The following is a 115,343-nucleotide window of genomic DNA, read 5'->3' on the forward strand; positions in this document are numbered from 1 at the left end:
TCGCGGTGGCCGCCTCCGCCAACCTGCCCGCCCTGCTGTACTCGCTGTTCTGGCGGGACTTCACGACGCAGGGCGCCGTCTGGGCGGTGTACGGGGGGCTCGTGCCGGCCGTGGTGCTGGTGGTCCTCTCGCCGGTGGTCTCCGGCAGCCCCGACGCATTGTTCCCGTCCGTGAACTTCCAGTACTTCCCGCTGCAGAACCCGGGGCTCGTCTCGATCCCGCTGGGCTTCCTCGCGGGCTGGCTGGGCACGGTCACCTCCGCCGAGGCGCCGGACGCGGCGCGGCACGCCGAGACGGAGGTCCGCTCCCTCACCGGGGCCGGGGCCGTGTGAGGGCTCAGGGGCGCGCGGACGGGAGCCAGGTGTAGCGGTGCTCCGGGCGGCCCGTCTCCCCGTACCGCAGGGTGAGGCGGACGCGGTCGCCGCGTTCGAGGAGCTTGAGGTAGCGCTGGGCGGTCTGGCGGCTGATGCCCGCGCGGTCGGCGATCTGCTGGGTCGACAGGGGGCCCTCGGCGGTCCGCAGGACGTGGCGGACGAGGTCGGCCGTGGTGGGGGAGTGGCCCTTGGGGAGTTCGTTGGGGGTGGCGGCCCCGGCCAGGGCGCCGAAGATCCGGTCGACCTCGGCCTGTTCGGCCTCGCCGCCTCCGCCCAGCGCGTGGCGCAGGGCCGCGTACGCCTCCAGCTTGGCGCGCAGTCCGGCGAAGGTGAACGGCTTCACCAGGTACTGGAGGGCGCCGAGCCGCATCGCCGCCTGGACCGTGGCCAGATCCCGGGCGGCCGTCACCATGATCACGTCGGTCTGGTGTCCGAGCCGGCGCAGGGTCCCGACCAGATCGAGCCCGCTTCCGTCCGGCATGTAGTGGTCCAGCAGGAGCAGGTCCACCGGCCGGTCCGGCGGGCGCGCGGTGACGAACGCCAGCGCACCGGCGGCCGAGTGCTCCTGCCCCGCGACCGCGAAGCCGGGCACCTTCGCCACGTAGGCGGCGTTGATCCGGGCCACCCGCGGATCGTCGTCCACGATCAGCACCTGGAGCGGGGAGCCGCTCATCGCAGGGCCTCCGGCAGCTCGACGGCGAACTCCGCCCCGCCGTCCGCCGCCTCACCGGCCCGGGCGCTGCCGCCCTGGCGCTGTGCGAGACGGCGTACGAGCGCCAGCCCCAGCCCGCGCTCGCGGTGCCCGCGGGGCAGCTTCGTGGACCAGCCCTCGGTGAAGATCTCCTCGCGCCGGTCGGCGGGCACTCCCGGGCCGCTGTCGCGCACCCGCAGCACGGCGGTGCGGCCCTCCGCGCGCAGCTCCACCTCGACCAGGGGCCCGGCGGAGCCGGCCGCGGCGTCCAGGGCGTTGTCGACGAGGTTGCCGACGATGGTGACGAGGCCGCCGGGATCGACCAGCCGGTCGGGCAGCAGCGTGGCGGGGGAGAGGCGCAGCGCAACGCCCCGCTCGGCGGCGACCGCGGCCTTGCCGACGAGCAGTGCGGCGAGCAGTGGATCGCGGACCTTCTCCGTGACCTGCTCTGCCGTGGTCCGGTGGACGCCCACGACCTCGGTGAGGAACGCGGAGGCCTCCTCGTGCAGGCCGAGCTCCAGCAGGCCGAGCAGGGTGTGCAGCCGGTTGGCGTGCTCGTGGTCCTGGGCGCGCAGGGCGTCGATCAGGCCGCGGGTGGAGTCGAGCTCGCGGCCCAGGTGCTCCACCTCGGTGCGGTCGCGCAGGGTGGCGACGGCGCCGCCGTCCTCGGTGGGCATGCGGTTGGCGAGCAGGACGCGGGAGCCCTGGACGGTGAGCAGGTCGCGGCCGCCGACCCGGCCCGCCAGGACGTCGGTGGTCCGCCCGGGGCCCAGGAGCTCCTCCAGGGGGCGGCCGGCCGCGCCCGGGGCGCCGGGGGCGAGGCCCAGCAGCCGGGCGGCCTCGTCGTTGACGAGGCGGACGCGGCCCGAGCGGTCCAGGGCGACCACGCCTTCGCGGATGGAGTGCAGCATCGCCTCGCGTTCGGCCAGCAGCCCGGCGATGTCCGAGAAGGCCAGGTCACGGGTCTGGCGCTGGATCCGGCGGGAGAGGACGAAAGCGGCCAGGGCGCCCACCGCCAGCGCGCCGCCCGCGTAGGCGAGCAGCCCGGGGATGGCGCCGACGAGCCGGTCCCGGACGCTGTCGTAGGCGATGCCGACCGAGACGGCGCCGACGATCTCGCCGTCGGCGGCGATCAGCGGGACCTTGCCGCGGGCGGAGCGGCCGAGGGTCCCCTCGTCGATCTCCATGACCTCGCGGCCCGCCAGCGCGTCGCCGGGGTCGGTCGAGACCGGCAGCCCGATGAGCGCGGGGCTGGGGTGGGAGCGGCGGATGCCGCGGAGGTCGATGACGACGACGTACTCCGCTCCGGTGGCGCGGCGGATCCGCTCGGCGGTGGCTTGGACGGGGCCGTCGGAGCTGGGCGGTCCGGCCAGCAGGGCGGTGGCCAGGTCGGGGTCGGCGGCGGCGCCCTGCGCGATGGCGAGGGCGCGCCGCATGGCCTGGTCGTCGAGCTGGGAGCCGAGGGGGGCCAGGAAGAGGCCCGTGGCCAGGACGGCCACCCCGGCGGCTATCGCCAGCTGGGTCAGCAGGATCTGGGAGACGGCCCGCCGGGGGCGGGCGAAGCGCCGGGCGCTCGTCGCGCTCTCGGCGCTCGTGAAGGGGATCCGCATGACTAGGAACCGTAGGGCGGCCTCCGCTTTTTGGGAATTTCCCCGATGAACGCAAGCGGCTTGCGTCGCTTGCGTGCTGCTTGCGCAAGCGAGTCAGCAGGAAAAGTGTGGTCGTGGCAGTAGACGGTTGACGAAGGCTCTGCAATTCTCGCACCGCACTACGCAAATTCCTATGTCACCCGGTTCAAAAACCATGCGAGGGGCGAGGACGTATGAGAAGGCACAGCTGGAGAAGGCGGGTCCTGGCCGCCCTGATCAGCACGGCCCTGCTGATGCTCGGAGGGCCGGCCCTGACCGCCACGGCCGCGGGCGGGCCGAGCGTCGCCGCGGGCAGGCCCGCTGCCGCGAGCAGTACCAACGGCTCCTTCACGGCCGCCAACACCACCGACGGCAACCAGTCCACCTACTGGGAGAGCGCGGGCGGCACCTTCCCGCAGTGGGTGCAGACCGACCTCGGGGCCACCACCCGGATCGATCAGGTGGTGCTGAAGCTCCCGGCCGACTGGGGGAACCGCAACCAGACGCTGTCCGTTCAAGGCAGTGCGGACGGCGCCGGCTTCAGCACCCTGGTCGGCTCGGCGACGTACGCCTTCGGCCCGGCCGGCGGGAACACGGTGACCATCGGCTTCCCGGCCACCCGGACGCGGTTCGTGCGGATCGACATCACCGCCAACACGGGCTGGCCGGCCGCCCAGCTCGCCGAACTGGAGGTCCGGACAGCCGGCGAGTCCTCGGACAACCTGGCCCTGGGCAAGACCCTGACCGCCAGCAGCGCCACCCAGACCTACGTGGCCTCCAACGCCAACGACGGCAACCGGGCCAGCTACTGGGAGAGCGCCAACAACGCGCTGCCGCAATGGATCCAGGCCGACCTCGGGGCATCGCTGCGCGTGGACCGCGTGGTCCTGCGGCTGCCCGAGAACTGGGGCGCCCGCAGCCAGACCCTGAAGCTCCAGGGCAGTGCCAACGGCACCGACTTCACCGACCTGACCGCGTCCAAGGCCTACGACTTCACCGCGGCCAACGGCAACGCGGTGCCGGTCGCCTTCGACGCCACCACCACCCGCTACCTCCGGGTCCTGATAGCGCAGAACAGCGTCCAGCCCGGCGGCCAGCTGTCCGAGCTGGAGATCTACGGTCCCCGGACCGGCGACACCCAGGCACCGAGCGCCCCCACCGCGCTGGCCTACACCGAGCCCGCCACCGGGCAGATCAAGCTCACCTGGCAGGCCGCCACCGACAACGTCGGCGTCACCGGCTACGACGTCTACGCCAACAACCAGCTGCGCACCAGCGTCGCGGGCAACGTCACCACCTACACCGACACCCAGCCCACCGGCACGGGCGTGACCTACTACGTCCGCGCCAAGGACGCCGCCGGCAACCAGTCGCCGAACAGCAACAGCGTGACGCGCGCCGGTGACACCGGTGACACCCAGGCGCCGACCGCTCCGGGCGCCCTGTCCTTCACCGAGCCCGCCACCGGGCAGATCAAGCTCACCTGGCAGGCCTCCAGCGACAACGTCGGCGTCACCGGCTACGAGGTCTACGCGAACAACCAGCCGCGCGCCACGGTCGCGGGCAGCGTCACGACCTACACCGACACCCAGCCCGCCGGCGCGAGCGTGACCTACGTGGTCCGCGCCAAGGACGCGGCGGGCAACCGTTCCGGCGACAGCAACTCCGTCACGCGCAACGGCACCGGAGGCGGGGGCTCCAACCTCGCCGTCGGCAAGGCGATCACCGGTTCCTCCGTGGCCAACGCCTTCGTCGCGGAGAACGCCAACGACAACGACACCGCCACCTACTGGGAAGGCGCGGGCGGCGCCTACCCGAGCACCCTGACGGTCAAGCTCGGCGCCAACGCCGATGTGGACCGCCTCGTCCTCAAACTGAACCCGGACAGCAGCTGGGGCGCCCGCACCCAGCGCATCGAAGTGCTCGGCCGCGAGCAGGGCGCCGCGGGCGTCACCAGCATGGTCGCCGCCAAGGACTACGTCTTCGACCCGGCGTCCGGCAACACCGTCACGCTCGCCCTGAGCGCCCGCGTCGCGGACGTGCAACTGCGCTTCACCGCCAACAGCGGGGCCGGCAACGGCCAGATCGCGGAGTTCCAGGTCATCGGCGTCCCGGCGCCCAACCCCGACCTGCAGATCAGCGCACTGAGCGCCGCGCCGGCGGCCCCGGTCGAGTTGGACACCGTCACGCTGTCCGCGACCGTGCGCAACAGCGGACCGGCCGCGGCCGCCGCCACCGCGGTGACGTTCCGGCTCGGCGGTTCCACGATCGCCACCGCCGCCGTCCCGGCCCTCGCGGCGGGAGCGCAGGCGAACGTCAGCGCCGCCATCGGCCCGCGCGACGCGGGCAGCTACCCGCTGAGCGCGGTCGTCGACGAGGCGAACGCCGTCATCGAGCAGAACGACACCAACAACACCTTCACGGGGCCGCCGCTGGTCGTCCGCCCGGTGGACAGCTCCGACCTGGTGGCCGCGGCCGTCAACTGGACCCCGAGCGCACCGGCCGCGGGCCAGAGCGTCAGCTTCTCCGTCACCGTGAAGAACCAGGGCACCGCGGCGGCCGCCGCCGGCTCCCACGGCATCACGCTCACCCTGCAGGACGCGAACGGCGCCACCGTCCGCACCCTCACCGGTTCCTTCAACGGCGCCCTCGCGGCCGGCGCGGCCGCGGCCCCGGTCACCCTCGGCAGCTGGCCCGCGGCCAACGGCAAGTACACCGTCAAGGTGGTGCTCGCCGACGACGCCAATGAACTGCCCGTCAAGCGCGCCAACAACAACAGCGCCACGTCCTTCTTCGTGGGCCGCGGAGCGAACCTGCCCTTCGACACCTACGAGGCGGAGGACGGCGTCGTCGGCGGCGGTGCGAGCGTGGTCGGCCCGAACCGCACCATCGGTGACATCGCGGGCGAGGCTTCCGGCCGCAAGGCGGTCAGCCTGGACGCGACCGGCGAATACGTCGAGTTCACCACCCGGGCCGCCACCAACACCCTGGTCACCCGCTTCTCCATCCCGGACGCTCCGGGCGGCGGCGGCATCGACTCCACCATCGACGTCTACGTCAACGGCGCCCTGAAGAAGGCCCTGCCGCTGACCTCCAAGTACGCCTGGCTGTACGGCGCCGAGGCCTCCCCGGGGAACTCGCCCGGCTCCGGCGCCCCGCGGCACATCTACGACGAGGCGAGCATCCTGCTCGGCGAGACCGTCCCGGCCGGCAGCAGGATCCGCCTCCAGAAGGACGCGGCCAACACCTCCACCTACGCGATCGACTTCGTCAGCCTGGAACAGGCCGCGGCGGTCCCCAACCCGGACCCGGCCGCGTACGCCGTGCCGGGCGGATTCGGCCACCAGGACGTGCAGAACGCCCTGGACAAGGTCCGCATGGACACCACCGGCAAGCTCGTCGGCGTGTACCTGCCGCCGGGCGACTACGACACGGCGAGCAAGTTCCAGGTGTACGGCAAGGCCGTGCAGGTGGTCGGCGCGGGCCCGTGGTTCACCCGCTTCCACGCACCCGCCACCCAGGACAACACCGACATCGGCTGGCGGGCGGAGGGCACGGCCAAGGGTTCGTCCTTCTCCGGCTTCGCCTACTTCGGCAACTACACCTCGCGGATCGACGGCCCGGGCAAGGTCTTCGACTTCTCCAACGTCACCGACATCACCATCGACAACGTCTGGAACGAGCACACGGTGTGCCTCTACTGGGGCGCCAACACCGACCGGATCACCATCAAGAACGCGCGGATCCGCGACACCTTCGCCGACGGCATCAACATGACCAACGGCAGTACGGACAACCTCGTCTCCAACAACGAGGCGCGCTCCACGGGCGACGACAGCTTCGCGCTGTTCTCCGCGATCGACGCGGGCGGCGCGGACATGAAGAACAACGTGTACGAGAACCTGACCACGCTCCTGACCTGGCGCGCGGCCGGAGTCGCCGTCTACGGCGGCTTCAACAACACCTTCCGCAACATCCTCATCGCGGACACCCTCGTCTACTCGGGCATCACGATCAGCTCGCTGGACTTCGGGTATCCCATGAACGGATTCGGCACCGACCCGACGACCTTCGAGAACATCTCGATCGTGCGCGCGGGCGGCCACTTCTGGGGAGCGCAGACCTTCCCCGGGATCTGGATCTTCTCCGCATCGAAGGTGTTCCAGGGGATCCGGATCAACAACGTCGACATCGTCGATCCGACCTACAGCGGCATCATGTTCCAGACCCAGTACATCGGAGGACAGCCGGTCAATCCCATCAAGGACACGGTCCTGCGGGACATCACCATCACGGGCGCCAGGAAGAGCGGTGACGCCTACGATGCCAAGTCGGGATTCGGCCTCTGGGCCAATGAGATGCCGGAAGCGGGACAGGGGCCGGCGGTCGGAGAGGTCGAGATCCACAACCTCAGGACGAGCGGCAACGCCGTGGACGTGCGCAACACGACCACGACGCTGAAGATCAACCAGCTGCCGTAGACGGACCCGAAGAGGGCCGAAGACCAGCGCAAGCGGCTTGCACCGCTTGCGCTAGTCTTGCGCTCATGACGCGACGACTTGCTCAGGTAGCGAAGAAGGTGGGAGTCAGCGAGGCCACGGTCAGCCGGGTGCTCAACGGCAAGCCGGGCGTCTCGGACGCGACCCGCCAGTCCGTGCTCACCGCCCTCGACGTCCTCGGCTACGAGCGGCCCACCCAGCTGCGCGGCGAGCGCGCCCGCCTCGTGGGCCTGGTCCTGCCCGAACTCCAGAACCCCATCTTCCCTGCCTTCGCCGAGGTGATCGGCGGCGCCCTGGCCCAGCAGGGCCTGACCCCGGTGCTCTGCACCCAGACCACGGGCGGCGTCTCCGAGGCGGACTACGTCGAGCTGCTGCTCCAGCAGCAGGTCTCCGGCGTGGTCTTCGCCGGCGGCCTCTTCGCGCAGGCCGACGCCCCGCACGAGCACTACCGGCTGCTGTCCGACCGCAAGGTTCCGGTGGTGCTGATCAACGCCTCGATCGAGGACCTCGGCTTCCCCTGCGTGGCCTGTGACGACGCCGTCGCGGTCGAACAGGCCTGGCGCCACCTGGCCTCGCTCGGGCACGAGCGGATCGGGCTGGTGCTGGGGCCGCCCGACCACATGCCCTCGCTGCGCAAGCTCACCGCCGCGCAGGCCGTCGCCGCGGCGGCCGGGACCGAGCTGCCCGCCGCCCACGTCGAGCGGGCGCTGTTCTCCCTGGAGGGCGGCCACGCGGCCGCCTCGCGCCTGCTGGACCGCGGGGTCACCGGCATCATCTGCGCGAGCGATCCGCTGGCCCTGGGCGCCGTACGGGCCGCCCGCCGCCGGGGGCTGGCCGTACCGCGCCAGGTCTCCGTGGTGGGCTACGACGATTCGGCGTTCATGAACTGCACGGAGCCCCCGCTCACCACCGTCCGCCAGCCCATCGAGGCCATGGGCCGGGCCGCCGTGGAGCTGCTGACGGCGCAGATCCACGGCGCCGCCGTGCAGCCCGGCGAGCTGCTCTTCGAGCCGGAGCTGGTGGTCCGCGGCTCCACCGCGCAGGCCCCGCGCGACTAGGCGCAGCCGGCGCGACCCGCCCCGACAGGGCCCTCGTACGTTCATGCGACGTACGAGGGCCCTGTTTTTGCGTTCCAGAATGCACCCAGCTCGGCTCTGGTTGTCAATCTATTACGAAATCTGCGCGAGATATTGCGTTCATCTGTGGCTGGTGGTTGAGTGTGCCGCGCTCGTCCCCCCGCACTCCTGCTCGATGCTCGAAGGGGTCCACCGATGAGAAGCAGCACCCGCCGCCCCGTCGCGGCCGCCCTCGTCTCCGCGCTCGCCGTCACCGCCCTCGCGGCCTGCGGTACGAGCAGCGTCGGCGACGGCACGGCGGACAAGGCGGCGCCCGGCGCCGCGGCCGACGCCTCCGCACCGCTCGACCCGAAGACCAAGGTCGCGCTCACCATCGACTGCATGCCGCCCGCGGCCAAGGCGGCCGAGCTGAAGGAGTGGAAGGAGGACGTCGCGGCGTTCGGGAAGATCTACCCCCACGTCACCATCGACGGCCGTTCGACTCCCGGCCAGTGCCTGGAGCCGCCGCGGTTCACCGCGATGCTCAAGGCCAAGTCGCAACCGGACGTGTTCTACACGTACTTCACGGACCTGGCGCAGGTGCGGGAGAACGACGGGGCCGAGGACATCTCCGCGTACGTCACGCCGAAGTCGGTCCCCGCGCTCGACTCCCTCGACAAGAACGTCATGAACGTCCTGAAGCAGGACGGCAAGCTCTACGGCCTGCCGACCAGCAACTACACGATGGGCCTGCTCATCAACCGCAAGCTCTTCACCCAGGCCGGGCTGGATCCCGACGCCCCGCCGCGGACCTGGGACGAGGTCCGCGCGGCCGCCAGGAAGATCGCGGCCCTCGGCAACGGCACCGCGGGCTTCGGCGAGTACAGCGTGGAGAACACCGGCGGCTGGCACTACACCGCCACCCTCTACGGCATGGGCGGCGACGTCGTCGGGGCCGACGGCAAGGCCGCCTTCAACAACCCCACGGGCCGGCAGATCGTCGAGAACCTCAAGGCCATGCGCTGGCAGGACGACAGCATGGGCAAGACCCAGCTGCTCAAGTGGGGCGACCTGCAGAAGCAGATGGCCTCCGACAAGCTCGGCATGTTCATCGCCGCCCCCGACGACATCACGTACATGGTCCAGCAGCTCGGAGCGAAGTACGACAACTTCGGCATGGGACCGCTGCCCGGCGGCGCGGCCACGCTCTTCGGCGGCAACGCCTACATGATCAAGAAGGGCAGCTCGCCCGACAAGATCAAGGCGGCCGTCGCCTGGCTCAACTTCAAGACCCTCACGGTCGGCAAGGGCCAGTTCGACTTCGCGCGCAGCAAGGCCGACGGCCTCCCGGTCGGCCTGCCGCAGCCCGCCTTCTTCACCGGCGCCGCCAAGGAGCAGAGTGACGCGCTGAAGGCGGCGAGCGCGACGATGCCGGTCGCCAACTTCAAGCCCTTCCTGGACAACCCGGTGCCGCCGAAGGCCGAGCCCGCCAAGGCCCAGGAGGTCTACAAGGTGCTCGACAAGGTGATGTCCGGGGTCCTCACCAACAAGGACGCCGACCCAGCGAAGCTCCTCGGCGACGCCGAGAAGGCGGTCAACCAGGTGCTGGGCAACCAGTAGGCCGCCGGGCGGGACCGGACCCTCCCCGGCCGGGTCCCGCCCCGCTCGCCCACCCACCCGTCCGCCCCGCCGTGTTCAGCCAGCCCTGCGACCGACCAAGGAGCGGTGATGTCGGCCCCCACCCTGCCCCAATCCCGGGAAGCCTTCGTCCGGGCACTCAAGCGGAACGTCTCCGCCCACGGGTTCCTGATCGGCGCGGTCCTCTGCTTCGCCTTCTTCTCCTGGTACCCGATGGTCCGGGAGTTCCTCCTGGCCTTCCAGAAGACCGAGAACGGCGCCACCACCTGGGCCGGATTCGACAATTTCCGCTACGTCTTCAACGACCCGGGCTTCTGGCAGGCCTGGCGCAACACCCTGCTGTTCACCGGCCTCGCCCTGGTCCTCGGCTTCCTGGTGCCCTTCGTCGTCGCGGTCGTCCTCAACGAATTCCGCCACGCACAGGGCTTTTTGCGGCTGCTCGTCTACCTTCCGGTGATGATGCCGCCGGTCGCCTCGGTGCTGCTGTTCAAATACTTCTACGACCCCGGCTACGGACTCTTCAACCGGATCCTGGTGCTCCTGCACCTGCCGGCCCAGGACTGGCTCCAGTCCCCCGACACCGCCATGCTCTCCGTGGTCCTCGCCGCCACCTGGATGAACATGGGCGGCGCGACCCTGATCTACCTGGCCGCCCTCCAGGGCATCCCGGGCGAACTCTACGAGGCCGCCGAACTCGACGGCGCGGGCCTGCTCCGCAAGATCTGGCACGTCACCGTCCCGCAGACCAAACTCATCCTCTCCCTGATGCTGCTCATGCAGATCATCGCGACGATGCAGGTGTTCGTGGAGCCGTTCCTGCTCACCGGCGGCGCCGGACCCGAGGGCTCCACGACGACCGTGGTGGTCCTCATCTACCAGTACGCCTTCAACTTCAACCAGTACGGCGGCGCCGCGGCCCTGGGCCTGTGCCTGCTCGTCCTGCTCGCCGGCTTCTCCGCCGCGTACGTCCGGCTGAGCCGCGACAACGAGAACTGACACGAGACGAGCCCGGACGAGCCCGGACTGCACGGGACGAGCGAGCAGGACAGGAGCCCCGAACATGGCAGAGCGCACGCTGATCTCCCCGGCCCGACGCGGCCGGACCCGGGGGAAGATCCTCTACTGGACGGTCCTCGCCCTGACCGTCGCCGCCTTCACCCTCGTCTTCCTCGGACCCCTGTACTGGATGGTCGCGAACGGCCTCAAGAGCACCGAGGAGTTCGCCGAGGTGCCGCCCACCCTGGTGCCCGGCTCCCTGCACACCGCCAACTACACCAGCGCCTGGAAGGTCATGGATCTGGCCCGGCTGCTGTTCAACACCGTCTACTACGCCGTCGGCGCGCTGGTCTTCCAGCTCGTCCTCGACGTCGCCGCCGCCTACTCGCTCTCCCGGCTGCGCCCCGTCTTCGGCAAGGCGGTCCTCGGGATGATGCTGGCGACGCTGATGATCCCGGCCACCGTGCTCGTCGTACCCCAGTACCTGACCGTCCTGGACATGCCGCTCATCCGGCGGAACCTGCTCGACACCCCCTGGGTGATCTGGCTGCCGTCCGTGACGAACGCCTTCAACATCTTCCTGCTGAAGCGGTTCTTCGACTCGATCCCCCAGGAGATCCTCGACGCCGCCTCCATCGACGGGGCGAGCGCCCTGCGCACCCTGCGCTCCGTCGTCCTGCCGATGTCCCGCCCCATCCTCGGCGTCGTCTCCATCTTCGCGGTCGTCGGCGTGTGGAAGGACTTCCTCTGGCCGATGCTCACCCTGCCGGACCCGGCCCTGCAGACGCTCAACGTCGGCATCTACTCCCTGTCGACGGGAGTGCCGGAGAACCACCTGATCGCGGCGCTCGCCATGGCCTGCGCACCCACCCTCGTCGTGTTCCTGATCTTCCAGCGCAACATCATGAGCGGCCTCACGGCGGGCTCCCTCAAGGGCTGACCACCCTTGCGCCCGCCCCGTGTGAAAGGACCACCCCTCGTGGCCGACTTTCCCCTGCCCGCAGCCGCCGCCGACGCCGACTGGTGGCGCAGCGCGGCGATCTACCAGGTCTACCCGCGCAGCTTCGCCGACGGCGACGGCGACGGCACCGGAGACCTCGCGGGTGTCCGCGCCAAGCTGCCCTACCTCGCCGAACTCGGCGTCGACGCGCTGTGGTTCACGCCCTGGTACCTGTCCCCGCTCGCCGACGGCGGCTACGACGTGGCCGACTACCGCACCATCGACCCCGCCTTCGGCACCCTGGACGAAGCCGAGAAGCTCATCGCCGAGGCCACCGGACTGGGCCTGCGCACCATCGTCGACATCGTCCCGAACCACGTCTCCGACCAGCACGCCTGGTTCCGGGCCGCGCTCGCCGCGGGCCCCGGCAGCCCCGAGCGAGCGCTCTTCCACTTCCGGCCCGGCCGCGGCGAGCACGGCGAACTGCCCCCGGGCGACTGGCCCTCGCAGTTCGCCGGGGCGACCTGGACGCGGGTACCGGACGGGGAGTGGTACCTGCACCTGTTCACCCCCGAGCAGCCCGACCTCAACTGGGCCCACCCCGCCGTGCGCCGCGAGCACGAGGAGGTCCTGCGCTTCTGGTTCGAACGCGGCGTGGCGGGCGTACGGATCGACTCCGCCGCCCTGCTCGCGAAGGACCCGGCCCTGCCCGACCTGGCGGGCCGCCCCGGCGAACCCTGGCCCGGCGAGGTGCACCCCTACATCGACCGGGACGAACTGCACGAGATCTACCGCTCCTGGCGGGCCATCGCCGACGAGTTCGGCGCGGTCTTCGTCGGCGAGGTCTGGCTGCCCGACTCCGAGCGCTTCGCCCGCTACCTGCGGCCCGACGAACTGCACACGGCCTTCAACTTCTCCTTCCTGAGCTGTCCCTGGGACGCCCGCCGGCTGCGGACCTCCATCGACGAGACCCTCGCCGAGCACGCCCCGGTCGGAGCCCCCGCCACGTGGGTGCTCTGCAACCACGACGTCACCCGCACCGTGACGCGGTACGGACGCCGGGACACCGGATTCGACTTCGCAGCCAAGGTCTTCGGCACCCCCACCGACCTGGCCCTCGGCACCCGCCGGGCACGCGCCGCGGCCCTGCTGACCCTCGCCCTGCCCGGCGCGGTCTACGTGTACCAGGGCGAGGAACTCGGCCTGCCGGAGGCCGACGTCCCGCTCGACCGGATCCAGGACCCCATGCACTTCCGCTCCGGCGGCCGCGACCCCGGCCGCGACGGCTGCCGGGTGCCGCTGCCCTGGACCGCCGAGCCGTGGCACGACCCGTGGCTGCCCCAGCCGGACGACTGGGCGACGTACGCCGCCGACCGGCAGGCCACCGATCCGGAGTCGATGCTCACCCTCTACCGCCTCGCCCTCGGCCTGCGCCGGGCCGCGCGCGGCTTCGGGGCGGGCTCGATGACGTGGCTGCCCACCCCGGACGGGGTACTGGCCTTCGCCCGCCCCGACGGCCTGGTCTGCGTGGTCAACCTGTCCGCCGCGCCCGTACCCCTGCCCGCTCCCGCCGAACTCCTGCTGAGCAGCGCCCCCCTGGACGCCGCGGGGCTGCTCCCGCAGGACACGGCGGCCTGGCTGCGGACCTGACGCCGCAGCCGGGCCGCCGGTACCCCCCAGTCCGCCGTGCACTTCCCCCCACGCATGGAGAGGCCCCCGCATGAGTCGTACACGTCGCACGAGCCCCAGGACACCAACGCGAGGCAGGCCGGCGCGCGCCGCGCTGCTCGCCGCCCTGGCCACGGCCCTCCTCGGTACCGCCGCCCTGCCCGTCCTCACCGCCGCGGCCCCGGCCGCGGCGGCCGCTCCCGCCGCGCTGTCGCCCCTGGACGTCCCCGGGCGCGGGGCCGCCGTCCCCTTCACCGAACAGGAGGCGGAGCGGGCGGCCACCACCGGCTCGGTGATCGGCCCGGACCGCACCTACACGACCCTGCCCGCGGAGGCCTCCGGCCGCAGCGCGGTCCGGCTGGACGCGGCGGGGGAGTACGTCGAGTTCACCCTGACCAAACCCGCCAACGCGATGAACGTCCGCTACTCGGTCCCCGACAACGCGGCCGGTACGGGCATCACGGCCCCCGTGGAACTCGCCCTGGACGGGGCCAGGCTCAAGGACCTGGACTTCACCTCGAAGTACAGCTGGTATTACGGCAGCTACCCCTTCACCAACCAGCCCGGCGAGAAGCCGCACCACTTCTACGAGGAGACCCGCACCCTGTTCGGGAAGACCCTCCCCGCCGGTGCCAAGGTCAGGCTCACGCTGGCCCGGACCGCGGCCACCCCCTGGGCGGTGGTGGACCTCGCCGACTTCGAGCAGGTCGCCGCCCCGGCCGGCCGGCCCGCGGGCTCGCTGTCGGTGACCGACTTCGGAGCCGACCCGAACGGCTCCGCCGACTCCACGGCGGCCTTCCAGAGCGCCGTGGACGCCGGAGCGGCCCAGTCGAAGGAGGTGTGGATACCGCAGGGCACCTTCAAGCTCACCGATCACGTGGTCGTGGACAAGGTGACATTGCGCGGCGCCGGACCCTGGTACTCCGTCCTCACCGGCCGGCACCCCACCGACCGCGCCCGCGCCGCGGGGATCTACGGCAAGTACGTGCGCGGCGGCGGGTACGGCGGCCAGATCCGTCCGTACGAGGACAACGGCCCCAGCCGGGGCGTGACGCTCAAGGGCTTCGCGATCATCGGCGAAATCGGTGACCGGGTGGACGACGACCAGGTCAACGCCATCGGCGGGGCCATGACGGATTCCGTCGTCGACGACGTCTGGATGCAGCGGACCAAGGTCGGCGCCTGGATGGACGGCCCGATGGACAACTTCCACATCAGGAACAGCCGGATCCTCGACCAGAGCGCGGACGGCGTGAACTTCCACTGGGGCGTCACGCACTCCTCGGTCGAGAACACCTTCCTGCGCAACACCGGTGACGACGGCCTGGCCATGTGGGCCGACACCAAGGCGAACGTGGGGAACTCCTTCAGCCGCAACACGGTGGTGGCGCCGATCCTCGCCAACAACATCGCGGTCTACGGCGGCAAGGACATCAGCGTCACCGACAACGTGGCCGCCGAGACCCTGACCAACGGCGGCGGCCTGCACGTCGGCAACCGCTACCCCGGCGTCACCGCGGGCCAGGGCACCGATGTCCAGGGCACCTTCACGCTCGCCCGCAACACCCTGATCAGGACGGGGAACACGGACTACGGGTGGAGCTTCCCGATCGGGGCGGTGTGGTTCGACAGCCGGAACAGCTCCATCGACAAGGCCGCGATCAACGTGACCGACAGCGACATCCTGGACAGCTCCTACGCGGCGGTCCACTTCGTCTCCGGCACCACCAAGGGCGTCCACTTCGACGGCGTGAACATCGACGGGACGGGGACGTTCGCGCTCCAGTTCAACGACCCCGCCGAACTGTCCATGACCAACGTCAGGGCCACCCGGATCGGCTTCGGCGAGCCCGTCTACAGCTGCCTCGGCGCACAGCTCAAGCTGACCCAGGGAAGCGGGAACTCCGGTTGGAACGCGAAGCTCCCGAGCACCTACTGCGGGCCCTTCCCGCCCGCCGCCCAGCCGCCGGGACCGGATCCGACGCCCACGCCGACGGCCCCCACGCCGACCCCGACGGTTCCCACGCCCACCCCGACCCCCACTCCCACCACGCCCGATCCGACGCGCAACCTGCTGCGGGGCCGCCCGGTGACCGAGACCTCCCACACCCAGGTCTACGACGCGGCCAAAGCCGTCGACGGTGACCCGGGCAGCTACTGGGAGAGCGCCAACAACGCCTTCCCGCAATCGCTCACGGCCGACCTGCGCGCCACCGCTCAGGTGCGGCGGATCGTGCTCAAGCTTCCCCCGTCGGCCGCCTGGGGCGCCCGTACCCAGACCCTCGCGGTCCTCGGCAGCGCCGACGGGGCGGCCTTCACCACCCTGCTGGGCGCCCGCGACCAGCGCTTCGACCCGGCCAACGGCAACCAGGTGACCCTCACCCTCCCGGCGGGCACCGAAGCACGCCACCTACGGGTGACCGTCACCGGCAACACCGGCTGGCCGGCCGGTCAGATCGGCGAGTTCGAGGCCTACGCGGGCTGATCGGCCCCTCGCGACCCGGCCCCTCGCTCCCCCCGCGCGTCCGGCGGGCCCCGCCCGTCACGGCATCGGCTGTGGCGGGCGGGGCCCGTGGTAGAGCCCGCTCGGCCGCATCCGCAGCGGCTGCTCCTGGTACTCCTCCAGCGCGTGCGCGATCCAGCCCGCCGTACGGGCCACCGCGAAGACGCTCTCCCCGGCCTCCGCCGGCATCCCGCAGGACACCGTCAGCACGGCCAGGGCCAGGTCCACGTTCGCGTGCAGACCCGCTCGGCGCGCCGCGGTCGTGGCGACCACGTCCCGGGCGGCCGCGAGCGCGGGCCCGGCCTGCGGCAACGCCTCCAGCCGCGCGAACAGGGCCGTGGCCCGCGGGTCCTCGCCCCGGTAGAGCCGGTGCCCGAGCCCCGGCACCCGGCGTCCGGCCCGCAGGTGGTCGGCGACCACGGGCGCGGCCCCGCCCCGTTCGACCACCTCCACCAGCATCCGGTGCGCGAGCCGCCCGGCCGCGCCGTGCAAGGGCCCTTCCAGCGCGCCGAGTCCGGCCGACACGACCGCGTACGGATGCGCCCGCGCCGAGGCCGCCACCCGGACCGCCAGGGTCGACGCGGCCAGATCGTGGTCGATCAGCAGCGCCAGCGCCAGGTCCAGCACCTCCAGCGCGGCCGGGTCGGCCTCCCGCTCGGTCAGCCTGCTCCACAGCTGCCAGGAGAGCGGCCCGGTCCCGCGGTGCGCCCGCCCCACCACCGGCAGGGCGCCCACCAGGGTGGGGATCAGGCAGCGGGCCGAGCCGAGCACGGCCTCCTCGGACAGGTCGAAGCGCAGCGGATCGGCGACGGCGGCAGCCGCCGTCGCGACCCGCAGCCGGTCCAGCGGGCCGCTGTGCTCCGGCAGGGCCGCCACCGGCCGCCGGGCGGCGGCCAGCATCTGCTCCGGCGCCTCGAAGCGGATCCCGCGGCGCAGGACGCCGGTCCACAGCCAGTCGGCGACCTCCTCGTACGAGTGGCGGGCGGCCAGTTCGGTCGCGTCCACCCCCCGGTACCAGTAGCGGTCGTCCTCGATCAGGGTGATGCCGGTGCGCACGGCGAGTCCGCCGCCCGCGGCGGCGGGCTGGGGGAGCGCGGCCTCCCGGCGGGTGCGGCGCGCCAGCTCCTCGACCTCCCGGGCGGCGAAGCTGCTGCCCCGGCCGACGGGATCGCGGCGACTGGTGAGCTGGCCCCGGCTGACGTACGCGTACACCGTCGCGGGTTTCACCCCGAGCAGTTCGGCGGCCTGCCGGGTGGTGAGCCGCCGCTCTTCACCCGGGTGCTCACCGGAAAGGTCGTGATCCATGGATCCAGCCTACATATATTGATTCAATCAATATTGACAGTGATTCGATCCATGATGGATGGTCAATCCATGGACACCGACCTCAGCACCCCGCCCGTACCCCGCGGCCTCGCCGGCGTGGTCGTCACCGACACCGCCCTCGGCGACGTCCGCGGCCGCGAGGGCTTCTACCACTACCGCCAGTACTCGGCCGTCGACCTCGCCACGAGCCGCGGCTTCGAGGACGTCTGGCACCTGATGGTCCGCGGCGCGCTGCCCGGGCCCGCCGAACGCGCCGCCTTCGCCGCCGAAGTGGCCCCGCTGCGCAGGCTCCCCGCCGAGGTCCGCGGCGCGCTCCCCGCCCTCGCCCGTGCCACCGCGCCCGCCGGCCCCCTCGCCGGACTGCGCACGGCGCTCTCCCTGTTCGGCGCCTGCGCCGGGTTCCGTCCCTTGTACGACCTCACCCCCGAGCGCCGCGCCGCCGACGCGCTGGCCGCCTGCGCCGCCGTACCCACCCTGCTCACCGCGCTGCACCGGCTCGGCCGGGGACTGGAGCCGGTGGAGCCGCGCGACGACCTCCCCTACGCCGCCAACTACCTGTACATGCTGACCGGTGAGGAGCCCGACCCCGTCCGGGCCCGGGCCGTCGAGCGCTACCTCATCTCCACCATCGACCACGGCTTCAACGCCTCGACCTTCACCGCGCGGGTCATCGCCTCCACCGGGGCCGACGTGGCGGCCTGCCTGACCGGCGCGATCGGCGCGCTCTCCGGCCCGCTGCACGGCGGCGCCCCCAGCCGCGCCCTGGACACCCTCGACGCGATCGGCACCGCCGACCGGATCGACCCCTGGATCCGCGCACGCGTCCTCGCGGGAGAGCGGATCATGGGCTTCGGCCACCCCGTGTACCGCACCGAGGACCCGCGTTCGCGCATGCTCCGCGAGATCGCGACGCAGTTCGGCGGGCCGCTCGTCGACTTCGCCGTCGAGGTCGAACGACGCGTCGAAGAGATCCTCGCGGAGCTGAAGCCGGGCCGCGAACTCCACACCAACGTCGAGTTCTACGCGGGGGTGGTGATGGAACTGTGCGGGCTGCCCCGCGAGATGTTCACCCCCACCTTCTGCGCCGCGCGGGTGGTCGGCTGGAGCGCGAACATCCTGGAGCAGGCGGCCGATTCGAAGATCATCCGGCCCGCCGCCCGGTACGTCGGCCCGACCCCGCCGCAGCCGGTGCCCCCGCTCGGCTGAGCCGTGCCCGGCCGTCGCACACGCTCTACCATCGACCGGATGAGCACCAGCGAGACCCAGCAGAGCCGTCGGCCGCGGACCCGGCGGCCCATCCCCGTCGTCGTCCTCGCCGGATTCCTCGGATCCGGCAAGACCACCCTGCTCAACCACCTCCTCGCGCACCGCGCGGGCACCCGGATCGGGGTGGTCGTCAACGACTTCGGCTCCATCGAGATCGACGCGATGTCGGTCGCCGGGCAGGTCGGTGACTCGATGGTCTCCCTCGGCGGGGGCTGCCTGTGCTGCGCGGTCGACGGCAGCGAGCTGGACGCGTACCTCGCCAAGCTCGCCGATCCCGCCCACCGGATCGACGTGATCGTCATCGAGGCGAGCGGGCTGGCCGAGCCGCAGGAGATGATCCGGATGCTGGTGGCCGGGGAGAACCCGGACGTCCACTACGGCGGCATGGTCGAGGTCGTCGACGCCGCCGAATTCGACGCGACCCGCCGCGAGCACCCCGAGACCGACCGCCACCTCGCCGTCGCCGACCTCGTCGTGCTCAACAAGACCGACCGGGTCGACGCCGCCGAGCGGGCCAGGGTCGAGTCCGTCCTCGGCACGCTCTGCCCCGGCATCCCGCTCGTCGCCGCCGACCACGGCCGCATCGATCCCGAACTGTTCTTCGACCGCCGCCCCTGGACCGAGACGCGCGGTCAGCTGTCCTTCGAGGACCTGCTCACCCGGGCCGCGGACGAGGACGGGGACCACGGCGGGCACGCGCACGCGCAGTACGAGACCACCGAGTTCACCGCCGACGGGGCGCTCTCGCCCCGCCGGTTCATCGACTTCCTCGACGCGCGCCCCGCCGGGCTCTACCGGATCAAGGGCTTCGTCCACTTCGGCGTACCGGGCCACGAGGAGAAGTACGAGGTCCACGCCGTCGGCCGGTTCCTGCGCTTCGCCCCGCTGCCCTGGGGCCGCGACGAACCCCGGCGCACCCAGCTCGTCCTGATCGGCCGCGGCACCGACGGCCCCGCCCTGCTGCGCGGACTGGAGGCCTGCCGCGAGAGCGCCCCCGAGGACGCCCCCGCCGACAGCATGTGGGGCGTCCTGCGGTACGTCCGCCAGGACGCACCGGAACCGGCCGGCCCGGTGGACCCCTTGGACCCTGCCGACCCGCCCGTCTAAAGGCCGGCCGGGTCGGCCGGCCTTCGGACTCCTTACAGCACGGCCCCCGCCAGCGCGGTCACCGTCGCCGGCAGCGGGGTGCCCGAGCCGTCGCGGCGCGGGTCCGGCACCGGCAGTTCGGCCGGGGTGCCGTTCGCCCCCGCCGCCCGGACCGGCGTACCGCCCGCCCAGGCCAGCACCAGTACGTCCTCGCCCTTGAGGAAGCGCTGGCAGCGCACGCCGCCGGTGGCCCGGCCCTTGCGCGGGTACTGGTCGAAGGGGGTCAGCTTGCCCGACTGGACCGAATCGTCCAGGGTGCCGTGCGAACCGGCCACCGTGAACACCACGCCGTCGCGCGCCGGGTCCACCGCCGAGAAATGGATCACCTTGGCGTTCTCGGAGAGCTTGATGCCCGCCATGCCGCCCGCCGGACGGCCCTGCGGACGGACCTGCGCCGCCGGGTAGCGCAGCAGCTGGGCGTCGTCGGTGATGAAGACCAGGTCCTCCTCGCCGGTGCGCAGTTCGACCGCGCCGACGATCCGGTCGCCCTCCTTGAGGGTGATGACCTCCAGCTCGTCCTTGTTCGCCGGGTAGTCCGGCACGACCCGCTTGACCACGCCCTGCTCGGTGCCGAGGGCCAGCCCCTGCGAGGACTCGTCCAGCGAGGTCAGGCAGATCACCGTCTCGTCCGCCTCCAGCCCGGAGAGGAACTCCGCGACCGGGGCCCCGCCCGCGAGGTTCGGCGCCACGTGCGTGTCCGGCAGCTGCGGCAGGTCGATCACCGGCAGCCGCAGCAGCCGCCCGGCCGAGGTCACCACGCCCACGTCGGCCCGCGCGGTCGCCGCGACCTGCGAGACGATCAGGTCGTGCTTGGCCCGGGGGGCGCCGTCCACGACGGGCGGCAGCGCGTCGCCGTTGGCCGTACGGGCCAGCAGGCCGGTCGAGGACAGCAGCACCCGGCAGGGGTCGTCCGCGACCTCCAGCGGAACCGCCGCGACCGTCGCGCCCGCCGACTCCAGCAGCACCGTGCGCCGCTCGGTGCCGAACTTCTTCGCGACCGCCGCCAGTTCGCTGGAGACCATCTTGCGCAGCTCGGTGTCCGACTCCAGGATCCCGGTCAGCTCGTCGATCTCGCCGTTGAGGCGGTCCTGCTCGCTCTCCAGCTCCAGCCGGTCGAACTTGGTGAGGCGGCGCAGCGGGGTGTCCAGGATGTACTGGGTCTGGATCTCGCTCAGCGAGAACCGCTCGATCAGCCGGGCCTTGGCCTGCGCGGAGTTCTCGCTGTCCCGGATGAGCCGGATGACCTCGTCGATGTCGACGAGGGCCACCAGCAGGCCCTCCACGAGGTGCAGCCGGTCGCGCCGCTTGGTGCGGCGGAACTCGCTGCGGCGGCGCACGACCTCGAAGCGGTGGTCGAGGTAGACCTCCAGCAGCTCCTTGAGGCCCAGCGTCAGCGGCTGCCCGTCCACCAGCGCGACGTTGTTGATGCCGAAGGTCTCCTCCATCGGCGTCAGCTTGTACAGCTGCTCCAGCACGGCCTCGGGGTGGAAGCCGTTCTTGATCTCGATGACCAGGCGCAGGCCGTGCGAGCGGTCCGTGAGGTCCTTCACATCGGCGATGCCCTGGAGCTTCTTCGAACCGACCAGGTCCTTGATCTTCGCGATGACCTTCTCGGGGCCCACCGCGAAGGGCAGTTCGGTGACGACCAGGCCCTTGCGGCGGGCCGTGACGTTGTCCACGGAGACCGTGGCGCGGATCCGGAAGGTGCCGCGCCCGTTCTCGTAGGCGTCCTTGATGCCGGACAGGCCCACGATCCGGCCGCCGGTGGGCAGGTCCGGACCCGGGACGAAGCGCATCAGCGCCTCCAGGTCCGCCTCCGGGTAGCGGATCAGGTGGCGGGCGGCGGCGATGACCTCGCCCAGGTTGTGCGGGGGCATGTTGGTGGCCATGCCGACCGCGATCCCGGAGGCGCCGTTGACCAGCAGGTTCGGGTACGCCGCCGGCAGCACCGCCGGTTCGAGCTCCTGGCCGTCGTAGTTCGGCGCGAAGTCGACCGTGTGCTCGTCGATGGACTCCGTCATGAGCGAAGCGGCGTCGGCCATCTTCGACTCGGTGTACCGCATCGCGGCGGGCGGGTCGTCGTTGCCGAGCGAACCGAAGTTGCCGTGGCCGTCGACCAGCGGCAGGCGCATCGAAAAGGGCTGGGCCATGCGCACGAGGGCGTCGTAGATCGACGCGTCACCGTGCGGGTGGAGCTTGCCCATGACCTCGCCGACGACGCGGGCGCACTTCACGTAACCCCGGTCGGGGCGCAGCCCCATCTCGTTCATCTGGTAGACGATGCGGCGGTGCACCGGCTTCATGCCGTCGCGGGCGTCGGGCAGGGCGCGGGAGTAGATCACCGAGTACGCGTACTCGAGGAAGGAGCCCTGCATTTCGTCGACGACGTCGATGTCGAGGATCTTCTCCTCGAAATCCTCCGGCGGCGGGGTCTTCGTGCTGCGGCGGGCCATCGCTGCGCGGCTCCTTAACCATGGTGAGGGGGCTGGGTCGGCTGGGTCTGACGCGGACCATTGTGGCCCGAGGCACCGACAACGCCGACTCCGACCCAGGAGTGACCCGGGAACTTCTCCAGGGGCCGACGCGCTTGCATACAGTGACAGGTCTGACGGAATTCTCTACATCGCGATCGAAGGGACCACATGCCCATGGGTCACACGGCCACAGCTCAGGCCGGCTCCGGCGGCCTGACAGCGACCGAGCACCGGCTGGCCAACGGCCTGCGCGTGGTGCTCTCCGAGGACCACCTGACCCCGGTCGCCGCGGTCTGCCTGTGGTACGACGTCGGTTCGCGGCACGAAGTCAAGGGCCGGACCGGTCTGGCTCACCTCTTCGAGCACCTGATGTTCCAGGGCTCGAAGAGCGTCTCCGGGAACGGCCACTTCGAACTGGTGCAGGGCGCGGGCGGTTCGCTCAACGGCACCACCAGCTTCGAGCGCACCAACTACTTCGAGACGATGCCCACGCACCAGCTGGAACTCGCGCTGTGGCTGGAGGCGGACCGGATGGGCTCGCTGCTGGCCGCCCTGGACGACGAGTCCATGGAGAACCAGCGCGACGTCGTCAAGAACGAGCGCCGCCAGCGCTACGACAACGTCCCCTACGGCACGGCGTTCGAGCGGCTGACCGCGCTCGCCTACCCCGAGGGCCACCCGTACCACCACACCCCGATCGGCTCGATGGCCGACCTGGACGCGGCCTCGCTGGAGGACGCGCGGACCTTCTTCCGCACGTACTACGCGCCGAACAACGCCGTCCTGTCGGTCGTCGGCGACATCGACCCCGAGCAGACGCTCGCCTGGATCGAGAAGTACTTCGGCACCATCCCCGCGCACGACGGCAAGCAGCCGCCGCGCGACGGCTCGCTGCCCGACACCATGGGCGGCCAGCTCCGCGAGGAGATCGTCGAGCAGGTCCCGGCCCGCGCCCTGATGGCCGCCTACCGGCTACCGCACGACGGCACCCGCGACTGCGACGCCGCCGACGTGGCCCTGACCATCCTGGGCGGCGGCGAGTCCTCCCGGCTCCACAACCGCCTGGTCCGCCGCGACCAGAGCGCCGTGGCGGCCGGATTCGGCATGCTGCGCCTGGCCGGCGCCCCCTCGCTGGGGTGGCTGGACGTCAAGACCTCCGGCGGGGTCGAGGTGCCCGACATCGAGGCCGCCGTCGACGAGGAACTCGCGCGGTTCGCCGCCGAGGGCCCGACCGCCGAGGAGATGGAGCGCGCGCAGGCCCAGCTGGAGCGCGAATGGCTGGACCGGCTGAGCACGGTGGCCGGCCGCGCCGACGAACTGTGCCGCTTCGCGGTGCTCTTCGGCGACCCGCAGCTGGCGCTCACCGCCGTCGGCCGGGTCCTGGACATCACCGCCGAAGAGGTCCAGGCCGTGGCCGCGTCCCGGCTGCGCCCGGACAACCGCGCCGTGCTCGTCTACGAGCCGCTCGCGGCCGACGACGCCGAGGAAGCCGCCGAGAACGACGAGACCGAAGGGACGGAGCAGTGAGCGACACCGCAGCCGTCACGATGACCTTCCACCCCCGGCCGCAGCCCGGCGAGGCCCGGCCGTGGGCGTTCCCGGCCCCCGAGCGCGGTGCGCTGGACACCGGCCTGACCGTGCTGCGCTGCCACCGGCCCGGACAGCAGGTGGTGGCCGTCGAGATCAACCTCGCCGCCCCGCTGGACGCCGAACCGGCCGGGCTGGACGGCGTGGCCACGATCATGGCCCGCGCCCTGTCCGAGGGCACCGACAAGCACTCCGCGGAGGAGTTCGCGGCCGAGCTGGAGCGCTGCGGCGCCACCCTCGACGCGCACGCCGACCACCCCGGCATCCGGGTCTCCCTGGAGGTCCCGGCCTCCCGGCTCGCCAAGGCCCTGGGCCTGCTCGCCGAGGCCCTGCGCGCCCCCGCCTTCGCCGACAGCGAGGTGGACCGGCTGGTGCGCAACCGGCTCGACGAGATCCCGCACGAGCTGGCCAACCCGCAGCGCCGGGCCGCCAAGCAGCTCTCCCAGGAGCTGTTCCCGGCCACGCTGCGGATGTCCCGCCCGCGCCAGGGCACCGAGGAGACGGTGGCCCGGATCGACGCCGCGGCCGTACGTGCCTTCTACGAGGCCCACGTGCGCCCCGCCACCTCCACCGCGGTGGTGGTCGGCGACCTGACCGGCATCGATCTGGACGCCGTCCTCGCGGACACCCTGGGCACCTGGACGGGCGGCACGGCCGAGCCGCTCCCCGTACCGCCGATCACCGCGGACGACACGGGCCGCGTCGTCATCGTGGACCGGCCGGGCGCGGTGCAGACCCAGCTGCTCATCGGGCGGATCGGCGCGGACCGGCACGACCGCGTCTGGGCGCCCCAGGTGCTCGGCACGTACTGCCTGGGCGGCACCCTCACCTCCCGCCTGGACAAGGTGCTGCGCGAGGAGAAGGGCTACACCTACGGCGTGCGCGCCTTCGGGCAGGTGCTGCGCTCCACCGCCGACGGCACCGGCGCGTCGATGCTCGCCATCAGCGGTTCGGTGGACACCCCCAACACGGGCCCGGCGCTGGAGGACCTCTGGAAGGTGCTGCGCACCCTCGCGGAGGGCGGTCTGACCGACGCGGAGCGGGACGTGGCGGTGCAGAACCTGGTGGGCGTGGCCCCGTTGAAGTTCGAGACGGCCGCGTCCGTCGCGGGGACCCTGGCCGACCAGGTCGAGCAGGGCCTGCCGGACGACTACCAGGCGCGGTTGTACGCGCGGCTGGCCGAGACGGGCACGGTGGAGGCCACCTCCGCCGTCGTCAACGCCTTCCCGGTGGACCGGCTCGTGACGGTGCTCGTCGGTGACGCCGCGCAGATCGAGGCGCCGGTGCGCGCGCTCGGAATCGGTGACGTGCGCGTCGTCGCGAACTGACGGTGAACCGCCCATGAACTGAGCGGGCGCGGAAGGGGTTTCGGTGACTTGGCCACCGGAACCCCTTTTGTCCGTTTGGCGGAGAGGTTGCTTCTATGTCACGTGACGTAGCTAACAATGGGGCGCGTGTGTTTGGTGATTACCCGAAGATCCGCCTAGCGTCGGGCGTGCTGTCCGTCAGTTGTGAACGCCGCACTCGCGGCACCGGGCAGCGATCGCCGAGTCCCCGTCAGGCGCGAGCCTGGGGAGCCGGGGACCCACAGTCCCTGGGGTGAATCGGGCCATCTCGCAAGAGGGGGCCCGTAGGAGACCTTCCTGCTCCGAACCCGTCAGCTAACCCGGTAGGCGAGAGGGAAGGAAAGGATCAGCCCCTTCATGGCGTTCGGCAGCAGTCGTGCCTCTTCCGGCAAGCACCGTGGTTCCAGCCGTCTGAGCCGGAAGACCGCAGGTGTCGCCGGCATAGCCGCCCTCGCCGCCACCGGCGTCGCGGCCAGCCTCGCAGCCCCGGCCTTCGCCGCGGACAACCACCACACCACCGCCCCCCAGGGTGACGGCATGAACGCCGTCGTCGTCGCGGACACCCTCGCCGGCGACCTGGAGGCCCAGGCCGACGCGCAGCGCAACGCCGCCGACGCCGCCGCCCTCAAGGCGCAGGCCGAGGCCGAGGCGAAGACGAAGGCCGCCGAGGCCCGCCGCATGGCCGAGGCGAAGGCCAAGGCCGAGCGCGAGGCCAAGGAGCGCGCGGACCGCGAAGAGGAGCGCAAGCGCCTCAACGCCTTCGTGCTGCCGGTCACCGGCTCCTACGTCAGCACCCAGTACGGCGCGGGCGGCAGCGCCTGGTCCTCCGGCAGCCACACCGGCGTCGACTTCCACGCCGCCGAGGGCACCGTCGTCCACGCCGTGGGCGCGGGCGTCGTCGTCGAGGCCGGCGACGGCGGTGCGTACGGCAACAACATCGTCATCAAGCACAACGACGGTACGTACACCCAGTACGGCCACCTCTCGCGGCTGAGCGTCTCCGCCGGCGAGCAGGTCACCGCGGGCCAGCAGATCGGGCTGTCGGGCAACACCGGCAACAGCTTCGGCGCGCACCTGCACTTCGAGGCCCGTACCGGCCCGTCCTACGGCTCGGACATCAACCCGCTGGCCTACCTGCGGTCCAAGGGCGTCGAGATCTGACCCGCCCGCGCACGCGCTGACCGAAGGCCCCGGCTCATCGAGCCGGGGCCTTCGTGTCGTGCGCGCCTTTGTGCCCCTTTCCGAAAACCGTCCTCGGAAAAGAGCGCGCGTTGCCATAGAGTCGCGGTAATGGATTCGGCGGCAACGGTATTCAGCGGAGGTCCGGTCTTGCGAATTCCCGCGCACGCGGTTTGTACGGCGATCCGCGACGACATCGTCTCCGGGGTCTTCGGCCCGGGCTCCCGCCTCACCGAGGAGCTGCTCGCCCGGCGCTACGGAGTCTCCCGCGTCCCCGTCCGGGAGGCACTGCGCACCCTGGAGTCCGAGGGCTTCGTCACCACCCGCCGGCACGCGGGCGCCTGCGTCGCCGAGCCGACCGAGCAGGAGGCGGCCGACCTCCTGGAGGTCCGGATGCTGCTGGAGCCCCTCGCGGCGGCCCGGGCCGCCCGTCGGCGCAGCGAGGCGCACCTGAAGGTGCTGCGGGGGCTGGTCCGGCTGGGCCAGGAGCGGGCCAGGAGGGGGCAGGGGGAGGATCTGCGGTCCCTGGGCGGCTGGTTCCACGAGACGCTCGTGCAGGCCTCGGACAGCCCCGGCCTGATCGCGCTGCTCACGCAGATGCGCCACAAGGTCGCCTGGATGTACGCCGTGGACGCTCCGGTGCGGCCCGTGGAGTCCTGGGCGGAGCACGGCGCGATCGTGGACGCGGTGGCGCGCGGTGACGCGGAGCGGGCGCGGGCGCTGACCGCGGCCCACGCCGACCGCGCGGCCGGAGCGCACCGGCTGCGCGTGAGGACTTCGCAACCTGCCGTAAACATGGCGAGCGGCGGGCTTTAACACGGTCCCGATACAAAGGATTGATTTACCGGGCGGGAATTGTTTTTCCGGCCGCGTGGGTGCGTTCCGAATAAACGAAAAGGTCCGGGGCTGTTACGCGGCTTCGGGCGTTGCCGGGAAATGCGGCGGAGCCGTGGCCCCGGGTGAGGGGGCCACGGCTCCGCCGTGGGTGGCGCGTGGGCCGGACCCGGGGGTCAGGCGGGGTCAGACGGTCTCGGGAAGCTCTTCGAGACCCTCGGCGACCAGCTTCGCCAGACGGTCCAGCGCGGCGTCCGCGCCCTCGGCGTCGGACGCGAGGACGATCTCCTCGCCGCCCTGGGCGCCCAGGCCCAGGACCGCGAGCATGGACGCGGCGTTGACCGGGTTGCCGTCGGCCTTGGAGATGGTCACCGGGACGCCGGAAGCGGTCGTCGCCCGGACGAAGATCGAGGCGGGACGAGCGTGCAGGCCCTCGGCCCAGCCGACGTTGACGCGGCGCTCTGCCATGGTGATGCCCTTCAGGTTCTTACGGTTGTCTAGACCAGTCTCTCACGGCACTCCGAGTGCTCCGGCCGACCTTCGGCCCCCGTTCACCTGCCGTTCGACCCCCCCACAGCTTGCACTGGTTTGCCCCGGCTCGGCTACTGCGCCGCGCGCACGAGGCCCGGCGGGTGCGCCCCCGCCCGCCGCCCGCCCTCCGTCCGCCCAAACCAGGCTCTAGGGTGGCTGCATGACCACCGCGTCGGACCCCTCGTACCCGGCCCACTGGGAAGCGGACGTCGTGCTGCGCGACGGCGGCACCGCCCGGATCCGCCCCATCACGCCCGAGGACGCGGAGCGCCTGGTCAGCTTCTACGAACAGGTCTCGGACGAGTCGAAGTACTACCGGTTCTTCGCCCCCTACCCCCGGCTGTCCGCCAAGGACGTGCACCGCTTCACCCACCACGACTACGTGGACCGGGTCGGCCTCGCGGCCACCGTCGGCGGCGAGTTCATCGCGACCGTCCGCTACGACCGCATCGGCCCCGACGGGCGCCCCGCCTCCGGAGCGGCCGACGAGGCCGAGGTCGCCTTCCTCGTCCAGGACGCCCACCAGGGCCGCGGGGTCGCCTCCGCCCTCCTCGAACACATCGGCGCGGTCGCGCGCGAGCGCGGGATCCGCCGCTTCGCCGCCGAGGTCCTGCCCGCCAACGTCAAGATGATCAAGGTCTTCAAAGAGGTCGGCTACCAGCAGAAGCGCACCTTCGAGGACGGCTCGGTCCACCTCGACCTCGACCTCGAACCCACCGCCGAATCCCTGGCCGTCCAGCGGGCCCGCGAACAGCGCGCCGAGGCCCGCTCCGTCCAGCGGCTGCTCGCCCCCCGCTCGGTCGCCGTGATCGGCGCCAGCCGCAGCGGCACCGGTGTGGGCGCCGCCGCCCTGCGCAACCTCCGCGACAGCGGCTTCGAGGGCGCGCTCCACGCGGTCAACCACGCCGTGACCTCCGAGACCCTGCTCGGCGTACGGGCGTACCGCACGCTCGGCGGCATCGGCGAACCGGTCGACCTCGCCGTGGTGGCGGTGCCCGCCGAGCGGGTCCCCGAGGTCGTCGCGGACTGCGGGAAGCACGGGGTCCAGGGCCTGGTGGTGCTGTCCGCGGGCTACGGCGAGAGCGGGCCGACCGGGCTCGAACGCCAGCGAGAACTGGTGCGCCAGGCGCGTACGTACGGCATGCGCATCGTCGGCCCCAACGCCTTCGGCGTGATCAACACCGCGCCCGGGGTCCGGCTCAACGCCTCGCTGGCGCCCGCGCCGACCCCCGAGCCCGGGCGGATCGGCCTGTTCACTCAGTCCGGGGCCATCGGCATCGCCCTGCTCGCGGGACTGCTCCGGCGCGGCGAGAGCCTGTCGTCCTTCGTCTCGGCGGGCAACCGGGCGGACGTCTCGGGCAACGACATCCTGCAGTACTGGTACGACGACCCGGCCACCGACGTCGGCCTGCTGTACCTGGAGACCCTCGGCAACCCGCGCAAGTTCACCCGCATCGCGCGGCGCACGGCGGCCGTGAAGCCGGTGGTCGTGGCCAAGGGGGGCCGCCACAGCGGCGTCACCCCGGCCGGGCACGCGGTCCCCGGCACCCGGCTGCCCGACGCCACCGTCTCGGCGCTGCTGCGCCAGGCCGGGGTGATCCGGGTGGACACGGTGACCGAGCTGGTGGACGTCGGGCTGCTGCTCGGGTCGCAGCCGCTGCCGGGCGGGCCGCGGGTGGCGATCCTCGGGAACTCCGAGTCGCTGGGCGTCCTCACGTACGACGCCTGCCTGACCGAGGGGCTGCGGCCCTGGCCCCAGCTGGACCTGACGACGGAGGCGACCCCGGAGGACTTCCGGGCCGCGCTGGTGACGGCGCTGGCCGCCGACGCGAACGACGCGGTGATCGTCACCGCGATCCCGGCCGTCGGGCGCCAGGACCTGACGGAGGGGCTCGCGGCGGCCATCAGGGAGGCGGTGGCGGCGGTGCCGGGGAAGCCGGTGGCGGTCGTGCACGTGGAGCTCGGCGCCCTGGCGGAAGCCCTCTCCGAAGCCACCACCCGTGCCGCGGCCACCCCCGCCGCCTCACACGTCGGCGGGGCTGGGACATCCGCCCCCGCGGGCCCGCCTGCGGCTGAGCCGTTCGCCTCAAACGCCGGCGGGGCTGGATATGGCGCGGCTGAGCCCTCCGCCCCGAAGGCTGGTGGGGCAATTCCAGCCCGCCCGGCGTTTGAGGGCCCGCCGGAGGCTGCGGACGGTGGATACGGCTCGCACTCGGCGTCGCACCCGTCGGCCACGTCTACCTGCACCGGGTGGCCCGCAGAGCGCGGGGGAGCCGGGGACCCGGGGTCGGCCGGGCGCGGAGGCGCCGGGGACCCGGGGCCAGCCGGGCACGGGGGCGCCGGGGGCCAAGGGCCGGCCGGGGACCGGGGGCGGGGGAGGGTGCCTGCGTATCCCGCGGCCGAGCGGGCCGTGCGGGCGCTGGCCGAGGCGGTCCGCTACGCCCACTGGCGACGGGACACGGCCGACCCCGGCCGCGTACCCGAGTTCGACGACATCGACGAGCCCGGCACGGCGGCCCGCCTGGCCACCCACCTCGCGGCGAGCGACGGCCCCCTGACCCTCCCCGACGACGCGACCCGCGACCTGCTCGCCCGCTACGGCATCCACGTGCGCCCCACCCTCCCCGCACCCACCCCCGACGCGGCCGCACGGGCCGCCGCCGCGCTCGGCTACCCGGTCGTGCTCAAGACCACCGCCCCGCACCTGCGCCACCGCGCGGACCTGGGCGGCGTACGCCTGGACCTGACCACCGAAGCGGAGCTGCGCCGGTCCTACGACGAGCTGACCGACTCCCTCGGCACCCCCGCCGAGCTGCTGCCGGTCGTCCAGGCCATGGCCCCGCGCGGGGTGGACACGGTCGTGCGGGCCCTGGTCGACCCCGGCGCGGGCGCCGTGCTCTCCTTCGGCCTCGCCGGGGTCGCCTCCGAACTCCTCGGCGACACCGCCCACCGGCTCGTCCCCGCGACCGACCGGGACGCCGCCGAACTGATCCGGTCCATCCGGACCGCCCCGCTCCTCTTCGGCTGGCGCGGCAGCGACCCCGTGGACACACCGGCCCTGGAAGAACTGCTGCTGCGGCTGTCCCGGCTGGTCGACGACCACCCCGAGGTGGTCGCCGTCTCCCTGGAACCGGTCGTGGTCGCCACCGAGGGCCTCTCGGTGCTCAGCGCCACCCTCCGCATCGCCCGTCCCCCCGCCCGCACGGACCTCGGGCCGCGCACCCTCCCCAGTTACTAGGCGCCCCTCGGCCAGTGGACCCCGCCGGGCAGGCCGAGGCGCCCCGTACGGGCCTTAGGATGGACCTCATGGCGAAATCCGGTACGACGACCCAGGGGCTGCGCGCGGCGATCGAGCGCAGCGGCTACTACCCGGCCCTCGTGGCCGAGGCGGTGGAGGCCGCCGTGGGCGGCGAGCCGATCTCGTCGTACCTGGTCCACCAGGAGACCACCTTCGACTCGAACGAGGTCCGCCGGCACGTCACCGTCCTCGTCCTCACCGGCAACCGCTTCATCGTGAGCCACACCGACGAGCAGGCCGCCGACGCCGGGTCCCCGTCCCCGTACGCGACGACCTCGACCGAGTCGGTCAAGGTCGCCGGCATCTCCTCGGTGGTGCTCAGCCGCGTCGTCGCCAACCCGGAGTCCTACACCCCGGGCACCCTGCCCCGCGAGGTCGTCCTGACCATCGGCTGGGGCGCGGTCTCCCGGATCGACCTGGAGCCCGCCGCCTGCGGCGATCCGAACTGCGACTCCGACCACGGCTACACCGGCAATTCCACCGCCGACGACCTCAGCCTGCGGGTCAGCGAGGCGGGCGACGGCCCCGAGGCCGTGCGCCAGACCCTCCTCTTCGCGCAGGCGCTCAGCGAGGCCACCGCGGCCACGACCACCCCGGCCGCCCGCTGATGACGCATTCCGCGCAGCGGGACTGGCAGGAGCCGGAGCTGCTGGACCTGTCCGGCGCGCCCGTTCCGCACTACGGCACCGGTTCGCTCGCCGACCTGCTGCCCACCCTCGCGGCGGGCCAGGGCGTCCCCGGCCTCACCGCGGGCATCGCCGAGCTGACCCCGGCCGACCGGAACTGCGTGTTCCTGATCGACGGGCTCGGCTGGGAGCAGATCAAGGCCCACCCGGCCGAGGCCCCCTTCCTGACCTCCCTCCTCGGCAGCTCGCGCGGCGGCACCGGCCGCCCGATCACCGCGGGCTTCCCGGCGACCACGGCCACCTCGCTGGCCTCCGTCGGCACCGGACTGCCCCCCGCCGCGCACGGCCTGCCCGGCTACGCCGTGCGCAATCCGGCGAGCGGCGAACTGATGAACCAGCTGCGCTGGAAGCCGTGGACCCAGCCGAAGACCTGGCAGCCCTACCCGACCGTCTTCCAGCTGGCCGACGCCGCCGGGGTCGCCACCTCGCAGGTGACCTCCCCGGACTTCCAGCACACCCCGCTCACCAAGATCGCGCTGAGCGGCGGCAGCTTCCACGGCCGGATCACCGGCGAGGACCGGATGGACCTCGCGGCCCTGCGCCTCGCCGCCGGCGACCGCTCGCTCGTCTACACGTACTACAGCGAACTGGACGGCGCCGGGCACCGCTTCGGCGTCGACTCCGACGCCTGGCGCGGCCAGCTGATGCACGTCGACCGGCTCGTCCAGCGCCTGGCCGAACAGCTCCCGCCGCGCTCCGCGCTCTACGTCACCGCCGACCACGGGATGGTCGACATCCCCTTCGACGAGGACGCGCGGATCGACTACGACGAGGACTGGGAACTGGGCGCGGGCGTGGCCCTGCTCGGAGGCGAGGGCCGGGCCCGGCACGTGTACGCCGTCCCGGGGGCGCAGGCCGACGTACTGACCGTGTGGCGCGAGGTGCTCGGCGACCGGTTCTGGATCGCGAGCCGTGAAGAGGCGCTGGACCTGGGCTGGTTCGGCGCTCCCGGTGCCTGCGACGAGCGGGTGCGGGGGCGGATCGGGGACGTCGTCGCCGCCGCCCACGCGCAGGTCGCGATCACCGCGTCCCGGACCGAGCCGAACGAGTCCGCGCTCGTCGGCATGCACGGTTCGATGACCGCCGCCGAACAGCTCGTCCCGCTGCTCGAAGTGCGCACCTCCTAGCGGCCCCGCCGCCGCCCCTTCCGGCCCGCCCCTCCCACCCCGCCTCGCCGATCCCGAAAGGTCCCGTACTTCCCATGCCCGAGCTGGCCTTTTTCTCCGGAACCATGGACTGCGGGAAGAGCACGCTGGCGCTCCAGATCGCCCACAACCGCGACGCCCGGGGCCTCCAGGGCGTGATCTTCACCCGTGACGACCGGGCGGGCGAGGGCAAGCTGTCCTCGCGCCTCGGCCTGGTCACCGAAGCGGTCGAGGCGCCGCAGGACATGGACCTGTACGCCTACCTGGTCGCCCAGCTCTCCCAGGGCGGCCGGGTGGACTACGTGATCGTCGACGAGGCCCAGTTCCTCACCCCCGACCAGATCGACCAGCTCGCCCGGATCGTGGACGACCTCGGTCTGGACGTCTTCGCCTTCGGCATCACCACCGACTTCCGCACCAAGCTCTTCCCCGGCTCGCAGCGGCTGATCGAGCTGGCCGACCGGATCGAGCAGCTCCAGGTCGAGGCCCTGTGCTGGTGCGGCGCCCGCGCCACGCACAACGCCCGCACGGTGGGCGGGGAGATGGTCGTCGAGGGCGCCCAGGTGGTCGTCGGCGACGTCAACCGCCCCGCGGAGGAGGTCGGTTACGAGGTCCTCTGCCGCCGCCACCACCGCCGCCGGATGACCTCGGCCGCCGCCCACGCGGGCGCCCTCTCACCGGACGTCCTCCCGGTCACCTCGGGCTGAGACCGGGCCCGCGCCCGCCCTATGATGCGGTGATCATCACGGCACGGGGGGCGATGCGTGAGCGCGTACACGAGTGGGAACGGCAATGGTTACGGCAACGGTCACGGTCAGGGGTACGGGAGCGGGAGCGGGCCCGGCGGCGGACGGCGGCGCGGGTGCGTCGGGCTCCTGCTGCTGCCGGTCCACCTCGCCGGGCGGGTGCACCGGCCCACCCGGCCCGACCGGCTCGTCGACCCGGCCATCGAGCGCGCGCAGATCGCCCGTTCGCTCATCGGGCTGTTCGCCACTCTCTGGCTGCTCTACTCCTACCCCGTCAAGGAGTCGGCCCAGGGCCTGATGGAGGACCGGCTCGTCGAACTGATCCTGAGCGCGGGCCTGTTGCTGGTGCTCGCCCCGCTCCTGATCGGCGCCTTCGTGTGCGCCGCCCGCCCGCCGGGCCCGGCCTTCTACCGGCGGCGGCTGCGCGGGCCGCTGATCTCGCTGGGCGCGCTCCTCGCCACCGCCGCCCTGTTCTGGGGCGGGGTGCTCCAACAGGGCCTGAGCACCACGCTGTTCGGGGCCGGACCGCTGGGCATGCTGCTGACGCCCGTCCTCGGGTTCCTCGCCCTCTTCTCCATCCCCTTCACCCTCGCGTCGGCGGCGCTCTGCGTGCACCACGCCTTCCGCACCGCCGACGTCCACGAGGTGCTGCCGCCCCTGATATCACCCGTGCTGGTGTGGGCGCTCGCCGTCGTCCAGGTCTTCGACAACGCGCCGGTCGACGCCCCGCTCCCGGTCCGGATCCTCTTCCTGCTCGGCCCGCCGCTGTCGGTGACCGCGCTGTCCGCCTGGGAACTGCGCCGCTTGCGGGTGCGGTACGGGATCACCCTGCGCGCGGCGCTGGGGCGGCCGGTGCCGGGGGTCAGCGCGCGCCGGGGTTCCGCCGGACGAGGGTGAACACCGCGCCCTCCGGGTCCGCGACCAGCGCGAGCCGGCCGAGCGCGCCGTCGTGCGGCGCGTCGAGCACCCGGCCGCCCAGCTCGACGACCCGCAGCACCGCCGCGTCGGGATCGGCGACCTCGAAGAAGGTCATCCAGTGCGCGCCGCGCTCGTGCGGCAGCGCCCGGCCGACACCGTGCACCGAGGCGACCGGGCGGCCCTCCAGGCGCAGGGTCAGGTGGTCGAAGTCGGGCTCCTCCGCGGACTCGACCTCGTGCCCGAAGACCGTCTCGTAGAACTTGCCGACGGTGGAGGTGTCCTGGGTGACCAGTTCGTTCCAGACCGGGGTGCCGCTGCGCCCGGCCAGCCGGGTGCCCATGTGGCCCTCGGCCTGCCAGATGCCGAAGGTGGCGCCCACCGGGTCCGAGCAGATCGCGACCCGGCCCGCGGCGCCCGCGTCGAGCGGCCCCACCGCGACGGTGCCCCCGCAGGCGCGGATGGACTCGGCCGTGGCGTCGGCGTCGTCGGTGGCGAGGTACGTCGTCCAGGCCACCGGCAGCTGGCGGTCGGGCGGCAGCTCGCCGATGCCCGCCACCTCGTGCCCGTCCAGCAGGGCCCGGACGTACGGGCCGAGCTGGTGGGGCCCCGGAGCGTACTCCCAGCCGAACAGGTCGGCGTAGAAGTCCTCGGTGCTGCCGAGGCCGTGCACCATCAGGCTCACCCAGCAGGGTGTGCCGGGAGTGCGCCGCGTCGCTCCCGCTGCCTCGGTCATGTCAGCCTTCTCCTCCGTCGTGACGCGCCCCGTGTCGGGGCTGATGTTTCCACCCCGGGGGCCCTCCCGCGCCCCGACCGGGCCGCTTTTCCGGGTGCCGCGACAGAGATGACCGAATCACTACGGGCCCTTCCTGTCCGGCTCGTGACGTGGGCCGACCGGGTGAGGAGGAAGATGACCCGCATGACTGTGAAGCCCGCGGGGCCCGTGAAGCCCGTGAAGTCCGCGATCGTGTCCGCGTCCGAACTGATGGCCGAGCTGGCGGGGGACCGCCAGCCGGTGCTCCTGGACGTCCGGTGGCAGCTGGGCGGTCCCGACCTGCGATCCGCCTACGAGGCCGGTCACCTGCCCGGTGCGGTGTACGTCGACCTCGATCATGAACTCGCAGGTCCGCCGGGGTCGGGCGGCCGCCACCCGCTCCCCGACCCGGAGGCCTTCGGGGCGGTCATGCGGCGGGCCGGGGTCTCGGCCGGGAGCCAGGTCGTCGCGTACGACGGGGGCCAGGGCTGGGCGGCGGCGCGGGCGTGGTGGCTGCTGCGCTGGACGGGGCACGGGGACGTCCGGGTGCTGGACGGGGGGCTGGCCGCGTGGACGGCGGCCGGGGGCGCGGTGACGGCCGCGGCGTCGGCTCCGGCCGAGGGTGATTTCAAGCCAAACCCGGGGGCGGCGGGCGGGGTGGGGCTCCTGGACGCCGACGCGGCGGCGGTCCTGGCCGGGACCGGGGTGCTGCTGGACGCCCGGGCGGGGGAGCGGTACCGGGGGGAGGTGGAGCCGATCGACCCCGTCGGGGGGCACATCCCGGGGGCGCTGTCGGCGCCGACCTCGGAGAACGTGGGCCCGGACGGGCGCTTCCTCCCGGCGGACGCCCTGCGGGCGCGCTTCGCCGGGCTGGGGGCGGCCGATGAGGGGGTCGCGGTGGGCGTGTACTGCGGGTCGGGGGTGTCCGGGGCGCACGAGGTGCTGGCGCTGGAGGTGGCGGGGATCCGGGCCGCCCTGTACGCGGGCAGCTGGTCTCACTGGTCCGCCGACCCCACCCGCCCGGTGGCCACGGGCCCGTCCCCCGCCTGACCGCCCGGGGGCGCTTCCCCTCCGGCGCCCCCGAACCGCCGCCGCGCGACCCCGGCCCTGCCTCCGGCGGCGCCTCAAACGCCGGCGGGGCTGGATGTGGCTGCGCCCGGAGCGGCTTGTGCTGCCTGCGGCGGCGTTGCCTCTGGCGGGGCTGGGCGTGGCCGGAGGCTTGGGTGTGGCGTGGGCGCGGAGCGGCGTGTGCGGGCCGGAGGCGGCTGCTGTTGCCTCCGGCGGCGCCTCAAGCGCCGGCGGGGCTGGATGTGGCTGGCGGTGTTGGCTGCGGTCGGCACCGGGTTGCGAGGCTGCGCACGTGGCGTCGCGCCTTGGGCCGGCCCGGTGGGCGCGTGCTTCAGCCTGCCCGGCGTTTGAGGGTCCGCCGGAGGCCGCGAAGCGGATCGGCGCCGCACCGGGGCAGGCGATTCAGCCCGCCCGGCGATTGAGGGCCCGCCGGAGGCGGCGAGGCCGGTCGGCTCGGGGCGGAGGCGGTTCAGCGCCCGGCGATTGAGGGCCCGCCGGGGGCAGGGAAAGCGACCGGCACGGGGACGCAGACAGCCCGCCCGGCGTTTGAGGGCGGCGGGGGAGCCCCGGGGCCGGGGCCCCGAGGTGGGTTACTCCTGTTTTTTGCGGCGCGTGCCGAAGACGATCTCGTCCCAGCTCGGGACGGCGGCCCGGCGGCCGGGACGGACGCCATCGGCTTCCGCCTGACGGTCCGTCGTCCCCGTGAGCCGGTCCCGGTGCCCCGCCACCGTCCGCGGCATCAGGACATCCGCGTACGCGGCCCCCGCCCCGGCCGACGCGGCCGGCGGCTGCTCCGCCACGGGCTCGTCCGGCTCCACGGGCTCGGTGACCGCGGGACGCTCGGGTACGACCAGGTCGCCCCGGAAGCTCGGCACCGCCTCCAGCAGGCTGGTCAGCGAGTCCCGCTCCTCCTCCGGCTCCGGCGGAGGCGGCGGCACGGGCCGCTCCAACTGCCGGTCGAGGGCGCGGTCGAGCGGCCGGTCCCGCGGCAGCCGCGCGATCCTCGGCACGAACGGGAAGCTCGGCTCCGGCGTCGCGGGCAGGTCGTCCGACTCGCCGATCAGCGAGCGGGCCTCGTCGTCCACGGCCACGACCAGGCGGCGCGGGGGATCGTAGGTCCAGCTCGCGGAATGCGTTTCGGCCGCCACCCGGTAGACCAGGAGGACCTCCCACGTGCCGTCGTCACGGCGCCAGGAGTCCCACTGGACGGATTCCTTGTCGGCCCCGCGCAGCGTCAGCCGCTCCTGCACGGCCTCGCCGAGCTGGGGTCCGGTGTTCGTGTTCTCGCCGGGACGTCGCACGGAGGTCTTCCGGGCCCGCTCGGCCATGAACGCGCGCTCCGCGAGGACGGGGCCCTCGAAGCGGCGTACCCGGTCGACGGGGATGCCCGCGAGTTGAGCGACCTCCTCCGCGGAGGCACCGGCTCGTATCCGGGCCTGGATGTCGCGGGGGCGGAGGTGGCTCTCCACCTCGATCTCGATCTGGTTCAGGCGTGCGCGGTCGTTGCGCACGGCTGCCCGCAGCCGCTCATCGATCGGAAGGGTGTACTCCGTGCTGTCCGCAGCTTTGAGCACCAGTCGTGTGCCGTCATTGGAGACGGCCACGACACGCAGTTCGGGCATGGGGACCTCCCGGGTGGTGCCTGCCGACGTCACGTGCGTCGCTGCTTCCGCTAGTCGAGTGTGGCCTGCCCGGGTGCAGCCTGCCACAACCTTGCCGAGTTCATCCGGCGTGTCGGGCATGCGCCCTTGATCGCCGTTATGGCACGGTTACCTGTTGGCCACACACAGTGACCGGACAGTCACTCTGCGCATCAGGAATCCGTGAGATTCCGCGGCATTGCCGGTTTCGAGCGCCGATCCTGCACCAGTCGGCTCCCTCTCCCGAGTCCGGACATCCGAAAGGAAGGACGGCCCCAGGGCTCGCCACAGTACTCCATTCGGGCCATGCGGGTGGACCGGCGCGCCGCCGAACTTGTCCGACGGCAGGGGAGTTGGAGGGTCGCCCTTCCGTGCGCGCGCGAACCCCCGCCGGAACCGGGTGTCGTGGTTCGTGGCGTGATTCACAGAATCACCCGAAATGGAACTATCCGCTTCGCCTGGGGGTCAGTAACTCCTGGAAGCACCGAAGCGAACGGGGTCCGGGCGCGGCAGAGGATGGGGATGGGTCACAAGACGACGCGGGGCATCGACACGAGGGAACCGACCGGTGGACCGCAGGCACCGCCGGAGACGAAGAAGCCGGAGACGAAGAAGCTGGATCTGAGCGCGGCTCAGGTCGCGGGGTCCTCGCTGGCCACCGTCGCGGCCGCGCTCCTCGCCTCGAAGCTCGGCGTGTACGGGACGATCCTCGGCGCGGGCGTGGTCAGCGTGGTCGCCACGGCGGGCGGCCCGGTCATCGGCCACTTCTTCCGGCGGACCGGCGACCAGCTGCGCGAGACGGCCAGGCCCCGGGCCCGGCAGGTCCCCGTCGCGCACGGGAACGGCGCGGACGGCACCGGCGGGCACACCACCGGCGTGCCGCCCCTCGCGGCGGCGCCGACCACCGCCTTCCCGACGGCCGGAGCGGCGGCCGTGCCGGACGAGGAGTTCGGCCGCGCCAGCACCCACGGCACCCGCGTCCGCGGCTGGAAGCGCACGGCCGTCGCCGCGGGCACCGCCTTCGCCATCGCGCTGGGCGGCATCGCCGGGTACGAGGCCCTCTCCGGCGGGTCGGTGGGCGAGCGCCCGCTGTACACCGCGGTGACCGGCGGCTCCGGGAGCGCGGACAGGAAGCCGGACCCGGCGCCCACTGCGGACGACCGCCACGGCGCCGGGGACCGGCCGCGCGAGGAGGGTCCCGGAACCGGGAGTTCCACGAGCCCGTCACGGTCCCCCGGCGGGCAGGACCCGAGCCCCGGCCCGGACCCTTCCCGCTCCACCGGACCGACCCCGAGCCCCGACCCCTCGCGGTCCACCGGGCCGACGCCGACCCCCGCGCCCTCCCGGTCGACCCCGGCGCCGACCCCGGTGAAGCCGACGCCCCCGGCCGGCCAGGGCGGCCCGAGCCCCTCCTGATGCCGGCCCGGGGCGGCCCCCTGACCCCGGGTCAGTCGCCCAGCACCCGCCGTAGGTAGTCGTTCGCGAACACCCGCTCCGGGTCCAGCCGGTCCCGCAGCGCGGTGAACTCGCCGAAGCGGGGGTAGGCGCGGGCGAAGTACTCCGCGTCCCGCGTGTGCACCTTGCCCCAGTGCGGGCGTCCGCCGTGTGCCGTGAAGATCTGCTCGGCGGCGGTGAAGTACGCCTGGTAGGGCGTGCCCTTGTAGAGGTGGACCGCGATGTACGCGCTGTCGCGGCCGGATGCCGTCGAGAGGGTGATGTCGTCCGCCGGGGCCGTGCGCACCTCCACCGGGAAGCTGACGCGCAGGCTGGAGCGGTCGACCATCGCCTTCAGCTCCCGCAGCGCCTCGACCAGCCGCTCGCGCGGAAGGGCGTACTCCATCTCGATGAAGCGCACCCGGCGCGGGGTCGTGTACACCTTGTACGGGATGTCCGTGTAGGTGCGCGCGGAGAGGGCGCGGCTGGCGATCCGGGCGATGCCGGGGATGGCCGCCGGGACCGCGCGCCCGAGGGAGTTGGCGACCTGGAAGATCCCGTTCGAGAGCAGTTCGTCCTCGATCCAGGCGCTGACCGCGCTGGGCGGGGCGGCGGGGCCCTGGCTGCGGTTGTTGCGCTTGGTGTTGCAGTTGCCGGTGTGCGGGAACCAGTAGAACTCGAAGTGCTCGTTCTCCGCGACGTGCTGGTCGAACTCGGCGGTCACCCGGTCGAAGGCCATGGGCTCCTCACGGGCGGTCAGGAAGAACAGCGGCTCGACGGCGAAGGTGAGCGCGGTGACGATGCCGAGGGCGCCGATGCCGAGCCGGGCGGCCGCGAAGACCTCCGGATTCTCCTTCTCCGAGCAGACGAGCAGCCGTCCGTCGGCCGTGACCAGCTCCAGCCCGCGGATCTGCGCGGACAGGGAGGCGGAGTCGCGGCCGGTGCCGTGCGTACCGGTGCTGGTCGCCCCCGAGACCGTCTGCTCCATGATGTCGCCCATGTTGGTGAGCGAGAGGCCCTCCCGGGCCAGGGCGAGGTTGAGGTCCTTGAGGACCGTGCCCGCCGCCACCGTGACCGTCCCGGCGGCCCGGTCGATCTCCCGGATCCCGGCCAGGGCCTGCGGGCGGACCAGGACGCCGTCCGTGGCGGCGGCCGAGGTGAAGGAGTGGCCGCTGCCGACCGCCTTCACCCGCAGGCCGTCCGAGGCGGCCCGGCGGACCGCCTCCTGGAGCTCGCCGACCGAGGCCGGGGTCACGACCCGGGCGGGGGTCGCGCGGACGTTGCCCGCCCAGTTACGCCACGCTGCGGTCGGTGCCGTGCCGCGGCCCGCTCCGCTCTTGCCTGCTGTCCCCGTCGTCGCCATCGTTGGAGGGCTCCTCCCCTTGCGCCGGCCTCGTCAGCCGGCGGTAACCCGCGAACGCCACCGCCGCCGCGGCGGCCCCCGCCGCGATCGAGACGACGTATCCGCTGCGGGCGCCGGACGCGTCGATGACCCAGCCGGCCACGGAAGAGCCGACCGCGACACCGACCGCGAGGCCGGTGCTGATCCAGGTCATGCCCTCGGTCAGCTTCGCGCGCGGTACGTGCGCCTCGATCAGGGCCATCGTGGTGATCATCGTGGGAGCGATGGCGAGGCCCGAGACGAAGAGCGCCACGGCCAGAAACGGAAGGTTCCCGGCCAGTAGGAGGGGGATCATACTCACGGCCATCGCACAAATGCCCAGCACCCACCTGCGTTCGGGCTTCCCCTTGAGGTGGAGCAGGCCGAAGGCGATCCCCGCGAGGCAGGAACCCAGCGCCCAGACGGCCAGGATCACGCTGGCCAGCGGCTTGTGGCCGCGCTCGTCCGCGAAGGCCAGGGTGGCCACGTCGATCGAGCCGAAGATCGCACCCGTGGCGACGAAGGTCCCCATCAGCACCTGGAGTCCGGGGGAGCGCAGGGCGGAGGTCCGGTCGGTGTGCTCGTCGTGCGGATGCGGCGCGGGTTCGGTGGCGCGCTGCGCCGTCAGCCACCACACACCGACCAGCAGGCAGACCGCGGCGAGCAGCGGGCCCGCCTCCGGGAACCAGGTGGTGGACAGCCCGATGGCGATGATCGGGCCGAAGATGAAGCAGACCTCGTCGATGACGGACTCGAAGGAGTAGGCGGTGTGCAGGCTCGGAGTGTCCCGGTAGATCGCCGTCCAGCGGGCGCGGATCATCGAGCCCACGCTCGGCACGCAGCCCGCGAGGACGGCGAAGACGAACAGGGTCCAGTCCGGCCAGCCGTTCGCCGCCGCCAGCAGCAGTCCCGTCACCGCGAGGACGGCGAAGAGGGTCGCGGGGCGCAGCACCCGCCGCTGGCCGTAGCGGTCCACCAGCTTGGAGACCTGGGGGCCGACCGCGGCGGCGGAGAGGGCGAGGGAACCGGTGAGGGCGCTGGCGAGGCCGTACCGCCCGGTGATCTCCGAGATCATCGTGAGGATGCCGACGCCGACCATCGACAGCGGCATCCTGCCGATGAGACCGGCGGCGCTGAACGCCTTGCTGCCGGGGGCGGCGAAGATCGCGCGGTAGGGACTGGGCAAGGTGCCCTCCGTAGGACGTCGGTGGCCCGTACAGGTTACGACCGCCGGTGCGGTGCCCGCAGGGGGAGCGAGAAGCAACTTAGGCTGACCTTACCTGCGCCGCGCCGTGCGGACGCCCCGCGCCCCGGGCGAGGCCGCTTCCCGTGCGTCGCGCGCGGGTGGCAGGATTCGGGGCATGTCAGACCAGCACTCCGCCGCCGCCCGCCCCGCCGGCCCCGAGACCGGAGCCGGCGGACCCGCCGCCCCCTACGACGCCCTGCTGCTGCTGTCCTTCGGCGGCCCGGAGGGCCCGGACGACGTGGTGCCCTTCCTGGAGAACGTCACGCGCGGCCGGGGCATCCCGCGCGAGCGGCTGAAGGAAGTGGGCAAGCACTACTTCGGCTTCGGCGGGGTCAGCCCGATCAACGGCCAGAACCGCGAGCTGCTGGGCGCGCTGCGCGAGGACTTCGCCGGGCACGGGCTGGACCTGCCGGTCTACTGGGGCAACCGGAACTGGGCCCCGTACCTGGACGACGTGCTGCGCGAGATGGCCGCCGACGGGCGCCGCCGCATCGCCGTCCTCGCCACCAGCGCGTACGCCTCGTACTCCGGCTGCCGGCAGTACCGCGAAAACCTCGCCGACGCGCTCGCCAAGGTCGAAGCGGACGGCCTGCAGCGGCCCCGCGTGGACAAGCTGCGGCACTACTTCAACCACCCCGGCTTCGTCGAGCCCATGATCGACGGGGTGCTCGCGGCGCTCGCGTCGCTGCCCGAGGAGACGCGCGCGGGCGCCCACCTCGCCTTCACCACGCACTCCATCCCGACCGCCGCGGCCGATGCCTCGGGACCGGTCGAGGACCACACGGAGCACGGCGAGGGCGGCGCCTACGTCAAGCAGCACCTGGACGTCGCCCGCGTGATCGCGGACGCGGTCCGGGAGCGCACCGGCGTCGAACGGCCCTGGCAGCTGGTCTACCAGTCCCGCAGCGGCGCCCCGCACACGCCCTGGCTGGAGCCGGACGTCTGCGACCACCTGGAGGCCCTGCACGCGGCCGGGGTGCCGGCCGCGGTGATGGTGCCGATCGGCTTCGTCTCCGACCACATGGAGGTCCTGTACGACCTCGACACGGAGGCCACCGCCAAGGCCGCCGAACTGGGGCTGCCGGTGGCCCGGTCGGCGACCGTGGGCGCCGACCCGCGGTTCGCGGCCGCCGTGCGTGAACTGCTGCTGGAGCGCGCGGCGGCCGAACGCGGCGAGCCGGTGGAGCGCTGCGCCCTCGGGCTGCTCGGGCCGAGCCACGACCTGTGCGCGGTGGGCTGCTGCCCGGCGCGCGCGCCCCGGCCCGCGGCCGCGGGCGCCGACAGTCCGTACGCGGACGCGTGAGGAGCCTGCCGTGAACGAGCGACCCGACGAGCGACCGGACGAGCGGGAGCTGCTGGAGCTGGCCCTGGAGGCCGCCCGGCGCGCCGGCGCGCTGCTGAAGGACGGCCGCCCGGCCGATCTGGCGGTGGCGGCGACCAAGAGCAGCCCGATCGACGTGGTGACCGAGATGGACATCGCGGCCGAGAAGCTGATCGCCGGACTCATCGCCGAGCACCGGCCCGCGGACGGGATCCTCGGCGAGGAGGGCGCGGACGCCCCCGGCACGAGCGGCGTGCGCTGGGTCGTCGACCCGCTGGACGGGACCGTGAACTACCTCTACGGCCTGCCGAGCTGGGGCGTCTCGATCGCCGCCGAGTACCGCGGCGACACGGTCGTGGGCGTGGTGGCGGCGCCGATGCGCGGCGAGACCTGCCACGCGGTGCGCGGCGGCGGGGCCTGGATGGACGGCGTACGGCTGCGCTGCCGGCCGGCCGCGCCGCTGGACGAGGCACTGGTGGCGACCGGTTTCGCGTACGTCCGCACGCGGCGCGAGCACCAGGCCGAGGTGGCCCGGCGGATCGTTCCGCAGGTGCGGGACATCCGCCGGGGCGGATCGGCCGCGCTGGACCTGTGCGACGTCGCCGCGGGCCGGCTGGACGCCTACTACGAGCGCGGGCTGAACCCCTGGGACCTGGCGGCGGGGGACCTGATCGCCCGCGAGGCGGGAGCCCTGACCGGGGGCCGGCCGGGGCGGCCCGCGTCCGGGGAACTGGTCGTCGCCGGCTCGCCGACCGTCTTCGCGGCGCTGCAACCGCTGCTCGAAGAGGCGGGGGCGTGGCACGACTGACCCCGCACACGCCGTACGGCCCCGGCGCGGAGCGCGCCGGGGCCGTACGGGACGGGCGGGGGTGAGGGTCGGGGCCGGGGCGGATCCCCGGGCCGGTGGCCGGTGGTCGGTCAGGCGGCTGAGGCGGAGACCTGCACCTGCACGCCGTGTTCGGCGGCGAGGCGCTGGAGGTCTTCCAGCTCCGCCTGCTCGACGTCCGCGAGGAAGTCGTCGCCCGCTGCGCGGGCCTGCATGAGGTCCGTCTGCGTGTTCCTGATGCGCTGCAGGAGACCCGCGGTGAATGCGTCCATGTGATGCGCCCCCTCTTCGTGGGTCGGTGGCGGCGGGCACGAGGCACGCCACTGTCAGGGAGGTGATCGGGGTGTTCTGACGTCCTCCCCGGGCCCCAGGGCGCGGAAACCTCGCGCGGTGGGGAAATCCCCCGTCGCCGTCCGCGGGAGCCGCCGAGGGGCGCCTTACAGCCGGTTTACGGCTGAAAGGGGCAGGATGGGCGGCGCAACACACGTGTGCCCCGCGGGGCTCGGAGGAAGGAAACGACGTGCGCGTACTCGTCGTCGAGGACGAGCAGCTGCTCGCCGATGCGGTGGCCACCGGACTGCGCCGCGAGGCCATGGCGGTGGACGTCGTGTACGACGGCGCGGCCGCCCTGGAGCGCGTCGGGGTGAACGACTACGACGTGGTGGTGCTGGACCGGGACCTCCCGCTCGTGCACGGCGACGACGTCTGCCGCAGGATCGTCGAGCTGGGCATGCCCACCCGGGTGCTCATGCTGACCGCCTCCGGTGACGTCAGCGACCGGGTCGAGGGCCTGGAGCTGGGCGCCGACGACTACCTGCCCAAGCCGTTCGCGTTCACCGAACTGACCGCGCGGGTGCGCGCGCTGGGACGGCGTACGACGGTGGCGCTGCCGCCCGTCCTGGAGCGGGCCGGCATCAAGCTCGACCCGAACCGGCGCGAGGTGTTCCGCGACGGCAAGGAGGTCCAGCTGGCGCCGAAGGAGTTCGCGGTGCTGGAGGTCCTGATGCGCAGCGAGGGCGCCGTGGTGTCCGCGGAGCAGCTGCTGGAGAAGGCCTGGGACGAGAACACCGACCCGTTCACCAACGTCGTGCGGGTGACCGTCATGACGCTGCGGCGCAAGCTGGGCGAGCCTCCGGTGATCGTGACCGTGCCGGGCTCCGGATACCGGATCTGATGCGGATGGCAGCCACTCCGGCGCCACCCCCGGCGCCACCGAAACCGACCTGGGACCCCGGCCAGCCCGAGGGTCCTTTCCCTTGGCTCAGGCCGACGATCCGCATACGCCTCACCCTGCTCTACGGCGGCATGTTCCTGATCGCGGGCATCCTGCTGCTGTCGATCATCTACCTGCTGGCCGCCCAGGCCCTGCGGGAGGGCAACGGGCTCCCGTTCAAGATCGTGGGCGGGACGCAGGTCCAGGTCTCCAGCAGCACCTGTCCGGGCGTGCAGTCGATCGAGCAGTCGCTCGACCGCTTCAACCAGGTGATCACCGAGTGCGTCAACGTCCAGCGCAAGCACGCGCTCGACGACCTGCTCAGCCGCTCGCTGATGGCCCTGCTGGGCCTCAGCATCATCGCGTTCGCCTTCGGCTACGCGATGGCCGGCCGGGTGCTGTCGCCGCTCGGCAAGATCACCCGGACCGCCCGGCGCGTGGTCGGCTCCGACCTGACCCGGCGGATCGAACTCGACGGGCCGGACGACGAGCTGAAGGAGCTCGCCGACACCTTCGACGAGATGCTCGACCGGCTGGAGCGGGCGTTCACCGCCCAGCAGCGGTTCGTCGCCAACGCCTCGCACGAGCTGCGGACCCCGCTGGCCATCAACCGGACACTGCTGGAGGTGCACCTCTCCGACCCCGGGGCACCGGTGGAGCTGCAGCAGCTCGGCAAGACGCTGCTGGCCACCAACGAGCGCAGCGAGCAGCTCGTCGAGGGCCTGCTGCTGCTCGCCCGCAGCGACAACCAGATCATCGAGCGCAAGCCGGTGGACCTCGCGGAGGTCGCTTCCCGGGCCCTGGACCAGGCACGGAACGAAGCGGCGGCCAAGGGGGTGGTGATACGCGGGGAGCGCGCGCCGGCCCTCGTCCAGGGCAACGGCGTGCTCCTGGAGCGGATCGCGCTCAACCTGGTGCAGAACGCCGTGCGGTACAACGTGCCGCAGGACGGCTGGGTCGAGGTCACCACCGAGGTGCAGCACGGCCAGGCGGTGCTGGTGGTATCGAACACGGGTCCCGTGGTTCCCGCGTACGAGATCGACAACCTCTTCGAGCCGTTCCGGCGGCTGCGCACGGAGCGCACGGGCAGCGACAAGGGCGTCGGGCTCGGACTTTCCATCGCGCGCTCGGTGGCCCGCGCGCACGGCGGGCGGATCCACGGAGAGCCGCGGGAGGGCGGTGGCCTCGTGATGCGTGTCACTCTGCCCATGTGACGAATGCACCCCGCGTTCGCTCGTGGCTGAACGTGAGAGCGGCCGCGGGAGTGGATTCTGTGTGATCGATCACAGTACCGGGTCGGGGATCATGTACGTTCAGTGACCCCCGGGACGGCCGGAACGCCCGGGAAGTCCGGGTTTCCGGCCCCCGCCATGGCGGGAAATACACGAGGTGGCACTCGTGCAAGGCGACCCCGGGACCGTGTACGGTCCCCGTCGTCATCCCAGCTGAGCGCTTCTTACGGCGAGCGGCTGGGTGTCGATTGAGTAACAGACCTTGATGTGAGGCAAAATCTCCGCCTCAGGTCGGGCACAAGTCCGGCCTCTCGCGCGTTACGTGCGCTGAGACACCGCTAAATCCCAGAGGGGGAGAGCGAATAATGGCAACGGACTACGACACCCCGCGCAAGACGGACGACGACGTCGACAACGACAGCATCGAAGAGCTGAAGGCTCGGCGCAACGAGAAGTCGTCCTCGACCGTCGACGTCGACGACTTCGACGCGGCGGAGGGCATGGAGCTCCCCGGTGCGGACCTCTCCAACGAGGAGCTGGCCGTCCGGGTCCTGCCCAAGCAGGCCGATGAGTTCACCTGCACGAACTGCTTCCTGGTCCACCACCGCAGCCAGCTGGCCCGAGAGAAGAACGGCCAGCCGATCTGCCGCGACTGCGACTAGGAGCGTCGGCCGTGACGGGCTCGACGCCTTTTCGCAGGCGCCGCCTGCGGAAACAGCATGATGATCCGGTGGAAACGCACGAGGGCGCCACGGACCCGGCAACGGGCCCCGAAGCACCCGGCGTGCCCGCCTTGCCCTCCGGGGCCGCAGGACTCGGGTCCTCGGCCACGGGGGCTGCCGAAGAGTCCCGGCGAGCCGCCGCGGCCCGCCGGCTGCACGCCGTCAAGAACGGGGTGCGCAAGGGCGGTGAGGGAGTCAGGGCCGCGGCCCTCTTCGTCACCGACCGGATCATCGAGAACGCCCCGCGCGTTCCGGTACGGGACCTCGCGACGCTGCGCGCGCAGTTCCCGGGCCTGGGTCCCGATCAGCTTGCCGACAAGCTGATCGCGGGCGCCGCCAACGCCAGCTCGACCGTCGGCGCGGGGATCGGTGCGGCGGCGATGCTGCCCGTACCGCCCGCCATGCCGGCGGAACTCGCCGCGGAGATCACCGGCGTCGCGGCGATCGAGTTGAAACTGATCGCCGAGCTCCACGAGGTCTACGGCCTGAGGCCGCCCGGCACGCTGAAGGAGCGCAGCCTCGGCTACCTCACCGCGTGGACGGAGGAGCGGGGCGTGGACCTCTCCAAGCCCACGACGCTCAACGCCGCCCTCGGCGGCCAGATGAAGCGCGAACTGCGCCAGCAGATCATGAAGCGCATGGTGCGCAACCTGCCGAACCTCATGCCGTTCATGGTCGGCGCCGCGGTCGGCGCGGTCATGAACCGCCGCGATACCCGCAAACTCGCCGAGAAGGTCCGGAGCGACCTGCGGACCCGGGCGGTGCCCTGGAGCGCGCTCCAGCAGCTGCCGCCCCTGGAACAGCCCCTCCAGCCCCTTCCCGAGGCCACCAGGGCCGCCCTCGAAGGCCCCGGAAAGCAAGCGCACGACTGAGACGGCCGAGGCGGCCGGGACCCGTGCGCATCCTCGGACGCCGCGGCGCCCCGGACTCCGGCCGCGCCCCGGACCTCCGCCGCGGCCGCTACGGGCGGGCCGCGCGCAGGGCCGCCGCCAGGGCCTGCGGCTCCCGCGTGGAGACGTACACGTACGGGGTCGGGTCCGCCGGGTCGGTGACCTCCACCCGCACGGCCGTCGGCACGTAGCTGCGCATCAGCATGAAGGCGCGGGTGTCGGCCTTGTACGTGCGCCAGGCGCGCGCCTCCTCGGCGTCCAGCACCTCGGGTTCGCCCAGCGCCGTGACCGGGATCCGCGCGTCCCCGACGCTCAGGGCCCCGTTCACCACGCGGACCCGGGCGGACCCGTACGCACTCACCGCCAGGCCGGCCAGGGCGGTCCCGCCGACCAGCCCGGCCAGCAGGGGCAGCGTGCCCAGCGGCAGCATCATCAGCGCGCACGACAGACCCAGCAGGACGGCGATCCCCCACCAGGCGCGGGGGGCGGTCAGTCGTTCGTCGTGGTGCGCGGGGGAGAGCTGCATGGCTCCAAGCTTGGCACGGGGCGACCCGTGGCCGGTGGCGCGGGTAAGGTCTGCGGCTGTGAGTGGACGAAACACAGCGTTGACGCCTCCCGCCGACGCCGCGGCGCCGGTGCGGCACCCCGATGCCCCGGCCCCCGGGGAACTCCTCGGCGCGCACTACGAGCACTGCTTCGGCTGCGGCGAGGGGCAGCCGCACGGGCTGCACCTGGCGGCCAGGGCCGGCGAAGGCGTGCGGGTCACCGCCGAGTTCACCGTCAAGCCCGCCCACCAGGGCGCCCCGGGCCTGGCCCACGGCGGTGTGCTCGCCACGGCGCTCGACGAGACGCTCGGGTCCCTGAACTGGCTGCTGCGCGTGATCGCGGTGACCGGGCGGCTGGAGACCGACTTCGTGCGGCCCGTGCCCGTCGACACCGTGCTGTACCTGGAGGCCGAGGTCACCGCGGTCGCCGGACGGAAGATCTACTCCACGGCCGTCGGCCGGATAGGCGGCCCGCAGGGCCCGGTCGCGGTCCGCGCCGAGGCCCTGTTCATCGAGGTCAAGGTCGACCACTTCATCGACAACGGACGACCCGAGGAGATCCGGGCGGCGATGGCCGACCCGGACCAGGCCAAGCGCGCTCGCGCCTTCGAGGTGAACCCCTGATGTCCCAGAACACCCACGCCCCCGTCGACGTGCTCATCCGCCGCGTCGACCCCGAGGTGCCCCTGCCCGCCTACGGGCACCCCGGCGACGCCGGCTGCGACCTGGTCACCACCGAGGCCGCGTCGCTCGCTCCCGGCGAGCGGGCCGTGCTGCCCACCGGCATCTCCATCGCGCTGCCCGACGGGTACGCCGCCTTCGTGCACCCGCGCTCCGGGCTGGCCGCACGCTGCGGGCTCGCGCTCGTGAATGCCCCGGGGACGGTGGATGCCGGGTACCGTGGGGAGATCAAGGTGATCGTGGTCAATCTCGACCCGCGCGAGAGCGTACGGTTCGAGCGTTTCGACCGCATTGCCCAGCTGGTTGTCCAGCGGGTCGAGAGGGTGCGCTTCCACGAGGTGGCGGAACTTCCCGGCTCGGCACGGGCCGAGGGGGGTTTCGGCTCCACCGGCGGTCATGCGGCCGTGGCCGGATCGAGCGCTGGTCAACAGGGTGGGAATGGCTACGCTTCGGTCGTAACCGACCGGGAAGGACAGTGACGTGTTCGGACGTCGCAAGAAGAACGACTCCGTCAACGACGGCGGCGCGGCCGAGCAGGTCGACGGCATCGAGGCCGAGGGCCGGGACGTCGCCGACGACTCCGCCGCGGACGAGCCGCGCAGGCTGAACCTGCCGCCGGCCCCGCGTCCGGACGGTCCCTGGGACGACTCCGAGGTCTCGGCTCCGGCCGAGGGCCGGGTCGACCTGGGCGGGATCCTGGTTCCGGGTGTCGAGGGCATGGAGCTGCGCGTCGAGGTCGCCGGGGACGCGATCGTCGCCGCGACCGTCGTGCTGCACGACAGCGCGGTGCAGCTGCAGGCCTTCGCGGCGCCCAAGAAGGAAGGCATCTGGGGCGAGGTCCGCGAGGAGATCGCCGCGGGCATCACCCAGCAGGGCGGCATCATCGAAGAGGTCCAGGGACCGCTGGGCTGGGAGCTGCGCGCGCAGGTCCCCGTCCCGCTGCCGGACGGCCAGACCGGCGCCCAGCTGGTCCGCTTCGTCGGTGTCGACGGACCGCGCTGGTTCCTGCGCGGCGTCATCTCCGGCCAGGGCGCGGTGCGTCCCGAGGCCGCCGGGGTGCTGGAGCAGATCTTCCGCGACACCGTCGTGGTGCGCGGGGAGGGCCCGATGGCCCCGCGCGACCCGATCGTCCTGAAGCTGCCGAACGACGCCCAGATGGTGCCGGACGGCGTGCAGACGGAGGAGCAGGAGGGCTCGCGCTTCTCCGGCGGCATGGGCCAGCTGGAGCGCGGACCGGAGATCACCGAGGTCCGCTGAGACCCGGCAGACGCGTCACGGCCGTGGGCCGCACCCCCCAGGGGGCGCGGCCCACGGCCGTTCGCGTCCCCCGGCGCCCGCGTCAGGGAAGCGTCAGGGATGGCCGCACGGGCCGTCATCCGCGCGTGTGCGCCCGACTCGTCCCGGAGAATGGGCGCATGGGACGCGGCAGACTACGGATATACCTCGGCGCGGCGCCCGGTGTGGGCAAGACCTACGCGATGCTGTCCGAGGGCCACCGCCGGGTGGAGCGGGGCACCGACTGCGTCGTGGGCTTCGTCGAGCACCACGGGCGCCCGCGCACCGAGGTGATGCTGCACGGCCTGGAGCAGGTGCCGCGCCGCGCGGCGACGTACCGCGGCGCCGCCTTCACCGAGATGGACGTGGACGCGCTGCTCGCCCGCGCGCCCGCCATAGCCCTGGTGGACGAGCTGGCGCACACCAACGTGCCGGGCTCGCGCAACGCCAAGCGCTGGCAGGACGTCGAAGAGCTGCTTAAGGCCGGCATCGACGTCGTCTCCACGGTGAACATCCAGCACCTGGAGTCCCTCGGGGACGTCGTCGAGGCGATCACCGGGGTCCGCCAGCGCGAGACCGTACCCGACGAGGTGGTCCGGCGGGCCGACCAGATCGAACTGGTCGACATGTCGCCCCAGGCGCTGCGGCGCCGGATGGCGCACGGCAACGTCTACCGGCCCGACAAGGTCGACGCGGCCCTGTCCAACTACTTCCGGCCGGGCAACCTCACGGCGCTGCGCGAACTGGCGCTGCTGTGGGTGGCCGACCGGGCCGACGAGTACCTCCAGCAGTACCGCGGCGAGCACGGCATCCGCTCCACCTGGCAGGCGCGCGAGCGGATCGTCGTCGGTCTCACCGGCGGTGCGGAGGGGCGCACGCTCATCCGCCGGGCGGCCCGGATGGCCGCCAAGGGCTCCGGCAGCGAGATCATGGGCGTCTACATCGCCCGCAGCGACGGGCTGACGGCGGCCTCGCCGAAGGAGCTGGCGGTCCAGCGGACCCTGCTCGAAGATCTTGGCGGAACGTTTCACCATGTGATCGGCGACAACATCCCCGACGCCCTCCTGGAATTCGCCAAGGGGGTCAACGCCACCCAGGTCGTCCTCGGCTCCAGCCGCCGCAAGTCCTGGCAGTACGTCTTCGGTCCCGGCGTCGGCGCCACTGTCGCCCGGGACTCCGGCCCCGACCTCGACGTCCACATCGTCACCCACGAGGCGGTGGCCAGGGGCCGCGGCCTGCCCGTCGTGCGCTCCGCGGCCCGGCTCGGGCGCCACCGGATCGTGGCGGGCTGGGTGGTGGGCGTCCTGCTGCCGGCGCTGCTCGCGCTGCTGCTCACGCACGTCGACTCCGATCCCGGCCTCGCCAACGAGATGCTGCTCTTCCTCTCGCTGACGGTCGCCGCCGCCCTGCTCGGCGGGCTCTGGCCGGCGCTGGCCTCGGCGGCCTTCGGGTCGCTGCTGCTCAACTTCTACTTCGCCCCGCCGGTGCACCGGTTCACCGTCTCGGACCCCAAGAACATCGTGGCCATCGCGGTCTTCTTCGGGGTGGCCGTGTCGGTGGCCTCGGTGGTCGACCTGGCCGCCCGGCGCACCCACCAGGCGGCCCGGCTGCGCGCCGAGTCCGAGATCCTCTCCTTCCTCGCGGGCAGCGTCCTGCGCGGCGAGACCACCCTCGACGCCCTGCTGGAGCGGGTCCGGGAAACCTTCGCCATGGAGTCCGTGGCCCTGCTGGAACGGGCGGGCGACGTCGACCCCTGGGTCCGGGCGGGCAGCGTCGGCCCGGACCCGGTCGCCCGCCCCGAGGACGCCGATGTGGACATGCCCATCGGGGACCACATGGCGCTCGCCCTGAGCGGGCGCGTGCTGCCCGCGGAGGACCGCCGCGTGCTGGGCGCCTTCGCCGCACAGGCCGCCGTCGTACTGGACCGCCAGCGCCTGGTCGGCGAGGCCGAGGGCGCCCGCCGGATGGCCGAGGGCAACCGGATCCGCACTGCCCTGCTCGCCGCCGTCAGCCACGACCTGCGGACCCCGCTGGCCTCGATCAAGGCCTCCGTCAGCTCGCTGCGCTCCGAGGACGTGGAGTGGTCCGAGGAGGACCGGGCGGAGCTGCTGGCGGGCATCGAGGAGGGCGCCGACCGGCTCGACCACCTCGTGGGCAACCTGCTCGACATGTCCCGGCTGCAGACCGGCACGGTCACCCCGCTGATCCGGGAGATCGACCTCGACGAGGTGGTCCCGATGGCGCTGGGCGGCGTACCGGAGGACAGCGTCGTGCTGGACGTGCCGGAGTGGCTGCCGATGGTCGCGGTGGATCCGGGGCTGCTGGAGCGGGCCGTCGCGAACGTCGTGGAGAACGCCGTCAAGTACAGCCCCGGCGGGGAACCCGTGACCGTCGCCGCGAGTTTCCTGGGTGACCGGGTCGAGGTCCGCGTGGTGGACCGGGGGCCCGGCGTCCCCGACGAGGCCAAGGACACGATCTTCGCCCCCTTCCAGCGCCACGGGGACGCCCCGCGCGGCGCCGGGGTCGGTCTCGGGCTCGCCGTCGCCCGGGGCTTCGCCGAGGCCATGGGCGGCGCCCTCGCCGCCGAGGACACCCCCGGCGGCGGACTCACCATGGTGCTCACCCTGCGCGCCGCCGCCCCGGCCGGGGGAGGGCCGCGCCCGGGCGGGGACCACCTCCCCGCCCCGCCCGACCCTCCCGCACCGACCGGACTCCCCGCACCGACCGACGTACGACAGAAGGCAGGACCTCGATGACCCGGGTGCTCGTGGTGGACGACGAGCCGCAGATCGTCCGAGCCCTCGTGATCAACCTCAAGGCGCGCAAGTACGAGGTCGACGCCGCCGCCGACGGGGCGCAGGCCCTGGAGCTGGCCGCGGCCCGCCACCCCGACGTGATCGTCCTCGACCTCGGCCTGCCCGACATGGACGGCGTCGAGGTGATCAAGGGGCTGCGCGGCTGGACCCGGGTTCCCATCCTTGTGCTCTCGGCCCGTCACAGCTCCGACGAGAAGGTCGAGGCGCTCGACGCGGGAGCCGACGACTACGTCACCAAGCCCTTCGGCATGGACGAGCTGCTCGCCCGGCTGCGGGCCGCCGTCCGCCGGGCCGAACCCGGCCCGGGCGCCGGCGGGGACGAGGTGGTCGTGGAGACCGCGGGCTTCACCGTGGACCTGGCCGCCAAGAAGGCGGTGCGCGAGGGGCGCGACGTACGGCTTACCCCCACCGAGTGGCACCTGCTGGAGGTCCTGGTCCGCAACGGGGGCAAGCTCGTCAGCCAGAAGCAGCTGCTCCAGGAGGTCTGGGGGCCCTCGTACGGCACGGAATCCAACTACCTCCGGGTCTACATGGCGCAGCTGCGCCGCAAACTGGAGGCCGACCCCTCGCACCCGCGGCACTTCATCACCGAACCGGGCATGGGATACCGCTTCGAGAGGTAGCCGACGCGCCGGTACGCTTCCTGTATGAGTGCTGAACCGCGTCCCGAGAAGCCCGCGAAACCGGCCAGGCCGGGGGGCCGGTTCCGCCGGATGATAGAGCGGCTCTCCACCTCCCAGGAGGAGCTGCATTCGGCGGAGCTGCAGGAGGACGCAGAAGCCGCGGGATGCACGCGGATCTGCGACTGCGACGACCGCCAGATAGTCAAGGTGACCGGTACGCTGCGCACGGTCACCTTGCGGCCGCGGGCCGGCGTGCCCGCGCTGGAGGCGGAGCTGTTCGACGGCTCCGCCGCGCTGGACGTGGTCTGGCTCGGCCGTCGCTCGATCGTGGGTATCGAGCCGGGCAGGCGCATGATCGCCTCCGGGCGGATCTCGCTGAGCCATGGGCGCCGGGTCCTCTTCAACCCGAAGTACGAACTCCGACCGCTCGGACAGGAGCACTAGCCGGTGACGTCACTCGACAAACCGACCCATCAGCAGCCGGCGGCCCCGCAGCCCGGGACCCCCGCGCCGGACGCGCAGGCCCCGGCGGCGCAGCCGACCGAGGACCAGAAGGCCGTGACGCAGGCGGCGCTCTTCGACGCCTTCGGCGGCATCCGGGGCACGGTCGAGACCATGCTCCCGGGCCTGCTCTTCGTCATGATCTACACGATCAACAAGAACGTGACCATGTCCGCCATCGCGGCGGGCGCCGTGGCGGTCCTGCTGGTCATCGTGCGGCTCGCCCGCAAGGACACCGTCAAGCACGCCTTCAGCGGCGTGTTCGGCGTCGGCGTGGGCGTGGCCTTTGCCCTCTTCACCGGCACCGCCAAGGGCTTCTACCTGCCGGGCATGATCTACGGCGCCGGACTCGGCGTGGCCTTCACGCTGTCCGCGCTCGTCGGCTTCCCGCTGCTCGGCGTGATGCTGGGGCCGGTCTTCAAGGAGAACCTGTCCTGGCGCACCCGCAATCCGGGACGCAAGAAGGCCTACGTCAAGGCCAGCCTGGCCTGGGGCCTGATCTTCATCACCAAGTACGCGATCCTCTTCCCGCTGTACTTCTGGGGGGACGAGACGCAGCTGGGCTGGGTGCTGATCGCGCTCAAGCTGCCGCCGATGGTGCTGGCCGTGTACTTCACCTGGCTGTTCCTGGCGACGGCGCCGCCGCCCATCAACGTGATGGCGGAGTGGGAGGCCGAGGAGGCCGCCGAGAAGGAGCGCAAGGCCGCGGCGAAGGCCGCGAAGGCGCGCCACCGGCAGGTCTGAGCACCCGCCGGGCCCGGATCGCGGGGCACGGCAGGGGAGGGCAGGACCGACGAAGGGCGGGTGGCCACCGGGCCACCCGCCCTTCCGCGTGCGCGGGTCCGTACGCGTGCGCGGGCACGTACGTACGCGTGAACTCCGCGCCCGGCGTCAGCGCCGGGCCTGGAGGAGTTCCTCCAGCTGCTCCTCGCGGGCCTGGGCGGCCACGAAGAGGAGTTCGTCGCCGGACTCCAGGGTCTCCTCGGGGTGCGGGGTGAGCACCCGGTTGCCGCGGATGATCGTGACCAGCGAGGTGTCCTCGGGCCAGCTGATCTCGCTGATCTGGGTCCCGGCGACCGGGGACTCCGGCGGCAGGGTCAGCTCGACGAGGTTGGCGTCGCCGTGGCTGAAGCGCAGCAGCCGGACCAGGTCGCCGACGCTCACCGCCTCCTCGACCAGGGCGGACATCAGGCGCGGGGTGGAGACGGCGACGTCCACGCCCCAGGCCTCGTTGAAGAGCCACTCGTTCTTCGGGTTGTTGACGCGGGCCACCACGCGCGGCACCCCGTACTCGGTCTTCGCGAGCAGCGAAACGACGAGGTTGACCTTGTCGTCACCGGTGGCGGCGATGACCACGTTGCAGCGCTGGAGCGCGGCCTCGTCCAGCGAGGTGATCTCGCAGGCGTCGGCCAGCAGCCACTCGGCCTGCGGCACCCGCTCGACCGAAATGGCGGTCGGAGCCTTGTCGACGAGGAGGACCTCGTGCCCGTTCTCCAGCAGTTCGCCCGCGATGGAGCGGCCCACGGCGCCGGCACCGGCGATCGCGACCCTCATGCGTGTGCCTCCTCGGGGCCTTCGGCGAAGGCCGCCTCGACCTTGTCGATCTCGTCCGTGCGCATCATCACGTGGACGAGGTCGCCTTCCTGGAGCACGGTCTGGGAGGTCGGCAGCGTCGCCTCGCCCAGCCGGGTGAGGAACGCGACGCGGACGCCGGTCTCCTCCTGCAGATCGCTCACCTTGCGCCCGATCCAGGCGGCGGAGGTGTGCACCTCGGCCAGCTGGACGCCGCCGCTCGGGTCGCGCCACAGCGGCTCGGCCCCGGACGGCAGCAGCCGGCGCAGCATCTGGTCGGCGGTCCACCGCACGGTCGCGACGGTGGGAATGCCCAGGCGCTGGTAGACCTCGGCGCGCTTGGGGTCGTAGATGCGGGCGGCGACGTTCTCGACGCCGAACATCTCCCGGGCCACCCGGGCGGCGATGATGTTGGAATTGTCACCACTGCTGACCGCGGCGAAGGCCCCCGCCTCCTCGATGCCGGCCTCGCGCAGGGTGTCCTGGTCGAAGCCGACGCCGGTGACGCGGCGGCCCCCGAAGGACGCCCCCAGCCGGCGGAACGCGGTGGGGTCCTGGTCGACGACGGCGACCGTGTGCCCCTGCTGCTCCAAGGTCTGCGCGAGGGCGGAGCCCACTCTTCCGCAGCCCATAATGACGATGTGCACGGCCGTCCTTCCGGCTGTCGGCGGCTGGCGGCCTGCCGTGGGATTGCCTTTCGGGCTTCCGTCGGGTTCCACGGGGACCAGCCTTGTTTCCTGCTCAGGCTTAACAGGGTCTCAGACCATGGCCCAAGCTACACACGGGCGGTCACCGGTGGGGGCTCTGTGTCGTCTCCCGGGCTCCCGCGGCCGGCAAATGCGTCGGCACGGGGGTGGTGGTTGGCCAGGGGAAATTCCCAACGCTTACGATCCTCTGCGTGTCCAAACTGACCGACGTGCCCAAACGGATCCTGATCGGCCGGGCGCTACGCAGCGACCGCCTCGGAGAAACGCTGCTCCCCAAGCGGATCGCCCTCCCCGTCTTCGCCTCCGACCCGCTCTCCTCAGTGGCATATGCCCCTGGCGAGGTACTGCTGGTCCTGTCGATCGCGGGCGTGTCGGCGTACCACTTCAGCCCCTGGATCGCGGTGGCGGTCGTGGTGCTGATGTTCACCGTGGTCGCTTCCTACCGGCAGAACGTCCACGCCTACCCCAGCGGCGGCGGCGACTACGAGGTCGCCAACACCAACCTCGGCCCCCAGGCGGGCCTCACCGTCGCCAGCGCCCTGCTGGTCGACTACATCCTGACCGTCGCCGTCTCCATTTCCTCCGGCGTCGAGAACCTCGGCTCCGCCGTCGATTTCGTCATCGAGCACAAGGTGCTCTCGGCGATGATCATGATTCTGCTCCTCACGCTGATGAATCTGCGCGGGGTGAAGGAATCCGGGAACCTCTTCGCCATCCCGACCTACATCTTCGTCGGCGCGGTATTCGTGATGATCGCGTGGGGTGCCTGGCGCGGCCTCGTCATGGACGACACCATGCGGGCCCCGACCGCCCATCTGGAGATCAAGGCGGAACACCAGGGGCTGGCCGGCTTCGCGCTGGTCTTCCTGCTGCTCCGGGCCTTCTCGTCCGGCTGCGCCGCCCTCACCGGCGTCGAGGCCATCAGCAACGGCGTCCCCGCCTTCCGCAAGCCCAAGAGCAAGAACGCGGCCACCACCCTCGCGCTGATGGGCGGCCTGGCCGTCACCATGTTCTGCGGCATCATCGCCCTGGCCATGGCCACCGACGTGAAGATGGCCGAGACGCCCGGCACGGACCTGCTGGACAAGGGGGTCCCCGTCGGTTCCGGATTCGTCCAGCACCCGGTGATCTCCCAGGTCGCCGAAGCGGTCTTCGGCAACGGCAGCTTCCTCTTCATCGTGCTCGCCGCGGCCACCGCGCTCGTCCTCTTCCTGGCCGCCAACACCGCGTACAACGGCTTCCCGCTGCTCGGTTCGATCCTCGCCCAGGACCGCTACCTGCCGCGCCAGCTGCACACCCGGGGTGACCGCCTCGCCTTCTCCAACGGCATCGTGCTGCTCGCCGGCGCCGCGATGCTGCTGGTGTGGATCTACGACGCCGACTCCACCAAGCTCATCCAGCTCTACATCGTCGGCGTGTTCGTCTCCTTCACGCTCAGCCAGATCGGCATGGTCCGGCACTGGAACCGCCACCTGCGGACCGAGAAGGACACGGCGGCCCGCCGCCGGATGCACCGCTCCCGGGCGATCAACACCTTCGGCGCGATCTTCACCGGGCTGGTGCTGGTCGTCGTGCTCGCCACCAAGTTCACGCACGGCGCCTGGGTCGCCCTGCTCGGCATGGTGATCTTCTACGGCACGATGACCGCGATCCGGAAGCACTACGACCGGGTCTCCGCCGAGATCGCGGCCGCCGACGGCCCCTCCGAGGACAGCGTGCGGCCCTCCCGGGTCCACTCCATCGTCCTCGTCTCCAAGGTCCACAAGCCCACGCTGCGCGCCCTGGCCTTCGCCAAGCTGACCCGTTCGGACACCCTGGAGGCGCTCAGCATCAGCGTCGACCCGGCCGAGACGAAGGCGCTGCGCCAGGAGTGGGAGCGGCGCGGGATCAACGTCCCGCTCAAGATCCTCGACTCGCCGTACCGGGAGATCACCCGGCCGGTGGTGGAGTACGTGAAGGGGCTGCGCAGCGAGAACCCGCGCGACGCGGTCAGCGTCTACATCCCCGAGTACGTCGTCGGCCGCTGGTACGAGCACCTGCTGCACAACCAGAGCGCGCTGCGGCTCAAGGGGCGGCTGCTCTTCACCCCCGGTGTGATGGTCACCTCGGTGCCCTACCAGCTGGAGTCCTCCGAGCTGGCGAAGAAGCGCGCCAAGCGGCGCCAGGACTGGAACGCGCCCGGTGCGGTGCGCCGCGGTCCGGTGGACACCCCGCGCTCGCCCCGCCCGCCGAAGTCGAAGGACAAGGACGCGGCGTCGAAGTAGCGCCTCCCCGGTCCGCCGGGCAGCCCGCACCGCGGGCCGCTCGGCGGGCGGGCGGATTGGTGAACGGCCGGACGAGATCCACGTAAACTGGTGGGTCGGCCGTCCGGCCGTTCTTCCTGCCCCGCCCTTGATCCTTGGAGTTCCCCCACCATGACCGAGCAGAACGAGACGAAGAAGTCACTGGTCGGGGAAGAGTACGAGGTCGAGGTCGGCGCCGTCGCCCACGGCGGCCACTGCATCGCCCGCACCGCCGAAGGACGGGTCCTGTTCGTCCGGCACACCCTGCCCGGCGAGAAGATCATCGCGAAGGTCACCGAAGGCGACGAGGACTCCCGCTTCCTGCGCGCCGACGCGATCACCGTGCTCGAAGCGTCCAAGGACCGGATCGAGGCGCCGTGTCCCTACGCCGGCCCGGGCAAGTGCGGCGGCTGCGACTGGCAGCACGCCAAGCCCGGCGCCCAGCGCCGGCTCAAGGGCGAGGTCGTGACCGAGCAGCTCCAGCGGCTGGCCGGGCTCACCCCCGAAGAGGCCGGCTGGGACGGTACGGTCCTGCCCGCCGAGGGCGACAAGCTGCCCGCCGGACAGGTGCCCGCCTGGCGCACCCGGGTGCAGTTCGCGATCGACGAGGACGGCCGCGCGGGCCTGCGCAAGCACCGCTCGCACGACATCCAGCCGGTCGACCACTGCATGATCGCCTCCCCGGGCGTCACCGAACTGGGCATCGAGAAGCGCGAGTGGCCCCAGCTGGCCGCCGTCGAGGCCGTCGCGGCCTCCGGCTCCGGCGACCGCCAGGTCATCCTCACCCCCCAGCCCGGCGGCCGGCTGCCGCTGGTCGAGCTGGACAAGCCCGTCTCGGTCCTGCGGGTCGAGGAGAAGGACGGCGGCGTCCACCGCGTCCACGGCCGCGCCTTCGTGCGCGAGCGCTCCGACGGCCGCACCTACCGCGTCGGCATGGGCGGCTTCTGGCAGATCCACCCGCAGGCCGCGGACACCCTGGTCAAGGCCGTCATGCAGGGCCTGATGCCGCGCAAGGGCGAAATGGCCCTGGACCTCTACTGCGGCGTCGGCATCTTCGCCGGCGCCCTGGCCGAGCGGCTGGGCGACACGGGCGCGGTGCTCGGCATCGAGTCGACGAAGCGCGCGGTCGAGGACGCCCGGCACAACCTCCAGGACATGGAGCGCGTCCGCATCGAACACGGCAAGGTCGAGCAGGTCCTGCCGCGCACCAAGATCAGCGAGTGCGACCTGATCGTCCTGGACCCGCCCCGCGCGGGCGCGGGCAAGCAGACCGTCCGCCACCTGGCCGGCCTCTCCCCCCGCCGCATCGCGTACGTGGCCTGCGACCCGGCGGCCCTGGCCCGCGACCTGGCGTACTTCAAGGACAACGGCTACAAGGTCCGCACGATGCGCGTCTTCGACCTCTTCCCGATGACGCACCACGTCGAGTGCGTGGCGATCCTTGAGCCCGTCAAGGAAGACGCCTGAGCTACAGGTTTGCCGATGCCCATTATGTGCGTTGTGGGCGTTACGAGCGATATCTGACGCGCGTGATGCACGTTTGGCGCACGCCGTCGGTGATGTCCGACGATCCGTCAGGTATGAAAGGGTGCACCCCACAGCAGGTCGTGAACTTGATGTGGGGCGCACCCCCTCTGTAGCGGGCGACCGATCCAGTCGGTGTCGGGCCGCGTTCCACCTTCTCTGCCCGATTACGCTCTGTGATACCGAGGGGCGCGCGACTAGTAGCCGGGACCGTAGGGTTCCATCCGTGCAGGAACGGCCGCAGGTCGCTGGCGCGAGGTTCGGGAATGTCGGGCAGGCGGAGCGTCCCGTGGAGCGAGTTCAGGCGCTCCGCGTGGTCGGCGGCCCAGGCGATCCATGCCTCGGCTCCGTCCCTCTTCGGTCCGGTCGCAGCTAAGTGGCGTGACCGGACTTGGCGGTTCGAGGTACTGAAGACCGCGGGAGAGTAGGTGCTCTCCGGCCTCGTACGCGAACTCGTCCGCTATGGCCTGTCGATGTGGTTCTAGGTCAGGCGGGAACGCGATCGCAGACGCGGCATCAAGTCGGCGATCCGCCTCCTGAGGAGGGTGGTGCGTACAGCCTGAGTGAAGGAGTACCCGAAGTCACTCCGGGTAGCGATGCAGGGCCGCCGCTGCGCAGACAGGTCAGTTCCGGGGTAGCCAGTGTGCGGCTCTCGGCGCCGGTCTCGTCTCGTCTCGTCAGAGGTCGATGCGATGCCCGATGCCGTTTGACAACGAGGGAGCGTGCCACCGTGCTCATGAGGCAGCCAGGCGCATGAGCGGCTCGAGGAACGGGCTCGGACGATCGTGCCAGAAGATGGCGAGGCTGTCCCGGGACCGGGTGGCTGCGACGAAGAGCAGAGAACGGGCCCGCTGGAGCTCACGTCGGTAGCGGACCGCATCGGTGCTCTGAAGACGGGTGACCGCCTCCCGGGGTACGAGTCCGTCCCGAACCCCCGAGATGACCATGCGCTGGTACTCGAGTCCCTTGAAGCGGAACATCGTGCCGATGTGGACGCCTTCGTCTCCGCGGGGGCCCTCGGGGCCGATCTCGACAGCCTTGATCCCCTTGTGGGCGAGGGTGTAAGCCAGCTCGCTCGCCATGGCGTTGGTCGGAACACAGATGGCGATCTGGCCGGGCGGAGTCGGCAGGGCGATCCAGTCGGTGAGGAGCGAGGCGATCGATTCCTGCTCGGATTCCCAGTCCTCGCACCCGTGCAGTTCGGGCATGCCTCCGGTGAGGACGGACCGGTATCCCGCCAGGTCCTCGGTGCTGCCGTCCAGGTCGTCGTAGCTCTCGCCGCTGAGCACGCCGAGGGCGGACCCGAGGATCTGGCGTGTCGTCCGGTAGCTCAGAGTCAGTTTGGCCGAGCGTCCGCGGATGTGGACGCCCAGGCTTCCGAGTGTGACCTGGTTGCCGTAGATGCGCTGGTGCGTGTCACCCACGAGGAAGATGTCGTTGCTGGTACGCGGCGCCATGGCTCGCAGCAGCTTCCAGTGGGCCGCCCGCAAGTCCTGTGCCTCGTCGATCACGATGTGCTGGAAGCGGTGGCGCAGCCAGCCGGCGGAGCCGGCCTGGAGATGAATGTTGTCGAGGCCGCCCGCCTCCTCCCGCTGACGCTCGATGGTGTGGATCCGCCGCTCGCGGTCCATTTCGAGCCGGGCCGCACGCTCGGCGACCTGCTCCCAGGTCTGCCGTCCGAGGCGGTCGAGCCGCTGGGTGAACCGCTCCGCGAGCTGCCAGATCTCGGCGCGCTCGGCCCGCCCGATGTTCTTGCCCCTCCCGGCTCGCCGTGCGCGGAAGTACTCGGTGCGGGAGGCGACGGCCTGTCCGAGGATGACCTGCGTCCACTCGTCGTGCAGGAACTGGGCGTCCCACCCGGTCTCACCCAGTTCGTCGAGCATGGCACGCCACTCGCGGAGCGCCTGACTCTCGTCGAGGGTCTGCTTGGAGCTGCCGGGCTCGGCTTCACGCACGACGCGCAGTGCGAGCTGGTCGACGTGGCTGACCTCCACGCGCGCCAACAGCTCCTCGCCGCCCAGCTGCAGGAGGCGGGACTTCAGGTCGGCGGCAAGGTTCTTGTTGTAAGTGGTCAGGAGCACGGGCTTGTTGCGGCCCGGAGGCAGCCGGTCGACCAAGTGCTTGACCCGGTGGAGGGCCACGATGGTCTTTCCGGTGCCCGGGCCGCCCCCGACTCGCGCGGGACCCGAGTACTCGCGGTCGACCAGCTTGGACTGGGTCGGGTGAAGGAAGACCTTCCAGCGGCCGAAGTCACCACCCTCCAGAGCTTCGCGCAGTGCCTCGTCCGTGGTGGTGACCATCGTGGCCGGCCGCTCGGCAGCAGCCCGGAAGTCATCGGGGTCGATGTCCGGGGTGGAGACGGGTGCAGTGATCTGTTCGAGCACCGCGTCGTACGACGCGCCGTCGTGGAGCGCGAGGAGCACTTCCGCCGTGAGTTGAGGCGCGTACTCGGCCAGGCCGAGGAGCTGATCCTCGGTGGTAAGTGTGCGGACGACCGGAACGAGTGGTGCTGCCACACCGAGGTCGATGAGCTGTTGGTCCGAGAACGCGGCGAACAACAGGAGGGGGGCGGGGTCGGGTGCGGGGGCCGGGGAGGCTGCGGCCGCAGGAGTGGCCGCCCGGCGCAGGACGCTCTCCTCGACGATCTCGAGGTCGACGTACTCGATGCCGCCGGTGATCCGGTTGATGCCGTACGAGAGCCGGTCGAGCTTCTCGTACGCCTCCTTGCGGTGCTTGACCGAGACGATGAGCCAGTCGGTGTCTGCCAGGCGCAGCAGCAGGACCCTGTACTCGTCGTTGATACGGGCCGACCAAAGCCGGTCGTGGCCCTCCAGCTGCTTCAGGCGCAGTCCCCGGAGCTGAGGGTTCTCCTTGAACTTGTGCTGGAAGTCGTAGATCGCCCCCTTGACCGCGCGGGGCAGCCGCAGGATCTCCTTGTCCGCCTTGTCGAGCAGACGCAGGGTCACGCCCGTGGTCGTCATCGCTTCTGGTCTCCGTCGTTCGTGTTCGTGTCTTCACCCTCGGCCGAGGCGAGGAGCTGGGCGATGTCCTGGGCGCTACAGCCGGAAGCGGTACGGACCCACCAGCCTGCCGAGGCGAACGCCTTGTCCCGGTCCTCGGCGTCGTGGTCCCGTTCTCCGTCGACCGGACGGTGGGCCGTCACGATGGCGATCCGGGCGGTCGGCCAGGCAAGTTCGGCCATCCATCCGTGCTCGTCCAACTCGTAGCCGGCAGCTGGAGGTGCCGCGTCGAGCGCGGCGAGGCCCTGGCAGAGGGTGAGCAGCCCGGGTTCCTCCGGGTCGAGGAACTCCATTACCTGTTCCCAGGCCGCGTCGTGGGGCGCACCTGAGGGGTGGGCCGGACCGGAGGCCGTCGGACCGGCAGGAGGACTGGCGGGCTGCGGGGCGGCGTCGTCCGACTCCGGCGCAGGCCTCTCGATACCCTGGGAGGTGAGCCAGCCCGGTCCGCCCGCTACTGCGAGCCCGTCAGCGGTGAAGCCGCCCAGTTGACCGGTCGTCAACTGGACGCTGTCACCACCGCCGTGGTCCAGGAACTGCATGACGTTGCTCCAGTAGAGCCAGGCTTGCCAGCGCTTCTTGTGGCGAGCCTCGTCCGACAGGACCCGGTCACTGTCGTCGAGCACGGTCAGCGCGCTCCACACCGGAGGCCTGTGCCGACCGTCTGCCACGGCCGCCACCGTGCAGCCGGAGGCGTCGACGGCCGAGAACAGCTGAACGGGTCCCTTCGGACCCTGGGGGGCAGCGCCCCTCAGGACGGGGACGAGCTGTGGGCCGACTGCGTGCGGCTGCAGCGCGGCGATGCGGGTTCCGGTGGTCAGCAGCCCCGCGACGGCGGCCTCGGCGCGGTGTTGCCACAGGGCCGCGTCCGGTGCGCGCAGATGAGCGAGCAGGATGTCTGCCGGATTCACCCACACGGTCGCGGAGAGCTCGCCCGGGAGGCCCCGGTGCACGCTCGCGTAGTAGTCGCGCGCTCGCTTCTGGCCCTGCTCCCCGTACGGCACCCAGACCGGCTGCTCGGGCCCCGTGCTCGCATAGCCGGTGTCCCGGACCCGGGTCCGCCAGTCCTTGACGTCGTAGTACGTGAGCTGGAAGACCCGCACTCCGTCGGCGCGCAGCCGGGTGCGCTTGAGGGCGTCGTCGGCGAGCCTGTCCTTGTGCTTGGGCCCGGCATGGAACTCGTATCCGTCCAGGTAGAGCGCGATCCGCGGACCGGGTGCGTCCGTGCGCTCGAAGAGGACGTCCGGGCGGGTGCCGTCGAGTACGCGTTGCTGGGAGACCCGCCAGCTGACGGTGGCCCCGTCGGCGTCGGTCAGCCGCAGGTCCATGGAGTACGTCCCGGCCGTGGTCGTGTACGCATCCGCGCTGGCCCTGGCCGAGGGCTGCTGGGCCCAGTCACCCAAGGTCTCCAGGAACATGACCTCCAGATCGCTCTCGGCCTGCTGCTCCAGCGGGATCTGGTGGGTGGCCCGAACCGGTGAGGTGGCCCAGCCGCTGCCGTCGCCCCCCAGTAGTTCGTCGAGCATCTGGCGGACTTCGTTGCGGCTGACCTTGTCGTAGTCGGAGGCCGGGACTCGGCGGAGGAGGCAGCGGTGGCAGCCGTCGAGGCCCTTCTCGATGCAGGGGCAGCTCTCGATCACCTCGCGGGCCTTGAGCAGTACTTCGCGAAAGCCCTCGGAGGTTGCGAGGCGGTGCAGGTAGCCGGTGCCGCCCGGCAGCCAGTCGTAGGCGACGAGGAAACGGCGCGGCCATTCGGGGTCGGTGCCGTCGGGCATGGACGCCGCCGTGATGTCGATGTGGTCCGGGTCGCCGCCGTAGCGGGCGGCAATGCCGACGAACAGGGCGGCGGTGAAGGAGGCGAGGCGTTCCTTGACGCGGGCGACCGAGGCGGGAAGCAGGATCCTGACGGCCTCGGTGGTCAATTCGTGGGCCAGGAGCAGGGGTACGTCCTCGCCCTTGCCCTGGCCCTCCGGAGTGTTCGTACGGACCTTGCGGCGCGGGCACCAGAGCTGGTGGTGCGCACTGGCCCTGGTCGCGGCGGCGAGGGATTCGGTCAGGGCATCCTGGTGGTGGTCCACGACGGGGCGGCCCTCGGAGGTGGCACCACCGCAACTCGTGCACACGTAGAAGGGGTTGATCCTCACATCCGCCCCCGCGACGGGCACGGTGCTGCTGCCGTCCTGCCGGTCGATGCCCAGGTTCAGCGTGCGCACCAGCGCCTGACGGGTGAAGTCGACACCGAAGACCGCCGTGTCGTGGCGCCAGGAACCCGGGGCCAGGTGCACTGGGTCGATGTCCACCGTCGTGAGCACGGCGTACCGCCTGCTGTCACGCTCGTCCTTGTCGTCGCGGACGCGGGCGTCGTCCCGCTTGTCCCGCGACATGACCCGCTTCGGCTGGAGCACGCGCTGGACACAGCCGGCGTCGGCGATCTCCCGCCCGCCGCAGCGCGGGCAGGGGGAGGCGTCGGCCTCCGCGTTCTCGGTACGGGCGTAGCCGCACGCCGGGCACAGGCGCCACACCGACCAGGCACGGCGCTCGGGGCTGCCGATCTCCAGCGCTCGGACGACGTGCTTGTAGCCGTTGACGTAGAAGCTGTTTCCGGGAGCCAGCTCGGAAAGAGCGGACCGACGGGAACGCTCATAGTCCCGTACCTCGCTGCGGTAGGTCTTCTTCGCCCCTTCGGTCTCCGGCTGCTCGGTCCAGTAGAGCGTGGCCTCCAGCTGGGTGGTGGTGTCGGACAGGGTGTAGTTGGGCAGGAGCCCCAGCTCGACGAGTGCTCCGTGCGCACTGGTCTGGTTGAGGTCGCGCAGCAGGTTGCCCGTCGCGTAGCGCTCGGCACGCAGCTCGCGCCACTCGCGTTCCTGTTCGGGATCGCTGCGGACGAGCTGGTCCATCGCCGTGTCGATGGCCCGGATCCGGCGCCGGAGCTCCTCCCCGCGCCCGGTCCATTCCTCCTCGGCCTCTTGGAGAGCCCGTACGATCCCGCCGCACGCGTATTTCCGCAGTTCCGCGGCGGCCTGGTCGGAGATCCCGGTGTCCGCCTGGCCGGGCAGTGACGGAAAGAGCTCCAGGAACGCCTCGACGAGAACGGCGCCATGGGCAAGGGCCGCGTCCGCGAGCTCCTGGCACCAGGCGGTGCTGCCGAACAGTGCGGACACCAGGCGCGGCGCCGGCTGGAGCTGCTCGCCGTCGCTCGTGGAGAGCCGGCCCCGGGCCGCGAGGTCCAGCAGATGGGCCGTGTACTGGCGGCGCAGGATCTCCACGGCGGACAGGTAGCAGCCGGGTGGCACGATGTCCCCGGCGATCATCTCCCGGGGCTCGTCCAGGTAGTACAGATCGCGGGCCCGGCGGCCGCCGAAAGCCACTACCAGGGCGTTGCCCGTCTTGCGGCCCGCCCGGCCCGCGCGCTGCACGTAGTTGGCCGGACCCTTCGGAAGCGACCCCAGCAGAACCGCGGACAGGTCCCCGATGTCGATGCCGAGTTCCAGTGTGGGGGTGCACGACAGCACGTTCGGGTCGGTGTAGTGGGTACCGTCGCGGAAGGTCCGCTCCACCCGTTCGCGCTGGGCCCGGGTCAGCATGCCGGTGTGCTCGGCCGTGACCACCCGGAAGGTGCCGCCCGTCCGGTAGAGGTGGCGGTAGTAGTCGTCGCGGTAGTCCCGCGGGCGGGGGCCTCCGAAGCTCGTGGAACCGGACGAGGACACGGTGGCCGTGCCCGGCTGGGGCGCGGTGATCTGGCCGCGGCAGCGGTACCGGGGGCAGGGGTGCCCATACCAGCGGGTCCGCCGGGAGGGATGCACCACCTGCTGCCAGCCGCAGGCCTCGCAGGCCACGAACGCCTTGTTGACGATGTCGTCCTCGAGGAGCCGCACCTCGACGTGGCCGGGCTGCAGGCCGTAGACCTTCGTGGTCCGGTCCTGCGCGGTACGCACGGCAAGGAGTCCCTCGTCGACCAGCGCGGGCAGGATCCGGCGGAGGTACTCGCCGGCGCCGGCGGCGTCGAGCCCGAGGCAGCGGCGCGCCCAGTCCTGGTACCAGCCGGCGCGAGCTGTCATCGAGTCGAAGTCGGACTTGCCCTTCTCGCCGTCCAGTACGAAGCGTGGCGCGGCCACACCGTCCGGGAAGGCGGGCATGCCGTCGGGCCGACCGCCCCAGATCTTGAACCGGGTCACCCCGGCGTCCTTCATCCAGGGCTCCAGCCACCTGTGCCGGATCCCGCCGCGCAGCCGCACTCGCTCCAGCAGCCCGCGTACGAAGGCCAGGTAGCGCTCGGCCGTCGGCAGGCCGGTGCCGAGGAGCTGGCCGGGCAGGGTCATGTGTATGTCGCGCGCGAGCATCGTGATCCGGTGCTGGTCCTCGATGACGACCTCGGCAGCCGCCGTCCGGGTCAGCTCCAGGGTGCGGCCCTGCCGGGAACGGAGACCGAACTCCATCACCGTGGCGAAAGCGAGCCGCTCACCGATCAGTTTCCAGGTCTGCAGGTCGCCCGTACCCCTCCCGGAGAGCAGCCGGTCCACGCCGGGCTCGTCGTACAGGTCCGGCGGGACGACGGCGGCAAGGGCCTGGGGGCCCTCGACGGAGTCGAGCACGTTACCGATCAGGTCGTTGAGCGCCAAGGGGCGGCCCGACTCGTCCAGATTGCGCGCGAGGAGCGATCGCAGGGAGAAGGTGAACGACCGGTTCGCCACGTATCCCGCCCGGTGGGCGGCATCCTGGGTCGAGTCGTTGAACAGGAGCGTTTTGCGCTCGTCCGCTTCCAGCGCGACTTCCTGACCGGTGAACAACTGCGTCACCGTCGCGGCCGCGAGGGCTGCGAGCCGGGTGCCCAGGAAGCGCATCGAGTTGTCGGTGTCGCAGGCGGGGCAGCGCTGATCGACGGATGCCTTGTCGGCGGTCTTCTTGTCCGTGATCGCGAAGACGAAGCAGGCGTCCTGGAGGTTCCCGCCGTCCTGGGCGACTGGCAGTCGGTAGGTGCCCTGGGCGCCGTCCAGGATCAGTGCCGGAAGCTGCCCGCCTCCCGCTGCCGGCCGGGACCGCCCGACCGCCGCCAGCGCGTCCTGCTGTTCCGAAGGCGTGGCGGCGATGAAGTAGCGGACCCGCCGCTTCTCCCGGCCCACGCTCGCGCGCCAGATCTTGTCGTGGGCCATCACGAGCTGCTGCGGATCGGCTTCGGGGGAGATGGCTGCCCAGCCGGAGCGCCCGCAGGTGCGGCAGTACACGGCCGGCAAGCGCACGCTCGCCTGCCGGACCGTGGTGTCGGAGCCGATCACGGACTGGGCCCGGTGCGAGCGGGTCACCGGACCGATCCGACCGGCCTCGGATTCCTCGCCGCCCTCCGGTGGGACCGCGGGCAGGGCTGAACGCCGATTGCGATCGTCCTCGTACCAGTGGAACTCGGGCTTGCCGGGGCCGACTCCGCGCAGGATCCGTCCCACCGGTCGCACCCAGAGATGGGTCTCCACGTGGAGCAGCGGCCGCGGGCGGCGCTCGTCCGATTCCGGATCGCGGGCGGCGGACAGCAGGGCCACGAAGCGCGCGAGGGCGGCGAGCGCGAGGCGCGGGTTCTCCCGGGCCGTACGCCCCCAGGCGTAGCCGAACCGGCCGAGGCGGTCCCGCAACTCCCATTCGCTGAGCGGATCCCCGTCCAGGAGGGAGAGCACCCCTTGGGTGAAGTCGTGCTGCTTGAGCAGTCGCCCGATCTCGAACGCCGACAGGCCCTCCTGTCCCAGCATCCGTGCCGCGAGGGCATTGAGATCCAGCTTGTCGGGGCGTGAGACCACGTCCGGTCCGCCCGAGCAGGCGATGACCTCCTCGGGCGAAGGAGGCTCGGGCAGCCCGTAGTTCACCGAGCCGGTGAACTGCTCCGGAGTCATCCGTTCCTCGCCCACCAGGGCGTCCGAGGGGAACGGCATCCCGAAGACCTGCGCCGCCACGTCCAGAATGCCGCCGGGGCCTGCTCCCGGTCCGGCTTCGCCGAGCGTCGCCGATGTCGCCACCGGGCAGATCGAGCCGAGCGGGCGTCCGGGCTCGCTCTGGCCGGTGGTCATGGCCAGACGGCGCAGCAGCATGGCGACGTCCGTGCCCTGTGCCCCGTCGTACGTGTGGAACTCGTCCAGCACCACGTACTGGATCCGGGAGTCCTGCCACAGGGCCCGGTCCTCGCTCCGCTGGAGCAGCAGGTCGAGCATCTTGTAGTTCGTGATGAGCAGGTCGGGCGGTGACTGCCGCATCTCCTCGCGCCGCGTCATCACCCGACGGAAATCGGTGTCCGGCCGGTCGCCGATGTAGAGCCCCGCCGTCACCTGGGCGAGCTCGGGCTGCGCCAGGTAGTCGCCGATACGGCTCGCCTGGTCGGAGGCGAGCGCATTCATCGGGTACAGCAGCACGGCCTTGACCCCGCGACGGCCGAGGGCCTTCTCGCGGCGGCAGTGGTCGAGTGCGGGGATGAGGAAGGACTCGGTCTTTCCCGAACCCGTGCCGGTCGTGACCAGGGTCGGCCGGGCCGGGCCGTGCAGCGTGCTCAGGCGCTCGTACGCCTTCGCCTGGTGCCGGTAGGGAGTGAATCCGGGGTTCCACCCCAGGTGCTTTTCCCACCCGTCCTTCGCCTTGTGGAAGGGCGTCCTGATCCGTAGATAGGGGCCGCGGAACATTCCGGTCTCCGGATGCTCCAGGAACCGCTCCAGCGCCCTTCGGGTGTCCTCGTCGGTGAGCGCGTACGTCGTCGTGAGGTACTGGGTGAGACTGCCCCGCAACTGTGCGGCGGCCAGCGTGGGCCTCACGGCGTTCTCCTTCGATTCACAACAAGTCGGCGAGCTGCGCCAACGGTATATGCCGCCTCGGACACGCGGGTCGGTAGTCCGGGTGGCGGAAACCGGGGCATGGCCGAATAGGAACGGCTCCGAGTCTCGAACCTTTCGTTTCCCCCTGTGAAGGGTGCCGCTTTCACACAATGCGTGGTGTGGGCACCCCTTCAAGATCTACCATTCGCGAGCCGAAAGGGGGAGCTTTGGGCTGGCGCGAGGAGATCACCACAGCGGTCGACGAGTGGATCGCGGTGGAAGGGGGAGCGGGTCAGCGCCCGAGATGGCGCAGGATCGGCAGGGCGACCCGTGCGGGCGATCCGGGAAGCTACGCCGTCGACCTGCGTGGCACCGAGCTCAATCCGGACCAGTTGGAAGGCCTCCGACTTGCCGGGCCGGAGGAGTCCGCGGTGGAAGCCGGATTCGCCGTCACCGGGATCGTCCAGAGCGCTTCGTCGCTGACCGTCAGAATCGCCGAGTTCGCGGATCCTGCCGACCCCTTCCTGTGGGTCTTGCAACAGCCCCCGACCTTCCTCCTGGAGGCCCTCCGGAACGGCCTCGCGGGACTGGGCGACTCCCCGCTCGGCAGCCTCCTCGCCTCCGGCAACCCTGCTGGTGAACCCGCCCGGACCGAGGCACCGGCCGGCCTGTTCCCCGAGCAGGCTGAGGCGTACCGGGCATGCCTGGGGACGGGCGTCCGGCTGGTATGGGGGCCTCCCGGGACGGGGAAGACCATGGTCCTCACCCTGGCCATCGGTGATCTGATCGCCGCGGGCAAGCGGGTCCTGCTGGTCTCCGCGACCAACATCGCCGTGGACAACGCCCTGAAGGGCGTCCTCAGGGGTCGCCTCCACCATCCCGGCGACGTCGTCCGGGTGGGACCGCCCCAGCTCAAGGAGATTGCCGACAACCCGGAGGTGTCCCTGCCCCTCATGGTCAGGGGCCGGCTGGCCGCCGTAGAGGCCCGGCGTGCCGCCACCTCGGCGGAGCTGCTGACCATCCGCAGACGGGCGGAGGACCTCGCGGAGCTGGACGCGGGCCTCGTACGGTTCGACGCGGCGGCCTACGCGAAGGCCAGGGCCCTGGTGGCGGAGCCATTCGGCGATGCCGCCTCCCGTGATGTACGAGTGACGGAACTGGATCAGGCCGTGCGGGAGGCCGCGCAGTCGCTGGCCGCGGCCGACCGTGCTGTGGCCCGGGCCGTGAAGGACCGCGACGATGCCGCGGACTCCCGTCACCTCTGGGAGCAGGTCGACGCACTCCTCGACGAAGCCGACCGGGTGGAAGAGGCTGCCACGGCAGCCGAGTCCGCCGCTCTTCAGACCGAGGAGCGGTTGCGCGAAACCCAGCGCGTCCTACGCGAAATCGAGAGCCGGGGCGGGTTCGCCAAACTGCGCTCACGCAGCGAACTGACCAATGCCAAAGCTGCGCAAGACGATGCGGGCCTCCACGCCGAAGATGCGTACGAGCATGCCCGCAAGGCGCGTGACATCGCCGACCGGCGCCGCGCGCAGATCGCCGCGCAGACGGGGGGGATGACCCGCACGATCCCCTTCTCCAGTACGGAGATCGACCGACGTGACGGTGCTGTGCGCGAAGCCGCAGCCGATCACCGGACCCTCACCCGGTCCGCGGCGGAACTGCGGGAGGCCCTTGCCGCGGCCGAGAATGCAGCCCGCCGCGCACATTCGGCCGAGACGCTCATCGCCACCGCCGAGCAGCAGGGCCGGCCGACCCGGCACGGGAAGGCCGAGGCTCTGCGCCCCGCCGTCGCCGCCGAAGCGGCTCGCAAGGGCGTGCTGGAGCAGCAGTACAAGGACAGCCAGGAGGAGTACGAGCGACTCGCCCGTGACGCCCAGGGCGAGATCATCAAGAACGCCCGCCTCGTCGCGACGACCCTGGCCCGCTTCCGTACCAACCGCCATGTCTTCTCCGGCCACTACGACGTGGTCCTCATCGACGAGGTCGGTGCCGCCTCCCTGCCGGAGGTCCTGCTCGCCGTCGCCCGCGCCCAGCAGGCGGCCGTGCTCCTCGGGGACTTCATGCAGCTGGGCCCCGTCGTCCCTCGTGCACTGAAGGAGAAGAAGCGCCCCGACATCCAGCGTTGGCTCGTACCGGACGTGTTCCAGCACTGCGGCATCACCGACCCGGCGGCGGCACGGATGCACCCCGCCTGCACGACCCTGGTGACCCAGAACCGGTTCGGCCGTGCGGTGATGGGCCTGGTGAACGGCCTGGCCTACGGCGGTGTGCTGCAGGCAGGTCCTGTCGTACGCGATTCCAGGAGCCCCGAGGACCCCGAGATCGTGCTGATCGACACCGATGGCCTCCACGAACTCGCCCACGTCCACCTCACCGGTCCCAGCAGGGGCTGGTGGCCGGCGGGACCGCTCCTCTCCCGGGCCCTGATCGATCTGCACGGCGCGGACGGCGAGACCACCGGCGTGGTCACCCCGTACGGAGACCAGGCCGAGGCCACGCTCGAGGCACTGCGCGACATCGAGCACGACGGCAGTCCGAGCGCCGAGGTGGGCACCGCGCACCGGTTCCAGGGGCGCGAGTTCCCGATCGTCGTCTTCGACACGGTCGAGGGCGAACACGGTCGGCCGCTGTGGATGGCGAAAGCATCGCGCGCGCCGGAGGCGAGCGACTGGATGCGAGACGGGATCAGGCTGTTCAACGTGGCCGTGACCCGCGTACAGACCCGTGTGTACGTCATCGCGAGCGGCACGCGCATCCAGGAGGTCGCACGGAAGGCGCCGGACTCCCCGTTCGGGCAGCTGCACGCCCTGATCCGCACTCCGGGAGTACGGGTCCTCCCCGCCAAGTCGCTGATCACACCGCCCGAGGTGGACGTGACCCGCGGAGAGTTCGGCGACCGCCTGGCCGAGGTCCTCTCGCGGCACGTGGAAGTCAGCGATGTCGACGACGAGACGACCTTCTACGCGTCCTTCGTCGCCGCCATCAGGAGTGCGAAGACATCCCTGTGGCTGTGGACCCCGTGGGTGGCCAGGCGCGTCCGGATGATCCTCCCCGAGCTGCGCGCGGCCGTCGACCGGGGAGTACGGGTCACCGTGTTCGTACGCGACCCCGGCGATCAGCTCCAGAAGAAGCCCGCCAACGCGTCTCTCGTCGAAGACCTGCGCGCAATCGTCCACACGGTGGTCCCGATGCACGTCATGCATCAGAAGATCGTGGTCGTGGACGAGAAGACGGTGATGCTCGGAAGCCTCAACGCCCTGTCCCAGAGCTGGACCCGCGAGGTCATGGTGACGATGCGCGGAGCATACTTCGCCCGCAAGATCCTCACCCACGAGCACGCCGAGATCTTCGCCCGTCCGCCGAAGTGCCCCAGGTGCGGGCAGGACGACATCGAGATCAGGCGCGGGGCGAAGGAGAACTGGTACTGGCGCTGCTACAACGCGCAGTGTCCGACGGGCGGCGGCAACAAGGCCTGGAAGAAGGACATCGACCTGTGGCGCCGCCCGTGGACGAAGTAGGGGCTGACATCTTCGGAGTGTGGTGACCGGAGTGTCGGGAGAGGGGCAACCGATGTCGGGGAAGCGTTACGACCAACGGGTACTGGTGCTGGTCGAGGTGCGGGGCGGACAACGCGACTGGGAGGAGGCGGAACGTGCCTTCGAGGAGCAGGGCTGGCCGGTCGTCACCTCGTTCGCGAGAGGTGAAGGAGCAACTCAGGGGGTGCTGAGGGCCGACGCCTCAGCACGCATGTACTCCGTCGAAGTTCGCTTCTTCGGAGCCCGCAGCCGGCGTACCGGGCGGGCGGCCGCCTGGCACGTAGAGCGGCTGGCACGGCGGAAAACGCTGGAGATGTACGCCCGGCGCCCTGAGCCGGTGGACCGGGACCGGGAGCAGCTGACCGTCTGGTGGGCGCACACCGTTGCCCACCGGCCGCGGCGCGTACCCGATCCGAGGCCGCTGACGCCCATGGCAAGGCTGCGCCGCACGGCCGCGGTGGCACGGGCACGCTTCACGGAGAGGCGTGGGTACCACGACACCGGCACCGTGGTCACGGGCACGGCGTCGGAAGCCCGCCGGCTCTCGCGCATGGACCTGGCCGGCGGTTCCGCCCCGGGGCCCGCCACCGATGTGCGGGCGGTCTCTGGCCGGGAGCGAAGCCATATCGTGCCGCGCCGCGAGGAGGACTTCCACCGCAGGGCGAGCCGCTTCGCGGGCTGGCTGTTCGTGATGACCTTCTGCGCGGTGGTCGCCCGGCAAGCCAGCGGTGTGCGGACGTGGGTATGGGCCGGGATGGCGGTTCTGTGCTTCCTCATGGGAGCCAGGCTGGCGCGCGGCATGTTCGCGTCCGGAGGCCGTGCAGGCAGCCTCTTCCTGTGCGGTGCGGTGGCCGTCTTCTTCCTTGCCGTCGCCTTCGGCGCGGACATGGGCGACAGCCGGGGCTGGACCCCGGTCCAGATGCTGTCGGTCTCCGCGGTCCTGGCGACAGTCGGAGGTGTCTGGCTCCTGGTCCGGCAGTGGACGTGGGGGGAATGGCTAGCCTGGGCGGTGCCTCTGGCTTTCGCGGCTGCCGCGTCCCTCGTGGTGTCTTCCGGGTCGGTGCTGCACGCGATGTACGCGGACAGCCTCGACCTGACGCCCGCAGACCTCGACGTACCGCCGATCTGGCAGGCCGCATCGGCGGTGAAGCTCTTGAGCCTGCTGAGCTTCGTCCTGCTCGTGCCGGCCCTGTGGGGCATCGCGAAGCACGTGCACGCGTCGTTCGTCAGCCCCGTCGACCGACTCCGCGTCCCGCTGTACGTCATCATCCAGGCGACCGTGGTGACGATGTGCGTGGCCGGAGTACTGGACTCGGTGGGCGATGCGGTGAAGGACTTCCGCGCGGCGGCGGTCCGGAAGGCCGATCTGCCCTCCTACTTTGGGCTGGAGCCTGAGTGGACGTGCATCGAGCCGACCGTCCCTGCGGCGAAGCTCAGCAGCCAGGGCGGCGTCCTGCGTCCGGAGCGCCCGTACGTCTCCTTCGGGGAGGCTGGCGGAACGGTCTCGCTGTGGGACGAGCCCGCGGGCAAGGCGTTGCAGATGCCGGCCGAGCAGGTACGCCTCGTGCCGGTGGCCGACGGGACGGTCCGGTGCACCTTCTCGTACGAGAGCCTGCCGAAGGGCGGCTGATCCCGAGCACAGTGCATGCGGCCTTCATCGGTGCGAAGGACCGGGCAGAGCTAGCCGCGGAGGTCCGCGAGAGCGGTTCCGTCCTCGGTCTCCCAGACGATCCACCCGTTGACCGGGTAACCGGCAATACCGGCGGCGGCGGCCGACGGCGTGCCGTGGTGGGATCCGTCGTGGTCGAGCTCCAGTCGGCCGTTGGCAAGAACGGTCGCCTTGTGGGCATCACCGTGATTACGACGCTTCCACATGAGGGCCTGACCGACGACGAGCTTGCCGTCCCTGATGAGTGGTTCGAGGGCCCCCCGCTTGGGGACGCGTACAACGCGCCGTTTGGCCTCGGGTGCGCTACTGACCTCGCCGCCGCCGCCACCGTCGCCGCTGGTGTCCGGCAGGCCGAGCAGTCGCCGCAGAACGGAGTTCGGCGAGTCCACGAACGGCTCGGCCCGCTCCTGGAGCTGGGCGTACACCTCTTCGTCGACCTGGATCTGCCTGTCCACGGCGTGGCCCTTCTTTCCTTCATTCTCTCTGAAGAGAGTCTACCTTGACTCTTCGGGAGAGGAAAAAGTGAAAGTGAAAGGCGGTGCTACACGGCGAGGCCGTATCGGAGGGTCGAGATGGGCTTCCCGTTCGCCGTCTTCCACGCCTCCCAGCCGTTCTCTTGGCGCCCGACGACGTGACTGGCCGCGCCGGAGGGTGTGTTGTGGCGCGTTCCGTCGGTGAGGGCCAGGGTGCCATCGTCGAGGAGGAAGGCGCTGTGCGTCTCGCCGGACTGCGGGCGTGCCCAGTGGAGCACTGTACCCGGGTGCAGGATTCCGCGCGCGATGAGGGTGGGGAGGGTGACGGTGGACGGAGGCAGGTACACGATTCTCTCCCCGGTTCGGTTTCTCTTCTGGAGTGAAAGATACGATAAGAGTGAAACCGCGGTCAAGGGGCTCAGGTGTCCACCTCACTCCAGACGGTCTTGCCGGGGGCGGGGTGGCGGGGTGTGATGCCCCAACGGGTGGCGAGAGCCGCTACGAGGACCAGGCCCCGGCCGGCTTCGGAGTCCGGGGCGGGTGTGGTGAGGGCGGGGGTCCGCTCGGTGCGGGTGTCGGCAACCTCGATGCGGATGGTGGTGGCTTCGGCTTCGGCGTTGACGGTGAGGCGGAGGTGGAAGTCCCGACCGGGGACGTGCCCGTGGCGAACGGCGTTCGCGGTGAGCTCGGCGGCGATGAGGGTGACGGTGTCGTTGATTGCCGTGCCGTACGGGTGGCCCCACTCGTGGAGGCGGTGCGAGACGAGACGGCGGGCGAGCCGTGCGCCGCGTGGGGTGGAAGTGAACCGTATGTCGAACTCATGGGCGGCAGTGTGGAACTCGGCTGCGGATTGGGTGGGGGGAGTTGTGGGCTTCATGAGGCCAACGGTGGCGTTGCGTGAGTAACGTTGACCAGGAGTGACGCACTGACGGGCGCGGGCTGTACGCGTCGGTGCGGAGGGTGTCGGCGGTACGGGGCGTGACCGGCGGGACGACCGGGACGTTGGGCGCGGGAGGCGCGGATCATGGACGATCAGCAGTCGGGGGCAGGCTACGAGGCCGAGTCCGGGGCGGCCATTCTGTACGTCTTCGGGCGCCAGCTGAAGCGGTTCCGGGAGTGGGCGGGGCTGGAACGGGCGGAGTTCGGGGCGAGGACGGGCTACTCGGCGTCGACCATCGCGGCGTACGAGCAGGGGAGGCGGATCCCGCCCCCTAAGTTCATCGACCAGGCGGATGACCTGCTCGGGGCGCGCGACATCTTGAACGAGATGAAGGAGGAGGTCGCGCGGGCGCAGTACCCGGCGTTCTTCAGGGGCGCGGCGAAGCTGGAGAAGGAGGCGGTGGAACTGCACGTGTACGCGGTGCAGGCGGTGCCCGGGCTGTTGCAAACGGAGGAGTACGCGCGGGCGGTGTTCGCGATGTGGCGGCCGTTGTTGGATGAAGCGACCATCGAGGAGCGGGTCTCGGCCCGACTGGCTCGCCAGGCCATCTTCTCCCGGATGCCGATGCCCGCCATCAGCTTCGTGATCGAGGAGTCGGTGCTCAGGCGGCCACTTGGCGGTCCGGGGGTGATGAGTGGACAGCTGGAACAGATCTTGCTGTCCAGCCAGCGCCGCAATGTTGCGATCCAGGTCATGCCGACCGAGCGGGAGGAACATGCAGGGCTGGCTGGTCCGTTCAGCTTGATGGAGATCAAGGATGGGCGGAGGATCTCCTACACGGAGGTGCAAGGTGACAGCCACGTTCACTCGGAGCGTGGCAAGGTGCGGGCGTTGGAAGTTGCCTACGGCATCATCCGGGCACAGGCTCTCACACCGAGGGAGTCACAGGCCCTGATCGAGAAGGTGCTGGGAGAGAGATGAGCAAGGTAGCCGCTGACCGTTTGCCGCAGGGCTTGGCGTGGTTCAAAAGCAGTTACAGCGCGGGGAACGGCGGCGAATGCGTGGAGGTAGCGAATGCCGTCGGCTCGGTCCACGTCCGAGACTCGAAGAACAAGGCCGGGGCCATGCTGAGCTTCGACGCGGAGCAGTGGGCGAAGTTCGTCGCCTTCACGTCGCACTGACCTGCACGGCAATGCGGGCCGCACCAACCTCCGTTGGCGCGGCCCGTTCGTCTCTCTACGCGTCAGCCTTCACAGGCGGCGTCCACCGGCCGGCGGCAACCTCCGCGTCAAGCCGAGCGGAGAAGTGCGCGTGCGCGGCCCGCATCTCGGTCTCCCGGTCGGCCTTGTAGAAGGGTGCTGCGTACCCTTCGGGCGGCGGGACGCTGGCCGGGTTGTCCAGGTAATCGAGGAGCGCCGGGTAGGTCTCCTTGGTCTGGCCGTGCCCGTAGGTGTTGTGATTGCGCGCGACCTTGCGGCCGTTCGCGTCGAAGTACATCTCCGCTTCGTAGTCGGAGAGGACGGGGTAGCGGGACTTGTAGATCGCGACGAGCTGATCGGCGGTAATCCCGAGCCACACGGCCACGAGGGCGTCGAGCTCGACAAGAGCCGCCCGGCGCTCGTGTTCGATCCGGAGGGGGCTGGCGTACTCCCACTCGCGTGTGAGGTGACCAGCGAGCGGCGCAAGGCTCGGCCATGCATGGGCCCACCCCTCGTAGCCCTGCCATGTGTCATGGAAGAGCTCTTCCCAGAGGGGCGCGTAGGCGGCGGTCAGACAGTTGAGGCGCAACGTACGAAGGAGGAGGGGGGCGGCGAGAGGGTGGTCGGGTGCCGCAGTAGGCATTTTGTGGGCTTCGGCTACCTGGAGGTGTGAGCGCCCGGTGATACGGAGGAGATAGTCCAAGGGGAGGGAGGCCCAGAAGCCGGCGTTTAGTGCCGTGTTGCGGTTGTCGATCAATGCCATGGATTGCACCGTGTGAACGTGTGCGGGGCCAGGCGGGACGATCGCGGCGAACAAGCTGCGTTCGGTATCGAATGGAATCATGGCCCGCCAGGCAAGGCGAAAATACTCAGTGTATGGGCGGCTGTCCCAGCGGTCCTGAACGGAGATATAGCGGTCAGATTCGCAGGCTCGAATATAGTTGGTGCGAGGAATGTTGTTCGTTGGAAGGATTTTGAGGTCGAAAGCCGCCCAGTCGAGGTGGCTTTTGCAAGGAATCTTTGGCTGCTTGACGAATGGGGTCGAAACTCCCAGGTGAGGGCCTTGCATGATGACGTCGGACAAGGATTCGGGAATGCTTGTCGAATGTTCGTACAGCCCAAGTTTCTTGGTCGCCAAGTTCTCAAACATTCCGATGGTGATTCTCGGCTCGTGAGACCCAAGGCGATCCTTGATGGTCGAGAGCGTGGAGATGGCAGCCTCTTCGGCACTGGTGACAGGGGTGAGTAGGGGGGTTTGGTCAACCGGTGACGTGCTGACGCCTGACAGGTGGCGCCACTCTTCGAGGCGTTTTAGGTCAACCTGGATGAGTCGGTCTGAGTGGGGTCGAATATCCCAGTCGCCACGGTACTTGATGCCAGGGAGCTCACCGGTGCCGTCGTGATTGAGTGATCCCGCTAGAGCCTGTGCGTCGTATAGTTGGCTGACGTGTAGAAAATTAACCTCTTGGGGGATTCCGTAAATGTGCAGGCCAAATCCCGTGGTGTGGCCAACTGGGTGGGGAAACGCCCAGTTCTTTCCGTTTACGAATCCCGCGTGCAGGCGGAGGTGTCCGTAGGTGGCAGCGCGGAGGCGTCCCTCTTTTGAGCCGCCGAAATGAGTGTCAGGATGGATTAGCCCAGCAATGCCATTCCGGCCTGTGTGGTCCCATACCTGGCTCATGAATGCGCGGTAGAGATTAGGGCGCGTTCCGGCGATAATAGAGTACGTGGCTGGGCTGCTTAGGAATGCGACGGACCCCATGGTGGCTGAGAGTTCCTCCAGCATGTACGGGAGGTTGTGCTTGTGCAGGATTTCCGACTTCCGAGCGCTCCACTCGTCCATATCCGGCTTCGCGACGAGTTTGAACCACGGTTCCAGCTCTGCCAGAACTGTGTCCTCCTGCCAGTCTGGCCGGACCCACGGAGGGTTACCCACCTGCAAGTCGTAGCCGCCGTGTACGAAAATCTGGGCGTACTCCAACTCCCAGTGGAAGAATCCTTGCTGTGCGGCGATGTCCATTGACTGGGCCGCCCAGGGGAAGCGGGACTCCAGCCAGTAGGAGCGGTCCATACCCATGAGGTCCGGGAGGGCGTCCTCGTATGGGGTCAATTGCGTCAGGGACTCGAACGCGGCGACCAGCGACTCCGATGGGACCTCCTGGGTGCCCAGCAGGGACTCCGCGAAGTCGAGCCAGTCGTCCAAGTTTGCCAGGGGGATCACCGCGCGGCGCTGTTCGGTGATGGCTTCCTTGCGGCGGCCCATACGGCGCTTGGCCACATCATCCTGGGTGAGGGAGAGCTGCTTGGTCTCGGTGCCGAAACCGGGGAGGGCGTCTTCCTCCCAGGACATCAGGACGCCGGCGATATCGTCGTCCGCGTCCGATACAGCCACTTCGTATGCCGCCGACTGCTCCGCCAGCTCCGCTGCGTGGCGGTATCGGGGGTTTGTGCCGTCGAGGAGGGAGACTTCCTGGACCGGCCAGAACCAGAGGGCGCACCAGGCGTCCATCAGCGTCCTCAGTCGCCAGTACGGGGTGTCAACCGCCTCAAGATCCGCCAGGACATCCTCGCGCTGGAGCGCTTCCTTCGGCTGGCGGAGCCACTCCGGCTGGGCTCCCCAGACGTCGATCTTGCGGCTGATGTCGCGCTCGGAGATCTCCAGGCGGCGGACCACCAGCTGCCACAGGTACTCCGCCCGGCGGGCCAGGCCCTGGAGGCGGGTCGTCTGCTTGGCGTTCGGGGACTTCGTGATCGCCTTGCGCCAGGCGGCCAGGGCTTTCGCTTCATCCGGGGCGAGGGCCTTCGCTTCCTTCTCGGCGGCGACCGCGCCCCACTCCTTCGCAGGGAGGAGGAAGTGGTGGACCGAGCCGGAGGGGAGGCCCGAGGCGGCTTCCGTGAGGGGGAAGCGGTCCGGGGTGGTGCCCAGCCAGCCGCCCTTCTTCAGGCGCTCCGCGGAGTAGATCTCGCGGCGGCCGCCGATCAGGGAGTTGCCGCGGCGCAGGTGCAGACCGAACCAGGGGGCCTCCATACCCGGGTGCATGGTGTTCAGCCACAGCGAGACCTCCGCCAGCTCGACCGCCGTCGAGTTGAGGTCCACGCCGTACGAGTTGTGCAGCGCGATGTACGCCTTGGCCTTCTGGAGCTCCATCGGGTACTGCTCGGTGTCGATCGCCTGGCCGGTCTCGTCCTGACGGCGGCGGAGGTACTCCACAGCTACCTGGTTGATGGCCTCGTTCAGGAACGCGCCCGAGCCCAGGGCCGGCTCGCAGATCTTCCAGTCCAGGAGTTCCCGGGCCTCGGTGACCGTGTCGTCCTGGTCCAGGCGGTGCTGGAGGGCGAGCTGGACCGTGACCTTCGTCAGGGATTCCGGGGTGTAGTACGAGGCCGAAGTCTGGCGGTCGCGGCCCGAGAGGCGGTAGACGAACGCACCCGGGCGGTAGCGGACCCGGACATCGGCGCCCGTCTCCTCGTCGCGGCGGCGGACGAAGACCGCGTCCGCGTATTCGTCTGCCTTCGAGGCCGGGACCAGCCAGGAGCCGTCCTTCGGGTCGCCGTTCTTCGCGACCTCGTACAGCTCCTCGCCCGCGATGAAGCCGGCGTAGGACATCAGTCCCTCGTACACAGCCCCCAGTTGGTTGATGCCGAGCTGCGCGTAGGAGATGAAGCCGCCGCGCTCGCCCTTCTTGCCGCGGGTCAGCATCAGCTTCCGCAGGACCTTGTACAGGGTCGCGTTGCGGAGCCGGGTGTCCAGGTACTGGGGCTCGCCGTCCGTGTCCTCGTCGTGGCGGGGGTCGCGTACCGACGCCGCTCCGATCAGGCGGATCGATTCCGGCTCGAAGAGCTTCGAGTGGAGGGGCTCGAAGCGGAGACCGATGTCTTCCGATTCCTTGACACCGACTCCGTGCGTGCGCCTCGGACGGTATCCCTCCTGGACCTTGCTGAAGAGGAGGTCCAGGGACTCGTACAGGTAGACACCCTCGCGGGCCTTCTCGCCCACCAGGTCCCGCTCCGCGACCAGTTCGCCGAGGCGGCCCAGGCCGTACCCCTGGTGGTACTCCGGGTAGTCCGAGGGGAGGATGCCAAGCTCGGGGCGGGCCTCCGCGTAGAGGAGGAACAGGATGCGGTACAGGTAGCGGAGCGACTCGCGGGTGAGCTGCTGGGAGAGCTCCGGGAGCTCCTTCACGTCCTCCAGGTGGACGCCGTCATGGCTGGTGATCCGTTCCAGGACCTCGTTCGCAATGAGTTCCACCGATTCGCGCAGGCCGTCCCGGAGTTCCGACGAGACACCCACCGCGTGCTTCGTCGACTTGTCGACGAGCCCGGCCAGGGGGTTCTCGCCGCCCTCCTCCGGGGTGCGGAGTGAGTCCGCTCCGAACAGGGCCGCCAGGGTGTCGAGTTCCTGGCCGTCCTTGATGTTGTTGCGGTCCAGGGCGGTGTCGAGCGAGGCTGCCAGGTAGCGGCCCTCGCCCCATGCGGCCCGGTCCGCCAGGACGATCACGCCGCCGGCCAGCAGGAGGACGTACCGCGGTGCGTCCTCGCTCGCGAAGAGGAAGGAGGCCAGCTTGGAGCCGGTACGGAGGGAGGTGGAGGCATCGAGAGAGATGGGGGTGAGGAGGCGGCCGGGGCCCTCCGGGTCCAGGGCCCCGTCCGGTTCGGCCGCCCAGCCGCAGTCGACCGCCACCAGACCCGTTTCGGCGTGTGCCACCGGGATCTCGTACGTGTGATCCGCGCGGGTCACCGTCAGGGTCTGCGGCTTGGCGTCGTAGCCCAGGGAACGGAGGACCGAGGCGTTGAGTGAGGCAGCACGCTCACGCCAGTCCGGGGAGTCGTACGTCGTTGCGTCGTCGGCGGTGCCCGCCGCCTCCGCGAAGAAGGCACGGGTCCGGAAGTAAGGGCGGCGCAGGCGGCGCAGGCCCAGGCGGGGAGTGACCGGCATAGCCTCGGAGGGCGGTTCCTGTTCGGAGGAGTCGGAGGACTTCGCCTCCTCCTCGCGGGTCTTCCAGGCGGCCAGCAGGCCGGACTTGAGATCCTTGGGGAAGACCTCGGCCAGGTAGTGCGCGGAGAAGTACTCACCGCGGTTGACCAGGGAGTCGTACGTCATGGAGATTCTCCTAGGCCTGTGCGGCGGAGCCGTGGGCGGAATCGAGGACGGCCAGTACGCGCAGCATCGGGCGGCCCGTCGTCAGCAGGGAGTCGGCGAGGCGGGTGAGGTCGTCCTTCGTCTCCTCGCCCGCCAGGGTGGGCTGTTCCCACTTGCCCAGCCGCAGCCGGTACTCCTCGATCGGGGCGAGGAGGGCCTTGTCCCAGTCGGAGCTGTGCCGAGAGAGGAAGGCCTCGGCTGTCTCCAGGGCCGCCGGGATGCCGGCCCGCAGGGCGTCCAGGTCGTGGCGCTGCAAGGGGTTGGCCATCGTCGGGCCGATGCCCGCCTGGCGCAGTATCCCCACCATGTCGTCCGTGACCTCGTCGCCCGTGACGGCCATCCACTTCACGACCGTCGGGCGGCCCAGCGCGTTGGAGTAGATGCCCTGTACGAGGTACACGGGGGTCTCGACGTCGGCCGTGATGACCGGGGCCTCCTGGCGTCCGAGTTTCACCAGGACCTTGTCGGTCAGCCACTCCACCACCGGGTGGAGGTCGGTGAGCAGGGAGATCTCAGGCCAGCTGGAGGCGCCGGACTCGCGGGCCCGTACAAGGGAGCGTTCGGCCAGCTTGCGGTTGAGGGTGACCAGCACTCGCTCGCTCAGGCGTTGCTCGCGGCGGTAGTCGGGCGGCAGGGCCTTCAACCGGTGCACCAGGTCCACCGGAGGCTTGAATGAGATCAGGCCGTTCTCGGGGTCGCGGTCCATGCCGAGGGTCTGCTGGGCGTCCGGGTAGACCTCCCGGACCGCCTCGTCGACGAACTCGCGCGTGGTCGTGAAGAGACGGGGTACGTCCGCCTTCGGCGGGGCCGAGGACTCGTCCGACGCCGTCTCCTCCGAGGCGGCCTCGGCGGCATCGTCCACCTGGGCGAAGAAGTCGGCCAGGAAGTCGTCGGCCCCGCCCGCTTCTTCGGCGGTGTGCTGGAGGGACTCGTCGACCGTACGGCCCTTGAGCAGGTCCTGGATCAGCGACTTCTCCTCGGCCTCCGCGCGGTACAGGCCGGAGACCGCCTCCGCCGTACCGAGAGAGCGGTGCGCCTCGTCCTCGCGCTCCAGGAGCCGCTCGGCCACCGTACGGTCGTCCTTCGCGCCGTCGACCTCGCTGGTCAGGATCAGGGCGCGGAACTGCGGCTTGTGGGTCTGGCCGTAACGGTCGATACGGCCGTTGCGCTGTTCGATGCGGATCAGCGACCACGGGACGTCGTAGTGGATGAGCTGGTAACACTGACGGTGCAGGTTGACACCCTCGGAGGCCACATCGCCGGTGAAGAGGATGCGTACGGGTGCGTCGGCGAGGCCGAAGTCCTCCACACACTGCATCTGCTGCTCGTCGGAGAGTCCGCCGTGCATGACCCGGGCGGCTTCGTCCAGGGCCTTGCCCTTGAAGCCGAGGGCCTCCGGTACGGCGGACCGCAGCCACTCCAGGGTCTGGACGCGCTCGGAAAAGACCACGACGCGAGTCTCGCTGCGCGGTCCGACGCCGATCTCCTTCAGCTGCTCGACGAGGGCGGTGAACTTGGCCGAATCCTGATCGGTCAGGCCGGCCGTCAGCTCCCGGAGCCGGTGGAGAGCGGACAGCTCGGCGCCCGTCGCCTTCGGGTCGTCCTTTCTCTCCAGCGTCTTGATGCGGGTCTCGACCGTCGAGCCCAGGGCGGCGTGCGAGGAGAGGAAGGACTTGAGCAGGGTGTACGGGAAGAGCGGGACCTCGCTTACCGAGCGGCTCTCGGCGGGCAGCCAGACCTGGGTGAGTTCCTCGAAGATCTTCTCCTCGGCCGGGGTCGCAGCGCAGTGCACCGACTCGGACGGGCCGCGGTCGGCCCACTGGCCGGACATCTTCTCCCGGACCTCGGCGCTGACCTTCGTACGCCGGATGAACAGGTGCTTGATGTCGTCGGCCGAGTAGCGCTCGGGGTCGCGGATCGCCGCCGGGTCCAGGAGGGCGATCAGCTCGGCGAAGGAGCGCGCGTTGCCGTTGTGCGGGGTGGCGCTGGCGAGGATGAGGGCGTCGGTCTGCGGGGCGAGCAACTGGGCGAGCTGGTTGCGCAGCGAACCGCGGTTGATCAGGTTGTGCGACTCGTCGATGACGACGGCGTCCCACCGGATGTGCTCCAGGTGGTGCTTGTACTGATCGGTGTTCTTGAGGGTGTCGATCGAGACGATCACGCGCTTGAAGAACGTGAAGGGGTTGCGGCCCGCCGGGATCTCGCGCTGGATCCGCTCGATCCCGGCGGAGTCGAGCCGGATGAGCGGAATCGCGAACCGCGTCCACAACTCGTGCTGGAACTGCTCCAGGACGTGCTGCGGGGTCACGATGAGGATGCGCTCGCCCCGACCGCGGCGGATCAGCTCCGCGAGGGTGAGTCCGATCTCCAGGGTCTTGCCGAGGCCGACGACATCGGCGATGAGCATGCGGGGGCGGAGGTTGCGTCCGGAGAGCGCGAGCTGCGCCGGCCGTTGCTGGTAGGGGAGGGGGTCGAGCAGGAAGCTGTCGGCGAGGGCCAGCCCGCGCTCGGACTGGGGCAGCGGGGTCTTGCGGAGGATGGCTTCCAGGAAGAGCCGGCTGCGGCGGAAATTCGGGGATTCGTCGCTGATCAGGGTGGTCTTGGCGGGGTCCATCAGCTCGATGCCCGGCTCGCCGTCGCGCGTGCGCTCCAGACCGGTGAAGAACACGGCCTCCTGGTCGCGGACGAACTCGGAGATCCCGACGGCTTCGATGCGGTCGCCGTCGTGGTCGGTCCGGGTGACGTTCTTGACCAGCCATTCCTCGTCGCGTACGACGATCTGGGCCCCGGGCGGCAGACTCGTGCCGGTCTCGCCCTGGCCGGGTTGCGGGCTGGACTGAAGGGCGGTCACCCGCGGTACCTCCTGGTAGCTGCTGAACTGTGTGGATCTTTATGTGCCCTATGGCCCGGGAAAAGGGGCGACGGTCACTACTGCCCCGCCCCACCCTCGGGCATCGGGGCATCGGGGCACGGGCCGCGGACCGGTCAGAAGGCCGCTGTCGCCGCGTACGTCTCGCGTAGCTGGGTCGCGATCCGGCGCGCGGCGGCCGAACGGCGCGGACCGGCGGGCGGCGAGGGCTGGGGTCCGGATTCCGGCTTCGGTTCGGGTCCGGGCGCCGACTGCGGTGCGGGTACGGCCGCAGGTTCGGAGTCCGGGGTGTTCACCGGGAGCGTGGGGGTGTAGCCCGGCGGGTGAGCCGGGCTGCCCTGCTGCGGCAGTGGGACGGTTGGCGCCGTGGCCTCGGGGTTCGGGCCCGGGGCCGGGAGAGTCGTAGCCTCCGCGAAGGCCGGGAGCTCGGCCGTCGGCGGGACGAGGACCGGCACCGGAGCGGGCTCCGCCGGTTGGTACGCGACGGCGGTGAGGGAGGTGAGCTGCCGCCGGGCCTGGGCCACGGTCACCCCGTGTGCCTTGATGACCGCCACGCACTGGGCGACGACCTCGCCCATCGTCGGCCGGTCCTGCTGTGCGTACTGGAGCATGGACGAGAAGAGGCCGACCAGTTCTTCGGGGGCGCCGGACAGGTCAGGGGCTTTGGCGGGGTTGATGATCTGGCTGAACAGCACCTGCATGTGGCCGGCCTGATACGGATAGTGGCCGGTGGTCATGAAGAGCAGCACCGCCCCTAGCGCGTACACGTCGACCGGGGCCGTCAGCGGCTTCTCGCCGTTGGCCTGCTCCGGTGACATGCAGGCCGGGGTGCCCATCACCATGTTCGGGGCGGTGAGCGAGGCGCTGGATTCGGCGAAAACGGCGAGGCCGAAGTCGATGATCTTGGGCCCGTTGGGGCCGAGCAGGATGTTCGCCGGCTTGAGGTCCCTGTGTAGCAGCCCCTGCCCGTGGACTCCGGCCAGTGCCTCGGCCAGGGTGGCTCCGAGCGAAGCAGCCGCGAGAGGCGAGAGGACACCCCGGGTATCAAGCAGCCGACGCAGGTCGGGGCCCTCCACGTACTCGGTCGCGAGCCACGGCTGCTCCGAATCCGTGTCCGCCTTCACGAACGCGGCGACGCGCGGGCCCCAGACCGTCTTGAGGACCTCGATCTCCTGGGCGAATCGCTGGCGCGTCTCCGAATCGACGACCGTAGGCTTGATCACCTTCACCGCGACGGCTTCGCCCGCAGCGGACTCGCCGAGGTAGACCTGGCCCATGCCGCCGTGGCCGATCCGTCCCAACAGCGTGAACCCGCCCAGCTCGGCCGGATCGTCCGGGCTCAGCGGTGTTGTGTGCACTCTGGTCCTCACCTTGAAGCTCTGCGATCGTCGCGCGCGTACGCGCCAAGGGTATCGGCGGTGTGCGAGGTATGGCCCGGTCCGGGTGCAGGCCCAGCGCCTTGGCCGGATACAGCCCCTGGGTCGGAGAATCCCGGCGCAGCCCCAGCGGACTCTGTGACTCGTCGGTGTGATCAAGATCGATGTGATTCGGTCAAGTACTTTCGTTTCTGCCGATCATGGGCTCAGGCCCAGGAGAATGACCGACGATGGACGTGACTGCTCCCCAGCCCGAAGGCCAGGCCGACGACTGGGGGGCGTTTCACTCACCTCACCGCCTCCCGAGGGTGCTGCTCTACCAGATCTGGCGTTCACTCTTGCGAAACGCGGCGTCCAGATCGAGGAAGGGACTAGCTTCGGAGTGAGGGACGGCTGCGGCTTCCCGCGTCGGAGCGGTTTGCGACGCGTCCTTGACGCTTGTACCCGCAGCCGCCTCACTCTGACTGCCTGGTGTGTCTTTGACCTGCAGTTTCTTCCGACGTCTCGAGGTCACCCTGTCCTCGATGACGCACCACGTCGGGTGCGTCGCGATCCTGGAGCCGGCCAAGGCGGACACCGGCGTCTGAGCTGTTGTGCAGGGCGGCGGGCGTGGGGTGTGCCGTGCGCGTTGCGGGCGATGCCTTGACTGGCCGTCCGGCGGGGAAGGGCGCGTCCCGCAGCAGGTCGTGATCCTGCTGCGGGACGCGCCCTTTCCGCGCCGTGCCCTGACTACACGCCGAGGACGCCCTGCTTCTCCAAGGACTTTCGCAGCGCCCGCACGGCGTAGAACGCGCGGCTCTTGACGGTGCCGGGCGGGATGCCGAGGTGCTCGGCCGCCTGGGCCACGCTGCATTCCAGGGAGTACATGAGGCCGATGACGGTCCGGTGCTGTTCCTTCAGCTCCCGTAGTGCCTCATGCACCGCGTGGGAGGTGATCGTCGACTCCGTGCAGTCCCAGGAGGTGTCCAGGTCCTCGACCGGCATCAGATCCAGTGGCCGGACCTGCCGGGCCCGGTGGTGGTCGATGACCAGGTTCCTGGCCACGGTGAACAGCCACGGCCGGACGTGTTCGCCGCGGGCGCTCAGGAGCCGGGCGTGTTTCCAGGCGCGCGCCGCGGTCTCCTGGACGATGTCCTCCGCCCTGTGCCAGTCACCGTCCAGCAGCCGCGCGGCGTACCGGACGAGCAGAGGGCCGTACTGCTCGTAGACGTCTCGTATGAAGGTGTCGCAGTCGGCGTCCGAAGTGGCGTGCCGGACGTGTGCCCGAGTCGGAGCGAGGGGGGCCGTCCCCGCCTGAGTGGTCCCGTTCATGGGTGGTGCCCCATTCTGTTCGAGTGTTCCGTGACGTGCCCTCCCACCTGCGTGGGTGAGTCGCTCAACACTCGACGGACCCCCTTCGCCCGACCTTGTCGTCACCTTGTCGCGCCGCTCAGCTGACGAGGACCCGTTGTCCCCCCTGCGCGGCGACGGGTGCTACCAGATCCTGATCCTCGTGATCTTGTGGATGGGAGCGTCGGTGGCAGTCCAGAAACTCCACTTCTCGATGGTCCCGCTGGTTGCCGGCGCCCCCAGCCTCGGCACGTACTCCACCGTGATCTTGTTGTTGCCGGTCCAGATCTGGTCCACGCCGTAGATCGCCACGCTCTGCGCGCCCGCGTTGGCGAAGCAGAGGGAGCCGCCTGCGTTGTGAACCGTCAGGTAGCCCATTTCATTGCAGCCGACGCGGTTGATGGCGGACGCGGACGAAGCGGGCAGCACGACGGCCAGGGCTCCGGCCGCCGCGACTACCGCGAGGCGTGTGATGAAGCGCTTCACTGGTGAGTTGTTCCTTCCGTGGGTGGTGTGGCGCCGCCGAGGGCACAGCACACGGCGGCATCGCAGGGACGCACGGGCGTCCCGTCACCGCAACGGGGCAAGGGGAGCTCCGGTTCATCGTCCTCCGCAGAGCGGGCCCGCCCGGTCCGGTAGGCCGGGCTCACCCCCGTGTGAACCGCGGCGCCGAGTTGCTCGTAGAAGCGGTGACGGCCGGTCACACGAGCCCTTACCGGTCGTCAGGGCGACCGACCTCATACAGAAGGACATCGAAGACATGCGCATCACCCGACCGACCAGGCCCGCCCGACTGCTCACCCTGCTCGGTGTCGCGGCAGTCGGCCTTTCCGTGACGGCCGCGGCCCTCCCCGGCCAGGACGAGGCGTCGGCCCGTCAGCAGGGGGCCCGGCCGACGATCGTGCTGGAGCACGGGGCGTTCGCCGACGCCTCCAGCTGGGACGGGGTCGTGGAGCGGCTGCAGCGGGCCGGCTACCCGGTGGTGGCCGCCGCCAACCCGCTGCGCGGACCGGCCACCGACGCCGCCTACCTGCGCAGCGTCGTCGAGCACGTCGACGGCCCGGTGGTCCTGGTCGGCCATTCCTACGGCGGCACCGTCATCAGCCAGGCCGCCACGGGCCTGGAGGGCAAGGTCAAGGCCCTCGTCTACATCGCCGCGTTCCTGCCCGACGCCGGCGAGAGCTCGCTGGGGCTGACGAACAAGTTCCCCGGCAGCACCCTCGGCCAGGTCGTCGCTCCGGTGAACTACGAGCTGCCCGGCGGAGCGTCGGGCGCTGACGTCTTCATCAAGCCGGACACGTTCCACCAGCAGTTCGCCGCGGACGTCCCGGCGGACAAGGCGAGGCTCATGGCCACCGGGCAGCGTCCGATCGCCGCCGCCGCACTGGAGGAGAACTCCACCCGTGCCGCCTGGAAGACGATTCCCTCCTGGTCGCTGGTCACCACCGAGGACCGCAACATCCCCGTGGCGGCGCAGCGCTTCATGTCGGCCCGGGCACACGCGCGTACGACGGAGATCGACGCATCGCACGCCGTGTCCGTCTCACGTCCCGACGCCGTCGCCCGCATCGTGGAGAAGGCGGCCCGTACGGTCCGCTGACCGGCACCGGCCGTCGTGGCCTCATCACCAGTTCCCCATACGCACCACCACCCCTATCGAGAGGCAGCAACCACCATGGCGTTCATCACCGTCGGCCAGGAGAACTCCACCGCCATCGACCTCTACTACGAGGACCACGGCACCGGGCAGCCGGTCGTGCTGATCCACGGCTACCCGCTCGACGGCCACTCCTGGGAGAAGCAGGCCGCGGCCCTGCTGAAGGCCGGTCACCGGGTCATCACCTACGACCGGCGCGGATTCGGCCGCTCGAGCCAGCCGACCACCGGCTACGACTACGACACCTTCGCCGCGGATCTGAACACCGTCATGGAGACCCTCGACCTCACCGACGCCGTCCTCGTCGGCTTCTCCATGGGCACCGGCGAAGTCGGGCGCTACCTCGGCACCTACGGCTCCGGCCGGGTCGCCAAGGCTGCCTTCCTCGCCTCGCTGGAGCCGTTCCTGCTCAAGACGGACGACAACCCCGAGGGTGTCGACGGGAGCGTCTTCGAAGGCATCGAACAGGCCGTGACCGCCGACCGGTACGCCTACTTCAGCGCGTTCTACCAGGACTTCTACAACCTGGACGAGAACCTCGGCACCCGGATCAGCGAGGAGGCCGTCCGCCACAGCTGGAACGTGGCCGCCGGCGCCTCCTGGTACGCCTCGCTGGCCTGCGTCGCCACGTGGACGACCGACTTCCGCGCGGACGTCCGGAAGATCGACGTGCCGGCCCTGATCCTGCACGGCACCGCCGACCGCATCCTGCCCATCGAGGCCACCGGCGAGCGCTTCCGCAAGGCGCTGCCGCAGGCCGACTACGTCGTCGTCGAGGGCGCTCCGCACGGCCTGCTGTGGACCCATGCCCAGGAGGTCACCGACGCACTCCTGGCCTTCCTGGCCAAGTAGGGGCGGCGGCCTTCCCCTCGGCCGGACGGTGCCCCGCACGCGCCCCGTCACCGTTCGACGGTGACGGGGCGCCGTCTTGGGAGCCCACCGGAGCCCTATGCCGCGGGAGCGCCACTGCCGGCAACCGGGAGCTTGTGGCCGTGACGTACAGCCGCCCTCTCCGGCACGGTGGGCGTGGGGTCCGCGTCCATGTCCAGGGCGGTGAGCCGGTCACGGACCTGCTGGGCGCTGTGGGACATGGCCCGCGCGCCGGCGCGTTCGAGGGCTTGGACCCAGTCCGCCCGTGCGCCGTCCCGGTCGCCCCGGGCCAGCCGGGTGTCCCCGAGCCGCATCAGTGTGCCGATGGCGTTCCTGTGGTCGCCCAGTTCCTCGAACGCCTGCGTTGCCCGCTGGTAGGTGGCCACCGACTCCTCGTAACGGCCGAGCATGCGGAGGTTGTACCCCAGGATGTCCCGGGCCTGGGCCAGTTGCCACGGCGCGTCCATGCGCTGGAACAAGCCGATGCTCTCCTCGATGTAGAGAAGCCCTTCTTCGAGCTGTCCCAGGTTGCAGCGGAACCAGGCGAGTTCGGCGAGACACTCGGCCAGCCACAACTCTTCGCCCGTCTCCCGGGACAGCTCCAGGCCCCGCTCGGAGAGCGTCACGGCCTCCTGGATCCGGCCGAACAGGAACAGTGCGCAGGCCGTGACGTAGTGGGCCCGGGCCTGATCACCGGTCGCGCCGAGCTCTTCGAAGATCGCGGTGGCGAGTCGCAGGTGGTGCAGGGCTTGCTCCTGGTGGCCGAGATAGCCCTGGACGCCGCCGAGATGGCGTAGGCAACGGCCTTCTTCGAGCCGGTCGTTCCGGCGCCGGGCCACTTCGAGGGCCGGGGTCAGCGCGGTGATGGCCTCGGGCCAGAACTCCTTACGGTGGAGGTAGTCCTTGAGTGACCAGGCCAGCCCGGTGGTGTGGTGGTCCAGCTTCTGGCTGGCGGCGGTGTGCAGCAGGCCCGTCAGCACCCGGTGTTCGGCGTCGAGCCATCGGTTCGCCTGCTCGACGGTGGCGAGGTTCTCCGGGGCGACGCCCGGGCCGGGTGCACCGAGGTCGAGCTCGGGCGTGGTGTCGTGTTTCAGGAGCTGGTTGGCCGCGTCTGCGGTGAACAGGTAGTGGTCCAGGACCCGGAGCGTGGCGCCGTGGCGCTCACCGGTGGTGTCGTGGGTGTGGGTCAGTTCGGTGGCGTAGCCGCGCAGGAGGTCGTGCAGGCCGTAGCGGCCGGGCAGCGGTTGTTCCACGAGGCAGGAGCCGACCAGCCCCGCGAGCGCACGGCGGGTCGCGGGGAGCGGGAGGCCGGCGAGGCTGGCGGCGGCGGGGGCGGTGATGTGAGGGCCGGGATGCAGGGCCAGCAGGCGCAGGAGCCGGGCCGTGGTCTCGTCCAGGGACCGGTAGGACCAGGAGAAGACGGCGCGTACGTCGGTGGTGGAGTCGGCGCCCGTGAACGCGTCGAGGCTGCCGTGCGTGTGCCGCAGGTCGTCGACGATGGCGTGCAGGGGGAAGGCGGGGTCGAGTTCGGCGCGGGCGGCGACCACCGCCATGGCCAGGGGCAGCCGTCCGCACAGGCTGATGAGGTCGGCCGCGGCGGCGGGCTCGGCGAGCAGACGCGCTGCGCCCAGGCGTCGTTCGAGGGCTTGGTGGGCCTCCGCCTGCGAGGGCAGGGGGAGGGCGAGGGGCTTGGCGCCGTCGGCGGCGATCAGGCCGGGGAGCCGGTTGCGGCTGGTGATCAGTGTGAGGCAGCCCGCTCCGCCGGGGAGCAGGGGCCGCACTTGCTGCTCGTCGCGGGCGTTGTCCAGGACGAGGAGGATCCGCCGGTCGGCCAGGAGGCTGCGGAAGAGCGTGCTGCGGCCGTCGGTGTCCTCAGGGATGCGCTGGGGAGGAACGCCCAGGGCGGTGAGGAATCCGTGGAGGGCGTTGCCGGGTTCGACGGCGGGCGCGTGGGGGTGGAAACCGCACAGGTTGACGAAGAGCTGCCCGTCGGGGAACGCGGAGGCGATGCGGTGGGCGTGGTGGACGGCGAAAGTGGTTTTGCCGACGCCGGGGGCACCGCTGACGACGACGGCAGGGGCAGCACTCGTGCCGGGTCGGTCCGGTGCACCGCAAACGGCCGACAGCCATGCGCCCTCGGTCTCGCGTCCCGCGAACACCGCAAGGCTGCGCGGGAGTTGGGCCGGTCTCACCCGGGGCGGCGACGTGGTCCCCGCGGAAGGCGCAGCGGGGTGGCGCCCCGCATCGGACCGGTCGGCGGCATCGGCCGCGCCGTCGTGGTCGGCCGGGCGGCCGGTCGCGGACGCCTCGCCCTCCACCGGTATCCCGGACGTGGTCGGCCCGAGCGGGTCGAGCGGGTCGAGCCCGTGTCCGGTATCCCCGCTGGGGACGGATGCCGCGCCCGAGACGGATGCCGCGCCCGAGACGGATGCCCCGCCGGATCCGGCCGGCCCATCGGACGAGTGAAGGGGCGGCAGGTCGTGGTGAAGGATGCCGTGGTGCAGCGCGCGGAGGGAGGGGCCCGGTTCGAGGCCGAGTTCGTCCGCGAGGTGCCGGCGCAGGTCGGCATAGCGCTGAAGCGCTTCGGGGTGCCGGCCGGCGAGGTACAGCGCACGGAGCAGCAGGGCCCAGCCGGTCTCCCGCAGGGGATGCTCCGTGGTCATCCTCTGTGCCGCGTCGAGGGCCTCGGTGATCCGTCCTCGCAGGAGCAGGGCGGTGGTGCGGAGCTCGCGGGTGGACTGCCGCAGCTCTTCCAGGCGCGCCGCCTCGTTGACGGCGAACAGGTGGTGCGCGGCGTCGGCGAACGCGGTGCCGCGCCACATCTCCAGCGCCTTGCCGGTCTCCTCCAGTACGCCTTCGGGCCGGCCCTGGTCCATGAACCGGCGCGCCAGGGCGAGGGCACGCTCGAAGCGCACGGTGTCACGGCTCTCGGGCGGCACCCGCAGGGCGTAGCCCAGAGGTTCGGTGACCAGCACCTCACAGGTGCCCTGACGGCGCAGGTGCTGCGGCTCCAGGACCGCGCGCAGCTTGCTGACGTGGGCGTGCAGGGAGCCCACCGCCGCGCCCGGCGTCCGTCCCGGCTGCTGTGGCCACAGTTCCTCGCACAGCGTCTGCGGAGCGACCGCTCGGCCCTCGCCCAGCAGCAGGCGGACCAGCAGCAGCCGCTGCCTGCGCCGGCCCGGATCGAGCAGCGCGCCCGCCCGCCGCACCTCCAGCGGACCCAGCAGCCCGAAGTCGAGACCTTGCACCGCAGTTGTCACCGCACCCACCCGGAATCCCGCTCGCGGCGGGGACCCCCGTGGTCCGCTGCCCGCATACCGGACAGGACATTAGCAGGATGTCACTCCGTGTGATCATCCGCGATCGTCCCGGACCGCCGTCGCAGGGGCATCCGGCCGGGCGCCCTCCGCCTTCGACGACGCATGAACCGGCGTGCCCATCGCTGCGTTGACTGATCGAACGGTCGTCGTCGGAAGTGGGGAAGAGACATGGTCAACGTCGAGGGAACGAGCACCGCCCGGTTCGAACCGGTCCGGGCCGCGCTGGCGGCGCACCTGGAGTCCGGCGAGGAGCTGGGGGCGTCGATCGCCATCGACGTCGACGGAGTCATGGAAGCCGACCTGTGGGGCGGGCACGCCGATGAGGCGCGGACCGTTCCCTGGCACCAGGACACAGTGGTCAGCCTGTGGTCGACCACCAAGACCCTGAGCAGTCTGGCGGCCCTCGTCCTCGTCGACCGGGGGGCACTGGACCTCCACCGCCCGGTCGCGCACTACTGGCCCGAATTCGCCGCTCAGGGAAAGCAGGACATCGAGGTGCGGCACGTCCTGGCACACACCTCCGGGCTCTCCGGCTGGCAGCAGCCCTTCACCGTGGACGATCTGTACGACTGGTCGACCGCAAGCGCCCGGCTGGCCGCGCAGGCGCCGTGGTGGGAGCCGGGCACCGCCTCGGGCTACCACGTGCAGACCCAGGGACAGCTCGTGGGAGAGCTCGTACGGCGGGTCAGCGGCCGTACCCTGACCGAGTTCGTGGACACGGAGATCGCCAAGCCGTCGAACGCCGACGTCCAGATCGGTGCGCGGCGGGCCGACTGGCCGCGCATCGCCGCGCTGGTGGCCCCGTCGCAGCTCTCCGGAATCCCCGCCGGCCTCGACCCCGAGGGGATCTTCACCAAGACCTTGCTCGGCAGTCCCGCCCGGGACGAGCATGTCGACACCCCGCGGTGGCGCGGTGCGGAACTCGGCGCCGTCAACGGACACGGCAACGCGCGGGGGATGGCCCGTGCCCTCTCCGTGATCTCACGCCGCGGCCGGGTGAACGGCCTGCGCCTCCTCTCCGAGGAGACGGTGGAGAAGGTCTTCGACGTACAGGCGGACGGAGTCGACCTCTTCCTGGGCGTTCCCGTGCGGTGGGGCATGGGCTTCGCGCTCGCCGATGCGAGGACGGTGCCGTGCATGCCCACGGGACGGGTCTGCTTCTGGGTCGGCCGGGGCGGGTCGATCGTGATGATGGACCTCGACCGGCGCGTCACGTTCTCGTACACGATGAACAGGCTGGGCGACGGACTCCTCGGCTCGGAGCGCACCCACGACTACATCAGGCACGTCTACGAAGCCCTGGACGCCACCGCCTGAGGCCCGGCGGCTCCACCGGCTCACGCGGAGATGTCCATCCAGGGGGCGCCGCACTGGCGCTGCGGCCGGCTCGCGACGGCCCTCGCGACCTCAGGTGCGGGCCTCCGCGGTGTCCAGGAGGCGGGCGGCCGCCTCCACCGGTGGGGGGAGGGGGTGGCGGGAGCGCAGGGCTCGGGGGAGGCGTTCGAGCAGGCCCAGCAAGGCCTGGCGGGCTTCCGGGTCGTGGGTGGCGTCGGCGGCGAGGCGGCGGGTGTGGTGGGCGGCGACGCCCAGCGGGCGGCGCAGCCAGGCGGTGAGGGCGGCGTTGCGGCGCTGTACCGCGGGCCGGCCGGGGCGCACCCCGCCGGTCGGGCGGTGCAGGGCCACCACGTCCGGGACGTGGCACACGCCCCAGCCGTGGGCGGTCAGGTCGTAGGCGAGCAAGGTCTCCTCGCCCCCGAGGAACAGGATCGGGTCGTAGCCGCCGGCCTGCAGGTAGGCCTCCCGTCGGGCGACGGCCGCGCAGGCCAGGAAGCCGAGCACCTGCGGTCCGGGCAGATCGGCGGCGCGGCCGAGCGGGGAGTCGGCGAGCATGCCGTTCAGCGGGTCGGCCTCGGCGTCGGGGCCCACGCGGACGCAGGCGGCGAGCAGTCCGAGGCGGGCGTGCCCGTCCAGCAGGTCCGCCGCGCGCGCCAGGGACCCGGCTTCCCACCAGGAGTCGTCGTCGCTGAACGCGACGTACGGCGTGCGCGCGTGGCGTACGCCGATATTGCGGCCCGGAGCGCCGAGGTTGCGGCCGGGCGTGAGGAGGGTGACCTCCGGCCGCAGCCGCGCGACGGCTTCCGGGGTTCCGTCCGTCGACGCGTTGTCGACGACGATCACGGGGGGCCGCTCCGGGAGGGCTGCCAGCCGGTCCAGGGTGTGCAGCAGCTGGTCGCGGCGGTTGCGGGTGATGACGACCACGGTGGTGCGGGGATCGGGGGCGACGGTCACGGTCGGCCACCTCGGGTCGGGGCGGTGGGGTGATGCGCGGGACTCCCGGGAGCCGCTGCGGCAACGCCGGGCTGACCGGCGGCCGCGCCGGGGCCGGCGCGGCCGCCCGCCGGTCAGACGATCGCGTCCGGGTCCTCGTCCGGGTCCTCGACGACGTGCATCGCCGCTTCCTCGGCGCTCGCCGCGCCCGCGTCGATGCCCTCGTCCCGGGCGATCAGCTCCTTGGTGGTGTCGCTACGGGCGCCCTCGTCCGGCGCCGTCAGTCGCCCGGCGCGGTCACCGCCCACCTCGGCGTCGACCGGTTCGCCCTCTCCGCCGGGCAGGTCACCCACGCCGTCCCCGTCGGGTGCGGCGACGTCGGGGACCTCCTGGGAGAGCCTCTCGTCCAGGGTTTCGCCGGCGTGCTGCTCGGCCGCCGTCGTGCCGTACTTGGTGACGCCCAGGGGCTTTTCGGGAGGGGAGTAGCCCTCGTCCAGCATGTCGTCGTAGGTCCGCTCGTCCACGGCGTTCTGGAGGTCCAGGGGCGCCGCGTCCTCTTGTTCCTCGTTGGTGCCCGTGGGCTGGTAGGCGTCGTCCGCCATCGGGTTCTCGCTCATCAGGCGCTCCTTCTGCCCTTGGTGTCGTGGTCGCGGGGGTCTGCGGGGTCCGTGGGGACCACCTCCGTACGGCCCTCCAGCAGCACGAGCGACCGGTTCCCGCCGGACGGGTCGAGGAGGGCGCGGACCTGCGCGCGGGTGACCGCGCGGGTGACTGGCACGGCCGTATCCGGTGGGTGCTCCGCCATCGGTACGTCCTTCCGTCTCGATCATCCTCTTGCGGCGGCTGCCCGCGACCCGGCGGGCGAAACAGTGGACCCGGCTGATCGGGGGTGTCGCGGGGCATCGCGGCGAAGGAGCCGGGCAGACGCTCTGCACGGCACACCGCCCCCGGGGCGGCTGCCCGGGCCGCGCAGGGACCGTCACTCGGAGTCGTCATGGACCACTCTCGCGCACCGGTACTCGAGGCACTGCAGGACTTCCGGCGCCGGGGCGACATCGCGTACGGCCCGCCGGGCCACAAGCAGGGGCGCGGGGTGGACCCCAGGGTGGCCGAGATCGTCGGGCTCGACGTGTTCCGGGCGGACGTGCTGACGCTGAACGGGCTGGACGACCGGCGGCAGTCGCAGGGCGTGCTGAGTCGGGCGCAGGAGCTGATGGCCGATGCGGTGGGTGCGGAGCAGGCGTTCTTCTCGACCTGCGGAAGCTCGCTGTCGGTGAAGTCCGCGATGCTGGCGGTCGCGGGGCCCGGCGAGAAGCTGCTCCTGTCGCGCAACGCCCACTAGTCCGTGATCACGGCGGTGGTGGTGAACGGCGTCGAGCCGATCTGGGTGCACCCCCAAGTTCGACACGGAACGGCACCTGGCGCATCCGCCGGAGCCCGACGACGTACGGCGGGGGCTCCAGGAGCATCCCGATGGCAAGGGAATGCTGCTGACCACACCCACCGACTGGGGCACCTGCGCCGACTTCAAGGGGGTGGCGGTCGTCTGCCACGCGGCTCAAGCAGCGCGAGGACCTGCTGGGCACCACCAGTGCCTCGCCGCTGGTGTACGCCACGCTGGACGGCTGGCGGCGCCAGATGGTGGAGCACGGCCGGGAGCTGCTGTCCGCCGCCTTGCGGCGGGCCGCGCGCCGACGAGATCGAACGGCGGCCCGCCGTGCACCTTCCGCCGCCGTCGGCGCTGGAACTGGAGCAGGCGCGCCTGCCCCGCGAGGCGTTCTTCGCCGAGGCGGAACACGTATCGGCCCGGGACGCCGTCGGACGGATCGCCGCGGAGACGCCCGTGTCCGCCGGGCGTGCCCGTGGTGTGTACGGACCGGCCGCCGCGCGGCCGCTACGAGCCGCGCGCGGTGCGGGCGAGCCACGGGGTGAGCGTGGTGCCCGCGATCAGTTCCCTGTACGTCTCGTCGCCGGGCAGGGGGACGATGAGCCAGTGGCCCGGGGGGAAGAACCGGCCTTTCGTGCGGGCGAGTCCGCCGTAGACGGAGCGCAGGAACGCCGGGACGGAATCCCGGGGCACGTCATGGAACTCGACGTCGTCCACGGTGATCTTCGCGTCGTCCTCGGGGAAGAGCTGGACGGTCACGGCGGGGGATCCCGCCAGTTCCACGAAGGCCTCGTGCGGCAGAGAGCCGTCCGGGTCGAGGGTCGCGAAGGCGCCGGCCGAGGTGCGGCGCGACGTCTGGTCGGCGCCGATGTCGTCGGTCACCGTCATCGCCAGGCCGTGAGCGAGCGCGATCTCCCGGATCGCGGTGACGGCGGCCTCGGTGGACGGGAGGTGGGGGCGTTCCATGGTCACCATTCTTGCCGGTCCGGCGAAGGAGGCCGGTCCGGCGAAGGAGGGGGGACCGGCAGGCCGCCGCGCTGCTGCGGCACCCGGACCTCCCGCCCCGGTGGCCGCCCTGCACCGGGCGGGACTCGGCGACCTCCTGGAGCGTGGGGCGCCTCTCCGGCCTGGGGCCGGGGGAGGGCCGTTTCCGCACCCGATCCAGGGCAGGTCGGATGTCGCCGGCCCGGTGCGCCGCCTGCGCTGCGACCGCGGCCCGGAGCGCGTGGCCGAGATGGACCGGGTCCGGAGCCGACGGATCCGGTCCCGGCGGATGATCGCATTAGGGTGGCGCGCATGTCTGCCAACAGCTCCTCGGTGCACGGCACATCGACGACCCGGACGGGTCCCCCCATACCCCGGCGCGGCCGTCGTCCGTACGCGGGCGTCCGTGTCTCGGCGGTGGCCGGCGGCCTGCGCTGGGCCGCCTCGCGGTGGCCGTTCGTCGAGAACGAGGTGGCGGGCCTGCGGCCCTTCGTCCGCCCCGGGGCCGTCTGCCTCGACATCGGCGCCGAATACGGGCTCTACACCTGGACCCTGGCCGCGCTGAGCGGACCGACGGGCGCCGTGCACAGCGTCGAGCCGCTGCCCGGCCCGGCGAGCTGGCTGCGCACCACCGCCGCCGCGCTCGGCTGTGACAACGTCACCGTGCACCGCACCGCGCTGGGCGCGCGGGCGCAGGAGGGCACGATGAGCCTGCCCCGGCGCAGGCTGCTTCCGGTGCACGGGCGCGCGTACCTCACCCAGGGGGCGTCGGGGCCCGGCCCCAACACCGAGTTCCCGCGCTCCCGCCCGGTGGCCACGCCCGTACGGACCGTCGACGGACTCTGCCGGCACCTGGCGCTGGAGCGGGTCGACTTCATCAAGGCCGACGTCGAAGGGGCCGAGGAAGCCGTCCTGTCGGGCGCCCGGCACACCCTGGAGCGGCACCGGCCCGCGCTGCTGCTGGAGATCGAGGACCGCCACCTGGAGAAGTACGGCACCCGCTCGCACCGGATCGTCGACCGCCTCGCCGCGCTCGGCTACGCGATGCACCGCCGGCACGACGGAGCGTGGACACGGGTGACGGAGGTCACGGAGGAGTTCCGCAATTACCTCTTCACCGTGCGCCCGTTCCCCTCCGGCTGAAGGATCCTGGACTGTTATGGGCTCCACTCTCGTCATCACCAACGATTTCCCGCCGCGCCAGGGCGGGATCGAAACCTTCGTCCACGCCATGGCCACGCGGGTGCCGGACGACGACGTCGTCGTCTACACCTCGCACGAGCCGGGCGACACGGCGTACGACGCCACGCTGCCGTTCCCGGTCGTCCGTGACACCAGCGGCATGCTGCTGCCGACCAGCCGGGTCACCAAGCGCGCCGTCGAGATAGCCCGCGCGCACGGCTGCGACCGCGTGTGGTTCGGTGCGGCGGCGCCGCTCGCCCTCATGGCGCCGACGCTGCGCGAGAACGGCGTCCGGCGCATCGTGGCCACCACCCACGGCCACGAGATCTGGTGGGCCCGGCTGCCCGGCGCCCGCACCATGATGCGCCGCATAGGCAACGGCGTGGACGTGGTCACCTACCTCGGCGAGTACACGCGCGCCCGGATCGCACCGGCGCTCGGTCCGCGCGCCGAGCTGAGCCGTCTGGTGCCCGCCGTGGACGCCGACGCCTACCGGCCCGACGCCGAGGCGGGCGCCGCGCTGCGCGCCGAACTCGGCCTGACCGGCAAGCGGATCATCCTGTGCGTGGCCCGGCTCGTCCCCCGCAAGGGCCAGGACAAGCTGATCGAGGCCATGCCGCTGATCCGGCGGCAGGTGCCCGACGCGGTGCTGCTGATCGTCGGCCAGGGCCCGGACGAGGCCCGGCTGCGCAAGCTGGCCAAGCGGCACGGCGAGGACGCGGTCCGCTTCGTCGGCGGCAAGACGCACCACGAGACGCCCCGTTACTACGCCGCGGCCGACGTCTTCGCGATGCCGTGCCGCACGCGCAAGGGCGGCCTGGAGGCCGAGGGGCTCGGCATCGTCTTCCTGGAGGCGGCCGCCAGCGGCCTGCCCGTCGTCGTCGGCGACTCCGGCGGCGCCCCGGACACGGTGCTCGACGGAACGACCGGCACGGTCGTGGACGGCACCCGGACCGGGGCGATAGCGGCGGAGCTGACGCGCCTCCTCCTGAACACCGACCGGGCCACCGAGATGGGCACCGCGGGCCGCCAGTGGGCGCGCCGGTCGTGGTCCTGGGACGCGCAGGCCCGCCACCTGAACCAACTGCTCGACCCCGAGCACGAGCCGGTGCCCGTCCCCGCGCCCCGGCGGGCGTAGGGCCGGACCCCGCGTACGCAAGGGCGCCCCTCCCGAACGGGAGGGGCGCCCTTCACGGCTGCCTCAGCCTTCGATCCAGCCGTGGCTCTTCGCGACCCGCAGGAACCTCTCGCGGATCTGCACGATCTGCGCGCCGGTGAGCGACGGGGCCGCCTCCAGCAGGACCTCGGTGACCTCCCGGATGTACTGGGCGGGGCTGAGCGCGTCGCACAGCGCGTCGTCGACGGCCCCGGAGCCGGCGGCCGTGACCGTCCCGGGAGGCGTCACCGCGGTGCCGTCGGCGTTCTTGGCGAGCTGGACCGACGACGCCTTCAGGCCCCGGTCGCCGTCCTCGATCTCGAACTCGACCGCCGTGCCGGACCGGATGTACGACTCCGGGATCAACAGGTCGTTCACGTGCAGGAAGACGTCCTCCCCGCCGTGCTCGGGAGCGATGAACCCGTACCCCCGGGTTCCGTCAAAACGGATCACGCGACCAGAAACCACACCAACCCCCAAAGAACACCGGGCACCTTGCCCGGCACCACAGGGCACAGAGTAAGGCGAGCGCCGGGCGCCCGGACACCGGGGCCCCGTCGCGCGGCCGGGCGGCCGGGAATTCAACGGCCCGATGTCACGTGCGCGCCCCGGCCGGGACCCGCCCGACCGGGTGCAGGGCCGCGCGTTCCAAGGGGGCCGACGGGTCGATCGAGACGTCCAGGGGGGCCGGCCGGGCGCCCGCGCGGACCAGCAGGTCGCCCACGGCGGCGATCATCGCGCCGTTGTCGGTGCACAGACCCGGGGACGGGACGCGCAGCGTGATGCCGGCGGAGCGGCAGCGGGCCTCGGCCAGGGACCGGACGCGGGAGTTGGCCGCGACCCCGCCGACGACCACGAGGGTGGTGACCCCGTGCGCGCGGCAGGCCGCGACCGCCTTGCGGGTCAGTACGTCGGCCACCGCCTCCTGGAGCGAGGCCGCCCCGTCGGCCAGCGGCAGCCGCTCGCCCCGGACCCGGTGCTGCTCGGTCCAGCGGGCGGCGGCGGTCTTCAGCCCGGAGAAGGAGAAGGCGTACGGGTCGTCGCGCGGCCCGGTCAGCGGGCGCGGGAAGGCCACCGCGCGCCGGTCGCCCTGCCGGGCCGCCCGGTCGACGGCCGGTCCGCCCGGGTACGGCAGGCCGAAGACGCGGGCCACCTTGTCGAAGCACTCGCCCGCCGCGTCGTCCACGGTGTCGCCCAGGTGCGTGATCGGGTCGCGCGCCAGGTCCCGTACGAGCAGCAGCGAGGTGTGCCCGCCGGAGACGATCAGCACCACGCAGAGGTCGGGCAGCGGACCGTGCTCCAGGGTGTCGGCCGCGACGTGCCCGGCCAGGTGGTGGACGCCGTACAGCGGCACGCCGAGCGCGTACGCCAGGGTCTTCGCCCCGGCGAGCCCGACCTGGAGGGCGCCGGAGAGGCCCGGGCCGGTGGTCACGGCGACCGCGCCGATGTCCGCGGCCGTCAGTCCGGCTTCGTCCATGGCCCGGCGGACGACCGGGCCGAAGGAGTGGAGGTGCGCGCGGGCCGCGATCTCGGGGACCACCCCGCCGAACCGGGCGTGCTCGTCCATGCTCGACGCGAGCGCGTGGCCGAGCAGCCGCCCGTCCCGGACGAGTCCCGCGCCCGTCTCGTCGCAGGACGATTCGATCCCGAGGACCACCGGAGAGCCCACGTGCCACCCTTTCACCGCAGCCGCTTATTGCGACCTATGTGCAACAAGGCTACGGCACGCCGGGCCGCCGCCCCGCTGCCCCACCTGCGGCGCAGGTCTGCCACCTCACACCGGCAGCCCCGTCGGCTCCTTGATCCGCTTCATGATGATCTGCGAGTTGACCTCGGTGATCCCCGTCAGCGCGGTCAGCTGCTCGATCCACAGCCGCTCGTACGCCCGCAGGTCCGCGACCGCGATCCGCAGCAGGCAGCCCGGGCTGCCGAAGAGCCGGTAGGCCTCGATCACGTCCGGAATGTCCTGGAGGGCCGCCTCGAAGGCCTCGACGGACTCGCGGTCGCGGCGCACCTCGACCGAGACCAGCACCTCGAAGCCGCGCCCGACGGCGTCCGGGTCGATCACCGCGCGGTAGCCCTGGATCACTCCGTCCTGTTCCAGCTGGCGCACGCGGCGCATGCAGGGGGAGGGGGTGAGGCCCACCCGCTGGGCCAGCTCCTGGTTGCTGAGCCGCCCGTCCTTCTGGAGCTCACGCAATATTTCACGGTCGATGGCGTCCATGACGCAATCATCCCCCACGCTGTATTAAATCCCGGGCTGAAGTGGCAATCCTATTGCGCGTAGATGTTTCTATGATTGCCCGGATACGCACACACGTACGGGGGCTACGCGCGGAAAGGCAGGCAGCCGTGGGACGGATCGTCGTCATCAGCACCGGCGGGACGATAGCGAGCCGCTGGCAGGGTTCCGGATTCGCGGCCGACGCCGACGGCAGCGAGGTCATGGCGACCGCGCCGCTGCCCGAGGGCATCACCGTCGAGATCGTCGACCTGTTCAGCGTGAACAGCCCCCGCCTCACCACCGCCCACCAGCTCACCCTGCTGCGCACCGTGCACGAGGTGCTCGCCGACCCCGGCGTGCAGGGCGTCGTGGTCACCCACGGCACGGACACCCTCGAAGAGTCCGCCTTCCTGGTCGACCTGCACCACCACGACCCGCGCACGGTCGTCTTCACCGGCTCGCAGCTGCCCATGGGCGCCGAGGACGGCGACGGCCCCGGCAACCTCTACGACGCCCTGCTCACCGCGGCCACCACCCGCGGGCTCGGCGTCCTCATCGCCTTCGCCGGGCGGGTCCACGCCGCGCGCGGCACTGTCAAGACCCAGACGCTGACCGCCGACGCCTTCGCGAACCCCTCCGGCGAACAGCTCGGCAAGGTCGGCTTCGGCAAGGTCACCGTACTGCGCCACCCGGTCCGCCCCGCGCCGCTCGCGCTGCCCGCTATGCCCGAACTGCCGCCCCGCGTCGACATGGTGATGCACCACGCCGACGCCGACCCGACGCTGTTCCAGGCGGCCCTCGCCGCCGGAGCCCAGGGCGTGGTCCTCGTCGCCACCGGTGCGGGCAACGCCACCCCCGAGATCGTGGAAGCGGTACGCGCCGCCACCGCGCGCGGCGTCCTGGTGGCGCTCACCACCCGCGTGGCGGCCGGTCCGGTCACCGAGATCTACACCCAGGGCGGAGCCGTCGACCTGGTCGCCGCCGGCGCGGTACCGACCGGCACCCTGCGCGCCGGGCAGGCCCGCATCGCGGTCCTCTCCGCGCTCCTGGCCGACCAGGACCCGGCCGAGCGGGTGCGGATCCTGCACCGGTCGCTCGTCTCCGAGGCCCCGGTCCTCGTCGACGCCTGACCACCCCGGATCCGGGCCGCCCGTCGCGGGCGGCCCGGCCCGGGAACAAGGGCAGGACCGCCCGCCCGCTCACGCCGTCGGAGGCAGGTCCCGCCCGAAAGCGGCCAGCAACTGGTCCGCCGCCGAGGTCGCGGTCACCGTACCCGCCCGCACCCCGGCCTCCAGGTCCGGCGCCAGCTCCCGGACCGCGGGGTCCGCGCGCAGCCGTCCCAGCAGTTCGTCGCGGACCATCGACCAGGTCCACTCCACCTGCTGCGCCGCCCGCTTGGCCGTCAGCCGGCCGTCGGCCTCCAGCACCCGGCGGTGCTGCTCCAGCCGGTTCCACACCTCGTCCAGCCCCGCCGACTCGCGGGCGCTGCACGTCAGCACCGGCGGGGTCCAGGCCGCGTCCACCGGGTGCATCAGCCGCAGCGCACCGGCGAGTTCGCGGGCGGCCGCCCGGGCGTCGCGCTCGTGCGGGCCGTCGGCCTTGTTCACGGCCAGGACGTCGGCCAGCTCCAGGACGCCCTTCTTGATGCCCTGGAGCTGGTCGCCCGTCCGCGCCAGGGACAGCAGCAGGAACGAGTCGACCATCCCGGCCACCGTCGTCTCGGACTGGCCGACGCCGACCGTCTCCACGAGCACCACGTCGTAGCCCGCGGCCTCCATGACGATCATCGACTCGCGGGTCGCCTTCGCGACCCCGCCCAGGGTGCCCGCCGAGGGCGACGGCCGGACGAAGGCCGCCGGATCCACCGCCAGGCGCTCCATCCGGGTCTTGTCACCCAGGATCGAACCGCCCGTGCGGGTGGAGGACGGGTCCACGGCCAGCACCGCCACCCGGTGGCCGAGCCCGGTCAGCATCGTGCCGAAGGCGTCGATGAACGTCGACTTGCCCACGCCCGGCACCCCGCTGATGCCGATCCGGCGCGCGGCGCCCGCGTGCGGCAGCAGCTCCGTCAGCAGTCGCTGCGCCAGCACGCGGTGATCGGGGCGGGTGGACTCGACGAGGGTGATGGCGCGCGCGATGTGCGCGCGCTTCCCGTCGAGCACACCCTTGGCGTAGGCCTCGATGTCGATCTTCGGGGGCATCGGCTCGCCGCCCCGCCTACAGCTCGTGGCCGAGTTCGGCGGCCAGCCGCGTCACCAGGTCGTGCGCCGCGTCCGGGATGACCGTGCCGGGCGGGAACACCGCGGTGGCCCCCATCTCCAGCAGCGTCGGCACGTCCGCGGGCGGGATCACCCCGCCGACCACGATCATGATGTCCTCGCGCCCCTCGTGCGCGAGCTGCTCGCGCAGCGCCGGCACGAGCGTGAGGTGACCGGCCGCGAGCGAGGACACGCCCACCACGTGGACGTCCGCCTCGACCGCCTGGCGGGCCACTTCCTCCGGCGTCTGGAACAGCGGGCCGACGTCCACGTCGAAGCCCAGGTCGGCGAAGGCGGTCGCGATCACCTTCTGACCGCGGTCGTGCCCGTCCTGGCCCATCTTGGCCACCAGGATGCGCGGACGACGGCCCTCCGCCTCCTCGAACCGGTCCACCAGGGCGCGGGTGCGCTCGACCGACGGGGACTCGCCTGCTTCGCTGCGGTACACACCCGAGATGGTACGGATCTGGCTCGCGTGCCGCCCGTACACCTTCTCCAGGGCGTCCGAGATCTCGCCCACGGTCGCCTTCGCGCGCGCCGCGTCCACGGCCAGCTTGAGGAGGTTGCCCTCCAGCCCGGCACCGGCGCCGCGCTCGGCGGCGTTCGTCAGGGCCCGCAGGCAGTCCTGCGTCACCGCCTCGTCGCGCTCCTCGCGCAGCCGCCGCAGCTTGGCGATCTGCTGGGTGCGCACCGAGGAGTTGTCCACCTTGAGCACGTCGATCAGCTCGTCGGTCTCCACCCGGTACTTGTTCACCCCGATGACCGGCTGGCGACCGGAGTCGATGCGCGCCTGCGTACGGGCCGCGGCCTCCTCCACCCGCAGCTTCGGGATGCCCGCGTCGATGGCCTGCGCCATGCCGCCGGCCGCTTCGACCTCCTCGATGTGCTGCCACGCCCGGCGGGCCAGGTCGTAGGTCAGCTTCTCGACGTACGCGCTGCCGCCCCACGGGTCGATCACCCGGCAGGTCCCCGATTCCTGCTGGAGCAGCAGCTGGGTGTTGCGGGCGATCCGCGCAGAGAAGTCCGTCGGCAGCGCGAGCGCCTCGTCGAGGGCGTTGGTGTGCAGCGACTGGGTGTGCCCCTGTGTCGCCGCCATCGCCTCGATACAGGTGCGCGTCACGTTGTTGAAGACGTCCTGCGCCGTCAGTGACCAGCCCGAGGTCTGCGAATGGGTGCGCAGGGAAAGGGACTTGGCGTTCTTCGGGTCGAACTGCTTGACCAGGCGCGCCCACAGCAGGCGCGCGGCCCGCAGCTTGGCGACCTCCATGAAGAAGTTCATGCCGATCGCCCAGAAGAAGGACAGGCGCGGCGCGAAGGCGTCCACGTCCATCCCGGCGCCCAGCCCCGCCCGCAGGTACTCCACCCCGTCGGCCAGCGTGTACGCCAGCTCCAGGTCGGCGGTCGCCCCCGCCTCCTGGATGTGGTAGCCGGAGATCGAGATCGAGTTGTACCGCGGCATCTTCTGCGAGGTGAAGGAGAAGATGTCGGAGATGATCCGCATCGACGGCTTCGGCGGATAGATGTAGGTGTTGCGGACCATGAACTCTTTGAGGATGTCGTTCTGGATGGTCCCCGCGAGCTGGTCGGGGGAGACCCCCTGCTCCTCCGCCGCCACGATGTACAGCGCCAGCACGGGCAGCACCGCGCCGTTCATCGTCATCGACACCGACATCTTGTCCAGCGGGATGCCGTCGAACAGCTGGCGCATGTCGTAGATCGAGTCGATCGCCACGCCCGCCATGCCGACGTCGCCGGTCACGCGCGGGTGGTCGCTGTCGTAGCCGCGGTGCGTCGGCAGGTCGAAGGCCACCGACAGGCCCTTCTGGCCCGACGCGAGGTTGCGCCGGTAGAAGGCGTTCGACTCCTCGGCCGTGGAGAAGCCCGCGTACTGCCGGATCGTCCAGGGCTGGTTGACGTACATCGTCGGGTACGGGCCGCGCAGGTACGGGGCCACGCCCGGGTAGGTCGCCAGGAAGTCCAGGCCCTCCAGGTCCCGCCCGGTGTACAACTGCTTGACGCCGATGCCCTCCGGGGTCTCCCACAGCAGGTCGTCCGTGGCGGAGCCGGTGGACTCCTTCACGGCCGCCCGCCACTGCTCCTCGGACCCGGCGGGAGCGGTCCCGCCGAGCGCCAGCTCGGAGAAATCGGGGATGCTCACGAGGTCACTCCCATCCGGTCGAGTACGGAGGACAGCACGGCGACCGCGTCGCAGCCGGCGAAGACGTACTCGTCCACATCGGCCGCGCAGGTGCCCGGGCGTCCGGCGAGGAACACGGTCGTCGCGCCCGCGGCGCGCAGCGCGGCCGCCACCGCCGCGGCCCGCTCCTCGTACAGCGTGTCACTGGAGCACAGCACGGCCATGCCGTCGGCGCCGCTCGCGGCGTAGGCGGCGGCAGCCGTTTGCGCGTCCACGGAGACCGGGTCGTGCACCGCCTCGACGCCGCCGGCCTGGAACAGGTTGGAGGCGAAGGTGGCCCGCGCGGTGTGCGCGGCGGCCGGACCCAGCGCCGCCAGGAACACCCGCGGCCGGGACCCGGTCGCGGCCAGGTGCGCGTCGGACCGGGCGCGCAGCGCCTCGAAGGCCTCGTCGCGGCGGACCCGCGGCAGCCCGCCCGAGGGCCCGGCGGGCGCGCTCTCGCGGACCACCGGCTTCTCGGACAGCTGCGGGAACTCGCTGACGCCGGTGATCGGTTCGCGCCGCTTGGCGAGCTTCGCGGAGCGCGCGGCCCAGGTGGCGGCCAGGCGATCGGCGACCAGCCCCGAACGCAGCGCGGCCGGCTGGCCACCCGCCTTCTCGACCGTCTGGAAGAACTCCCAGGCGGCGTGCGCGAGTTCGTCGGTCAGCTGCTCGACGTACCAGGAGCCGCCCGCCGGGTCGATCACCCGGGCCAGGTGCGACTCCTCCATCAGGATCGTGGAGGTGTTGCGGGCGATCCGGCGCGCGAAGGCGTCCGACAGCCCGAGTTCGTGGTCGAAGGGGAGCACGGTGACCGAATCCGCCCCGCCCACGCCCGCGGCCATGCAGGCCACGGTGGTGCGCAGCATGTTCACCCACGGGTCGCGCCGGGTCATCATCACCGGCGAGGTCACCGCGTGCTGGCGCTGGGCGCCCGCCTCCGCGGCCCCGCAGGCCTCGGCGATCCGGGCCCACAGGCGGCGCGCGGCCCGCAGCTTGGCGATGGTGAGGAACTGGTCGGCGGTGGCCGCGTAGCGGAACTCCAGCTGTCCCAAGGCCGCCGCCGTGTCGAGGCCCGCCTCGGTGAGCGCCCGCAGGTAGGCCACGCCGGTCGCCAGGGAGAGCCCCAGTTCCTCGGCCGCCGAGCCGCCGGCCTCGTGGTAGGGGAGGGCGTCCACGGTCAGGGCGCGCAGGCCGGGCCAGTCGGCCGCGGTCTCCCGGGCCAGCTCCACCGCGCCGGACAGGTCCAACGCCTCGCCGGTACGGGCCTCGTGGCCCAGCGGGTCGGCGCCGAGGCTGCCGCGGGCGTCCGCCGGGGCCACCCCGCGCTCGGCGTACAGGCCCAGCAGCGCCCGGGCCGCCGCGTCGTAGGCGGCTCCGGCGTCCAGGGCGACCGGCGCGAGGTCGAGGTAGACCCCGTCCAGCGCGCGGGCCAGACCCTCGACCGGGACGCCGCTGCGGCCGACGGTCAGCCACAGCGAGGTGACCCCGTTCTCCAGGTCGGCGAGCACGGCCTCGTTCAGGAGGGCCGGATCGGTGTGGGTGAGCCGCTGGCGCACGTCCCAGCCGCCGGCGGCGGTCCCCTCGGGCCGGCCCCCGCGCAGGAACGGCGCGAATCCGGGCAGGCCGATGGCGCCGGTGTCGGCGGAGCCCCCGGACGCGGGTGCGGTGTAGAGCGGGCGCGTACTGAGCCCGTCCTCGAGCGTGGTGGACAACGCGTTCTCAGCTGCCTCGCCGGATGCTTCCTTGCCCGACTTGCGCAGTACGCCCTCTACCAGGCGCTGCCACTGCTCATGCGTCGCGTCAGGGAACTCGGCGGCCAGGGAAAGCCCGTCATCAGGCAGGACCGTCATGGCTCGAATGCTAGGGGCGCCGCTAAAGCGAAGCCATAACCCCCCTATGTGATCTCGCACTCCCAGTTCTTGTCAGGTTCAGGACAGAGCGGCGGGATCCCGGAACAACGGACCGAGCAGCACGGTGGCCGCGGCCTGCGGAAGTACGGCGGGCCCCGCGTGCGGGGCGACGATCCGGCCCGGTCCCGCCGCCGCCGGGGACAGCTCCGCGGCGGCCGCCCGGATGTCCTCCAGATAGCCCTCGTGCAGCACGCTCGACAGCTCGCTGATCACCATGACGGCCGGGTTGAACACGTCGAAGAGCAGCGCGGCCGCACCGCCGACCGCCCGGGCCCGCTCGCGCAGCAGCGCGTCCGCGCGCGGGTCGCCGGTGGCCGCCGCGTCGACCAGCATCCCCACGGAGGGGTCCGGCACGATGCCCCGGCGCACCGCCTCCGCCCCGAGCGCCGTGTCCGAGGCGGCCGCCTGCAGGCAGCCGGTACGTCCGCACGCGCACGCCGCGGCCGACCCGGGCACCGGCAGGTGCGCCACGTCCCCGGCCGCCGCCCCCGGCCCCTGGTGGACCGTGCCCTCGATGCCGAAGGCGGCGTCGACCACGTTGCCGATGAAGAGGTGCACCAGGCTGCGCCGGGCCTGCGGGTGCCCGAAGAGGATCTCCGCGTGCCCGACGGCGCGCGCGTGGTTGTCCACCCGGACCGGCACCTCCAGGGCGCGGGACAGCGAGGCGGCCAGCGGTACGTCGTGCCAGCCCAGGGCCTCGTGCCGGATGACCGTCCCGGTGTCCGGGCGCACCCAGCCGCCCAGCGCGACGCCGACCCCCAGCAGGGGGCGCGCGCCGCGGGTCTGCGCCAGGAACGGGCCCAGTTCGGCGGCGAGGCGGCCGGTGAGCCGGTCCGGGGACGGAGTCCCCTCGTACGGGAGCGCCCGCCGGGCCAGCACCTGCCCGCGCAGGTCGACCAGCCCGAGGACGGCGCTGCGCACCCCGATGTGCAGCGCCCCCGCCACCGGGCCGCCGACCGCCCCGGTGTGCAGGTCCAGCGGCACCCGGGGCCGGCCCGCCGCCGTGCCCGGGCCGGCCGGGGGCGCGGGCACCTCGCGCAGCAGGCCGCGCCGCACCAGCAGGGTCGTCTGCCGGGACACGGCGGCCGGGCTCAGCCCGCACAGCCCGGAGACGGCGCTGCGGGCGACGGGCCCGTGATCCAGCACGGCCCGCAGCACGGCGGCGGCGTTGGCCACGGCCCGCCCGTCCCCCGCGCTGCGGCCCCCGGCCGCCACCTGCCCAACCCCCACGCGCCCTCCTCGACTGTCCCCCCGATCATGCCGGACCACCGGGCGCTACCCGGGCCACAGTCAGCCTCGCCGGCGTTTGAGGCGCACCCGGAGGGCAGCGCCAGGCGCGGCCGGTGACGCGCCGGTGCGCACGTCCGGGCTGCGCCGCGTGTCCGACGCGCGGCTCGCGGGCCCTCCGGGGGCGCCTCAATCGCCGGCGAGGCTGGGATGTGGGCCGCCTTCGGTGTCGGGCCCCGTCGGCGATTGCGCGGGCCGCCCCGCCTCCGGCGTCGGGGTGCCGCCTCCAGCCCCGCCGGCGTTTGAGGCGCCCCCGGAGGGCCGGGGCCGCTGGGGGGCGCGGCCGGTGCGCTCGGCAAGGCAGCGCCCGGGGCCGGATGGGGCGGGGGCGTGGCGGGCGCGTTGCGGGGGCGTGAAATCCGGGAGGGGCGATCATGCGCCATACGGCCCGCGAGCCCCGCCAGGGGATCGGTGGAACCGCAGGTCAGCGTGGGTGGAGCGGCAGTCACCCCGGCCCCCCGCTGGCCGGTTCCCACCCCTCAACCCGGGGGTTGACCCGCCCCGGACCCCCTGACAGTCTCCGAGCCATGTCCGCGACTGCACGCATCGTCTCGCGGCTCCACACCCCCGGCGGCGCGTGTTCCGCCGTTCCGGGCGGATGTCCGGGCCGCTGTCCGGCCCCCTGCCGGGCCTGACCGCCCGCTCACGTCCCACCGCGCCCCGCCCCGCCGCCCCCGGTCGGCCGACGCCGCGCACCCCTGCCCGTACCCCTGCCCCGCCCCGGCTCCACCCCCGGTCCCACGGCACCCGTACGCCCACCCCTATTTCTTCCGCTGCGGAAAGAACATCAGGAGGCCTCCCATGAGCACCAGCACCCTCACCGAGACCGACACCCACACCCACACCGACACCCTCACCGTCACCAAGGTCGGCGGCCGCATCGGCGCCGAGATCGGCGGCGTCCGCCTCGGCGGCGACCTCGCCCCCGAGACCGTCACCCGGATCCGCACCGCGCTCCTCACCCACAAGGTCGTCTTCTTCCGCGGCCAGGGCCACCTCGACGAGGCCGGCCACGAGGCCTTCGCGCAGCTCCTCGGCACCCCCGTCGCGCACCCCACCGTCCCCTCCGCGGACGGCCGTTACGCCCTCGGCATCGACTCCCACCACGGCGCCCGCGCCAACCAGTGGCACACCGACGTCACCTTCGTCCCCGCCTACCCCGCCTTCTCCATCCTGCGGGCCGTCACCATCCCGCCCTACGGCGGCGACACCCTGTGGGCCAACACCGCCACCGCCTACGCCGGCCTCCCCGCCCCGCTGCGCGCCCTCGCCGACTCCCTGCGCGCCGTCCACTCCAACGAGTACGACTACGCCGCGCTGCGCCCCGACGCCCTGCCCGAGGCCCTCGCCCAGTACCGCGAGGTGTTCACCTCCACCTCCTTCCTGACCGAGCACCCGGTGGTCCGCGTCCACCCCGAGACCGACGAACGCGCCCTGCTGCTGGGCAACTTCGTCCAGCGCCTCGACGGCCTGACGGGCCGCGACTCCCGCGCCCTCCTCGACCTCTTCCAGGCGCACATCGAGCGCCCCGAGAACACCGTCCGCTGGCGGTGGAGCGCCGGTGACGTCGCCATCTGGGACAACCGCGCCACCCAGCACTACGGCGTCGACGACTCCGACGACCACGAGCGCACCCTGCGCCGGGTCACCGTCGACGGCGACGTCCCGGTCGGCCCCGACGGCCGCCCCTCCCGCCTGATCAGCCCCGAGGCCGTCCCCGCCCCCTCCTTCGGCATCCCCTCCGGAGCCTCCGGAGCCGAAGCGCCCGGAGCCGAAGCCTCCCGAGCCGAAGCAGCCCCGGCCGCCGCCGCGCCTTCCGCCTGACCCCGCCCCGTACGACGCCCAAGGAGCCCCCGTGGCCAGCATCCTCGCCCTCACCGGCAGCCCCTCCCCGCACTCCCGTACCGCGGTCGTCGCCGGCCACGTCCTGCGGCGCTTGTCCCACTCCGGCTTCGCGACCTCGCACCTGGCCGTCCGCGAACTCCCCGCCGCCGACCTGCTCGCCGCCCGCGGCGGCCGGCCCGAGCTGCGCCGGGCCCTGGCCGCCGTGGCCGCGGCGGACGGGCTGGTCATCGCGACCCCCGTCTACAAGGCCTCGTACACGGGCCTGCTCAAGGCCTTCCTCGACCTGCTGCCGCAGGACGGCCTGGCCGGCAAGACCGTCCTGCCGCTCGCCACCGGCGGCAGCCTCGCCCACGTCCTGGCCCTCGACTACGCCCTGCGCCCGGTGCTCACCGCGCTCGGCGCCCGCCACGTCACCGCGGGCCGCTTCGTCCTCGACTCTTCCGTCGAGCGCGGCGACGGCCCCGACCGGCTGCGCCCCGAGGCCGAACTCGACCTCTACCAGGCCGTCGACGAGTTCGCCGGCGCCCTGCGCACGCACGCCGCCCCCCGCCCCGACTCCACGCTGACCACCGCCCCGTAACCGTCCCACCGCCCCCAGAAGGACCAGTCATGCCCGCGACATCCACCCGGACCACCACCTCCCGACGCCAGTTCCTCGCCCTGCTCGGCATCTCGGCGGCCGCGGTGAGCTGCGGCACGGCCACGGCCTCCTCCGGCGGGGGCGCCCAGCTCAAGAAGCTCAAGTACCAGGGCGCGGTCGGCGCGGTCACGCTGCCCGAACTCGCCGCGGACCTCGGCTACCTGGGCGACGTGACCCTCGACTGGGTCGGCAACACCATCAGCGGCCCCCAGGACATCCAGTCCGCCGCCACCGGCCAGACCCACTTCGGCGGAGCCTTCAACGGCGCCGTGGTCAAGCTCGCCGCGGGCAAGGCCCCGATCAAGGCCGTCATCTCCTACTACGGCTCCGACCAGTACTCCTACGGCGGCTACTACGTCCTGGAGGACAGCCCGATCCGCTCCGCCCGCGACCTCATCGGCAAAAAGGTCGGCATGAACACCCTGGGCGCCCACTATCAGGCGCTCCTGGACATCTACCTCAGCCGGGGCGGCCTCTCCAAGGCGGACGCGGCCAAGGTGGAGGCGCTGGTGATACCGCCGGTCAACACCGAACAGGCGCTGCGGCAGAAGCAGATCGAGGTCGGCGTGCTCAGCGGCGTCCTGCGCGACAAGGCACTGGCCACCGGCGGCATCCGGCCCCTGTTCACCGACTACCAGCTCCTCGGGGCGTTCAGCGCCGGTTCGTACGTGATGACCCAGCGCTTCATCAAGGAGAACCCCGACACCGTCCGTACGTTCGTCACCGGCGTCGCCAAGGCCATCGAGTGGTCGCGCGTCACCCCGCGCGAGGAGGTGATCGCCCGGATGACCGCGATCGTCAAGAAGCGCGGCCGCAACGAGGACACCACCACCCTCCAGTACTGGCACTCGTACGGAGTGGCCGAGGCGGGCGGCCGGATCGGGGACAAGGAGTTCCAGCTCTGGCTCGACTGGCTGGGGGAGCGCGGCGAGATCAAGAAGGGGCAGCTCAAGGCCGCCGACCTCTACACCAACGAGTTCAACGGCTACCGGAAGGAGGCCTGAACGCCATGGCGAAAATCGTCTTCGAAGCGGTCACCAAGACCTTCCCCTCCGCGTCCCGGGGAGACTTCACCGCCCTCGACGGCATCGACCTCTCCATCCCCGCGGGGGAGTTCCTCGTCGTCGTGGGACCCAGCGGCTGCGGCAAGTCCACCCTCCTCGACCTCCTCGGCGGCCT

At 71.8% G+C, this 115,343-nt stretch carries 86 protein-coding genes and 1 riboswitch (2 of these 87 cut by a window edge); of the genes, 51 read left to right on the forward strand and 35 right to left on the reverse strand.

Features of this window, described 5'->3' with window-relative positions; genetic code table 11:
- Positions 1-332, forward strand: the 3' portion of a protein-coding gene (locus tag AC0693_RS20165) for a solute symporter family protein (protein WP_478802449.1). 1,261 nt of this gene lie to the left of the window's left edge; the window shows 332 of its 1,593 coding nt (coding positions 1,262-1,593); the start codon falls outside the window, past its left edge; it ends in the stop codon at positions 330-332.
- A 4-nt stretch (positions 333-336) separates the two neighbouring features.
- On the opposite strand, the gene AC0693_RS20170 is transcribed toward AC0693_RS20165, so the two are convergent.
- Both AC0693_RS20170 and AC0693_RS20175 read right to left on the reverse strand, forming a co-directional pair.
- Entirely contained in the window at positions 337-1,047 is a 711-nt protein-coding gene (locus AC0693_RS20170; protein ID WP_468465013.1) for a DUF7342 family protein, read from the reverse strand.
- A complete protein-coding gene (locus AC0693_RS20175) occupies positions 1,044-2,675 on the reverse strand; it encodes an ATP-binding protein (RefSeq protein WP_469319009.1) in 1,632 nt (543 codons plus the stop codon). Before AC0693_RS20175 ends, AC0693_RS20170 begins: the two co-directional genes overlap by 4 nt.
- 212 nt (positions 2,676-2,887) lie before the next feature.
- Between AC0693_RS20175 and AC0693_RS20180 the strand changes: the two genes are divergently transcribed.
- The 7 genes from AC0693_RS20180 to AC0693_RS20210 all read left to right on the forward strand — a co-directional run bounded on the left by AC0693_RS20180 (position 2,888) and on the right by AC0693_RS20210 (position 15,974).
- Positions 2,888-7,174 carry a discoidin domain-containing protein gene (locus AC0693_RS20180; protein ID WP_478802450.1) on the forward strand — a complete coding sequence of 1,429 codons (4,287 nt, stop codon included), beginning with the start codon at positions 2,888-2,890 and terminating at the stop codon, positions 7,172-7,174.
- Between the two features lie 65 nt (positions 7,175-7,239).
- Complete coding sequence (locus tag AC0693_RS20185; protein WP_356406163.1) at positions 7,240-8,250, forward strand: LacI family DNA-binding transcriptional regulator; 1,011 nt, start codon at positions 7,240-7,242, stop codon at positions 8,248-8,250.
- Between the two features lie 213 nt (positions 8,251-8,463).
- A complete protein-coding gene (locus AC0693_RS20190; protein WP_478802451.1) occupies positions 8,464-9,867 on the forward strand; it encodes an ABC transporter substrate-binding protein in 1,404 nt (467 codons plus the stop codon).
- A 108-nt stretch (positions 9,868-9,975) separates the two neighbouring features.
- Positions 9,976-10,881: a carbohydrate ABC transporter permease gene (locus tag AC0693_RS20195; RefSeq protein ID WP_478802452.1), complete on the forward strand. Its 906-nt coding sequence runs from the start codon at positions 9,976-9,978 to the stop codon at positions 10,879-10,881.
- A gap of 64 nt (positions 10,882-10,945) precedes the next feature.
- Positions 10,946-11,821 (forward strand): carbohydrate ABC transporter permease, encoded by an 876-nt coding sequence (locus AC0693_RS20200; RefSeq protein ID WP_469319610.1) that lies wholly within the window; start codon positions 10,946-10,948, stop codon positions 11,819-11,821.
- 39 nt (positions 11,822-11,860) lie between these two features.
- Positions 11,861-13,471, forward strand: a complete 1,611-nt coding sequence (locus AC0693_RS20205; RefSeq protein WP_478802453.1) for a glycoside hydrolase family 13 protein — start codon at positions 11,861-11,863, stop codon at positions 13,469-13,471.
- A gap of 70 nt (positions 13,472-13,541) precedes the next feature.
- Complete coding sequence (locus AC0693_RS20210) at positions 13,542-15,974, forward strand: discoidin domain-containing protein (protein ID WP_478802454.1); 2,433 nt, start codon at positions 13,542-13,544, stop codon at positions 15,972-15,974.
- 57 nt (positions 15,975-16,031) lie between these two features.
- On the opposite strand, the gene AC0693_RS20215 is transcribed toward AC0693_RS20210, so the two are convergent.
- Positions 16,032-17,297 carry a citrate synthase gene (locus AC0693_RS20215; protein WP_469338588.1) on the reverse strand — a complete coding sequence of 422 codons (1,266 nt, stop codon included), beginning with the start codon at positions 17,295-17,297 and terminating at the stop codon, positions 16,032-16,034.
- Between the two features lie 54 nt (positions 17,298-17,351).
- On the opposite strand from AC0693_RS20215, the gene AC0693_RS20220 reads away from it, so the two are divergent.
- A complete protein-coding gene (locus tag AC0693_RS20220) occupies positions 17,352-18,524 on the forward strand; it encodes a citrate synthase/methylcitrate synthase (protein ID WP_478802605.1) in 1,173 nt (390 codons plus the stop codon).
- 39 nt (positions 18,525-18,563) lie between these two features.
- Positions 18,564-19,691, forward strand: a complete 1,128-nt coding sequence (locus AC0693_RS20225; protein WP_478802455.1) for a CobW family GTP-binding protein — start codon at positions 18,564-18,566, stop codon at positions 19,689-19,691.
- A gap of 32 nt (positions 19,692-19,723) precedes the next feature.
- Here the strand turns inward: AC0693_RS20225 and AC0693_RS20230 are convergent, their stop codons facing one another.
- Positions 19,724-22,183, reverse strand: a complete 2,460-nt coding sequence (locus tag AC0693_RS20230) for a DNA gyrase/topoisomerase IV subunit A (RefSeq protein WP_356406178.1) — start codon at positions 22,181-22,183, stop codon at positions 19,724-19,726.
- A gap of 195 nt (positions 22,184-22,378) precedes the next feature.
- Here AC0693_RS20230 and AC0693_RS20235 point away from each other — a divergent pair, with 195 nt between their 5' ends.
- The 4 genes from AC0693_RS20235 (at position 22,379) to AC0693_RS20250 (ending at position 27,132) form a co-directional block, all read left to right on the forward strand.
- Positions 22,379-23,731, forward strand: coding sequence for a M16 family metallopeptidase (locus AC0693_RS20235; RefSeq protein ID WP_356406180.1), 1,353 nt, complete (start codon positions 22,379-22,381; stop codon positions 23,729-23,731).
- Positions 23,732-23,751: 20 nt separating this feature from the next.
- Complete coding sequence (locus AC0693_RS20240; protein ID WP_468465133.1) at positions 23,752-25,119, forward strand: M16 family metallopeptidase; 1,368 nt, start codon at positions 23,752-23,754, stop codon at positions 25,117-25,119.
- A gap of 206 nt (positions 25,120-25,325) precedes the next feature.
- A riboswitch (cyclic di-AMP (ydaO/yuaA leader) is annotated at positions 25,326-25,482 on the forward strand.
- Positions 25,483-25,494: 12 nt separating this feature from the next.
- Positions 25,495-26,298 carry a M23 family metallopeptidase gene (locus tag AC0693_RS20245; protein WP_469319603.1) on the forward strand — a complete coding sequence of 268 codons (804 nt, stop codon included), beginning with the start codon at positions 25,495-25,497 and terminating at the stop codon, positions 26,296-26,298.
- 168 nt (positions 26,299-26,466) lie between these two features.
- The gene (locus AC0693_RS20250) at positions 26,467-27,132 is read left to right on the forward strand and encodes a GntR family transcriptional regulator (protein WP_356406184.1); all 666 of its coding nucleotides are present in this window, start codon (positions 26,467-26,469) and stop codon (positions 27,130-27,132) included.
- 204 nt (positions 27,133-27,336) lie between these two features.
- Here AC0693_RS20250 and AC0693_RS20255 read toward each other — a convergent pair whose 3' ends face one another.
- Positions 27,337-27,618, reverse strand: a complete 282-nt coding sequence (locus AC0693_RS20255) for an HPr family phosphocarrier protein (RefSeq protein ID WP_356406186.1) — start codon at positions 27,616-27,618, stop codon at positions 27,337-27,339.
- A gap of 223 nt (positions 27,619-27,841) precedes the next feature.
- On the opposite strand from AC0693_RS20255, the gene AC0693_RS20260 reads away from it, so the two are divergent.
- From AC0693_RS20260 to AC0693_RS20280, 5 genes are all read left to right on the forward strand, one after another.
- Positions 27,842-30,919: a bifunctional acetate--CoA ligase family protein/GNAT family N-acetyltransferase gene (locus tag AC0693_RS20260; RefSeq protein ID WP_478802456.1), complete on the forward strand. Its 3,078-nt coding sequence runs from the start codon at positions 27,842-27,844 to the stop codon at positions 30,917-30,919.
- A gap of 68 nt (positions 30,920-30,987) precedes the next feature.
- Positions 30,988-31,587, forward strand: coding sequence for a DUF5998 family protein (locus tag AC0693_RS20265; RefSeq protein WP_356406190.1), 600 nt, complete (start codon positions 30,988-30,990; stop codon positions 31,585-31,587).
- Positions 31,587-32,792, forward strand: coding sequence for an alkaline phosphatase family protein (locus tag AC0693_RS20270; RefSeq protein ID WP_469319601.1), 1,206 nt, complete (start codon positions 31,587-31,589; stop codon positions 32,790-32,792). Before AC0693_RS20265 ends, AC0693_RS20270 begins: the two co-directional genes overlap by 1 nt.
- Positions 32,793-32,866: 74 nt before the next feature.
- On the forward strand, positions 32,867-33,517 hold the full coding sequence (locus tag AC0693_RS20275) for a thymidine kinase (RefSeq protein ID WP_356406194.1): 651 nt from the start codon (positions 32,867-32,869) through the stop codon (positions 33,515-33,517).
- A 57-nt stretch (positions 33,518-33,574) separates the two neighbouring features.
- Positions 33,575-34,453, forward strand: a complete 879-nt coding sequence (locus AC0693_RS20280; protein ID WP_468464983.1) for a hypothetical protein — start codon at positions 33,575-33,577, stop codon at positions 34,451-34,453.
- Here the strand turns inward: AC0693_RS20280 and AC0693_RS20285 are convergent.
- Positions 34,419-35,207, reverse strand: coding sequence for a VOC family protein (locus AC0693_RS20285; RefSeq protein ID WP_469319600.1), 789 nt, complete (start codon positions 35,205-35,207; stop codon positions 34,419-34,421). The two genes, AC0693_RS20280 and AC0693_RS20285, sit on opposite strands and share 35 nt — an antisense overlap.
- Positions 35,208-35,390: 183 nt before the next feature.
- On the opposite strand from AC0693_RS20285, the gene AC0693_RS20290 reads away from it, so the two are divergent.
- Positions 35,391-36,275, forward strand: coding sequence for a sulfurtransferase (locus AC0693_RS20290; protein WP_478802457.1), 885 nt, complete (start codon positions 35,391-35,393; stop codon positions 36,273-36,275).
- A gap of 608 nt (positions 36,276-36,883) precedes the next feature.
- Here AC0693_RS20290 and sepH read toward each other — a convergent pair.
- Positions 36,884-37,915: a septation protein SepH gene (sepH, locus tag AC0693_RS20295; RefSeq protein ID WP_469319598.1), complete on the reverse strand. Its 1,032-nt coding sequence runs from the start codon at positions 37,913-37,915 to the stop codon at positions 36,884-36,886.
- Between the two features lie 540 nt (positions 37,916-38,455).
- Here sepH and AC0693_RS20300 point away from each other — a divergent pair.
- Complete coding sequence (locus AC0693_RS20300; RefSeq protein WP_478802458.1) at positions 38,456-39,349, forward strand: hypothetical protein; 894 nt, start codon at positions 38,456-38,458, stop codon at positions 39,347-39,349.
- A gap of 31 nt (positions 39,350-39,380) precedes the next feature.
- On the opposite strand, the gene AC0693_RS20305 is transcribed toward AC0693_RS20300, so the two are convergent.
- Positions 39,381-40,730 carry a D-arabinono-1,4-lactone oxidase gene (locus AC0693_RS20305; RefSeq protein ID WP_478802459.1) on the reverse strand — a complete coding sequence of 450 codons (1,350 nt, stop codon included), beginning with the start codon at positions 40,728-40,730 and terminating at the stop codon, positions 39,381-39,383.
- Entirely contained in the window at positions 40,660-41,934 is a 1,275-nt protein-coding gene (locus AC0693_RS20310; protein ID WP_478742521.1) for an MFS transporter, read from the reverse strand. Before AC0693_RS20310 ends, AC0693_RS20305 begins: the two co-directional genes overlap by 71 nt.
- 175 nt (positions 41,935-42,109) lie before the next feature.
- On the opposite strand from AC0693_RS20310, the gene AC0693_RS20315 reads away from it, so the two are divergent.
- Both AC0693_RS20315 and AC0693_RS20320 read left to right on the forward strand, forming a co-directional pair.
- Positions 42,110-43,297 (forward strand): ferrochelatase, encoded by a 1,188-nt coding sequence (locus tag AC0693_RS20315; RefSeq protein WP_478802460.1) that lies wholly within the window; start codon positions 42,110-42,112, stop codon positions 43,295-43,297.
- 10 nt (positions 43,298-43,307) lie between these two features.
- On the forward strand, positions 43,308-44,123 hold the full coding sequence (locus tag AC0693_RS20320; RefSeq protein WP_478802461.1) for an inositol monophosphatase family protein: 816 nt from the start codon (positions 43,308-43,310) through the stop codon (positions 44,121-44,123).
- 110 nt (positions 44,124-44,233) lie between these two features.
- Here the strand turns inward: AC0693_RS20320 and AC0693_RS20325 are convergent, their stop codons facing one another.
- The gene (locus AC0693_RS20325; RefSeq protein WP_356406212.1) at positions 44,234-44,413 is read right to left on the reverse strand and encodes a hypothetical protein; all 180 of its coding nucleotides are present in this window, start codon (positions 44,411-44,413) and stop codon (positions 44,234-44,236) included.
- Between the two features lie 248 nt (positions 44,414-44,661).
- Between AC0693_RS20325 and AC0693_RS20330 the strand changes: the two genes are divergently transcribed.
- The 4 genes from AC0693_RS20330 (at position 44,662) to AC0693_RS20345 (ending at position 48,180) form a co-directional block, all read left to right on the forward strand.
- On the forward strand, positions 44,662-45,315 hold the full coding sequence (locus AC0693_RS20330) for a response regulator transcription factor (RefSeq protein WP_356406214.1): 654 nt from the start codon (positions 44,662-44,664) through the stop codon (positions 45,313-45,315).
- A gap of 5 nt (positions 45,316-45,320) precedes the next feature.
- A complete protein-coding gene (locus AC0693_RS20335; RefSeq protein ID WP_356406216.1) occupies positions 45,321-46,568 on the forward strand; it encodes a sensor histidine kinase in 1,248 nt (415 codons plus the stop codon).
- Between the two features lie 383 nt (positions 46,569-46,951).
- Complete coding sequence (locus AC0693_RS20340; RefSeq protein WP_283449648.1) at positions 46,952-47,248, forward strand: DUF4193 domain-containing protein; 297 nt, start codon at positions 46,952-46,954, stop codon at positions 47,246-47,248.
- 11 nt (positions 47,249-47,259) lie between these two features.
- Positions 47,260-48,180, forward strand: coding sequence for a hypothetical protein (locus tag AC0693_RS20345; protein WP_478742525.1), 921 nt, complete (start codon positions 47,260-47,262; stop codon positions 48,178-48,180).
- Between the two features lie 88 nt (positions 48,181-48,268).
- Here AC0693_RS20345 and AC0693_RS20350 read toward each other — a convergent pair whose 3' ends face one another.
- Complete coding sequence (locus tag AC0693_RS20350; RefSeq protein ID WP_356406220.1) at positions 48,269-48,724, reverse strand: DUF3093 domain-containing protein; 456 nt, start codon at positions 48,722-48,724, stop codon at positions 48,269-48,271.
- Positions 48,725-48,782: 58 nt separating this feature from the next.
- Here AC0693_RS20350 and AC0693_RS20355 point away from each other — a divergent pair, with 58 nt between their 5' ends.
- The 7 genes from AC0693_RS20355 to AC0693_RS20385 all read left to right on the forward strand — a co-directional run bounded on the left by AC0693_RS20355 (position 48,783) and on the right by AC0693_RS20385 (position 55,383).
- Entirely contained in the window at positions 48,783-49,367 is a 585-nt protein-coding gene (locus AC0693_RS20355) for a PaaI family thioesterase (RefSeq protein ID WP_356406222.1), read from the forward strand.
- A complete protein-coding gene (gene dut, locus AC0693_RS20360; RefSeq protein WP_356406224.1) occupies positions 49,367-49,903 on the forward strand; it encodes a dUTP diphosphatase in 537 nt (178 codons plus the stop codon). Before AC0693_RS20355 ends, dut begins: the two co-directional genes overlap by 1 nt.
- Position 49,904: 1 nt before the next feature.
- Positions 49,905-50,681, forward strand: coding sequence for a DUF3710 domain-containing protein (locus AC0693_RS20365; RefSeq protein WP_478802462.1), 777 nt, complete (start codon positions 49,905-49,907; stop codon positions 50,679-50,681).
- A gap of 158 nt (positions 50,682-50,839) precedes the next feature.
- On the forward strand, positions 50,840-53,455 hold the full coding sequence (locus AC0693_RS20370) for a DUF4118 domain-containing protein (protein WP_469319590.1): 2,616 nt from the start codon (positions 50,840-50,842) through the stop codon (positions 53,453-53,455).
- On the forward strand, positions 53,452-54,138 hold the full coding sequence (locus tag AC0693_RS20375; protein ID WP_356406230.1) for a response regulator: 687 nt from the start codon (positions 53,452-53,454) through the stop codon (positions 54,136-54,138). The genes AC0693_RS20370 and AC0693_RS20375 overlap by 4 nt, the downstream gene beginning before the upstream one ends.
- A 24-nt stretch (positions 54,139-54,162) precedes the next feature.
- Positions 54,163-54,582 (forward strand): OB-fold nucleic acid binding domain-containing protein, encoded by a 420-nt coding sequence (locus AC0693_RS20380; protein ID WP_356406232.1) that lies wholly within the window; start codon positions 54,163-54,165, stop codon positions 54,580-54,582.
- A 3-nt stretch (positions 54,583-54,585) separates the two neighbouring features.
- Positions 54,586-55,383, forward strand: a complete 798-nt coding sequence (locus AC0693_RS20385) for a DUF3159 domain-containing protein (protein ID WP_478802463.1) — start codon at positions 54,586-54,588, stop codon at positions 55,381-55,383.
- Between the two features lie 147 nt (positions 55,384-55,530).
- Here the strand turns inward: AC0693_RS20385 and AC0693_RS20390 are convergent, their stop codons facing one another.
- Together AC0693_RS20390 and AC0693_RS20395 are read right to left on the reverse strand one after the other, a co-directional pair.
- On the reverse strand, positions 55,531-56,193 hold the full coding sequence (locus AC0693_RS20390; RefSeq protein WP_283449663.1) for a potassium channel family protein: 663 nt from the start codon (positions 56,191-56,193) through the stop codon (positions 55,531-55,533).
- Positions 56,190-56,858 carry a potassium channel family protein gene (locus tag AC0693_RS20395; RefSeq protein WP_356406236.1) on the reverse strand — a complete coding sequence of 223 codons (669 nt, stop codon included), beginning with the start codon at positions 56,856-56,858 and terminating at the stop codon, positions 56,190-56,192. Before AC0693_RS20395 ends, AC0693_RS20390 begins: the two co-directional genes overlap by 4 nt.
- 251 nt (positions 56,859-57,109) lie before the next feature.
- Between AC0693_RS20395 and AC0693_RS20400 the strand changes: the two genes are divergently transcribed.
- Positions 57,110-59,182, forward strand: a complete 2,073-nt coding sequence (locus AC0693_RS20400; RefSeq protein WP_468464966.1) for an APC family permease — start codon at positions 57,110-57,112, stop codon at positions 59,180-59,182.
- 150 nt (positions 59,183-59,332) lie between these two features.
- Positions 59,333-60,667, forward strand: coding sequence for a class I SAM-dependent RNA methyltransferase (locus tag AC0693_RS20405; protein WP_469336745.1), 1,335 nt, complete (start codon positions 59,333-59,335; stop codon positions 60,665-60,667).
- Positions 60,668-61,458: 791 nt separating this feature from the next.
- Here the strand turns inward: AC0693_RS20405 and AC0693_RS20410 are convergent.
- Together AC0693_RS20410 and AC0693_RS20415 are read right to left on the reverse strand one after the other, a co-directional pair.
- Complete coding sequence (locus AC0693_RS20410) at positions 61,459-63,705, reverse strand: UvrD-helicase domain-containing protein (protein WP_469336747.1); 2,247 nt, start codon at positions 63,703-63,705, stop codon at positions 61,459-61,461.
- Entirely contained in the window at positions 63,702-70,523 is a 6,822-nt protein-coding gene (locus AC0693_RS20415; protein ID WP_478802464.1) for a DEAD/DEAH box helicase, read from the reverse strand. The genes AC0693_RS20410 and AC0693_RS20415 overlap by 4 nt, the downstream gene beginning before the upstream one ends.
- A gap of 227 nt (positions 70,524-70,750) precedes the next feature.
- On the opposite strand from AC0693_RS20415, the gene AC0693_RS20420 reads away from it, so the two are divergent.
- Both AC0693_RS20420 and AC0693_RS20425 read left to right on the forward strand, forming a co-directional pair.
- Positions 70,751-74,044, forward strand: coding sequence for an AAA domain-containing protein (locus AC0693_RS20420; protein ID WP_478802465.1), 3,294 nt, complete (start codon positions 70,751-70,753; stop codon positions 74,042-74,044).
- A 52-nt stretch (positions 74,045-74,096) separates the two neighbouring features.
- Positions 74,097-75,692, forward strand: a complete 1,596-nt coding sequence (locus tag AC0693_RS20425; RefSeq protein ID WP_478802466.1) for an NnrS multi-domain protein — start codon at positions 74,097-74,099, stop codon at positions 75,690-75,692.
- Positions 75,693-75,742: 50 nt separating this feature from the next.
- Here the strand turns inward: AC0693_RS20425 and AC0693_RS20430 are convergent, their stop codons facing one another.
- The 3 genes from AC0693_RS20430 to AC0693_RS20440 all read right to left on the reverse strand — a co-directional run bounded on the left by AC0693_RS20430 (position 75,743) and on the right by AC0693_RS20440 (position 77,081).
- A complete protein-coding gene (locus tag AC0693_RS20430; RefSeq protein ID WP_478802467.1) occupies positions 75,743-76,186 on the reverse strand; it encodes a restriction system modified-DNA reader domain-containing protein in 444 nt (147 codons plus the stop codon).
- Between the two features lie 86 nt (positions 76,187-76,272).
- Complete coding sequence (locus AC0693_RS20435) at positions 76,273-76,551, reverse strand: DUF4357 domain-containing protein (RefSeq protein ID WP_469336759.1); 279 nt, start codon at positions 76,549-76,551, stop codon at positions 76,273-76,275.
- 71 nt (positions 76,552-76,622) lie between these two features.
- Positions 76,623-77,081: an ATP-binding protein gene (locus tag AC0693_RS20440; protein ID WP_478802468.1), complete on the reverse strand. Its 459-nt coding sequence runs from the start codon at positions 77,079-77,081 to the stop codon at positions 76,623-76,625.
- 147 nt (positions 77,082-77,228) lie between these two features.
- Between AC0693_RS20440 and AC0693_RS20445 the strand changes: the two genes are divergently transcribed.
- Positions 77,229-78,065 (forward strand): helix-turn-helix domain-containing protein, encoded by an 837-nt coding sequence (locus tag AC0693_RS20445; RefSeq protein WP_478802469.1) that lies wholly within the window; start codon positions 77,229-77,231, stop codon positions 78,063-78,065.
- Positions 78,062-78,265: a DUF397 domain-containing protein gene (locus tag AC0693_RS20450; protein WP_478802470.1), complete on the forward strand. Its 204-nt coding sequence runs from the start codon at positions 78,062-78,064 to the stop codon at positions 78,263-78,265. The genes AC0693_RS20445 and AC0693_RS20450 overlap by 4 nt, the downstream gene beginning before the upstream one ends.
- Before the next feature lie 55 nt (positions 78,266-78,320).
- On the opposite strand, the gene AC0693_RS20455 is transcribed toward AC0693_RS20450, so the two are convergent.
- From AC0693_RS20455 to AC0693_RS20475, 5 genes are all read right to left on the reverse strand, one after another.
- Positions 78,321-83,384 (reverse strand): class I SAM-dependent DNA methyltransferase, encoded by a 5,064-nt coding sequence (locus tag AC0693_RS20455; RefSeq protein ID WP_478802471.1) that lies wholly within the window; start codon positions 83,382-83,384, stop codon positions 78,321-78,323.
- Positions 83,385-83,394: 10 nt separating this feature from the next.
- Positions 83,395-86,274, reverse strand: coding sequence for an SNF2-related protein (locus tag AC0693_RS20460; protein ID WP_478802472.1), 2,880 nt, complete (start codon positions 86,272-86,274; stop codon positions 83,395-83,397).
- Between the two features lie 134 nt (positions 86,275-86,408).
- Entirely contained in the window at positions 86,409-87,650 is a 1,242-nt protein-coding gene (locus AC0693_RS20465) for a serine/threonine-protein kinase (RefSeq protein ID WP_469336769.1), read from the reverse strand.
- A gap of 747 nt (positions 87,651-88,397) precedes the next feature.
- Positions 88,398-88,979, reverse strand: coding sequence for a sigma-70 family RNA polymerase sigma factor (locus tag AC0693_RS20470; protein WP_478802473.1), 582 nt, complete (start codon positions 88,977-88,979; stop codon positions 88,398-88,400).
- A gap of 162 nt (positions 88,980-89,141) precedes the next feature.
- A complete protein-coding gene (locus tag AC0693_RS20475; RefSeq protein WP_469316633.1) occupies positions 89,142-89,483 on the reverse strand; it encodes a beta/gamma crystallin domain-containing protein in 342 nt (113 codons plus the stop codon).
- 274 nt (positions 89,484-89,757) lie between these two features.
- On the opposite strand from AC0693_RS20475, the gene AC0693_RS20480 reads away from it, so the two are divergent.
- Both AC0693_RS20480 and AC0693_RS20485 read left to right on the forward strand, forming a co-directional pair.
- Entirely contained in the window at positions 89,758-90,597 is an 840-nt protein-coding gene (locus AC0693_RS20480; RefSeq protein ID WP_469336773.1) for an alpha/beta fold hydrolase, read from the forward strand.
- A gap of 75 nt (positions 90,598-90,672) precedes the next feature.
- On the forward strand, positions 90,673-91,506 hold the full coding sequence (locus AC0693_RS20485; RefSeq protein WP_469316631.1) for an alpha/beta fold hydrolase: 834 nt from the start codon (positions 90,673-90,675) through the stop codon (positions 91,504-91,506).
- A gap of 95 nt (positions 91,507-91,601) precedes the next feature.
- Here the strand turns inward: AC0693_RS20485 and AC0693_RS20490 are convergent, their stop codons facing one another.
- On the reverse strand, positions 91,602-94,784 hold the full coding sequence (locus AC0693_RS20490) for an AfsR/SARP family transcriptional regulator (protein ID WP_478802474.1): 3,183 nt from the start codon (positions 94,782-94,784) through the stop codon (positions 91,602-91,604).
- Positions 94,785-95,012: 228 nt separating this feature from the next.
- On the opposite strand from AC0693_RS20490, the gene AC0693_RS20495 reads away from it, so the two are divergent.
- Complete coding sequence (locus AC0693_RS20495) at positions 95,013-96,161, forward strand: serine hydrolase domain-containing protein (protein WP_478802475.1); 1,149 nt, start codon at positions 95,013-95,015, stop codon at positions 96,159-96,161.
- 90 nt (positions 96,162-96,251) lie between these two features.
- Here AC0693_RS20495 and AC0693_RS20500 read toward each other — a convergent pair whose 3' ends face one another.
- The 3 genes from AC0693_RS20500 to AC0693_RS20510 all read right to left on the reverse strand — a co-directional run bounded on the left by AC0693_RS20500 (position 96,252) and on the right by AC0693_RS20510 (position 97,917).
- Positions 96,252-97,133 (reverse strand): glycosyltransferase family 2 protein, encoded by an 882-nt coding sequence (locus AC0693_RS20500; RefSeq protein ID WP_478802476.1) that lies wholly within the window; start codon positions 97,131-97,133, stop codon positions 96,252-96,254.
- Positions 97,134-97,246: 113 nt separating this feature from the next.
- Positions 97,247-97,729, reverse strand: a complete 483-nt coding sequence (locus AC0693_RS20505) for a DUF5709 domain-containing protein (RefSeq protein ID WP_468464951.1) — start codon at positions 97,727-97,729, stop codon at positions 97,247-97,249.
- Entirely contained in the window at positions 97,729-97,917 is a 189-nt protein-coding gene (locus AC0693_RS20510; RefSeq protein ID WP_468464949.1) for a hypothetical protein, read from the reverse strand. Before AC0693_RS20510 ends, AC0693_RS20505 begins: the two co-directional genes overlap by 1 nt.
- Before the next feature lie 189 nt (positions 97,918-98,106).
- Here AC0693_RS20510 and AC0693_RS20515 point away from each other — a divergent pair, with 189 nt between their 5' ends.
- Positions 98,107-98,454 carry a hypothetical protein gene (locus tag AC0693_RS20515; RefSeq protein ID WP_478802477.1) on the forward strand — a complete coding sequence of 116 codons (348 nt, stop codon included), beginning with the start codon at positions 98,107-98,109 and terminating at the stop codon, positions 98,452-98,454.
- Positions 98,455-99,006: 552 nt separating this feature from the next.
- On the opposite strand, the gene AC0693_RS20520 is transcribed toward AC0693_RS20515, so the two are convergent.
- Positions 99,007-99,465, reverse strand: a complete 459-nt coding sequence (locus AC0693_RS20520) for a hypothetical protein (protein WP_356405316.1) — start codon at positions 99,463-99,465, stop codon at positions 99,007-99,009.
- A 330-nt stretch (positions 99,466-99,795) separates the two neighbouring features.
- Here AC0693_RS20520 and AC0693_RS20525 point away from each other — a divergent pair, with 330 nt between their 5' ends.
- Both AC0693_RS20525 and AC0693_RS20530 read left to right on the forward strand, forming a co-directional pair.
- The gene (locus tag AC0693_RS20525) at positions 99,796-100,626 is read left to right on the forward strand and encodes an FkbM family methyltransferase (RefSeq protein ID WP_356405318.1); all 831 of its coding nucleotides are present in this window, start codon (positions 99,796-99,798) and stop codon (positions 100,624-100,626) included.
- A 16-nt stretch (positions 100,627-100,642) separates the two neighbouring features.
- On the forward strand, positions 100,643-101,803 hold the full coding sequence (locus tag AC0693_RS20530; RefSeq protein WP_478802478.1) for a glycosyltransferase family 4 protein: 1,161 nt from the start codon (positions 100,643-100,645) through the stop codon (positions 101,801-101,803).
- A gap of 63 nt (positions 101,804-101,866) precedes the next feature.
- Here AC0693_RS20530 and AC0693_RS20535 read toward each other — a convergent pair whose 3' ends face one another.
- The 3 genes from AC0693_RS20535 to AC0693_RS20545 form a co-directional block, all read right to left on the reverse strand.
- Complete coding sequence (locus AC0693_RS20535; protein WP_478802479.1) at positions 101,867-102,274, reverse strand: cold-shock protein; 408 nt, start codon at positions 102,272-102,274, stop codon at positions 101,867-101,869.
- Between the two features lie 142 nt (positions 102,275-102,416).
- The gene (gene tsaD / locus AC0693_RS20540; protein ID WP_478802480.1) at positions 102,417-103,490 is read right to left on the reverse strand and encodes a tRNA (adenosine(37)-N6)-threonylcarbamoyltransferase complex transferase subunit TsaD; all 1,074 of its coding nucleotides are present in this window, start codon (positions 103,488-103,490) and stop codon (positions 102,417-102,419) included.
- A gap of 105 nt (positions 103,491-103,595) precedes the next feature.
- On the reverse strand, positions 103,596-104,045 hold the full coding sequence (locus AC0693_RS20545) for an Lrp/AsnC family transcriptional regulator (protein WP_330333188.1): 450 nt from the start codon (positions 104,043-104,045) through the stop codon (positions 103,596-103,598).
- Between the two features lie 128 nt (positions 104,046-104,173).
- Between AC0693_RS20545 and AC0693_RS20550 the strand changes: the two genes are divergently transcribed.
- Positions 104,174-105,175, forward strand: coding sequence for an asparaginase (locus AC0693_RS20550; RefSeq protein ID WP_469336784.1), 1,002 nt, complete (start codon positions 104,174-104,176; stop codon positions 105,173-105,175).
- A gap of 69 nt (positions 105,176-105,244) precedes the next feature.
- Here the strand turns inward: AC0693_RS20550 and meaB are convergent, their stop codons facing one another.
- From meaB to AC0693_RS20570, 4 genes are all read right to left on the reverse strand, one after another.
- On the reverse strand, positions 105,245-106,246 hold the full coding sequence (gene meaB, locus AC0693_RS20555; protein WP_469316621.1) for a methylmalonyl Co-A mutase-associated GTPase MeaB: 1,002 nt from the start codon (positions 106,244-106,246) through the stop codon (positions 105,245-105,247).
- A 16-nt stretch (positions 106,247-106,262) separates the two neighbouring features.
- Positions 106,263-108,461: a methylmalonyl-CoA mutase gene (scpA, locus tag AC0693_RS20560; protein ID WP_356405329.1), complete on the reverse strand. Its 2,199-nt coding sequence runs from the start codon at positions 108,459-108,461 to the stop codon at positions 106,263-106,265.
- Entirely contained in the window at positions 108,458-110,332 is a 1,875-nt protein-coding gene (locus AC0693_RS20565) for a methylmalonyl-CoA mutase subunit beta (protein WP_478802481.1), read from the reverse strand. Before AC0693_RS20565 ends, scpA begins: the two co-directional genes overlap by 4 nt.
- 78 nt (positions 110,333-110,410) lie before the next feature.
- Positions 110,411-111,622, reverse strand: a complete 1,212-nt coding sequence (locus AC0693_RS20570; RefSeq protein WP_478802482.1) for an ROK family protein — start codon at positions 111,620-111,622, stop codon at positions 110,411-110,413.
- 858 nt (positions 111,623-112,480) lie between these two features.
- On the opposite strand from AC0693_RS20570, the gene AC0693_RS20575 reads away from it, so the two are divergent.
- The 4 genes in view from AC0693_RS20575 to AC0693_RS20590 are tightly spaced (at most 31 nt apart) and all read left to right on the forward strand, a layout consistent with a single transcriptional unit that may run on beyond the window.
- Entirely contained in the window at positions 112,481-113,503 is a 1,023-nt protein-coding gene (locus AC0693_RS20575; protein ID WP_478802483.1) for a TauD/TfdA dioxygenase family protein, read from the forward strand.
- 31 nt (positions 113,504-113,534) lie between these two features.
- Positions 113,535-114,104, forward strand: a complete 570-nt coding sequence (gene ssuE / locus AC0693_RS20580; RefSeq protein WP_478802484.1) for an NADPH-dependent FMN reductase — start codon at positions 113,535-113,537, stop codon at positions 114,102-114,104.
- 29 nt (positions 114,105-114,133) lie between these two features.
- Complete coding sequence (locus tag AC0693_RS20585; protein ID WP_478802485.1) at positions 114,134-115,168, forward strand: ABC transporter substrate-binding protein; 1,035 nt, start codon at positions 114,134-114,136, stop codon at positions 115,166-115,168.
- A 5-nt stretch (positions 115,169-115,173) separates the two neighbouring features.
- Positions 115,174-115,343, forward strand: partial view of an ABC transporter ATP-binding protein gene (locus AC0693_RS20590; protein WP_478738728.1) — the 5' end (the start) only. It continues 643 nt past the right edge of the window; the window shows 170 of its 813 coding nt (coding positions 1-170); the start codon lies at positions 115,174-115,176; its stop codon lies beyond the right edge, outside the window.

The organism is Streptomyces sp. NPDC043876, from assembly GCF_056435825.1.

Coding starts and splice junctions, on each gene's coding strand:
- AC0693_RS20245 (WP_469319603.1), top strand. CDS start 25,495: ATGGCGTTCGGCAGCAGTCGTGCCTCTTCCGGCAAGCACCGTGGTTCC.
- AC0693_RS20390 (WP_283449663.1), bottom strand. CDS start 56,193: ATGAGGGTCGCGATCGCCGGTGCCGGCGCCGTGGGCCGCTCCATCGCG.
- AC0693_RS20325 (WP_356406212.1), bottom strand. CDS start 44,413: ATGGACGCATTCACCGCGGGTCTCCTGCAGCGCATCAGGAACACGCAG.
- AC0693_RS20305 (WP_478802459.1), bottom strand. CDS start 40,730: ATGGCGACGACGGGGACAGCAGGCAAGAGCGGAGCGGGCCGCGGCACG.
- AC0693_RS20170 (WP_468465013.1), bottom strand. CDS start 1,047: ATGAGCGGCTCCCCGCTCCAGGTGCTGATCGTGGACGACGATCCGCGG.
- AC0693_RS20175 (WP_469319009.1), bottom strand. CDS start 2,675: ATGCGGATCCCCTTCACGAGCGCCGAGAGCGCGACGAGCGCCCGGCGC.
- AC0693_RS20265 (WP_356406190.1), top strand. CDS start 30,988: ATGGCGAAATCCGGTACGACGACCCAGGGGCTGCGCGCGGCGATCGAG.
- AC0693_RS20340 (WP_283449648.1), top strand. CDS start 46,952: ATGGCAACGGACTACGACACCCCGCGCAAGACGGACGACGACGTCGAC.
- AC0693_RS20425 (WP_478802466.1), top strand. CDS start 74,097: ATGTCGGGGAAGCGTTACGACCAACGGGTACTGGTGCTGGTCGAGGTG.
- AC0693_RS20480 (WP_469336773.1), top strand. CDS start 89,758: ATGCGCATCACCCGACCGACCAGGCCCGCCCGACTGCTCACCCTGCTC.
- AC0693_RS20380 (WP_356406232.1), top strand. CDS start 54,163: ATGAGTGCTGAACCGCGTCCCGAGAAGCCCGCGAAACCGGCCAGGCCG.
- AC0693_RS20230 (WP_356406178.1), bottom strand. CDS start 22,183: ATGGCCCGCCGCAGCACGAAGACCCCGCCGCCGGAGGATTTCGAGGAG.
- AC0693_RS20445 (WP_478802469.1), top strand. CDS start 77,229: ATGGACGATCAGCAGTCGGGGGCAGGCTACGAGGCCGAGTCCGGGGCG.
- AC0693_RS20565 (WP_478802481.1), bottom strand. CDS start 110,332: ATGACGGTCCTGCCTGATGACGGGCTTTCCCTGGCCGCCGAGTTCCCT.
- AC0693_RS20370 (WP_469319590.1), top strand. CDS start 50,840: ATGGGACGCGGCAGACTACGGATATACCTCGGCGCGGCGCCCGGTGTG.
- AC0693_RS20195 (WP_478802452.1), top strand. CDS start 9,976: ATGTCGGCCCCCACCCTGCCCCAATCCCGGGAAGCCTTCGTCCGGGCA.
- AC0693_RS20375 (WP_356406230.1), top strand. CDS start 53,452: ATGACCCGGGTGCTCGTGGTGGACGACGAGCCGCAGATCGTCCGAGCC.
- AC0693_RS20255 (WP_356406186.1), bottom strand. CDS start 27,618: ATGGCAGAGCGCCGCGTCAACGTCGGCTGGGCCGAGGGCCTGCACGCT.
- AC0693_RS20350 (WP_356406220.1), bottom strand. CDS start 48,724: ATGCAGCTCTCCCCCGCGCACCACGACGAACGACTGACCGCCCCCCGC.
- AC0693_RS20190 (WP_478802451.1), top strand. CDS start 8,464: ATGAGAAGCAGCACCCGCCGCCCCGTCGCGGCCGCCCTCGTCTCCGCG.
- AC0693_RS20180 (WP_478802450.1), top strand. CDS start 2,888: ATGAGAAGGCACAGCTGGAGAAGGCGGGTCCTGGCCGCCCTGATCAGC.
- AC0693_RS20455 (WP_478802471.1), bottom strand. CDS start 83,384: ATGACGTACGACTCCCTGGTCAACCGCGGTGAGTACTTCTCCGCGCAC.
- dut (WP_356406224.1), top strand. CDS start 49,367: ATGTCCCAGAACACCCACGCCCCCGTCGACGTGCTCATCCGCCGCGTC.
- AC0693_RS20210 (WP_478802454.1), top strand. CDS start 13,542: ATGAGTCGTACACGTCGCACGAGCCCCAGGACACCAACGCGAGGCAGG.
- AC0693_RS20315 (WP_478802460.1), top strand. CDS start 42,110: ATGTCAGACCAGCACTCCGCCGCCGCCCGCCCCGCCGGCCCCGAGACC.
- AC0693_RS20495 (WP_478802475.1), top strand. CDS start 95,013: ATGGTCAACGTCGAGGGAACGAGCACCGCCCGGTTCGAACCGGTCCGG.
- AC0693_RS20290 (WP_478802457.1), top strand. CDS start 35,391: ATGACTGTGAAGCCCGCGGGGCCCGTGAAGCCCGTGAAGTCCGCGATC.
- AC0693_RS20225 (WP_478802455.1), top strand. CDS start 18,564: ATGAGCACCAGCGAGACCCAGCAGAGCCGTCGGCCGCGGACCCGGCGG.
- AC0693_RS20470 (WP_478802473.1), bottom strand. CDS start 88,979: ATGAACGGGACCACTCAGGCGGGGACGGCCCCCCTCGCTCCGACTCGG.
- AC0693_RS20410 (WP_469336747.1), bottom strand. CDS start 63,705: ATGACGACCACGGGCGTGACCCTGCGTCTGCTCGACAAGGCGGACAAG.
- AC0693_RS20215 (WP_469338588.1), bottom strand. CDS start 17,297: ATGGATCACGACCTTTCCGGTGAGCACCCGGGTGAAGAGCGGCGGCTC.
- AC0693_RS20275 (WP_356406194.1), top strand. CDS start 32,867: ATGCCCGAGCTGGCCTTTTTCTCCGGAACCATGGACTGCGGGAAGAGC.
- AC0693_RS20545 (WP_330333188.1), bottom strand. CDS start 104,045: ATGGACGCCATCGACCGTGAAATATTGCGTGAGCTCCAGAAGGACGGG.
- AC0693_RS20585 (WP_478802485.1), top strand. CDS start 114,134: ATGCCCGCGACATCCACCCGGACCACCACCTCCCGACGCCAGTTCCTC.
- AC0693_RS20240 (WP_468465133.1), top strand. CDS start 23,752: ATGACCTTCCACCCCCGGCCGCAGCCCGGCGAGGCCCGGCCGTGGGCG.
- AC0693_RS20485 (WP_469316631.1), top strand. CDS start 90,673: ATGGCGTTCATCACCGTCGGCCAGGAGAACTCCACCGCCATCGACCTC.
- AC0693_RS20440 (WP_478802468.1), bottom strand. CDS start 77,081: ATGAAGCCCACAACTCCCCCCACCCAATCCGCAGCCGAGTTCCACACT.
- AC0693_RS20520 (WP_356405316.1), bottom strand. CDS start 99,465: ATGGAACGCCCCCACCTCCCGTCCACCGAGGCCGCCGTCACCGCGATC.
- AC0693_RS20530 (WP_478802478.1), top strand. CDS start 100,643: ATGGGCTCCACTCTCGTCATCACCAACGATTTCCCGCCGCGCCAGGGC.
- AC0693_RS20200 (WP_469319610.1), top strand. CDS start 10,946: ATGGCAGAGCGCACGCTGATCTCCCCGGCCCGACGCGGCCGGACCCGG.
- AC0693_RS20515 (WP_478802477.1), top strand. CDS start 98,107: ATGGACCACTCTCGCGCACCGGTACTCGAGGCACTGCAGGACTTCCGG.
- AC0693_RS20260 (WP_478802456.1), top strand. CDS start 27,842: ATGACCACCGCGTCGGACCCCTCGTACCCGGCCCACTGGGAAGCGGAC.
- AC0693_RS20510 (WP_468464949.1), bottom strand. CDS start 97,917: ATGGCGGAGCACCCACCGGATACGGCCGTGCCAGTCACCCGCGCGGTC.
- AC0693_RS20335 (WP_356406216.1), top strand. CDS start 45,321: ATGGCAGCCACTCCGGCGCCACCCCCGGCGCCACCGAAACCGACCTGG.
- AC0693_RS20525 (WP_356405318.1), top strand. CDS start 99,796: ATGTCTGCCAACAGCTCCTCGGTGCACGGCACATCGACGACCCGGACG.
- AC0693_RS20235 (WP_356406180.1), top strand. CDS start 22,379: ATGGGTCACACGGCCACAGCTCAGGCCGGCTCCGGCGGCCTGACAGCG.
- sepH (WP_469319598.1), bottom strand. CDS start 37,915: ATGCCCGAACTGCGTGTCGTGGCCGTCTCCAATGACGGCACACGACTG.
- AC0693_RS20450 (WP_478802470.1), top strand. CDS start 78,062: ATGAGCAAGGTAGCCGCTGACCGTTTGCCGCAGGGCTTGGCGTGGTTC.
- AC0693_RS20505 (WP_468464951.1), bottom strand. CDS start 97,729: ATGAGCGAGAACCCGATGGCGGACGACGCCTACCAGCCCACGGGCACC.
- meaB (WP_469316621.1), bottom strand. CDS start 106,246: ATGCCCCCGAAGATCGACATCGAGGCCTACGCCAAGGGTGTGCTCGAC.
- AC0693_RS20185 (WP_356406163.1), top strand. CDS start 7,240: ATGACGCGACGACTTGCTCAGGTAGCGAAGAAGGTGGGAGTCAGCGAG.
- AC0693_RS20300 (WP_478802458.1), top strand. CDS start 38,456: ATGGGTCACAAGACGACGCGGGGCATCGACACGAGGGAACCGACCGGT.
- AC0693_RS20575 (WP_478802483.1), top strand. CDS start 112,481: ATGAGCACCAGCACCCTCACCGAGACCGACACCCACACCCACACCGAC.
- AC0693_RS20405 (WP_469336745.1), top strand. CDS start 59,333: ATGACCGAGCAGAACGAGACGAAGAAGTCACTGGTCGGGGAAGAGTAC.
- AC0693_RS20270 (WP_469319601.1), top strand. CDS start 31,587: ATGACGCATTCCGCGCAGCGGGACTGGCAGGAGCCGGAGCTGCTGGAC.
- AC0693_RS20220 (WP_478802605.1), top strand. CDS start 17,352: ATGGATGGTCAATCCATGGACACCGACCTCAGCACCCCGCCCGTACCC.
- AC0693_RS20285 (WP_469319600.1), bottom strand. CDS start 35,207: ATGACCGAGGCAGCGGGAGCGACGCGGCGCACTCCCGGCACACCCTGC.